Source organism: Bradyrhizobium sp. Unk1 (assembly GCF_059512345.1).
In genome coordinates this window covers 1-105,708 of sequence record NZ_JCAMOP010000032.1, presented here as the reverse complement: position 1 = coordinate 105,708, position 105,708 = coordinate 1, and the positions used below count along the sequence as shown (strand labels likewise).

95 protein-coding genes and 1 tRNA gene are annotated in these 105,708 nt (G+C 62.3%); 55 read left to right on the top strand and 41 right to left on the bottom strand.

Going from position 1 to position 105,708, the window contains the following annotated elements:
* A partial coding sequence (locus AC5ZFO_RS33515; protein WP_496123041.1) for a thioesterase domain-containing protein occupies nucleotides 1-1,385 on the top strand: 1,385 nt, incomplete at its 5' end.
* Nucleotides 1,386-1,817: 432 nt separating this feature from the next.
* On the opposite strand, the gene AC5ZFO_RS33510 is transcribed toward AC5ZFO_RS33515, so the two are convergent.
* Nucleotides 1,818-2,390 carry a molybdopterin-dependent oxidoreductase gene (locus AC5ZFO_RS33510; RefSeq protein WP_282524869.1) on the bottom strand — a complete coding sequence of 191 codons (573 nt, stop codon included), beginning with the start codon at nucleotides 2,388-2,390 and terminating at the stop codon, nucleotides 1,818-1,820.
* 59 nt (nucleotides 2,391-2,449) lie between these two features.
* On the opposite strand from AC5ZFO_RS33510, the gene AC5ZFO_RS33505 reads away from it, so the two are divergent.
* Nucleotides 2,450-3,808 (top strand): hypothetical protein, encoded by a 1,359-nt coding sequence (locus AC5ZFO_RS33505; RefSeq protein ID WP_496123040.1) that lies wholly within the window; start codon nucleotides 2,450-2,452, stop codon nucleotides 3,806-3,808.
* 90 nt (nucleotides 3,809-3,898) lie between these two features.
* Here the strand turns inward: AC5ZFO_RS33505 and AC5ZFO_RS33500 are convergent, their stop codons facing one another.
* A complete protein-coding gene (locus AC5ZFO_RS33500; protein WP_496123039.1) occupies nucleotides 3,899-4,258 on the bottom strand; it encodes a hypothetical protein in 360 nt (119 codons plus the stop codon).
* A 74-nt stretch (nucleotides 4,259-4,332) separates the two neighbouring features.
* Nucleotides 4,333-4,902, bottom strand: a complete 570-nt coding sequence (locus tag AC5ZFO_RS33495; protein WP_496123038.1) for a hypothetical protein — start codon at nucleotides 4,900-4,902, stop codon at nucleotides 4,333-4,335.
* 242 nt (nucleotides 4,903-5,144) lie between these two features.
* Between AC5ZFO_RS33495 and AC5ZFO_RS33490 the strand changes: the two genes are divergently transcribed.
* The 5 genes from AC5ZFO_RS33490 (at nucleotide 5,145) to AC5ZFO_RS33470 (ending at nucleotide 9,952) form a co-directional block, all read left to right on the top strand.
* A complete protein-coding gene (locus AC5ZFO_RS33490) occupies nucleotides 5,145-5,483 on the top strand; it encodes a helix-turn-helix transcriptional regulator (RefSeq protein ID WP_282524865.1) in 339 nt (112 codons plus the stop codon).
* Complete coding sequence (locus AC5ZFO_RS33485) at nucleotides 5,473-6,753, top strand: type II toxin-antitoxin system HipA family toxin (RefSeq protein ID WP_282524864.1); 1,281 nt, start codon at nucleotides 5,473-5,475, stop codon at nucleotides 6,751-6,753. The genes AC5ZFO_RS33490 and AC5ZFO_RS33485 overlap by 11 nt, the downstream gene beginning before the upstream one ends.
* A 20-nt stretch (nucleotides 6,754-6,773) precedes the next feature.
* Entirely contained in the window at nucleotides 6,774-6,956 is a 183-nt protein-coding gene (locus AC5ZFO_RS33480) for a hypothetical protein (RefSeq protein ID WP_282524863.1), read from the top strand.
* A gap of 67 nt (nucleotides 6,957-7,023) precedes the next feature.
* Nucleotides 7,024-7,227 carry a hypothetical protein gene (locus AC5ZFO_RS33475; RefSeq protein ID WP_282524862.1) on the top strand — a complete coding sequence of 68 codons (204 nt, stop codon included), beginning with the start codon at nucleotides 7,024-7,026 and terminating at the stop codon, nucleotides 7,225-7,227.
* Nucleotides 7,228-8,701: 1,474 nt separating this feature from the next.
* Nucleotides 8,702-9,952: a tyrosine-type recombinase/integrase gene (locus AC5ZFO_RS33470; protein WP_282524861.1), complete on the top strand. Its 1,251-nt coding sequence runs from the start codon at nucleotides 8,702-8,704 to the stop codon at nucleotides 9,950-9,952.
* 17 nt (nucleotides 9,953-9,969) lie between these two features.
* Here the strand turns inward: AC5ZFO_RS33470 and AC5ZFO_RS33465 are convergent.
* Both AC5ZFO_RS33465 and AC5ZFO_RS33460 read right to left on the bottom strand, forming a co-directional pair.
* Nucleotides 9,970-10,045 (bottom strand) — tRNA-Ile (locus AC5ZFO_RS33465).
* Between the two features lie 347 nt (nucleotides 10,046-10,392).
* Complete coding sequence (locus AC5ZFO_RS33460) at nucleotides 10,393-11,370, bottom strand: Bug family tripartite tricarboxylate transporter substrate binding protein (RefSeq protein ID WP_282524860.1); 978 nt, start codon at nucleotides 11,368-11,370, stop codon at nucleotides 10,393-10,395.
* A 107-nt stretch (nucleotides 11,371-11,477) separates the two neighbouring features.
* Here AC5ZFO_RS33460 and AC5ZFO_RS33455 point away from each other — a divergent pair, with 107 nt between their 5' ends.
* Nucleotides 11,478-12,455 carry a TAXI family TRAP transporter solute-binding subunit gene (locus AC5ZFO_RS33455; protein WP_282524859.1) on the top strand — a complete coding sequence of 326 codons (978 nt, stop codon included), beginning with the start codon at nucleotides 11,478-11,480 and terminating at the stop codon, nucleotides 12,453-12,455.
* 77 nt (nucleotides 12,456-12,532) lie between these two features.
* On the opposite strand, the gene AC5ZFO_RS33450 is transcribed toward AC5ZFO_RS33455, so the two are convergent.
* On the bottom strand, nucleotides 12,533-13,762 hold the full coding sequence (locus AC5ZFO_RS33450; protein ID WP_282524858.1) for an ABC transporter substrate-binding protein: 1,230 nt from the start codon (nucleotides 13,760-13,762) through the stop codon (nucleotides 12,533-12,535).
* A gap of 97 nt (nucleotides 13,763-13,859) precedes the next feature.
* Nucleotides 13,860-14,753: a substrate-binding domain-containing protein gene (locus AC5ZFO_RS33445; RefSeq protein ID WP_282524857.1), complete on the bottom strand. Its 894-nt coding sequence runs from the start codon at nucleotides 14,751-14,753 to the stop codon at nucleotides 13,860-13,862.
* A gap of 326 nt (nucleotides 14,754-15,079) precedes the next feature.
* On the opposite strand from AC5ZFO_RS33445, the gene AC5ZFO_RS33440 reads away from it, so the two are divergent.
* From AC5ZFO_RS33440 to AC5ZFO_RS33425, 4 genes are read left to right on the top strand one after another with little or no spacing between them, the layout of a single operon-like run.
* A complete protein-coding gene (locus AC5ZFO_RS33440; protein ID WP_282524856.1) occupies nucleotides 15,080-15,913 on the top strand; it encodes an ABC transporter substrate-binding protein in 834 nt (277 codons plus the stop codon).
* A gap of 54 nt (nucleotides 15,914-15,967) precedes the next feature.
* The gene (locus tag AC5ZFO_RS33435) at nucleotides 15,968-17,074 is read left to right on the top strand and encodes a molybdopterin-binding protein (RefSeq protein WP_282524855.1); all 1,107 of its coding nucleotides are present in this window, start codon (nucleotides 15,968-15,970) and stop codon (nucleotides 17,072-17,074) included.
* Between the two features lie 12 nt (nucleotides 17,075-17,086).
* Nucleotides 17,087-19,036 (top strand): molybdopterin biosynthesis protein, encoded by a 1,950-nt coding sequence (locus AC5ZFO_RS33430; protein WP_282524854.1) that lies wholly within the window; start codon nucleotides 17,087-17,089, stop codon nucleotides 19,034-19,036.
* Between the two features lie 45 nt (nucleotides 19,037-19,081).
* Nucleotides 19,082-20,212 carry an FAD-dependent monooxygenase gene (locus tag AC5ZFO_RS33425; RefSeq protein ID WP_282524853.1) on the top strand — a complete coding sequence of 377 codons (1,131 nt, stop codon included), beginning with the start codon at nucleotides 19,082-19,084 and terminating at the stop codon, nucleotides 20,210-20,212.
* A 33-nt stretch (nucleotides 20,213-20,245) separates the two neighbouring features.
* On the opposite strand, the gene mobA is transcribed toward AC5ZFO_RS33425, so the two are convergent.
* A complete protein-coding gene (gene mobA, locus AC5ZFO_RS33420) occupies nucleotides 20,246-20,881 on the bottom strand; it encodes a molybdenum cofactor guanylyltransferase MobA (RefSeq protein ID WP_282524852.1) in 636 nt (211 codons plus the stop codon).
* Complete coding sequence (gene fdhD, locus AC5ZFO_RS33415; protein ID WP_282524851.1) at nucleotides 20,868-21,758, bottom strand: formate dehydrogenase accessory sulfurtransferase FdhD; 891 nt, start codon at nucleotides 21,756-21,758, stop codon at nucleotides 20,868-20,870. Before fdhD ends, mobA begins: the two co-directional genes overlap by 14 nt.
* A gap of 107 nt (nucleotides 21,759-21,865) precedes the next feature.
* Here fdhD and mobB point away from each other — a divergent pair, with 107 nt between their 5' ends.
* The 8 genes from mobB to ybaK all read left to right on the top strand — a co-directional run bounded on the left by mobB (nucleotide 21,866) and on the right by ybaK (nucleotide 31,584).
* Nucleotides 21,866-22,393: a molybdopterin-guanine dinucleotide biosynthesis protein B gene (mobB, locus tag AC5ZFO_RS33410; RefSeq protein WP_282524850.1), complete on the top strand. Its 528-nt coding sequence runs from the start codon at nucleotides 21,866-21,868 to the stop codon at nucleotides 22,391-22,393.
* A gap of 9 nt (nucleotides 22,394-22,402) precedes the next feature.
* Nucleotides 22,403-23,659, top strand: coding sequence for a molybdopterin molybdotransferase MoeA (locus AC5ZFO_RS33405; protein WP_282524849.1), 1,257 nt, complete (start codon nucleotides 22,403-22,405; stop codon nucleotides 23,657-23,659).
* A 44-nt stretch (nucleotides 23,660-23,703) separates the two neighbouring features.
* A complete protein-coding gene (locus tag AC5ZFO_RS33400) occupies nucleotides 23,704-23,967 on the top strand; it encodes a sulfurtransferase TusA family protein (protein WP_014497569.1) in 264 nt (87 codons plus the stop codon).
* A 322-nt stretch (nucleotides 23,968-24,289) separates the two neighbouring features.
* Nucleotides 24,290-25,945, top strand: a complete 1,656-nt coding sequence (locus tag AC5ZFO_RS33395) for an OFA family MFS transporter (protein ID WP_282524848.1) — start codon at nucleotides 24,290-24,292, stop codon at nucleotides 25,943-25,945.
* 110 nt (nucleotides 25,946-26,055) lie between these two features.
* Nucleotides 26,056-26,328, top strand: coding sequence for a hypothetical protein (locus tag AC5ZFO_RS33390; RefSeq protein WP_212454539.1), 273 nt, complete (start codon nucleotides 26,056-26,058; stop codon nucleotides 26,326-26,328).
* A gap of 152 nt (nucleotides 26,329-26,480) precedes the next feature.
* Nucleotides 26,481-28,184 carry an NADH-ubiquinone oxidoreductase-F iron-sulfur binding region domain-containing protein gene (locus tag AC5ZFO_RS33385; protein WP_282524847.1) on the top strand — a complete coding sequence of 568 codons (1,704 nt, stop codon included), beginning with the start codon at nucleotides 26,481-26,483 and terminating at the stop codon, nucleotides 28,182-28,184.
* A complete protein-coding gene (fdhF, locus tag AC5ZFO_RS33380; RefSeq protein WP_282524846.1) occupies nucleotides 28,181-30,949 on the top strand; it encodes a formate dehydrogenase subunit alpha in 2,769 nt (922 codons plus the stop codon). Before AC5ZFO_RS33385 ends, fdhF begins: the two co-directional genes overlap by 4 nt.
* Nucleotides 30,950-31,110: 161 nt before the next feature.
* Nucleotides 31,111-31,584 carry a Cys-tRNA(Pro) deacylase gene (gene ybaK, locus AC5ZFO_RS33375; protein ID WP_496123037.1) on the top strand — a complete coding sequence of 158 codons (474 nt, stop codon included), beginning with the start codon at nucleotides 31,111-31,113 and terminating at the stop codon, nucleotides 31,582-31,584.
* A gap of 11 nt (nucleotides 31,585-31,595) precedes the next feature.
* On the opposite strand, the gene AC5ZFO_RS33370 is transcribed toward ybaK, so the two are convergent.
* Nucleotides 31,596-32,279 carry a GntR family transcriptional regulator gene (locus AC5ZFO_RS33370; RefSeq protein WP_014497563.1) on the bottom strand — a complete coding sequence of 228 codons (684 nt, stop codon included), beginning with the start codon at nucleotides 32,277-32,279 and terminating at the stop codon, nucleotides 31,596-31,598.
* 149 nt (nucleotides 32,280-32,428) lie between these two features.
* Here AC5ZFO_RS33370 and tcuA point away from each other — a divergent pair, with 149 nt between their 5' ends.
* The 4 genes from tcuA to AC5ZFO_RS33350 all read left to right on the top strand — a co-directional run bounded on the left by tcuA (nucleotide 32,429) and on the right by AC5ZFO_RS33350 (nucleotide 35,721).
* A complete protein-coding gene (tcuA, locus tag AC5ZFO_RS33365) occupies nucleotides 32,429-33,820 on the top strand; it encodes an FAD-dependent tricarballylate dehydrogenase TcuA (RefSeq protein ID WP_282524844.1) in 1,392 nt (463 codons plus the stop codon).
* Nucleotides 33,807-34,913, top strand: a complete 1,107-nt coding sequence (gene tcuB, locus AC5ZFO_RS33360) for a tricarballylate utilization 4Fe-4S protein TcuB (RefSeq protein WP_282524843.1) — start codon at nucleotides 33,807-33,809, stop codon at nucleotides 34,911-34,913. Before tcuA ends, tcuB begins: the two co-directional genes overlap by 14 nt.
* Before the next feature lie 72 nt (nucleotides 34,914-34,985).
* Nucleotides 34,986-35,144 carry a DUF5993 family protein gene (locus tag AC5ZFO_RS33355; RefSeq protein WP_282524842.1) on the top strand — a complete coding sequence of 53 codons (159 nt, stop codon included), beginning with the start codon at nucleotides 34,986-34,988 and terminating at the stop codon, nucleotides 35,142-35,144.
* Nucleotides 35,145-35,169: 25 nt separating this feature from the next.
* The gene (locus tag AC5ZFO_RS33350; protein WP_282524841.1) at nucleotides 35,170-35,721 is read left to right on the top strand and encodes a disulfide bond formation protein B; all 552 of its coding nucleotides are present in this window, start codon (nucleotides 35,170-35,172) and stop codon (nucleotides 35,719-35,721) included.
* A gap of 45 nt (nucleotides 35,722-35,766) precedes the next feature.
* On the opposite strand, the gene AC5ZFO_RS33345 is transcribed toward AC5ZFO_RS33350, so the two are convergent.
* Entirely contained in the window at nucleotides 35,767-39,171 is a 3,405-nt protein-coding gene (locus tag AC5ZFO_RS33345; RefSeq protein WP_496123036.1) for an acyl-[ACP]--phospholipid O-acyltransferase, read from the bottom strand.
* 363 nt (nucleotides 39,172-39,534) lie between these two features.
* The gene (locus tag AC5ZFO_RS33340; protein ID WP_282524873.1) at nucleotides 39,535-39,801 is read right to left on the bottom strand and encodes a hypothetical protein; all 267 of its coding nucleotides are present in this window, start codon (nucleotides 39,799-39,801) and stop codon (nucleotides 39,535-39,537) included.
* A 51-nt stretch (nucleotides 39,802-39,852) separates the two neighbouring features.
* On the opposite strand from AC5ZFO_RS33340, the gene AC5ZFO_RS33335 reads away from it, so the two are divergent.
* Nucleotides 39,853-40,485 (top strand): TetR/AcrR family transcriptional regulator, encoded by a 633-nt coding sequence (locus tag AC5ZFO_RS33335; RefSeq protein WP_282524839.1) that lies wholly within the window; start codon nucleotides 39,853-39,855, stop codon nucleotides 40,483-40,485.
* A gap of 13 nt (nucleotides 40,486-40,498) precedes the next feature.
* Here the strand turns inward: AC5ZFO_RS33335 and AC5ZFO_RS33330 are convergent, their stop codons facing one another.
* The 4 genes from AC5ZFO_RS33330 to AC5ZFO_RS33315 form a co-directional block, all read right to left on the bottom strand.
* Nucleotides 40,499-41,437 (bottom strand): autotransporter outer membrane beta-barrel domain-containing protein, encoded by a 939-nt coding sequence (locus AC5ZFO_RS33330; RefSeq protein ID WP_282524838.1) that lies wholly within the window; start codon nucleotides 41,435-41,437, stop codon nucleotides 40,499-40,501.
* 334 nt (nucleotides 41,438-41,771) lie between these two features.
* Complete coding sequence (locus AC5ZFO_RS33325) at nucleotides 41,772-43,085, bottom strand: GGDEF domain-containing protein (protein ID WP_282524837.1); 1,314 nt, start codon at nucleotides 43,083-43,085, stop codon at nucleotides 41,772-41,774.
* A gap of 245 nt (nucleotides 43,086-43,330) precedes the next feature.
* On the bottom strand, nucleotides 43,331-44,635 hold the full coding sequence (gene pncB / locus AC5ZFO_RS33320; RefSeq protein ID WP_041955082.1) for a nicotinate phosphoribosyltransferase: 1,305 nt from the start codon (nucleotides 44,633-44,635) through the stop codon (nucleotides 43,331-43,333).
* A gap of 80 nt (nucleotides 44,636-44,715) precedes the next feature.
* A complete protein-coding gene (locus AC5ZFO_RS33315) occupies nucleotides 44,716-45,645 on the bottom strand; it encodes a LysR family transcriptional regulator (protein ID WP_282524836.1) in 930 nt (309 codons plus the stop codon).
* A gap of 95 nt (nucleotides 45,646-45,740) precedes the next feature.
* Here AC5ZFO_RS33315 and pcaH point away from each other — a divergent pair, with 95 nt between their 5' ends.
* Nucleotides 45,741-46,523, top strand: a complete 783-nt coding sequence (gene pcaH / locus AC5ZFO_RS33310; protein ID WP_282524835.1) for a protocatechuate 3,4-dioxygenase subunit beta — start codon at nucleotides 45,741-45,743, stop codon at nucleotides 46,521-46,523.
* A 4-nt stretch (nucleotides 46,524-46,527) separates the two neighbouring features.
* Nucleotides 46,528-47,154, top strand: a complete 627-nt coding sequence (pcaG, locus tag AC5ZFO_RS33305) for a protocatechuate 3,4-dioxygenase subunit alpha (protein WP_282524834.1) — start codon at nucleotides 46,528-46,530, stop codon at nucleotides 47,152-47,154.
* A gap of 24 nt (nucleotides 47,155-47,178) precedes the next feature.
* Here pcaG and AC5ZFO_RS33300 read toward each other — a convergent pair whose 3' ends face one another.
* Nucleotides 47,179-47,793 carry a LabA-like NYN domain-containing protein gene (locus AC5ZFO_RS33300; RefSeq protein WP_282524833.1) on the bottom strand — a complete coding sequence of 205 codons (615 nt, stop codon included), beginning with the start codon at nucleotides 47,791-47,793 and terminating at the stop codon, nucleotides 47,179-47,181.
* Nucleotides 47,794-48,194: 401 nt separating this feature from the next.
* Nucleotides 48,195-49,100: a helix-turn-helix domain-containing protein gene (locus AC5ZFO_RS33295; protein WP_282524832.1), complete on the bottom strand. Its 906-nt coding sequence runs from the start codon at nucleotides 49,098-49,100 to the stop codon at nucleotides 48,195-48,197.
* Nucleotides 49,101-49,151: 51 nt separating this feature from the next.
* Here AC5ZFO_RS33295 and pobA point away from each other — a divergent pair, with 51 nt between their 5' ends.
* Nucleotides 49,152-50,324 (top strand): 4-hydroxybenzoate 3-monooxygenase, encoded by a 1,173-nt coding sequence (gene pobA, locus AC5ZFO_RS33290; protein ID WP_496123035.1) that lies wholly within the window; start codon nucleotides 49,152-49,154, stop codon nucleotides 50,322-50,324.
* Between the two features lie 446 nt (nucleotides 50,325-50,770).
* Here pobA and AC5ZFO_RS33285 read toward each other — a convergent pair whose 3' ends face one another.
* The 3 genes from AC5ZFO_RS33285 to AC5ZFO_RS33275 form a co-directional block, all read right to left on the bottom strand.
* The gene (locus AC5ZFO_RS33285) at nucleotides 50,771-52,921 is read right to left on the bottom strand and encodes an adenylate/guanylate cyclase domain-containing protein (RefSeq protein ID WP_282524830.1); all 2,151 of its coding nucleotides are present in this window, start codon (nucleotides 52,919-52,921) and stop codon (nucleotides 50,771-50,773) included.
* An 18-nt stretch (nucleotides 52,922-52,939) separates the two neighbouring features.
* Nucleotides 52,940-53,611, bottom strand: coding sequence for a hypothetical protein (locus tag AC5ZFO_RS33280; protein WP_282524829.1), 672 nt, complete (start codon nucleotides 53,609-53,611; stop codon nucleotides 52,940-52,942).
* A 188-nt stretch (nucleotides 53,612-53,799) separates the two neighbouring features.
* The gene (locus AC5ZFO_RS33275) at nucleotides 53,800-54,939 is read right to left on the bottom strand and encodes an HD-GYP domain-containing protein (protein ID WP_282524828.1); all 1,140 of its coding nucleotides are present in this window, start codon (nucleotides 54,937-54,939) and stop codon (nucleotides 53,800-53,802) included.
* A 287-nt stretch (nucleotides 54,940-55,226) separates the two neighbouring features.
* On the opposite strand from AC5ZFO_RS33275, the gene AC5ZFO_RS33270 reads away from it, so the two are divergent.
* The 12 genes from AC5ZFO_RS33270 to AC5ZFO_RS33215 all read left to right on the top strand — a co-directional run bounded on the left by AC5ZFO_RS33270 (nucleotide 55,227) and on the right by AC5ZFO_RS33215 (nucleotide 67,405).
* A complete protein-coding gene (locus tag AC5ZFO_RS33270) occupies nucleotides 55,227-55,550 on the top strand; it encodes an STAS domain-containing protein (RefSeq protein WP_282524827.1) in 324 nt (107 codons plus the stop codon).
* Nucleotides 55,550-55,915 (top strand): response regulator, encoded by a 366-nt coding sequence (locus tag AC5ZFO_RS33265; RefSeq protein ID WP_008142319.1) that lies wholly within the window; start codon nucleotides 55,550-55,552, stop codon nucleotides 55,913-55,915. The genes AC5ZFO_RS33270 and AC5ZFO_RS33265 overlap by 1 nt, the downstream gene beginning before the upstream one ends.
* Nucleotides 55,912-57,999, top strand: a complete 2,088-nt coding sequence (locus AC5ZFO_RS33260; RefSeq protein ID WP_282524826.1) for a chemotaxis protein CheA — start codon at nucleotides 55,912-55,914, stop codon at nucleotides 57,997-57,999. Before AC5ZFO_RS33265 ends, AC5ZFO_RS33260 begins: the two co-directional genes overlap by 4 nt.
* The gene (locus tag AC5ZFO_RS33255; RefSeq protein ID WP_282524825.1) at nucleotides 57,999-58,460 is read left to right on the top strand and encodes a chemotaxis protein CheW; all 462 of its coding nucleotides are present in this window, start codon (nucleotides 57,999-58,001) and stop codon (nucleotides 58,458-58,460) included. Before AC5ZFO_RS33260 ends, AC5ZFO_RS33255 begins: the two co-directional genes overlap by 1 nt.
* 37 nt (nucleotides 58,461-58,497) lie before the next feature.
* On the top strand, nucleotides 58,498-60,195 hold the full coding sequence (locus tag AC5ZFO_RS33250) for a methyl-accepting chemotaxis protein (RefSeq protein WP_282524824.1): 1,698 nt from the start codon (nucleotides 58,498-58,500) through the stop codon (nucleotides 60,193-60,195).
* A 36-nt stretch (nucleotides 60,196-60,231) separates the two neighbouring features.
* Nucleotides 60,232-60,708: a chemotaxis protein CheW gene (locus AC5ZFO_RS33245; protein ID WP_063985241.1), complete on the top strand. Its 477-nt coding sequence runs from the start codon at nucleotides 60,232-60,234 to the stop codon at nucleotides 60,706-60,708.
* A 60-nt stretch (nucleotides 60,709-60,768) separates the two neighbouring features.
* Nucleotides 60,769-62,571, top strand: a complete 1,803-nt coding sequence (locus AC5ZFO_RS33240) for a methyl-accepting chemotaxis protein (RefSeq protein WP_496123034.1) — start codon at nucleotides 60,769-60,771, stop codon at nucleotides 62,569-62,571.
* A 138-nt stretch (nucleotides 62,572-62,709) separates the two neighbouring features.
* Nucleotides 62,710-63,564, top strand: coding sequence for a CheR family methyltransferase (locus AC5ZFO_RS33235; RefSeq protein WP_282524872.1), 855 nt, complete (start codon nucleotides 62,710-62,712; stop codon nucleotides 63,562-63,564).
* Nucleotides 63,565-63,579: 15 nt separating this feature from the next.
* Nucleotides 63,580-64,671, top strand: coding sequence for a protein-glutamate methylesterase/protein-glutamine glutaminase (locus AC5ZFO_RS33230; RefSeq protein WP_282524822.1), 1,092 nt, complete (start codon nucleotides 63,580-63,582; stop codon nucleotides 64,669-64,671).
* 5 nt (nucleotides 64,672-64,676) lie between these two features.
* Nucleotides 64,677-66,404 (top strand): chemotaxis protein, encoded by a 1,728-nt coding sequence (locus tag AC5ZFO_RS33225; RefSeq protein WP_282524821.1) that lies wholly within the window; start codon nucleotides 64,677-64,679, stop codon nucleotides 66,402-66,404.
* Between the two features lie 148 nt (nucleotides 66,405-66,552).
* Nucleotides 66,553-66,996 carry a hypothetical protein gene (locus AC5ZFO_RS33220; RefSeq protein ID WP_282524820.1) on the top strand — a complete coding sequence of 148 codons (444 nt, stop codon included), beginning with the start codon at nucleotides 66,553-66,555 and terminating at the stop codon, nucleotides 66,994-66,996.
* A gap of 124 nt (nucleotides 66,997-67,120) precedes the next feature.
* Complete coding sequence (locus AC5ZFO_RS33215) at nucleotides 67,121-67,405, top strand: hypothetical protein (protein WP_282524819.1); 285 nt, start codon at nucleotides 67,121-67,123, stop codon at nucleotides 67,403-67,405.
* A gap of 13 nt (nucleotides 67,406-67,418) precedes the next feature.
* On the opposite strand, the gene AC5ZFO_RS33210 is transcribed toward AC5ZFO_RS33215, so the two are convergent.
* Nucleotides 67,419-67,784, bottom strand: coding sequence for a VanZ family protein (locus tag AC5ZFO_RS33210; RefSeq protein WP_282524818.1), 366 nt, complete (start codon nucleotides 67,782-67,784; stop codon nucleotides 67,419-67,421).
* A 344-nt stretch (nucleotides 67,785-68,128) separates the two neighbouring features.
* Nucleotides 68,129-68,302 carry a hypothetical protein gene (locus AC5ZFO_RS33205; RefSeq protein WP_282524817.1) on the bottom strand — a complete coding sequence of 58 codons (174 nt, stop codon included), beginning with the start codon at nucleotides 68,300-68,302 and terminating at the stop codon, nucleotides 68,129-68,131.
* An 820-nt stretch (nucleotides 68,303-69,122) separates the two neighbouring features.
* On the opposite strand from AC5ZFO_RS33205, the gene AC5ZFO_RS33200 reads away from it, so the two are divergent.
* The 4 genes from AC5ZFO_RS33200 (at nucleotide 69,123) to AC5ZFO_RS33185 (ending at nucleotide 70,595) form a co-directional block, all read left to right on the top strand.
* Nucleotides 69,123-69,449, top strand: a complete 327-nt coding sequence (locus AC5ZFO_RS33200) for a hypothetical protein (RefSeq protein ID WP_282524815.1) — start codon at nucleotides 69,123-69,125, stop codon at nucleotides 69,447-69,449.
* Nucleotides 69,450-69,584: 135 nt separating this feature from the next.
* Nucleotides 69,585-69,755 carry a hypothetical protein gene (locus AC5ZFO_RS33195; protein WP_162136531.1) on the top strand — a complete coding sequence of 57 codons (171 nt, stop codon included), beginning with the start codon at nucleotides 69,585-69,587 and terminating at the stop codon, nucleotides 69,753-69,755.
* An 87-nt stretch (nucleotides 69,756-69,842) separates the two neighbouring features.
* Nucleotides 69,843-70,121: a hypothetical protein gene (locus AC5ZFO_RS33190; RefSeq protein WP_282524814.1), complete on the top strand. Its 279-nt coding sequence runs from the start codon at nucleotides 69,843-69,845 to the stop codon at nucleotides 70,119-70,121.
* 51 nt (nucleotides 70,122-70,172) lie between these two features.
* Complete coding sequence (locus AC5ZFO_RS33185; RefSeq protein WP_028159056.1) at nucleotides 70,173-70,595, top strand: hypothetical protein; 423 nt, start codon at nucleotides 70,173-70,175, stop codon at nucleotides 70,593-70,595.
* Nucleotides 70,596-70,623: 28 nt separating this feature from the next.
* Here AC5ZFO_RS33185 and AC5ZFO_RS33180 read toward each other — a convergent pair whose 3' ends face one another.
* The gene (locus AC5ZFO_RS33180) at nucleotides 70,624-71,358 is read right to left on the bottom strand and encodes a metallophosphoesterase family protein (protein ID WP_496123033.1); all 735 of its coding nucleotides are present in this window, start codon (nucleotides 71,356-71,358) and stop codon (nucleotides 70,624-70,626) included.
* Nucleotides 71,359-71,488: 130 nt separating this feature from the next.
* Nucleotides 71,489-71,797: a hypothetical protein gene (locus AC5ZFO_RS33175; RefSeq protein WP_282524812.1), complete on the bottom strand. Its 309-nt coding sequence runs from the start codon at nucleotides 71,795-71,797 to the stop codon at nucleotides 71,489-71,491.
* A 345-nt stretch (nucleotides 71,798-72,142) separates the two neighbouring features.
* Between AC5ZFO_RS33175 and AC5ZFO_RS33170 the strand changes: the two genes are divergently transcribed.
* The gene (locus AC5ZFO_RS33170; RefSeq protein ID WP_306664676.1) at nucleotides 72,143-73,567 is read left to right on the top strand and encodes an undecaprenyl-phosphate glucose phosphotransferase; all 1,425 of its coding nucleotides are present in this window, start codon (nucleotides 72,143-72,145) and stop codon (nucleotides 73,565-73,567) included.
* An 87-nt stretch (nucleotides 73,568-73,654) separates the two neighbouring features.
* On the opposite strand, the gene AC5ZFO_RS33165 is transcribed toward AC5ZFO_RS33170, so the two are convergent.
* From AC5ZFO_RS33165 to AC5ZFO_RS33145, 5 genes are all read right to left on the bottom strand, one after another.
* The gene (locus AC5ZFO_RS33165) at nucleotides 73,655-73,927 is read right to left on the bottom strand and encodes a hypothetical protein (protein WP_282524810.1); all 273 of its coding nucleotides are present in this window, start codon (nucleotides 73,925-73,927) and stop codon (nucleotides 73,655-73,657) included.
* 385 nt (nucleotides 73,928-74,312) lie between these two features.
* Nucleotides 74,313-74,996, bottom strand: a complete 684-nt coding sequence (locus tag AC5ZFO_RS33160; RefSeq protein WP_496123032.1) for an SGNH/GDSL hydrolase family protein — start codon at nucleotides 74,994-74,996, stop codon at nucleotides 74,313-74,315.
* Between the two features lie 12 nt (nucleotides 74,997-75,008).
* Nucleotides 75,009-76,187, bottom strand: a complete 1,179-nt coding sequence (locus AC5ZFO_RS33155; protein WP_282524808.1) for an acyltransferase family protein — start codon at nucleotides 76,185-76,187, stop codon at nucleotides 75,009-75,011.
* A gap of 88 nt (nucleotides 76,188-76,275) precedes the next feature.
* On the bottom strand, nucleotides 76,276-77,343 hold the full coding sequence (locus tag AC5ZFO_RS33150) for an acyltransferase family protein (RefSeq protein WP_282524807.1): 1,068 nt from the start codon (nucleotides 77,341-77,343) through the stop codon (nucleotides 76,276-76,278).
* Nucleotides 77,344-77,384: 41 nt separating this feature from the next.
* Nucleotides 77,385-78,674 carry a hypothetical protein gene (locus tag AC5ZFO_RS33145; RefSeq protein ID WP_282524806.1) on the bottom strand — a complete coding sequence of 430 codons (1,290 nt, stop codon included), beginning with the start codon at nucleotides 78,672-78,674 and terminating at the stop codon, nucleotides 77,385-77,387.
* A gap of 152 nt (nucleotides 78,675-78,826) precedes the next feature.
* Between AC5ZFO_RS33145 and AC5ZFO_RS33140 the strand changes: the two genes are divergently transcribed.
* From AC5ZFO_RS33140 to AC5ZFO_RS33115, 6 genes are all read left to right on the top strand, one after another.
* Nucleotides 78,827-80,209, top strand: coding sequence for an O-antigen ligase family protein (locus tag AC5ZFO_RS33140; RefSeq protein ID WP_282524805.1), 1,383 nt, complete (start codon nucleotides 78,827-78,829; stop codon nucleotides 80,207-80,209).
* An 81-nt stretch (nucleotides 80,210-80,290) separates the two neighbouring features.
* On the top strand, nucleotides 80,291-80,923 hold the full coding sequence (locus AC5ZFO_RS33135; RefSeq protein WP_282524804.1) for a hypothetical protein: 633 nt from the start codon (nucleotides 80,291-80,293) through the stop codon (nucleotides 80,921-80,923).
* Between the two features lie 99 nt (nucleotides 80,924-81,022).
* The gene (locus tag AC5ZFO_RS33130; RefSeq protein ID WP_282524803.1) at nucleotides 81,023-81,637 is read left to right on the top strand and encodes a transglutaminase-like cysteine peptidase; all 615 of its coding nucleotides are present in this window, start codon (nucleotides 81,023-81,025) and stop codon (nucleotides 81,635-81,637) included.
* A 126-nt stretch (nucleotides 81,638-81,763) separates the two neighbouring features.
* Complete coding sequence (locus AC5ZFO_RS33125) at nucleotides 81,764-82,336, top strand: hypothetical protein (RefSeq protein ID WP_282524802.1); 573 nt, start codon at nucleotides 81,764-81,766, stop codon at nucleotides 82,334-82,336.
* An 84-nt stretch (nucleotides 82,337-82,420) separates the two neighbouring features.
* Nucleotides 82,421-84,565, top strand: a complete 2,145-nt coding sequence (locus tag AC5ZFO_RS33120) for a GNVR domain-containing protein (protein ID WP_282524801.1) — start codon at nucleotides 82,421-82,423, stop codon at nucleotides 84,563-84,565.
* 118 nt (nucleotides 84,566-84,683) lie between these two features.
* Nucleotides 84,684-85,373 carry a hypothetical protein gene (locus AC5ZFO_RS33115; protein WP_282524800.1) on the top strand — a complete coding sequence of 230 codons (690 nt, stop codon included), beginning with the start codon at nucleotides 84,684-84,686 and terminating at the stop codon, nucleotides 85,371-85,373.
* Here the strand turns inward: AC5ZFO_RS33115 and AC5ZFO_RS33110 are convergent.
* From AC5ZFO_RS33110 to AC5ZFO_RS33085, 6 genes are all read right to left on the bottom strand, one after another.
* Nucleotides 85,325-86,416: a glycosyltransferase family 4 protein gene (locus AC5ZFO_RS33110; protein ID WP_306664675.1), complete on the bottom strand. Its 1,092-nt coding sequence runs from the start codon at nucleotides 86,414-86,416 to the stop codon at nucleotides 85,325-85,327. The genes AC5ZFO_RS33115 and AC5ZFO_RS33110 overlap by 49 nt on opposite strands.
* Nucleotides 86,417-86,593: 177 nt before the next feature.
* The gene (locus AC5ZFO_RS33105; RefSeq protein WP_496123031.1) at nucleotides 86,594-90,115 is read right to left on the bottom strand and encodes an RHS repeat protein; all 3,522 of its coding nucleotides are present in this window, start codon (nucleotides 90,113-90,115) and stop codon (nucleotides 86,594-86,596) included.
* 109 nt (nucleotides 90,116-90,224) lie between these two features.
* Nucleotides 90,225-90,938 carry a class I SAM-dependent methyltransferase gene (locus tag AC5ZFO_RS33100; protein ID WP_282524798.1) on the bottom strand — a complete coding sequence of 238 codons (714 nt, stop codon included), beginning with the start codon at nucleotides 90,936-90,938 and terminating at the stop codon, nucleotides 90,225-90,227.
* Nucleotides 90,910-92,187, bottom strand: a complete 1,278-nt coding sequence (locus tag AC5ZFO_RS33095) for a glycosyltransferase family 4 protein (RefSeq protein ID WP_282524797.1) — start codon at nucleotides 92,185-92,187, stop codon at nucleotides 90,910-90,912. The genes AC5ZFO_RS33100 and AC5ZFO_RS33095 overlap by 29 nt, the downstream gene beginning before the upstream one ends.
* A gap of 24 nt (nucleotides 92,188-92,211) precedes the next feature.
* Nucleotides 92,212-93,174, bottom strand: a complete 963-nt coding sequence (locus AC5ZFO_RS33090; protein ID WP_282524796.1) for a polysaccharide pyruvyl transferase family protein — start codon at nucleotides 93,172-93,174, stop codon at nucleotides 92,212-92,214.
* 48 nt (nucleotides 93,175-93,222) lie between these two features.
* Entirely contained in the window at nucleotides 93,223-93,834 is a 612-nt protein-coding gene (locus tag AC5ZFO_RS33085; RefSeq protein WP_282524795.1) for a serine O-acetyltransferase, read from the bottom strand.
* Nucleotides 93,835-94,114: 280 nt separating this feature from the next.
* Here AC5ZFO_RS33085 and AC5ZFO_RS33080 point away from each other — a divergent pair, with 280 nt between their 5' ends.
* The gene (locus AC5ZFO_RS33080) at nucleotides 94,115-95,452 is read left to right on the top strand and encodes a hypothetical protein (RefSeq protein WP_496123030.1); all 1,338 of its coding nucleotides are present in this window, start codon (nucleotides 94,115-94,117) and stop codon (nucleotides 95,450-95,452) included.
* Between the two features lie 8 nt (nucleotides 95,453-95,460).
* On the opposite strand, the gene AC5ZFO_RS33075 is transcribed toward AC5ZFO_RS33080, so the two are convergent.
* Both AC5ZFO_RS33075 and AC5ZFO_RS33070 read right to left on the bottom strand, forming a co-directional pair.
* Nucleotides 95,461-96,696 (bottom strand): lipopolysaccharide biosynthesis protein, encoded by a 1,236-nt coding sequence (locus tag AC5ZFO_RS33075; RefSeq protein ID WP_496123029.1) that lies wholly within the window; start codon nucleotides 96,694-96,696, stop codon nucleotides 95,461-95,463.
* A gap of 57 nt (nucleotides 96,697-96,753) precedes the next feature.
* A complete protein-coding gene (locus tag AC5ZFO_RS33070) occupies nucleotides 96,754-97,908 on the bottom strand; it encodes a glycosyltransferase family 4 protein (RefSeq protein ID WP_282524792.1) in 1,155 nt (384 codons plus the stop codon).
* A gap of 19 nt (nucleotides 97,909-97,927) precedes the next feature.
* Here AC5ZFO_RS33070 and AC5ZFO_RS33065 point away from each other — a divergent pair, with 19 nt between their 5' ends.
* On the top strand, nucleotides 97,928-98,770 hold the full coding sequence (locus tag AC5ZFO_RS33065) for a class I SAM-dependent methyltransferase (protein ID WP_496123028.1): 843 nt from the start codon (nucleotides 97,928-97,930) through the stop codon (nucleotides 98,768-98,770).
* 93 nt (nucleotides 98,771-98,863) lie between these two features.
* Here AC5ZFO_RS33065 and AC5ZFO_RS33060 read toward each other — a convergent pair whose 3' ends face one another.
* The 3 genes from AC5ZFO_RS33060 to AC5ZFO_RS33050 form a co-directional block, all read right to left on the bottom strand.
* The gene (locus AC5ZFO_RS33060; RefSeq protein ID WP_282524790.1) at nucleotides 98,864-100,009 is read right to left on the bottom strand and encodes a glycosyltransferase family 4 protein; all 1,146 of its coding nucleotides are present in this window, start codon (nucleotides 100,007-100,009) and stop codon (nucleotides 98,864-98,866) included.
* Nucleotides 100,010-100,212: 203 nt separating this feature from the next.
* Entirely contained in the window at nucleotides 100,213-101,247 is a 1,035-nt protein-coding gene (locus AC5ZFO_RS33055; protein ID WP_496123027.1) for a polysaccharide biosynthesis/export family protein, read from the bottom strand.
* Nucleotides 101,248-101,557: 310 nt separating this feature from the next.
* Nucleotides 101,558-102,667 carry a glycosyltransferase gene (locus AC5ZFO_RS33050; RefSeq protein ID WP_282524788.1) on the bottom strand — a complete coding sequence of 370 codons (1,110 nt, stop codon included), beginning with the start codon at nucleotides 102,665-102,667 and terminating at the stop codon, nucleotides 101,558-101,560.
* 806 nt (nucleotides 102,668-103,473) lie between these two features.
* On the opposite strand from AC5ZFO_RS33050, the gene gmd reads away from it, so the two are divergent.
* The gene (gmd, locus tag AC5ZFO_RS33045) at nucleotides 103,474-104,544 is read left to right on the top strand and encodes a GDP-mannose 4,6-dehydratase (RefSeq protein ID WP_282524787.1); all 1,071 of its coding nucleotides are present in this window, start codon (nucleotides 103,474-103,476) and stop codon (nucleotides 104,542-104,544) included.
* On the top strand, nucleotides 104,525-105,466 hold the full coding sequence (gene fcl, locus AC5ZFO_RS33040; RefSeq protein WP_282524786.1) for a GDP-L-fucose synthase: 942 nt from the start codon (nucleotides 104,525-104,527) through the stop codon (nucleotides 105,464-105,466). Before gmd ends, fcl begins: the two co-directional genes overlap by 20 nt.
* Nucleotides 105,467-105,708 lie beyond the last annotated feature (242 nt).

Below are 105,708 nucleotides of genomic sequence, written 5' to 3'. Positions count from 1 at the left end.
GCATCGAGCCGGGCGAGATCGTCGCGCGGCTTTGCGAGCACGCCTGGGTGCGCGAGGCGGTGGTGGTGGCGCGCCAGAACGGCGCCGGCGACAAGCATCTGATCGCCTATGTGGTCTGCGCGCCCGAGGCCGGCTCGGACGAGGGCGATGGAGGCGGGCTTGCGGGCGCCTTGCGGGCGCACTTAAGTGCGCGGCTGCCGGACTACATGGTGCCGAGTGCGTTCGTGCGGCTGGCGGCACTTCCGCTGACGGTGAATGGCAAGCTCGATCGGAACGCGCTGCCGGACCCGGCCGATCAGGCCTATGCGCTGGCGGCCTATGAGGCGCCGCAAGGTGCGGTCGAGACGGCGCTGGCGCGGATCTGGGCCGAGCTCCTGGGTGTCGAGCGCATCGGGCGCAACGACCACTTCTTCGAACTGGGCGGCCACTCGCTCTTGGCCGTGCAGATGCTCAGTCGAGCATTAAATCTTGGGCTGAGTTTTAGCGCCACCGACCTCTTCCGAGCGCCTGTTCTGAAGGAGCTTGCATCGAAGATTCGTTTGCAGATGCCGCCCAGTAACACGGCGGTGATTCCCGTTCGACTGACCGGATCGCAGCCACCTCTCTTCTTTGTCCCAACAGGTTTTGGGGATTGTTCGTATGTCTTCGGTTTGGCGACAGAAATGGATGCAGACTGCTCGGTCTACGCTCTGCCATGGCCCCCTTTCGATGACGTTCGTCCACCGACTCTTGAGGCGATGGCCGCGGAGGTGATTTTTGCGATTAAACAAATTCAGCCACGCGGCCCATACCGCTTTGCTGGATACTCATCAGGCGCAATCCTGGCTTATGCAATTGCCGAGCAGTTACTGAGTGTTGATGAAGTTGTGTCATTCATGGCGTTCATCGATGTTAGTCTACCTGCGGCTTCTTCAAACGGATCACTAAAGAATTTGGCGCGAGAATTTGTTTTGGATCGTTGTGGAATCTTGCGCGATGAGTATCACGAGATTTTGGAACGCGACACCGAACAATGTTCCATCTCTGAGTTGCTTGAAAAGGCGCAGCAAATAGGAGCGTTAGCTCCAGATCACGATCTTCACAGTGACATTTCGATGTATCAAAGGGCCTCGATATTTCACCGCGCGCTGCAGTCTTATCGCGTTCCCTCGCTCCCGATTGAAATACACCAGTTTTATGCCAGTGAGCCTCTCATCAGTCGGTTATCAGCTGACAAACAACCTGATCGCGAGTTACCAAAGCAGGGCTGGGACCGGGTTGTGAATGCGGGGGCTATTCATGCTGTACCCGTTCCAGGCAACCACGCGACAATGGTGAACCATCCGGAAAACCGCCGAGTTCTGGCTCGATCCATTTCAACGGCCTTGATCGGGGCTGTTGAATAGATTCAAAGGCCTTTCCCAGAAGCGAGCGAACTCATGGCGCTCCTGGATGGCAACAAAATTGGTCGCGTACGCAATGACGCTGCAGCCCTGTTGGCCGGGCCAGCATCCTTCTTCATCAGCCGGTAGACGCGCTTGGCATTGACGGGATCGTGGCCGGCGGATCAACTCGCTGAGGACGGCTACATGATCGGTGCCGACCGGGTGTCAGGAGCGCGCGTTTTATCGACGCGGAAGGGCATGATAACTCATATATCAACGAGGCATCGATCAGGCGCGCCGCCGACGAACACCGGCTAGACGTACTGTCCCTGAGCAAGGTTTGTTTCGGGACGACCCGCTTTATTCGACCGTGTTCGTCTGGCTCATGCGTAGAGAGTAATTTGTAAGGCCGCTCGGATTGGACGCCAGTGACTAGCCCTCGCGCTGGTGCGGCTATTGCGGTGAAGATTTGATGATCCGCAGCAAGTTGAGTTGTTTGACCCAGCGGCTACGACGACCTTCTTGAGGTGAAATGACCTGGAGAGGACCGGTTCCGCTCGGCAATGGGGAGCCATCTTGCGCATCAGCCACCAGGAACGTGCCGTTATCAAATTCAGGAAGAGAAATAATTGCGACGAAACCGTCAGCGCCTTGAACGTGGAGATATTTTGCGACGTCGGCACCTTTCAGATCTTGCTTGAGCGGCACCCCTGCTTTGTTCAAAAGGGCAGCCAGATCAACTCCTGAATAGGTCGTATTTTCCCCGGCCGAATCCGTGACGGTGATCGATGTGTGAGGAAGTGCCTGAAAATCGGGTTCAGAGAAGAACAGTGGCGTCGTCACTTGTCCATCTACCGTCAAATAAGCAGATGACGTTGCAGTCTGCGCCTGCGCGCTTGCCGCAAAGAGGAAAAGGAGAAGCGCCGTACGTTTCGTACAGAACACGATCGTGATCCTCCCTTTAAAGGTCAGGCCTACGCCCAAGCTCTGCCCGAAGCTTACCGGCGAATCAATTCGGGCTTGCAAAGGCAGATTCCCGCTGTAATTGTAACGGAATAAAATGGTGCGTCAGAGGATAGAGGCTCATGCGCGTTATTCAACATTTAGGAAGTCGTATATTCCGCAACGTCCTTTTTGCGACCACGATCACATGCCTTGCTCCGACACATGGACATGCGGCAAGCGGTTGTGCTCCCGGATCGACTTGCCTGTCGGTGACAGGGAAGGGCGTTCCGGCTCCTGAGCCGGCCCCTTTCATTGCGCAATGCACCGGGGTCTTCCCAGACTTCGTCACGCCATCAGCGATGGTACCCAGTGCTGGTCCGTGGTTCAAACTGTCCCAATCGTATCCTACGGCTGTCCCGGCGAACGACGCAACGTGGTCGAATATCGACTTCAAGGACGGAGTGACGGGCGCCAATGCTTACCTCTATGCTCTGCGAGACTATGCATTTGATGGCATGATCGATGCCGACTTCAAGCCGGAAGCCAATAACGTTCGGCCCTGGTTTCACATGCCGCTGATGAATTTTGGACCGCGTGCACGAGAGCCGATGCGCGGCTTGACGTCAGAACGATCTGTGACCGGACCGGAGCTCGGTCTCAAGCCAGGAGTGACCATTCACAATTATGCGGTCGGCTTCTACAATGCAGCAGGTGCCGTCACGATCGGACAGGTCTTGGGGGGCGCCTCGCCCGATCTGGCAAAGGCTCAATTCCCCCAAGGGGCAATGACCTTCAAGATCTTGTTCAGCGACGTTACCGCGAATGACTTCCAGGGTTCCGACGTCTTGTCGGGTGCTCCGCAGTGGACGATCCGAACAGCAGCCGGCCCCCAAACCGTGCGCCTCATGCAGATGGACGTCGCCGCGGTGGATAGTCGCTCGCCAACCGGGTGGGTCTTCGGGACTTTTGCTTTTGACAGCAATGCAACTGATACGTCGCCGTGGCGGAGGCTCCGGCCCGTAGGCCTTTCGTGGGGAAATGACTTCGGCTTCACACCCGCTGATCAGCAAGCAGGCAAGAAGCTGACCGAAACCACGATCTCGGACCAGGCGCCTGCTTACTCAGCCTCCCATTTGGGATGGGCGGGGCGCGCGAACGGGCCGGTCGACAATCCGATTTCGGGGTGCTTGAGCTGTCACAGCACCGCCCAATCGCCGTCGGCGCCTATTACATTTTCGAACGCCTGTACAACGGACGCTCAGAAGATGCTCTGGTTCAGAGACCTGAAGGGTAATCAGCCGTTTGGAGGCGTGGATGCAAGCTGCAATCCCATCACCAGCGCACCTCCGCCGAAGCCTCTCGACTTTTCACTCCAATTATCGGTCGCAGTCCAGAACGTGGTGCAGTTTGGCGATGCCAATCCGTGTTCGCCATCGGCCTCTATCATGAACCTTCGGGTCGACGACCATCCCGGAGAGCACCCGCGCATTGCTCGCTAGCGCCAATCATTGAAGGGTTGGAAGAGCGCTTCCGCAAGATGGTTCTTCTCAACGACGTGCTGCGACATCTTCGTCGCAGCACGGTTGGCATCAAGCTGTCAGGTCTTTGAGAAAGTCCTTCTCGGAATAGGTCTTGGCGTCGAGCCCGAGAAATTTCGAACTCAGTTCGGGATTTCTCGCGATCGTCTGCAACTCTTCGATCTGCGGTGGGGTTGCAGACAGAAATCCAGCAAGCCTATGTGCTCGCTCGACTTCACCCGCATATAATGCCGTGTGCTGAGCCCACTGGAGCTTGAGCTCCTGCTCGAAGCGGGCGTCCACGTGCGGACGTGCAATAATGAGCTCTGCCAGCAAATCGGCCTCAAGAAAGGCACCTGTAATTCCCTGGGCGGTGACCGAGTCCTTGTGAGACCAGGCATCGCCAATGAGACGCGCTTCGGTGTCTGGCATGCCGCGAATGAACGATAACGCCCTTCGGAAGCCCTCATAGAGCGTGGCCTGGGGCGGAAGCGTGACGAAGTTTGCTATTCGAGTTGCTGCTTCGCGCAGAAAACGTTGGGGAACAGCCTTGTAACTGTCGAGAGAGCCGCCGGTCGCTGAATGACGTAGATCATGTCTCCGTCTGTGGTGGGAAAACGAACCAAGAATTGGAGTGATTCCTGGCTGCCAAAGCTGCGCGGAGATCGGCGATCCGCGAGGGCGGAGCTGGCGCTACTCATATCCGAGGTCTTGCCGAAGGGAGTTGAGAGCTTCGAATTGATGGAGGGCATTTGGGTTGCGCATCCTCGGTACGTGCTCCCGTGGCCGCTGTCCCGCAGGTGATCGTGATGCTCTTCCAAATTGGCGAGCAGAATACCGCGACTGGAAAGGCGGAAGATATCGACTTTGCTACGCCGGCAACCGGGACAGAGCCAATTCTGTTCGACAAGAGCCCAATTCTGATTGAGGTCGAAACCCTTCGCACCGTGTCTGAGAACGGCAGCCTTGGTCGGCGAGCGTCGAAGGGCGCCAGAAGGCGAGTTCGACAAGCCACATGCGGCTCGGTCCCGTTCGAATTCAGGCTCAATTTCAAAATCGCCGGATATGGCTGCCATGAACGTTTTTCAATCGTTTGTGTTCATGCTATGTTCCCGGGTCGATTCCGTAATCCGGCGCCTTTGAGGCGCCATCTGGGATTGATGGCGTCCTCGCCAGCTCCTTGATTTTCTGGAACCTGGACGGTCCATTAATGGACCATAAGGGCTGATCTGGTCTTTTTATGCACCAGCCAGTTGAAGATTTTGCGGCCTTGGTCTATATATGATCCATGAAGAACGTGACGATCGATTTATGAACCATGGCTAAGATCCACCATCCCATTTCTGCCTATGCAGCCGATGCTGCGGTGCTGCTTGGACAGCTCCTGCGCAAGGCCCGCATAGAACGGAAGATGAGCACGCTCAATGTCGCGGAGCGGGCAGGAATCTCGCGCGGGCTGCTGCGGCGCGTAGAGGCAGGCGACCCGCGATCCACCATTGGCGCTGTCTTTGAGGTCGCTGCAATTGTCGGCGTCAGGCTGTTCGACGTCGAGCAGGCGACAATGTCTCAGGCGATCGAAAGCAATCGCGAAGTCATGACGCTTCTGCCTAAATCCATTCGTGCCCGGCGGGGTGAAGAGGTCAAGGATGACTTCTGATCCCAAATTCACCGAGGCTTATGTCTGGGCTTGGCTACCGGGCCAGACGAAACCGGTTGTTGCAGGCCTTCTGTCGGTGCGTGGCGAACAGCTCCTTTTCAACTATGGACGGAGCTATATCGAGCGCAAGGACGCCATTGCGCTTTACCAGCCCGAATTGCCGCTCCGGAGCGGAATCCTTCCGCTTCTTGCGGGTCTGAACATGCCGAACTGTATTCGCGACGCCGCTCCCGATGCCTGGGGCCGGCGTGTGATTCTCAACCGGAAGTTCGGCGCCCGTGGGAAAGAGATTGACGCGGGCAGTCTTGATGAGCTGACCTTCCTCCTCGAGTCAGGGTCGGATCGCATCGGCGCGCTCGATTTTCAAGCCTCGCCTTCCGCCTATGTCGCACGTGAAGGCGAGGGCGCCTCTCTCGATGAGCTTTTGAATGCGGCGGCGCTCGTCGAACAAGGAGCGCCGCTGACGCCCGAGCTCGACCGGGCGCTTTTCCACGGTAGCTCCATTGGCGGGGCGCGCCCGAAAGCGACGATTACTTCCGATGATAAGAAATTCATCGCGAAGTTTTCTTCGCAAACCGACCTCTATAGCGTGGTGAAGGCAGAATTCATCGCAATGCGCTTGGCCGCGGCGGCCGGGCTTCGCGTCGCGCCTGTGAGCCTTCAACGTGTGGCGGGCAAGGACATCCTCCTTATAGAGCGCTTCGATCGTGCGAAGGCTAACGGCGGATGGCACCGCAAGGCCATGGTATCCGCCCTAACATTGCTTGAGCTGGACGAAATGATGGCCCGGTACGCCAGCTACGAACAGCTCGCCACGACCATCCGCCACCGTTTTACGGAACCCAAGGAGACGCTACGGGAGTTGTTTTCGCGCATTGTCTTCAACGTGCTCTGCGGCAACACGGATGACCATGCCCGAAATCACGCAGCCTTCTGGGACGGCACGAATCTGACGCTCACACCTGCCTATGATATTTGCCCGCAAAGCCGCACGGGCGGCGAGGCTACGCAAGCGATGCTTATATTGGGCCAGGATCGACACAGTCAGATTAGGCTCTGCCTAAAAGGCGCGCCGTCGTTTCTTCTCAACGAGGCGGAAGCCGTCGCGATTGTCGTGCATCAAATCAAGGCCATCAAGGAGTGCTGGTCAGCTGTTTGTGACGAAGCAGCGCTTGGACAAGTGGACCGAAATTTGTTTTGGCGCCGCCAGTTCCTCAATCCTTACGCCTTCATTGGCGCGCCGCAGGCCATAACAAGCCTGGTCAGCTAGTTCGATCGGAGACCAAACACATGAGCGACAAACACGCGATCGAAGTCTTCCAGGATCTCTCCATCCTTGGTCCCGAAACCAAGCGTGCAGAGCTGCGGGAGGCGCTTATTGCCGCGGCAGCAACGCCATGGGAGCGTGGGATAGACGCGGAGACCATGCCCTCAAGCTCGTCATTGAATATGAGTTCGGGCTTGATTTGTTGAAAGCCTACGATTCCCAGCGCGCGTGATGGCTTTTCCAGTCTCCGACATCGTGACGCGGGGCCCGGCGGTGCTGTGCCTCGACACCTGCATTATCCTCGACATCATGCGCGATCCGACGCGGGACAACGCCAATCCAGCGGATCGGCTCGCTGCGCTTTTGATTCTGTCCGCATTGCAATCGACGTCGCAGATCGTGGGTTTGCTTGCCGAACAGGTGCAGGTGGAATTCATGGAGCACGTTAAGAGCTTTCGAAATTGCGTGAGCGGTTGAGACGCCTCGATGCGATTAATGTCGCACTTGGCGGGCACGGCGTGGCCGATATCAGCCATTACGATAATCATGTGTCTCGATCGAAGGTGATTGCGGAGCGCGCGACCACCCCGGTACCTCAAGCCGACGAGACTACGTCCCGCGCCTTCAAACGGCTGAACGAGGCCCGGACGCCCGCAAGCAAGGGCTGAAACTGCGTTGTAATTGAGAACTTCTCTCGCGGCCGTGGCAGAGCTGAGCAAGGCGGGCCTGGCGTCAGTTGTCGTCTTTGCATCCTCAAACACGAAAGACTACGCCAGTGAAGTTGGACGCGCCCTAAGAACGGATCTCGCCGCCGAGTTCGCTGCGTTGAGAATGGAATACGCTCCAAACCTCTCGGCGGCGAAACACCTGCTTGGCTTATGAGACACGCGATCGATCTGACGACCGGCAATCAGAAATTACGAACCAATGCGCGCGCAGCCTCCTGCATGAGGCGCTGGTCGCATCACGCTCGCACGCCTTGCCTTGCGATTCGAGAGTCCGGCCGCAGAAAGCCGCGCCGGAAGGGGGCAAATCGCTGAAGCCGTTGCGCTCGAGGGGCGAGCCGTCGGCGGGCGGTCCTCGAAAATGGTCTATCTGAGCCGGTCTCGCCCGCCCGCGCGGCCGGAGAAACCGCAATTTTTTAAACGGAAATTCCCTGGAATCTGCCCGATCGCGGCGTGCGAGCGAGCTTTGTTGTGCAAGGCGGTTGCCATGCAAGCGCGAGTCGACGATATCCCTGTCCGCTGTCAGCGCGTCGATGGCTTCGTGCAGCGTGTCCCGCACGAAGAAGTGGGCAACCGGCCCCGGCGTATCAGCCTATTAAACTGATGATCCCGACATTGTGGCCGCAACGCCGGCTCGGTCAGGAACGCTGCCCGTACGAGGGGCGCCGCCGGGCCGAGCATCATTCACTACTCTTGAGTACGGCCAGCGGCGCTCGCTTCGCGCCATCAGCAATCATTCTCCGGAGAATCCTTTTGGAAGCGCATTCAGCACCTGATCTATGCTTTTTGCGGCAGTGTCGCTAAGCTCCTGGACGACGACCTTGACCTGCGGCTCCTTCTTGATTCATGCCTAGACGCGAGTGTGAGCTTTACTGATTCCCACCCGCTGTTCTCGTCTTTGCTTATTTGTACGATTCTACGCTCGAGCGCGCGATAGAGGTGGGGCGGAGCTTGCCCACGGAGTAGGTCTCCGCGACGAATGTTGCGATACCGGTAAGCTCCCCCTCTACAATACTCGACAAGGCGTCGATGACAAATCGAACGCAACCTGAAATAACCCCCGATACTCCTCTTCGCCTTGCTGATGCCGTGAAGATCGCGTTTCCCTTGGGAGGAATTACGGTCGCGGGCTTACGTCGCGAGCGCGATCGTAACCGATTGGTTATTGAGAAGATTGCCGGCAAGGAATTTACGACGCTGGCGCATATCGAACGGATGCGAGAGCTATGCCGCGAAGAAGCAAGGGGGCCAGACTTCAACTCAAGGCAGCGCGCCGAAACAAGAGCGGAAAGATCACTCACCAAGCAACCTGGATCATCAGAGACAACGGCCGGGATGTCGGCACAGGCTGCGCTGCAGACGAGATTGCGGCCGCGGAGGAAAGACTAAGGGACTACATAACCTCCAAACACACGCCAAAGCGACGCATCCGCCACATAGATTATATCGCAATCGCGGACGTCCTCTCGATTTACTTGGATGCCCAACTGGACAAGCTTCGCAGTCGCTTCAACGTCGATAGCGAAAGCGAAGATGCCGTCCCAGATATCCGCAAGTTCAAGAAGCGAATTGAGCGATTGAATGACTGGTGGGGTGCAAAAATGCTTGGCGAGGTCAATGGCGAGGCGTGTCGCTCCTACACCAAGTGGCGCGGCAAAAAGGGAGGCGCCCGGCGGGACCTCGAAGATGTACGCGCCGCCATTGGTCACCATGCAGCCGAAGGATTTCATCGAGAAATCGTCAAGGTCTCGCTGCCAGAGAAGGGCCAGCCGCGAGACAAGTGGCTGACGCGCAGCGATGCGGCCAAACTGATTTGGATCTGCTGGCGCTATCGCGAAATGCAGAAGGGCTCGCGTCGGCCGTTGGACGACGAAAAAGTCCCGACCAGCAAGCGTCCCCTCCGCCATCTTGCGCGGTTCATTTTGTTGGGGATCTACAGCGGAACTCGTGCAGGAGCTATAGCTGCCGCATCTCCCATTCCGGCGATCGGTCGCTCTTATGTCGACCTGGAGCGCGGCCGCTATTACCGTTTGAAACAGGGCACCGCCAAAACCAACAAACGGCAGCCGACGGTGCCGATCCCCTTGCGCTTGCTTGCACACCTGCGGCGCTGGCACCGGATTGATCCAGAGGCGAAGCATTTCGTCGAGTACAACGGAAGAGCCGTTAGCTCGGTCAAGACGGCGTTCAAGAACGCTGTGCGGCTTGCGGGACTTGGTTCGGGAATCTCCCCTCACACTTTGCGACACACCGCAGCGACTTGGCTCATGCAGAGAGGCGCGGACCCTTGGCAGGCAGCGGGTTATCTAGGCATGTCGCTTGAGGTGCTGCTCAACACCTATGGCCATCACCATCCCGATTATTTGTCCGATGCCGTCGAGAAAATCGCAAAGCGCGATCCAGCCGGCGAACGAAAAGCGCACGTATCTGGTGCGGTTTCTGGTGCGGTGATTCCGATCAGACGAAACGGCGCCTGATAAGTTACTGATTTCGTTGGTGGGCCCGGCAGGACTCGAACCTGCAACCAGACCGTTATGAGCGGCCGGCTCTAACCATTGAGCTACAGGCCCCGCCGCGAGACGGCCGCGGGAATGCGCGGCCGGCAACGGTGCGCGGTTCGTTTACAGGGATGGAGGCGGGGGTGCAATGCTGGCTCTGGCGGATGGAAACCCCTGGCGCAGCATCGCCGGCTATTTTCGAATAACCGAAATTGGTGATGATGCCCTTATAGTCCTGTTTTGCCCGACGGGTCAAATCGCTCTCGTCGAGGCTCGCTTTTTCAGTTCCGTAACCCCTTGTGATCACTTGATTTTTCTACTGTGCATGGGGTTGTTTTTCGCAGTTTTTGATTGGAGGGGGCCTTCCGTCCCCTCCAATGTCCTGCTGGCGAGCTGTAAGCACGCCGCTAGAGCCCGGTCTAATCCACCGAAACCCCGGCGAACTCTACCACCTTCTTCCACTTCTCGGTCTCGTCAGCGACCAGCTTGCCGAATTCGGCGGGCGTCATTGGCTTCGGGATGCCGCCATTCTCGGTCAGCCGCGCGATGACCTTCGGGTCCTTCAGGGCTTCGCCGACGGCCTTGTTGAGGATCTCGATCACCTCGGGCGGCGTGCCCTTTGGCGCGGAGATGCCGTAGAAGCCGACCGATTCGAAGCCCGGCACGGTCTCGGCGATCGCGGGCACGTCGGGCACGGTCGGCCAGCGCTGCGGCGAGGTGACGCCGAGTGCGCGGACAGTGCCGCCGCGCGACTGCTCGAGCGCGGAGGGCAGGTTGTCGAAGATCAGCTGCACCTTGTTGGAGATGATGTCGGGGAAGGCGATCGCCGAGCCGCGATAGGGCACGTGCACCATGTCGCACTTGGTCATCACCTTGAACAGCTCGGCCGACATGTGCACCGAGGTGCCGTTGCCGGACGAGGCAAACGAGATCTTGCCGGGATTGGCCTTGCAGTAGTCGATGAACTCCTGGACCGTCTTCGCGGGAAACGCGTTGGAGACAACCAGCATGTTGGTGAGCTGCATGATGCTGGCGACCGGCACGGTGTCGCGCAGGAAGTCGTAAGGCAGCTTCTTGTAGAGCGAGGTCGAGATCGCGTTGTTGGGCGCGACGAACAGCAGCGTGTAGCCGTCGGGGGCTGCGTTGATCGCGGCGGCGGCCGCGATGTTGCCGCCGGAGCCGGCGCGGTTCTCGACGATGAATTGCTGGCCGAGGCGATCCGAGAGCGCTTGCGCCATGATCCGCGCCACGATGTCGACCGGGCCACCGGCGGCGAAGCCGATCATCCAGTGCACGGGGCGGTCGGGATAGCCGGCGGCGGAGGCGGGAGGGGAGGCGTTGAGGAGAGTTGAAAGAAAAAGCAGCCCAAAAACAGTGTTACGCAAAATTCGCAACATGACGTCTCCCATTGTTCTATTGTCGTTGGGCTGCATGCTTTCACAAAAACCACCCGCTGCCTACATCGCCGCAAGTCGATGTTGACGCGGGGCGGCCGGGACTCATCATGAGATTCGCAATCACAATCCTTCTCGGCGCGGCGCTGCTCGCAAATCCACTCGCAAGCCCCGCCGCTGCTCAAACCGGAGGCAACGCCATTCCGCCCACCACACTCAGCCTGGGCACCGCGACGCCCGGCGGCGGCTTTCCGCTCTATGGCAACGCTTTTGCGGAAGTGATGAATGCGGCCGATCCGCAAATCACCATCGCGCCCCGCAACACCAAGGGCAGCAATGAGAACATTCCGCTGCTGGAGAAGGGCGAGCTCGATCTCGCGCTGGTCGCGGGCGAGCCGGCCTATGAGGCCTTCGCCGGCATCGGCCGCGCGCCTGTGCGGTTGAAGATTTTGACGGCGATCTATTCCAATCCCGGAATGTTCGTGGTCCGGGCGGACAGTCCGTACAAGACCATTCACGATCTCGTCGGCCAGCCCGTCGCCTTCGGCGCCAAAGGCTCGGGCCTGCCGATCTTGGCGCGCTATGTGCTCGATGGTCTCGGCCTCAAGCAGGACGAGGATTTCAAGGCCGTCTATCTCGACCGCGCCGGCGATGGCCCCGCGATGGTCGAGGACGGACGTGTTGCAGCACTCTGGGGCGCCGGTATCGGCTGGCCCGGTTTTGCCGCGGTGGCATCGGGTGCGTCAGGCGCGCGCTTCATTGCGCCCAGCGCTGAAGAGATCACGCGCATTCGCGCCAAGCATGCGTTCCTGAAGCCGCTGCTCGTGCCGGCCGGCTCCTATCCGAAGCAGGCCGAGCCGATCGCCTCGCTCGGCTCGTGGAGTTTCGTCCTCACGCGCGAGGACCTGCCCGATGACGTCGCCTATCGCCTCGCGAAGACGCTGCACGGCGTCGAGGCGACGTTCTGCAAGCAGCTCGCGCAGGCCTGCGAGACCACGGCGTCGAACACCGTCGCGGCAGCGCCGAAGCCGGAACTGATCCATCCGGGCGTGATGAAGTATTTTCGTGAGATCGGGGTGGTGAAGTAGCGAATGGCGAGTGGTGAATGGCGAATGGCGAATGGAGCCTTCCCCATTCGCCACTCCCTATTCGCAATTCGCCATCATCACTTCTTCACCAACGGACACGCCGGGTCCGGCGGCCCGAACGCCTTGTCGCCCGAGATGGTCGTGAGGATCTTGTAATAGTCCCACGGATATTTGCTCTCCTCCGGCGTCTTCACCTGCACCAGCCAGAGATCGTGCACCATCAGATTGTCATCGCGCAGTTTGCCGTTGCGGGCGAAGAAATCCTCGATCGGCTTTTCCCGCATCTTCGCCGCGACCTTGAGCGGATCGTCGGTGCCGGTCTCCTTGATGGCGTTGAGATAGTGCATCACGCTCGAATAGACGCCGGCCTGCCACATCGACGGCATCTTGTTCATCTTGGCGAAATAGCGCTTCGACCATTCGCGGGTCTTGTCGTCCATGTCCCAGTAGAACGACGTCGTCAGCAACAGTCCTTGGGCGGCCTGCAGGCCGAGGCCGTGGATGTCGGTGATCAGCGCCAGCAGCGCCGCCATCTGCTGGCCGCCCTTGAACACGCCGAACTCCGAGCCGGTCTTGATCTCGTTCATGTTGTTCGGGGGACCTGCGGCAATGCCGATGATCTTGGCCTTGGAGGCCTGCGCCTGCAGCACGAAGGAGGAGAGGTCGGGTGTTGCCAGCGGCGGCCGCACCGAGCCCAGCACCTTGCCGCCATTGGCGGTGACGACGCTGGAGGCGTCGCGCTCCAGCGAATGGCCGAAGGCGTAGTCGTCGGTGATGAAGAACCAGCTGTCGCCGCCGCGCTTGACCACCGCATCCGCGGTGCCGACCGCGAGCGCGCGGGTGTCGAACACCCACTGGATCGCATACGGCGAGCAGAACTTGCCGTGGAAGTCCGCCGTGCCGGTGGAGTGGGTGATGAACAGCCGCTTCTTCTCGTTGGCGATGTTCTGCACCGCGAGCCCGACCGCGGAGACCGGCACGTCGACGATCAGGTCGACCTGATCGACGTCATACCAGCGCCGCGCGATGCCGCCGCCGATGTCGGCCTTGAGCTGGTGGTCGCCGATCACGATGCTGATCGGCTTGCCGAGCACCTTGCCGCCGAAATCGTCGATCGCCATCTGCGCCGCCGTCACCGAACCCTGGCCGGTCGGCGCGGAGGCGGGGCCGTTCATGTCGGTGAGCACGCCGATCTTGACGATGTCATCGGAAACCTGCGCCGACGCCGCACCCGGCAGCAGCGCCGCCGTCAAGCACGTCGCGACAAAGCCGGCCGCGACCGGCAGTCCAAATCTCGTTGGATTCACGCTTGTCCTCCCCTGATCCGGCTCGTTGGCCGGTGTTGCCCGGGTATGCCCGGCTGAATTGGTTTCTTTTGCAACTATTTGGGGGCGGGCGTCAACGTCAGGCCGCGAAGCGGATCTGCCCCGCCGGCGAGGGATCGTAGCCGGTCAGCTCCTCGGCGCGCTGCCGCAGCCGCCTTTCGCTGAGGAACCGGATCAGGGCCTGCATCGGCGGGCGGAAATAGCTGCGTTGCCGCATTGCGAGATCAAAATTCTCCCAGACCAGCGGCACGAAGTCGAGCCCGGCCGAGCGCGCCGCTGCACGCGTCGCGATTCCGCAATCGGCCTGTCCCGCGCGGACGATCTCGGCGAGATCCGGCCCGGTGAGGGCCGGCGTCTCGACCCGGCGCAGATCGCGCGTCGCGGCGCCGGCGCGCTTCAACAGCACGTCGAGCAGCATCTGTGCGCCTGTGCCCTGTTGTCGCATCGCCATCCTGACACCGAGCGCAAGCACGTCGGAGAGGCCGCGCAGCCGCTTCGGATTGCCCGGCGGCAGCACGAGACCCTGCTCGCGGCGCACGAATGCGACCAGCACCGCATCATGCAGGTCCGGAGCGTCACGCAGCGCCGTCGCACTGGCGTCGGTGGCAAGATTGCCGTCGGCCTCCAGGCTGTGGAAGTGCACCGCCACCGCCATCACCTCGTCGCGCTGCAAGCGCTCGAGCCCGCGCGCGCTGCCCTCGCTCATCGATCCCAGGCCCGAGCCGGATTCACGCAGGCTCCAGTCCAAAAGCTCGTCCTGGCTGCCGCCCACCACCGGCGGCGGCTCCGCAGTCAGCATGCCGGCCGGACGCGCCAGTCCCGACAGGACCCAGAGGTCGAGCTCGTGCCGCGGGAAGAGCCACTTCCCGGTCACCTTGGTGCAGGGAATCGCGCCGGTGGTGACGAGTTCGTAGAGCTTGCGTTCACCGAGCCGAAGGTAGTCGGCGGCTTCGCTGGTCGTCAGGAATTCCATCCTGCATTCCTATGCAAATTCTTGCTTCTTTTTGGCGTTCGACGCAGGTGGAATTCTGCATTTCAATTTACGTCCGCCAGGACCATGCCCGATCATCTCGCTGCTTTGCAACACATCCTCACGCGCGATCTCTGCTTTGGTGAACGATCCCCAAGCACCCGCGTGGCGCGGGCCTTGCGGCCGTCGCGCTCGCAATTGCAATGGGCGCACCGCGCGAGCCGCATTGCCGAAATGTCCCGAGTGAGGAGCGCAACGCGCAAACGCGTCACGAGTGTGGCGCAATCGATCATCATCATGATTGCGTCATAGCCAATGGGAACCCGATCATGGTCGTCCGCCGCCTGTCCGTTGCACTCGCGCTTCTCTGCGGCCTCGCCGCGGGCATGGCGGCGTCATTTGCGGAGGACCGCGCGATCGTGCTGGCCTCGACCACGGCGACACAGGAGTCCGGCCTGCTCGATCATCTGCTGCCGATCTTCCGCGAGAAGACCGGCATCGAGGTGACGGTGATCGCGCGGCGCGCCGATGAAGTGCTCGACGGCGCGCGCAGGGGCGAGGTCGACGTCGTGCTGATGCACGCACGGCCGCAGGAGGAGAAGTTCGTCGCCGACGGTTTTGGCGAGAAGCGTTTTGACGTGATGTACAACGACTATGTGCTGATCGGACCGAAGAGCGATCCCGCCGCCGTGAAAGGCAAGGACATCGCCACTGCGCTGAAGGCGATCGAGGCCAAGGGCGCGCCGTTCGTGACGCGCGGCGATCGCTCGGGCACCCATGGCGCGGAGCTCGCGCTCTGGATCGTCGCCGGCATCGATATCGCTGCTGCCAAGGGCGCATGGTATCGCGAAGTCAAGCAAGGGATGGACGCAGCCCTCGACGCGGCGCGCACGGCGAACGCCTATGTGCTGTCCGACCGCGGCAGCTGGATCGCCTTCAAGGATCGCGGCGATCTCGACATCGTCGTCGAAGGCGACAAGCGGCTGCTCAATCAGTACGGCGCGATGCTGGTGAACTCCGAAAAATTTCCGAACGTGAAGAAGGAGCTGGGGCAGACCTTCATCGACTGGCTGATCTCGCCGGAGGGGCAGGCGGCGATCGCCGGCTACAAGGTCGACGGACAGCAGCTGTTCTTCCCCAATGCGGCCAAGTCCGGCGGCTGATCTTCGCATCGCCAGCGGTTGCCAAACCGGGCGATGCATGGTCCATCATGGCGCATGACCCAGCGCCTGCCGCCATCGCTGACGCCGCTCGACACTGCGCTCGCCGCGTTGCTGCGAGGCGTTGATCCGATCGCGACGATCGAGTTGCCCCTGACGGAGGCCGCCGGCTGCATCGCGGCAGGGACGCCGCTGCTTGTGGCGTCTCCGCCGCGCGACATCGCCGCTGCGGATGGCTGGGCGCTCTGCGCCAACGATATTGTCGGCGCGTCCGCCTATTCGCCGCTGCCTCTGATGACGGCGCCCGTTTGGGTCGATGCCGGCGACGCGATGCCGCCGGGATGTGATTGTGTGCTCGATGCCGACGCAGTCGAGGTGTCGGGTCCACTCGCCCAGGTGCTGGCGGAGGGCGTGCCCGGACAGGGCGTCAGGCGCGCCGGAAGCGACATCGCCGGGCGCGCGCCTGCCGTGGCAGAAGGGCATTTGATCAATTCTGCCACTTTGCTGCTCGCGCGCGCCGCCGGTGTTGAAAAGCTGAGCGTACGGCAACCGCGGCTGGGCATCGTCAACGTGCCGGGCGCAGCCGTGACGGCGCACATGATTGCCGAGATCGCGCGCGCCACAGGGCTGCAGGTGCAAGCGCGCGAAGCTGCCGCGCGAGATGTAGGATCGATCGCGGAAGTGCTCGGCAGTCTCACCTGCGATCTCGTCGTGACGATCGGCGGCAGCGGCGCCGGCCGCCGGGATGCCGCGGTCAGCGCGCTAGCCCGGCATGGTGACGTGTTCGCCCACGGCCTCGCGCTTCAGCCCGGGCGCACCGCCGCGGTCGGGCGGCTCGGACAGGTTCCCGTCGTCGCCTTGCCCGGCTCGCCCGACCATGCGCTTGCGGCCTGGCTCGCGCTCGTGCTGCCGCTCGTCGATCGGCTGTCGGCGCGGCAGTTACGCCGACGCATGACCCTGCCGCTTGCGCGAAAAATCGCATCCAGTGTCGGCATCGCCGAAATCGCCCTGCTGGCCGAGGAACATCACGCGTGGCTCCCGCTTGCGGTGGGGGAATGGCCGCTTCAGGCCATTGCCCGGGCCGATGCATGGCTGCTCGTTCCCGCCAGCCACGAGGGATTTGCGGCAGGAACGCCGGTCGATGCCTATCTGATGCGGGAATGATATGGGTTTGGCATGACGATGATCCCGCAATCGCAAGACCGCAGCGCGCTCGAGCAGGAGCAGTTCCTCAAGATCCTCTCTCGCGAGGACGCGCTGGCGCGTTTTGAAGCTGCGTTGTTCCCGCGCGCGGTCCCGAGCGAGGCGCGCAAGCTTGCCGATGCGCTCGGCGCGGGGCTGGCCGAAGACATCACGGCGCCGATCGACGTTCCGCCTTTCGACCGTTCCAATGTTGACGGCTTTGCCGTGCGCTCGGCCGATCTCGCCACGGCCGGCGAAGGCGCGCCCGTTCGCCTTGTGCTGAACGGCGAGACCATTCACTGCGGCACCGCGCCGAAGCTGCAAGTGGCGACAGGAACCGCAACGCCGATCGCAACCGGCGGGCCGTTACCACGCGGCGCCGACGCCGTCGTCATGGTCGAGCATACCCAGCCCGCCGGATCCGATGCGATCGACGTCCGGCGAGCCGTTTCGCCTGGACAGTTCGTGTCCTACGCCGGCTCCGACATCGCGCGCGGCGAGGCGCTGCTGCGCGCCGGCACGATCATCGGCTCGCGCGAGATCGGCATGCTGGCGGCCTGCGGCATCGCCGAGGTGACCGTCGCGCGCAAGCCGCGTGTTGCCGTGATCTCCACCGGTGACGAACTGGTTCAGCCCGGCGAGGCGCTTGCGCCGGCTGCGATCTACGACACCAACGGCGCCATCGTCGCCGCCGCGATCGACGAGAACGGCGGCGAGGCGGTGTTCCTCGGCGCCATTCCCGACGATGAGGCAAAACTCGAAGCCGCCATGCGCCGCGCGCTGGTGGACGCCGACATGCTGGTGCTCTCGGGCGGCACCTCGAAGGGCGCGGGCGACGTGTCCCATCGCATCATCGGCCGGCTCGGCCAGCCCGGCATCATCGCGCATGGCGTCGCGCTCAAGCCCGGCAAGCCGCTGTGCCTTGCGGTGTGCGACGGCAAACCGGTGGTGATCCTGCCGGGCTTTCCGACCTCGGCGATGTTCACATTCCACGACATGATCGTGCCGGTGTTGCGCAAAATGGCCGGGCTGCCGCCGCGCTCCGATGCCAAGGTGAACGCAACCGTGCCGGTGCGCATCGTCTCCGAACTCGGCCGTACCGAGTTCGTCATGGTCTCGCTGGTCGGCGGCAAGGACGGCCTGATCGCCTATCCCTCCGGCAAGGGGTCCGGTGCGATCACATCGTTCGCGCAGGCCGACGGTTTTCTGCGCATCGACGCGCTCGCCGACCAGATGCCGGCGGGCACCGACGCCGAGGTGACGCTGTTCACGCCGCATGTGCGGGTGCCCGATCTCGTCATCGTCGGCAGCCATTGCACCGGCCTCGATCTCGTCACGGCGCAACTCGCGCATGCGGGGCTGACCGTGCGCTCAATCGCGGTCGGCAGCCTCGGCGGACTCGCGGCGGCGAAGCGGGGCGAATGCGATCTCGCGCCGATCCATCTGTTCGACGACAAGACCGAAACCTACAACAGGCCATATCTCGTCGACGGTCTCGAGCTCGTGCCGGGCTGGCGGCGGATGCAGGGCATCGTGTTCCGGAACGGCGACAAGCGTTTTGAGGGGCTCGGTGCGAAGGAAGCCGTCGCCGCCGCGCTCGCGGACTCCGCCTGCATCATGGTCAACCGCAACCAGGGCGCCGGCACGCGCATCCTGATCGACCGGCTGCTCGGCGGTGCGCGCCCGGAAGGTTACTGGAATCAGCCGCGCTCGCACAATGCCGTGGCTGCGGCTGTCGCGCAGCACCGCGCCGACTGGGGCATGACCATTGCGCCGGTCGCCCATGCGGTCGGCCTTGGTTTCATTCCGTTCGCGGAAGAGCATTATGATTTCGCGCTGGTGACGGCGCGCAAGCAGCGGCCGGCCGTGCAGGCCTTTCTCGACGCACTCGGCTCGGATGAGGCGCGTACTGCGCTGGAGCGGGCGGGCTTCCGGCCTGCATAGATCGACGACGCGGCGTTCAAGCCGCGCGACAGGGTGGGGGACGCGATGGCAAGGCCGCTTTCGGTTGCGATCGTCGGTGCCGGCATGGGCGGGCTTGCGACGGCCGCGGCGCTTCGGCGCGTCGGTATCGATGTGATGCTCTACGAGCAGGCCTCCCAGTTTGCCCGCATCGGCGCCGGCATCCAGATCGGCTGCAACGCGATGAAAGTGCTGCGCGCCCTGGGGCTGGAGGCGCGGATGCGCGAGCACTCGTTCTATCCTCGTTCCTGGAACAATCGCGACTGGAAGAGCGGCGACATCAAGTTCGACATGATTTTTGGCGAGAACGCCGAAGAGAAGTTCGGCGCGCCCTATCTGCTCGCCCATCGCGGCGATCTCCACGCTGCGCTGGCGAGCGCGGTGCCGAACGAATTTGTGAGGCTCAATCACAAGCTCGTCGGTCTCGACCAGACCGGCGATGGTGTCCGGCTGACCTTTGCGGATGGCACGCGTGCCGTCGCCGATGCCGTGGTCGGCGCGGACGGCGTCCATTCGACGGTCCGCGATATCCTGTTCGACGCCGCGCCGGCCAAATTCACCGGCCGCATCGCCTATCGCACCACCTATCCCGCCGCGCTGCTCGGCGGCGCAGGGATCGACGACTGCACCAAATGGTGGGGGGAGGACCGCCATATCGTGATCTATTACGTCAAGCCTGACCGCAGCGAGGTCTATCTCGTCACCAGCCAGCCCGAGCCGGACTTTCGCATCGAGTCCTGGTCGGCGAAGGGCGACGTGCGCGATCTGCGCACATCATTCGAAGGCTTTCATCCGCAGGTCGCTCGGGTGCTCGCCGCCTGTCCCGACGTGCACAAATGGGCGATCATGGACCGTGACGCGCTGGAGCGCTGGGCCGACGGCAAGGTGACGTTGCTCGGCGATGCCTGTCATCCGATGACGCCCTACATGGCGCAGGGTGCGGCGATGGCGATCGAGGACGCCGCCGTGCTGTCGCGCTGCCTCGACGGTGTCGGCCGCGACGGCGTCGCCAATGCGTTCCGCCGCTTCGAGGCGACGCGCAAGGAGCGTACCACGCGGGTGCAGGAGACCTCGCGCGCCAACATCTGGCTGAAGGAGCGCACTGATACGAGCTGGGTCTACGGTTACGACGCCTGGGAAGTGCCGCTGGCGGCTTGAGCGGCAGGCTCGCACTTGCGCCGACGCTTCTTGTCAGGACGCCGCATCCAGTGCGGCCAGCCGCTCGGCTTCGGCGATGTCCTCGACCGTGTTGGCGTTGAAGAACGGATCGAGCGGCTCGGCCGGCCATGTCACCGTTGCGAGCGGATAGCGCGCGGTCCAGCGGTCGATCTTGCGGAGGTCCTCGACGACCAGCGCGTGACGCAGCTGGTCGCGCAAGGCGACGCGCCACAAGCCGATCACAGGATGCGACTGGTCGCCTGATGCGGCGACCGCAAGCTGGGCGTTCTCGCGTTCCCGCGCCTCGTGCAGGCGCGCGACGAGATCGCGTGGCAGGAACGGGCAGTCGCCTGCGGCGCTCAGCACCCATTCGATGTCAGGCCGGTTCGCCGCCGTCCAGTCGAGCGCGGCGAGAATGCCGGCGAGGGGCCCGGGAAAGCCGGGTACGTCATCGGCGACAACGGGCAGGCCGAACGTCGCGAAACGTGCGGGATCGCCGTTCGCATTGAGGATCAATCCGCTACATTGCGGCGTCAATCGTGCGATCACGCGCTCAAGGATGGTGCGGCCGCCGATGGTCCGCATCGGCTTGTCGCCGCCGCCCATGCGCCGTGCGAGGCCGCCTGCGAGCAGCACGCCCTGCGTTTCCGGAAAGTCAGTCGTCACCACCTTCACCCTTGCGTTTGTGCTTCGCCGATTCCTCCTCGACGTAAGCAAGGTTCTGGTCGTAGACGATCCGCTCTTCGCCCGCGAGCACGATGAAGCGCTTGCCGCGCGTGCGGCCGACCAGCGTCAGTCCGACCTGGCGAGCGAGATCGACGCCCCAGGCGGTGAAGCCGGAGCGCGACACCAGGATCGGAATGCCCATGCGCACGGTCTTGATCACCATTTCCGAGGTCAGCCGTCCCGTGGTGTAGAGGATCTTGTCGGAGGCATCGACGCCGTGGCGGTACATCCAGCCCGCGATCTTGTCGACCGCGTTGTGACGGCCGACGTCCTCGGTGTAGCAGAGCGGCTCGCCCTCCTTGCACAGCACGCAGCCATGGATCGCGCCGGCCTCCAGATAGAGAGAGGGCATGGTGTTGATGGTCTGCGTCATCTGGTAGAGCCAGGAGGTGCGCAGCTCTGCCTTCGGCAGAGCGACGCTCTCGACCGCCTCTAACAGGTCGCCGAACGCGGTGCCCTGCGCGCAGCCCGAGGTCTGGGTGCGCTTCTTCAGCTTGGCTTCGAAATTGGTGTGATGTGAGGTGCGCACCACCACCACCTGGAGGTCGTCGTCGTATTCGACCTCGGTGACCTCGTCATTATATTTCAGCATGTTTTGGTTGAGCAGATAGCCCAGCGCCAGATATTCCGGGTAGTCGCCGATCGTCATCATGGTGACGATCTCCTGCGAATTCAGGTAGAGCGTCAGCGGCCGTTCCATCGGCACCTTGATCTCGATCTTGGCGCCGGCCTGGTCGGTGCCGGTCACGCGCTCCGTCAGGCGCGGGTCGTCAGGGTTCGGAACGATCAGGGGCACCGGGGCTTTGTCGATCTTCATCATGGCCGTGACGTTAGCATGACATTCGGGTCAAGCCGATATAAGCATGCTCACGACGATGGAGAAGGCGGTTCCGGCCGCATGACACGGCTGGCGGAGATCGAGTTGCGATGAAAGTCATCGGCCTTGCGGGCTGGAGCGGTGCGGGCAAGACCACGCTGTTGACGCGGCTGATCCCGCATTTCAACGCGCAAGGCCTGCGCGTCTCCGTCATCAAGCATGCCCATCACCAGTTCGACGTCGACGTGCCCGGCAAGGATTCCTGGCGCCACCGCGAGGCCGGCGCGGCCGAGGTGCTGGTTGCGTCGTCGAACCGCTGGGCCCTGATGCATGAGTTGCGCGGCGCGGCGGAGCCGCGGCTGCCGGAACTATTGAGCAAGCTGTCAGCCGTCGATCTCGTCGTGGTCGAGGGCTTCAAGCGCGAGCCGCACCGCAAGATCGAGGTGCATCGCGCCGGCAACGGCAAGCCGCTGCTGTTTCCCGATGATCCCGGGATTGTCGGGATTGCGACCGATAGCGCCATTGAAACCCGCCTGCCGACCGTCCATCTCGATGATATCGAGGCCGCCGCGGCATTGCTGCTGCGTGCGGCGATGCCGGTCGAGGAAGCGGTGGCAAAAAGCGCCGCGATACGCTGACGAGGCACCATGGCGCAACTGTCGGACGATTGCTTTGCCTTCGGTGGACCGATGATGTCGGTCGATGAGGCCGTTGGTCTGATCACGACCCGCGTCAACGCGATTGCCGATCTGGAGACGGTAGCGCTCGTCGATGCCGATGGACGCGTGCTCGCGCGCGATATCGCGGCGCCCCTGCCGCTGCCGCCTTTCACCAACTCCGCCGTCGACGGTTACGCCGTGCGCAATGCCGACCTTCCGGACAGCGCGGAACGGGCATTCCCGCTCGACGGTCGCATCCAGGCCGGCGGCCTTGCGCAGGCGCCGATCAAGGCCGGCCACACTGTGCGCATCTTCACGGGCGCGCCGATGCCGCCTGACGCCGAGACCGTCTTCATGCAGGAAGACGTTCGCCTCGATGAGGCCGGCAGAGTCGTGCTGCCGCCGGGGCTGAAGCCCGGCGCGAATGTCCGCCCGGCGGGCGAGGACATTCCGCAGGGACACGTCGCGCTGCGGGCCGGCCAGCGCTTGCTGCCGCAGCATGTCGCGCTTGCTGCAGCATTCGGCCTTGTCAGGCTCGACGTCGTCAGGCGCATCCGCGTCGCCGTGTTCTCGACCGGTGACGAGCTGGCTTCGCCCGGCGAGCCGCGCGTGGCGTCACAGCTGTTCGATTCCAACCGCTTCATGCTGATGGCGATGTTGCGCCGGCTCGGCTGCGAGGTCTCCGACCTCGGCATCTTGCGCGACGAGCGCAATGCGCTCGCGGATGGATTGAAGCAGGTTGCAGGCAGCCACGATCTGATCCTCACCACCGGCGGCGTCTCGACCGGCGAGGAGGACCACGTCAAGGCGGCGGTCGAGAGCATCGGCTCGCTGGTGCTGTGGCGGATGGCAATCAAGCCCGGCCGTCCCGTGGCGATGGGCATCATCGGCGGCACGCCGCTGATCGGCCTGCCCGGCAATCCCGTCGCCAGTTTTGTGACCTTCGTCCACGTGGTGCGGCCGACGGTGCTGGCGCTTGCGGGCAGTCTGCCGGAGCCGCTGTTGCCGATTCCGGTGCGCGCCGCGTTCACCTACAAGAAGAAGATCGGCCGCCGCGAATATGTTCGCAGCTCGTTGCGACGCGGAGAGGACGGTGCGTTGGAAGCGGTCAAGTTTCCGCGCGAAGGCGCAGGGCTGTTGTCGTCACTGGTCGAGACCGATGGCCTCATCGAACTCGGCGACGACATCACGCGTGTCGAGCCGGGACAGAGCGTAGGTTTCTTGTCCTATGCGGACTTGCTCTGAGGCCTCGCGTTGACGCGATCGCCTCACCCCGCCATGTTGCGCCCATGACCAGAACCACGCTCGATCTCACCGGGTTGAAATGCCCGCTACCTGCCCTGAAGACGCGCAAGGCGCTCAAACCGTTACAGCCGGGCGATCAGCTCGAAGTGCACTGCACCGACCCCTTGTCGGTGATTGACATTCCGAACCTGATCCGCGAGACGGGCGACACGGTGGAGATCACCGAGCGCAACGAGGCGCGCATCGTGTTCTTGATAGAAAAGATCAATGGTTCAATAGAGAAAACCAATGGTGCACTGCGTTCGTAGTGCGCGGTCACTCTGCTGATACCTACCTTTTGTCTATCGACATCAATCGTGGCTTCTGCCCCAATTGACAACCTCCGTGCAGGCGCGGAGGTTGAGCTTTGTCTGCGATACGCGGATGAGCGGGCCAAACTCGCGAAGCCTGCACGGTGTATCGGCATAGAGCCCCGCTCGAGGGGTTAACGACTCGGGTGCGCGTGACGATCCTGGCGCGCGTCGAATGATTGTGCGGAGCAGCAGGGACCGTTGGCTGCACCGCAATGGGCTGAGGACCAGGATTGCAGCGGCAGGCTTGCTCAGAAGGGCAACTGCAGGGGAGGACTACATGGCAACAATCGAGAGCGCTGGAACACTTTCGGGTGCCGGCGCAGGTTTTCTGGATCGCGAACGAACCATCGCGACCGCCGGCTTCAATCGCTGGCTGGTGCCGCCGGCTGCGCTCTGCATCCATCTCTGCATCGGCATGGCCTACGGCTTCTCGGTGTTCTGGCTGCCGCTGTCGCGCGCGATCGGATTGAGCGCGCCGAAAGCATGTCCGGACATGTCGCTGTTTCAGGAACTGTTCACGACCAGCTGCGACTGGAAGGTCGCCAGCATGGGGTGGATGTACACGCTGTTCTTCGTGCTGCTCGGTATCGCGGCCGCGGTTTGGGGCGGCTGGCTGGAGCGTGTGGGCCCGCGCAAGGCCGGCTTCGTCTCGGCGCTGTGCTGGTGCGGCGGTCTCTTCCTCGGTGCGATCGGGGTCTACACCCATCAGCTCTGGCTGTTGTGGCTGGGCTCGGGCGTGATCGGCGGCATCGGTCTCGGCCTTGGCTATATCTCGCCGGTGTCGACGCTGGTGAAGTGGTTTCCGGACCGCCGCGGCATGGCGACCGGCATGGCCATCATGGGCTTCGGCGGCGGCGCCATGATCGGCGCTCCGCTGGCGAACCTGTTGATGAACTACTTCAAGACCCCGACCTCGGTCGGCGTCTGGGAGACCTTCGTCGCGATGGGCGTCATCTACTTCGTGTTCATGATGATCGGCGCGTTCCGCTATCGCTTGCCGCCGCCCGGCTGGCAGCCCGAGGGCTGGACGCCGCCGTCGAAGGCCAACGCGATGATCTCGAAGAGCAACGTCCATCTCAACGACGCGCACAAGACGCCGCAGTTCTGGCTGATCTGGTGGGTGCTGTGCCTGAACGTGTCGGCCGGCATCGGCGTGATCGGCATGGCCTCGCCGATGCTCCAGGAGATCTTCGCCGGCAAGCTGATCGGCCTGCCTGAAGTCGGCTTCAACGCGCTCGACGCCGGGCAGAAGGCGCAGATCGCCGCGATCGCCGCGGGCTTCGCCGGATTGCTGTCGCTGTTCAACATCGGCGGCCGCTTCTTCTGGGCATCGCTGTCGGACAAGATCGGGCGCAAGAACACCTACTACACGTTCTTCATCCTCGGCATCGTGCTCTACGCGCTGGCGCCGACGTTTGCGGCGATGGGCTCGAAGCTCCTGTTCGTGCTCGGCTTCGGCATCATCCTGTCGATGTATGGCGGCGGGTTCGCCACCGTGCCGGCCTACCTTGCCGACATGTTCGGGACTCAGTTCGTCGGCGCCATCCACGGCCGGCTGCTGACGGCGTGGTCCACCGCGGGCATCATCGGCCCCGTCGTGGTGAACTACATCCGCGAGTTCCAGCTCGCGGCGGGCGTGCCGCGCGATCAGCTCTACAACACGACCATGTACATCCTGTGCGCGATGCTGATCGCGGGCCTGATCTGCAACTACCTGATCAAGCCGGTCGATTCGAAGTGGCACATGAAGGAAGCCGACGTCGCCAAGCTGCAAGCGGCGAGCGCCAGCGCCGCTGCCGCGGGACCGCACGGCTCCTACGGCATCGGATTCGGCGGGCTTGACGTCAAGGCGGCGATGTTCTGGGCCTTCGTCGGCGTTCCCCTGCTTTGGGGTGTCTGGAAGACGCTGGAGAGCGCGGTCAAGATCTTCTGATCGCCGTTGAGACTGCCGCGGGATGCTGATCATCGGCGTCCCGCGGCGTTCGCCTTTTAGACATCATCGAGAGTCGGACTTAATCAAGAGTGGGACTTAGGGGGATTGAAATGCTTCGCACCCGAATTTGCCTTGTGGCCGTGTTGCTTGTCGCTGGCCTTCATGCCGCATCCGCGCAGACGACGCCGCCGGCGGCGCCTGCCGCAACGACCGAAGCCAAGCCGGGCAAGATCAAGCTCACCATGCAGAAGCTGAAGGACATGAAGGCGAAGTGGGCGGCCAACAAGCCGAAGCTCAAGGCCTGCCGCGCCGACGTGAAGTCCAAGGGCCTCGCTGGCGACGACCGCTGGTTCTACATCGAAGAGTGCATGAACAAGACGTGAGGCCGCGCCGCAAATAGGGTCGATGAAGGGGCATGGAGCCGGGCGGCTGCATGCCCCTTAAATGCTTATCGGAACGCATGAATTCTCTTGGCATCTGGTATGCCAAAGGCTAGGGTTGGACTCGTTCTAAAGAAGAGATACGAGACGCATCGATGAGTCACGACGTGCACGAGGTCCGCTCGTTCGAACATCCGGGCGAGGGACGGAAGCGAGCCAAGGCCACGCCCAAGGGGCGGCAGGTCGATCCCACCGCCGCACACGAGATCGAGCAGTTGCTCGGCGACAGGCCGCGGCGGCGCGATCTGCTGATCGAATATCTGCACCTGATCCAGGACAAATATCACCAGATCTCGGCCGCACATCTCGCCGCGCTTGCCGACGAGATGAAGCTCGCCTTCGCGGAAGTATTCGAAACCGCGACCTTCTACGCCCATTTCGACGTCGTGAAGGAAGGCGAGCCTGATATCGCGCCGCTGACGATCCGCGTCTGCGATTCTCTCACTTGCGCGATGCTGGGCGGCGAGAAGCTGCTCGCGGATTTGCAGAGTACATCGGGTCCCGGCATCCGCGTCGTGCGCGCGCCCTGCGTCGGCCGCTGCGATACCGCGCCGGCGGCTGAGGTCGGTCACAATTTCGTCGATCACGCGACCGTGGCCAATGTGATGGCGGCGGCGAAGGCCGGCGATACCCACGCGCATCTGCCTGAGTACGTTGACTACGACGCCTATATCGCCGGCGGCGGCTACAAGCTGCTCCATCGCGTGCGCTCGGGTGAGTTGCCGAAAGACGATCTGCTGAAGGCGCTCGACGACGCCTCGCTGCGCGGTCTCGGCGGCGCCGGCTTCCCCACGGGCCGGAAATGGCGCGCGGTGCTGGGCGAAGCCGGCCCGCGGCTGATGGCGATCAATGGCGACGAGGGCGAGCCTGGCACGTTCAAGGACCGCGTCTATCTCGAAAGCGATCCGCATCGCTTCATCGAAGGCATGCTGCTCGGCGCGCATGTCGTGCAGGCCTCCGACGTCTACATCTATCTGCGCGACGAATATCCGGCATCGCGCGAGATCCTCGAGCGCGAGATCGCAAAGCTTCCGCCGGGCGGTCCGACGCTGCACATGCGCCGCGGCGCCGGCGCCTATATTTGCGGGGAAGAGTCCTCGCTGCTCGAAAGCATCGAGGGCAAGCGCGGGCTGCCCAGGCACAAGCCGCCTTATCCGTTCCAGGTCGGCCTGTTCGGCCTGCCGACGCTGATCAACAACATCGAGACGCTGTGGTGGGTGCGCGACATCGTCGAGAAGGGCGCGGACTGGTGGAAGGGCAATGGCCGCCATGAGCGTCACGGCCTGCGCAGCTTCTCGGTCTCGGGCCGCGTCAAGAACCCCGGCATGAAGCTGGCACCCGCCGGCATCACCGTGCGCGAATTGATCGACGAATATTGCGGCGGCATGGCCGACGGGCACCAGTTCTATGCGTACCTGCCGGGCGGCGCGTCGGGCGGCATTTTGCCAGCTTCCATGGACGGCATCCCGCTCGATTTCGGCACGCTGGAGAAATACGGCTGCTTCATCGGCTCGGCCGCGATCGTGATCCTGTCGCAAAAGGACAGCGTGCGCGCGGCCGCGCTGAACCTGATGAAGTTCTTCGAGGACGAGAGCTGCGGCCAGTGCACGCCGTGCCGTGTCGGAACCCAGAAGGCGGCGCAGCTGATGCAGAAGCCGGTCTGGAACCGCGCACTTCTGGAAGAATTGAGCCAGGCGATGCGCGATGCCTCGATCTGCGGGCTCGGACAGGCGGCATCGAATCCGTTGTCCACCGTGATCAAATATTTCCCTGACGAGTTCAAGGAAGCGGCCGAATGACCAAAATTACGTTCGAGCTCGACGGCAAGCAGGTCGAAGCCAAACCCGGCGAAACGATCTGGCAAGTCGCCAAACGCCAAGGCCGCGAGATTCCGCATCTGTGCTATTCGCCGGCGCCCGATTACCGCCCCGACGGCAATTGCCGCGCCTGCATGGTCGAGATCGAGGGCGAGCGCGTGCTCGCCGCGTCCTGCAAGCGCACCCCGTCCGTCGGCATGAAGGTGAAGACCGAGTCCGCGCGTGCGGTGTCGGCGCAAAAAATGGTGATGGAGCTGCTCGTCGCCGATCAGCCGGCGCGCGAGACCTCGCACGATCCGGATTCGAAGCTCTGGCACTGGGCCGAGACCACAGGCGTCACCGAGAGCCGCTTCCCCGCCGCCGAGCGCTGGGCGACCGACGCCAGCCATCCGGCGATGCGCGTCAATCTCGATGCCTGCATCCAGTGCGGCCTCTGCGTGCGCGCCTGCCGCGAGGTCCAGGTCAACGACGTCATCGGCATGGCGTATCGCAGCCATGGCTCGAAGATCGTGTTCGACTTCGACGATCCCATGGGCGAGTCCACCTGCGTCGCCTGCGGCGAGTGCGTGCAGGCCTGCCCGACCGGCGCGCTGATGCCGGCCGTCATGCTCGACGAGAAGCAGACCCGTGTCGTCTACGCCGACAAGAAAGTGGATTCGCTCTGCCCGTTCTGCGGCGTCGGCTGCCAGGTGACCTACGAGGTCAAGGACGAGAAGGTGATCTACGCCGAGGGTCGCGACGGTCCTGCCAATCACAACCGTCTCTGCGTCAAGGGCCGCTTCGGCTTCGACTATATCCACCATCCGCATCGTCTGACCAAGCCGCTGGTGCGGCTGCCGAATGCGAAGAAGGATTCCAACGACCAGGTCGACCCGGCCAATCCCTTCACGCATTTCCGCGAAGCGAGCTGGGAAGAAGCGCTCGACATCGCAGCCAAGGGCCTCGTCAAGATCCGCGACGAGAAGGGCGTGAAGGCGCTGGCCGGCTTCGGCTCGGCCAAGGGCTCGAACGAAGAGGCCTATCTGTTCCAGAAGCTGGTGCGCACCGGTTTCGGCTCGAACAATGTCGACCATTGCACGCGGCTCTGCCACGCCTCGTCGGTGGCGGCGCTGTTCGAAGGCCTGAGCTCGGGCGCGGTGTCGGCGCCGTTCTCGGCTGCGATGGATGCCGAGGTGATCTGGGTGATCGGCGCTAATCCGACCGTGAACCATCCGGTCGCCGCGACCTTCATCAAGAACGCGGTCAAGCAGAATGACGCCAAGCTGTTCGTGATGGACCCGCGCCGGCAGTCGCTGTCGCGTCACGCGACCAAGCATCTGCAGTTCAAGCCGGGCTCCGACGTCGCCATGCTGAATGCGATGATCAACACGATCATCACCGAAGGCCTGACCGACGACCAGTATATCGCCGGTTACACCGAGGGATTTGAGGACCTCAAGGAGAAGATCAAGGAGTTCACGCCGGAGAAGATGGAGCCGATCTGCGGCATCCCGGCGCAAACTCTGCGCGAGGTTGCGCGCACCTATGCGCGGGCAAAATCGTCGATCATCTTCTGGGGCATGGGCATCAGCCAGCATGTCCACGGCACCGACAATGCGCGCTGCCTGATCGCGCTCGCGCTGATCACCGGCCAGGTCGGCCGTCCCGGTACAGGTCTGCATCCGCTACGCGGCCAGAACAACGTGCAGGGCGCCTCCGACGCCGGCCTGATCCCGATGTTCCTGCCGGATTATCAGCCGGTCAGCCGCGACGATCTGCGCGGCAATTTCGAAAAACTGTGGCAGCAGGATCTCGATCCCGTCCGCGGCCTGACCGTGGTCGAAATCATGAATGCGATCCATGCCGGCGAGATCACGGGCATGTATATCGAGGGCGAGAATCCCGCGATGTCCGATCCCGATCTCCAGCATGCGCGCCAGGCGCTCGCCATGCTCGATCATCTCGTCGTGCAGGATCTCTTCGTCACCGAGACCGCGTTCCACGCCGACGTCATCCTGCCGGCCTCGGCCTTTGCCGAAAAGGACGGCTCCTTCACCAACACCGATCGCCGCGTGCAGCTCGCGCGCCAAGTGATCAAGCCGCCGGGCGATGCGCGGCAGGATCTCTGGATCATCCAGGAGATCGGCAAGCGGATGGGCCTGCCCTGGAATTATTCCGGCCCCGGCGACGTCTACACCGAGATGGCGGAGTTGATGCCCTCGCTCAAGAACATCAGCTGGGAGCGGCTGGTGCGCGAAGGTGCCGTGACCTATCCGGCCGATGATCCGAACAAGCCCGGCAACGAGATCATCTTCACCACGGGCTTCCCGACCGCGAGCGGCCGCGGCAAGATCGTGCCGGCCAAGGTCATCCCGCCGGATGAGCTGCCCGACGCCGAATATCCGATGGTGCTCTCGACCGGCCGCGTGCTCGAGCATTGGCACACCGGCTCGATGACCCGCCGCGCGCAGGTGCTCGACCAGATCGAGCCGGAGGCGGTCGCGTTCATGTCGCCGAAGGACATGCACCGGAAGAAGCTCGCGCCCGGCGATTTCATCCGGCTGGAGACCCGCCGCGGTGCGGTCGAGGTCAAGGTCCGCTCCGATCGCGATGTGCCGGAGAACATGGTGTTCATGCCGTTCTGCTACGCGGAAGCCGCGGCGAACCTCCTGACCAATCCGGCGCTTGATCCCTTCGGCAAGATCCCGGAGTTCAAGTTCTGCGCGGCCAGGGCCGAGAGGGCGGAGATGCGGGACGCGGCGGAGTAATCTTTGCCGCCCTTCGCCGGGACGGCGGCCGAGTGTGTGGACGCAGGTGTGCCCACACCGTCATTGCGAGCGCAGCGAAGCAATCCAGAACTGCCTCCGCGGTAAGATTCTGGATTGCTTCGTCGCTTCGCTCCTCGCAATGACGGTGGTAAACATCGCACATGTCCAAAGTCACCCCAGCCACGCGCGCGCTTGCAGCCGCCGGCGTTGCCTTCACCGTCCACACCTACGACTACGATCCTGACGCCGAGAGCATCGGGCTCCAGGCGGCGTCGGCCCTTGGTGAAGATCCGGCGCTCGTGCTGAAGACGCTGATGGCGTTGGTGGACGGCAAGCCGATCTGCGTCGTCGTCCCGTCCGACCAGGAAGTCTCCATGAAAAAGCTCGCCGCGGCCGCGAGCGGCAAGTCGGCGCAGATGATGAAGCCACCCGAGGCCGAGCGCGTCACCGGCTACAAGGTCGGTGGCATCAGCCCGTTCGGGCAGCGCAAACCGGTGCGCACCGTGATCGAGCAGAACGCGCTCGCGCATGATCAGGTCTATCTCAACGGCGGCCAGCGCGGCTTGCAGGTTCGGCTGAAGCCGGGCGACGTTCGGGATGTCCTGAAAGCGGTCGTCGTGGATGTGGTCGCGTGAGCGCCCTGGCGCTACTGCTTCTGCAGCAGCTTGAGCCGGCAGCGCAACGCCTCGCGGATATGCGCCCGCGCAAGCTGCTCGGCCTTGTCGCCGTCGCGCGCGGCGATGGCCTCGATGATGGCCTGGTGCTCGCCGTGACTGGTCGAGGGACGGCCTGTCACCGTGAAGGTGGTCGGGCCCAGCAGCGCGATCCAGTCCTGCAATTCGCGCGAGGCGTTGTCGAGATAGCGGTTGCGCGCGGCGCGGCAGATGGCTTCGTGGAAGGCGCGGTTGAGCCGCGCCATTTCGGCAGCGTCTGACGCCGACGCCTCGACAAAGGCCTGCTCGATATCTCGGAGTGCATCGACTTCGGGCGTGGAGGCGTGCTCGGCGGCCAGGCGCGCTGCAGCACCTTCCATGATCTCGCGCATGGCGTAGAGCTCGAGCACCTCGGAAATGTCGAGATCGCGCACGATCAACCCGCGGCCGCCGGCGGGTTCGACGAAGCCGCGGGCCGCGAGACGGCCAAGCGCCTCACGGACCGGCGTGCGGCTGACCTTGAGCCGCTGCGCGACCTCTTCTTCGCGCAGCCGGTCGCCGGCACGGTAACTGCCGGCCTGAAGCGCCTCGCACAGCGAGCGGAACACGGCTTCGCCCAGCGCCACGCCGCCGCCACGCGCGATCGATCCGCCTGTCTTTGCCGCGCGCTTGGCCATGTTCCCTCACGGCGCATCCTGCCCATGCAGAGATGCCACTTGCTTCGCCGATGTATATCTTTGTATACAAAAGTACGCAATGGCTGCCTGGGTTGATCGGGGTCATGGGCGGCAGAATGTCTCTAACTTCGTCGCATCGGGCAGACAGGATGAGCAGCAAATACGATGTGCTGGTGATCGGCGGCGGCAATGCGGCACTGTGCGCGGCGATCTCGGCGCGCCGCGGCGGTGCCTCAGTGCTCGTGCTGGAGGGCGCGCCTAAGTTCTATCGCGGCGGCAACACCCGCCACACCCGCAACATGCGCTGCGCCCATGATGCGGCGACTGAGATCCTGACCGGTCCCTACACCGAAGAGGAATTCTGGCAAGATCTGCTGCTGGTGACGGGCGGCCAGACCGACGAGGACCTCGCGCGGCACATGATCCGGGAGTCCAAGGATATCCTGAACTGGATCGTTGAGCAGGGCGTGCGCTGGCAGCCCTCGCTCGGTGGCACGCTGAGCCTTGGCCGTACCAACTCCTTCTTTCTCGGCGGCGGCCGCGCGATGCTGAACGCGCTCTATCTCACCGCCGAGCGGCTCGGTGTCGACGTCGAATACGACGCCGAGGTCACCGACATCGTGATCGAGGACGGCATGTTCCTCGCTGCGCGCCTCAAGCGGCCGATCAAGGGCGAGACCGAGATCCGCGCGACGTCGCTGGTCGCCGCGGCCGGCGGGTTCGAGGCCAACATCGAATGGCTGAAGCAATATTGGGGCGAGGCCGCCGACAATTTCCTGATCCGCGGCACGCCCTATAACCGCGGCTCGATCCTGAAGATGCTGCTCGACAAGGGCGTGCAGGAGGTCGGCGATCCCACCCAGTGCCATGCGGTCGCGATCGACGCCCGTGCGCCGAAGTTCGACGGCGGCATCATCACGCGCCACGACTCTGTCGTGTTCGGCATCGTCGTCAACAAGCATTCGCAGCGCTTCTATGACGAGGGCGAGGACATCTGGCCGAAGCGCTACGCGATCTGGGGCCGGCTGGTCGCGGCGCAGCCCGACCAGATCGCCCACATCATCTTCGATTCGACCGTCGTCACCAGATTCATGCCGACTCTGTTCCCGCCGATCGCCGGGCAGACCGTCGCCGAGCTGGCCGGCAAGCTCGAGCTCGATCCGGCTGCGCTGGAAAAGACCATCACCGAGTTCAATGCGGCGGTGCGTCCCGGTACGTTCGACCATACTATCCTGGACGATTGTGTGACTGAAGGCATCACACCGCCGAAGACGCATTGGGCGCGCAAAATCGAGACGCCGCCCTATCTCGCCTATCCGGTGCGGCCGGGCATTACCTTCACCTATCTCGGCACGCGCGTGACCAAGGAGGCGCGGATGCTGATGGCTGACGGCAAGCCGTCCGCCAACATGTTCGCGGCCGGCGAGATCATGGCGGGCAACGTGCTCGGCAAGGGCTACGCGGCCGGCATGGGCATGACCATCGGCAGCGTGTTCGGGCGGATCGCGGGACGGGAAGCGGCGAAACATGCACGGAACTAGAATTTTAGACGAAGCCGACCGTCTGATGACGGTGTGCAATTCATGCCGCTACTGCGAGGGTCTTTGCGCGGTATTTCCGGCCATGGAGATGCGGCGCGCCTTCTCCGACGGAGATCTCAACTATCTCGCAAACCTCTGCCATTCCTGCGGCGCCTGCTACGTCGATTGCCAGTTTTCGCCGCCACACGAGTTCAACGTCAATGTCCCGAAGACGCTCGCGGTCGCGCGTGCCGAGTCCTACGCGGCCTATGCCTGGCCGCAGGCACTGTCCGGTGCCTTCGCCCGCAACGGGCTCGTCATCAGCGTCATCGCCGCGCTCAGCATGGCCGCCTTCATCCTTGGTTTCGCGGCCTTGAACGACCGCAGCGTGCTGTTCGGCGTTCATACCGGGCCGGGCGCGTTCTACAGACTGATGCCGCACAACGCGATGGCCGCATTGTTCAGCGCCGCCTTCCTCTACGCGATCCTGGCGCTGGTCATGAGCGTGCGCGCGTTCTGGCGCGATATCGGCACGCCCATTGGCGGTCGCGCCGACGGCGGCTCGATTTTCCAGGCGATCCGCGATGCCGGCGAGCTGCGCTATCTCCACGGCGGCGGCGTCGGCTGCTACAACGAGGACGACAAGCCGACCGACCGGCGCAAGCTTTTTCATCACCTGACGTTCTACGGTTTTCTGCTGTGCTTCGCCGCGACCTCAGTGGCCACGCTGTATCACTATCTCCTGTCCCGCGAGGCGCCGTATCCGTGGTGGGATCTGCCGGTCGTGCTCGGCACGCTCGGCGGCATCGGTCTCATCGTCGGTCCGATCGGGCTCTTCGCCGCGAAGATGCGCCGCGATCCGGCGCTGCTCGACGAGAACCGCTATGGCATGGACGTCGGCTTCATCGCCATGCTGTTTCTGACCGGCTTCACCGGCATAGCGCTGCTAGTCTTGCGCGAGACCGCCGCCATGGGGCCGCTGCTGGCCCTGCATCTCGGTGCAGTGTTCGCGCTGTTCATCACCATGCCCTATGGCAAGTTCGTGCACGGCATCTATCGCTTCGTGGCGCTGGTGCGCTATGCGCAGGAGCGGCGCAGCGAAGCCGGCTCTTGAGAGGCATGCGCGGCTGACGTATCTCTTGGGCCCGTTCGCGCAGAGAGCGAATCGCTTTGGGAGCCCGCGCTCATGTACATGTTTCTGCCTTTTCTGCTGGCGCTCGCGGGCTGCGCGAGTGTCTGGCGTTCGCGCGTGGGACTGAGCTATGCGCTCTGGAGCGCTACAGTCGTGGTCACCGTCGCATGGTTCTTCCACCACGCGACCGATCCGCTCAAATTCTCGTTCTGACGGTGTCGAGATGGGCACTGCAGAGATGAGCGAGCAACGGCCGGTCGGCACGATCCTGAACATGCTTGGGATGCTCGGGATCTCGTTGATCCTGACGGTGGCGTTCACCTATCAGCTTGCGCTCGGCGAGCTGCCCTGTCCGCTTTGCCTCTTGCAAAGGGCCGGGTTCATCGCGGTCGGCATGGGGTTCCTGTTCAACATGCGCCTCGGTGAACGCGGGTCTCACTACGCGATGATCCTCATGGCCAGCCTCGTCACCGGCTTCATCTCGATGCGGCAGGTATCGCTGCATCTTGCGCCCGGCGACCCCGGATACGGCTCGGCGCTGTTTGGGCTGCACTTCTACACCTGGGCACTGATCGCGGCCGTCGGCGTCATCTGCTACGTCGCGCTCGTCTTCGTTCTCAAGGATATGGCCGGCGAGCGAGACGGGGATGCGCCGATGGGCGGGCCGGCATCGAACGTGGTGTGCGCGATCTTCGCGTTGCTGGTCGCCGCAAATCTGCTGTCCACCGTGCTGGAGTGCGGAGCGGGGCAGTGTGACGACAACCCGGTCCGCTATCTCCTGCTCAGGTGAAGGGACCGTCGCACCGGGTCTCCGCCGGTGCGACGATCGTGATGCTCACGCAACCTCGCGCTCCGACGAGGAGGCCTGCTCGCGGGCCATCGTCGTTGCCGTGACATAGTCGGTCTTGCCGGTGCCGAGCAACGGTACCTTGTCGACCACCATGATCGCCGCGGGCACGGTCAGCTCGGATGCGCCGATTGCCTTGGCCTGGCCCTGCATCGCGCTGCGTTCGGCGGTCTTCTCCGTCGTCAGCAGCACGATGCGCTCGCCCTTGCGCTGGTCGGGGATCGACACGGCGACCGAGGCGGCCTGCGGCCACAGCGCCGTCGCGATGCTCTCGACCGCCGACAGCGAGACCATTTCGCCCGCGATCTTGGCGAAGCGCTTGGCGCGTCCCTTGATGGTGATGAAGCCGGCTGCGTCGATCGCCACGATGTCGCCGGTGTCGTGCCAGCCCTCGGCGAGCGGTTCGAGCACGCCAGGGTTTTCGGCCCTGAGGTAACCGAGCATCACGTTCGGTCCGCGCACCGAGAGGCGGCCGCCTTCCTCGATGCCGGGGACCGGATCGAGGCGGCTTTCCATCAGCGGTGACAGGCGGCCGACGGTGCCGGGACGGTTGGCCATCGGCGTGTTCATCGCCAGCACCGGCGCGGTCTCGGTGACGCCGTAGCCTTCGAGGATGCGGATGCCGTAGCGCTCCATGAACACCTGACGGGTGCGATCCTTCACCGCCTCCGCGCCGGCGATCACCAGGCGCAGGGTGCGGAAGTCGTAGGCATGCGCCGAGCGTGCGTAGCCGGTGAGGAAGGTGTCGGTGCCGAACAGGATCGTCGCGCCGGTCTGGTAGATCAGCTCCGGCACGATCCGGTAGTGCAGCGGCGAAGGGTACATGTAGATCGGAATGCCCGCGAGCAGCGGCATCATCATTCCGCCGGTCAGCCCGAATGAGTGGAACACCGGCAGCACGTTGAACACCTTGTCATTGGCGTTGGCATCGACCCGCGCCAGCGCCTGCGCCGCATTCGCAAGGATGTTGCGATGGGACAGCACCACGCCCTTGGGCGTGCCTTCCGAGCCCGAGGTGAACAGCACGACGGCCGGATCGTTGGCCTGGCGGGCGACACGCGGTGCGGTGCCGGCGAGCAGGCCCTTGATCTTGTCGGCGGTGCCGATCGAAGCGCGGACGTCCTCGAGATAGACGACGCGGGCTTCCGCAGAGATCGCGGCCATCAGCTTGTCGAGCTTGCCCTTCTCGATGAAGGCCTTCGACGTCAGCACGGTCTTGACCTGCGCGGCCTTCATGGCGGCGAGGACGTTGACCGGTCCGGCCGAGAAGTTGAGCATGGCCGGGACCCGGCCGATGCTTTGCAGCGCCATGAAGACGACGGCGACGCCGGCGGAATTCGGCAGCAACACGCCGACATTCTCGCCGGCCACCGTGCCGGTTTCGAGCTTGCGGCTCAACACCTGCGCGCCGAGGATCAGCTTGCGATAGGTCAGCTTGGTGCCGAGCGCGTCCTCGACGATCACCTTGCCGGTGTCGCGGTCGCGATAGGCATGTCCGAGCGCTTCGAACAGGGTGTGGTCGAGCATGGCGTTCTTGACCATGGCGTCGATCATCACGTCCTGGAGCGCAGCGCCCGCGGCATTGCGGCGTGCCTTGCCCTTCAGCGCCGGATCGACCGGAAGCTTGACCGGCGGCAGGATCGTGACCGTCACCCGCGGAAACCACGAGCGCTTGATCTGGCTGCCGTTGAGATAGCTGAGATGCGAGCGCTGGGCGCCCTCGATACGGACAGGCACGACCACCGCATCGGCCTTGTCCGCGATCATCGCGGTGCCGTCATAGACCTTCATCAGCGAGCCGGAGACGGTGATGCGTCCTTCCGGGAAGATCACGACCGGTTCGCCGGCGGCGACGAGCTTGATCAAGTCGCGCGCGGCCAGCGGCTTGGTCGGATCCATGGTGTAGTGCTTGACCACCCGCAGGAACGGCTTGGCCCACCAGGCCTTGGAGATGCCGGTATCGACCGCGAAGCTCGCATCGATCGGCAGCACGGCATGCAGCAGCGGGCCGTCGATCAGGCTGACATGGTTGGGCGCGATCAGCATGCGCGTGCCCGGAGGCGGCAGGTTCTCGAGCCCGCGAATCTCGGTGCGGAACAGCGCGCGGAACAGCAGTCCGCCGAAGTCGCGCACGCCTTCCTTGCCCCACTTGGTCAGCACGAACCACACCGCGCCGAAGCTGGCGACGCCGAGGCCGAAGAAGATCCAGCCGACATGCAATCCGCCCGCCTGGAGCAGCGCGACGAACAGCGAGCCGGCCACCATGAAGGCTGCCTGGAGCACGTTGCCGGCGGCGATGATGCGGGCGCGCTCGTTCGGGGCAGACCACGCCTGGACGGCGGCGAACGACGGAACGACGAACAGGCCGCCGCCGAATGCGAAGGCGACGAAGTCGACCAGCATGCGCAAGCCCGCGAACGAGGTCGCAAAATCGGCCGCCGCGATATCCTGACCCTTGGCGGTCACGGCGATGGCCCAGGCGAGATCGAGGCCGGCAAAGCCCATGATGATGGCGCCGATCGGCACCAGCGCGAGGTTCGGGCGAACATGGCTCAGGCTGGCCGCGAACAGCGAGCCGATGGCAATGCCGATCGCGAAGGTCGCAAGGCACAGCGTCACCACGCCCTCGGTGCCACCGACGACGTCCTTGACCAGTGCCGGCAGCAGCGACAGCACGATGGCGCCGACCAGCCAGAACCACGAGACGATCACGGTGCCGTCCCACAGCCGGTGGTCGGCATGCAACGTCTCGAGCAAGCTGACCGTCGAAGTCCAGGGATTGGCATCGACGGGCAGATCAGGCGCGGAGGGCGTTGTTTGCGGAATGCGGGAAGCGAACGCCCATGACAACAGGGCCAGCACGACCACCGCCGAAGCAACCCAGCCCATATGCGCGGAGCCGGCCACGAACTGGCCGCCGGCGACGGTGCCGAGCAGGATGGCCATGAAGGTCGCACCTTCGACCAGCGCGTTGCCGGTCGCGAGCTCGCCGAGCTCGAGCTGATCCGGCAGCATGGCGTATTTCACGGGGCCGAACAGGGCGGCGATGACGCCGAACAGCGCGAGCGCCGTGAACAGCAGCGGCACCGAATGCAGGAAGAAGCCGGCGGCGGCAAAGGCCGCGGCAAAAATCTCGGTAAACTTCAATCGCCGCGCGATGACCGATTTGACGTATTTGTCGGCGAGCTGGCCGCCGAGCCCCGACAGGATGAAATAGGGGAAGATGAAGACGGCGCCTGCGACCGTCACCAGCGCGTCGCCGTGACCGGTCGCGGCACTGTAAAGCAGGATGATGACGAGTGCGTTCTTGAGCACGTTGTCATTGAGCGCCGAGAAAAATTGCGCCCAGAACAGCGGCGCGAAGCGGCGTGACGACATCAATTCCCTGATCATGACAAGTCCTGTTTTGGGAAGGCGGCCTGAAATTGTTACGTTGTCGGTGAGGCGTCACGACCGGAAGCTTACGGAACGAACGATGGCTGGATGACGACGGTTGCCGGCCTGCTCTGTTCCCCTCGACCCTTCCGATCCTGTTGGTCTCCAAATGGTCTCGTTAGGTTCGCAAATATCTGGTCGCAGCCGTGGTTCGGACGGACCGGCCGCGCTTTTCCGGATACCGCGCGGCGCGATGAGGAAAAGTTGAACCGCATCGCCAAAGGCCGCCACGTCGGCTGCGAAATGTCGGGACATGGTAAGTCCTTCCTTGCAACCGGGTCTTGCATTCGAGCCGACCGGAACGTCCCGGGTGCGCCCGCCTCAGGTGAGATGAGCGAGGTGGCGAAAGGGCGAGAGGCGGCCGAGCAGGCTGAACCGGCGGCCCGCATGACGGCTACGGGCTCGGTTGGCCCGCCACATCCGAAAGGTCGCGCGGCGCTCGGTGAGCACGCCGGCAATGTCGCAGGCATTTGCAATGCGATCGACCGGCGCCATCACGAACTTGAGGACGGCCCGGCCAAGTCCGGTCACGAGAGCCGCGGCGTCATCGACGAAGGTGGAGGCGATATCAACAGCTAGGGTTTGCATTTTGCCGGTCTCCGGGTTAATTTGAACAATGTTCACATGAGTAGCTTGAAAATGAACAATGTTCAAGAAGAATCGCCACGCGACCAGAAAAAAAATCGACGGAGGCTCCAGATCCTGGAGATCGCCCGCGGCATAATTTCATCTAAGGGGCTGAGATCATTGAAGGTTCGAGACGTTGCGGAGGCCGCCAATTGCTCGGTGGGCAGCGTCTATAACGAGTTCGGCGACTTCGACGGGGTGATCCTGACGGTCAATCGGGAGACGGTTCAGGCCCTCACGGTGCGGCTCGGCGAGGTCCCGGGGGAAGATCCCGTTCGCCAGCTCTACGGGCTTGCCGAGACTTATCTCGAATTCTTCGCCGAGCACGCAAACCTGTTGCGCTCGCTGTTCGAGCATCGGATGGAGGACGACCGTCCTTATCCCGACGACATCCTTCAGATGGTGATGGACGCTTTCGCGCTGATGCATCCACCCCTGGTGCGGTTGCTACCGGATGCGGACGACGTGAGGATCGCGCTGCTGTCGCGCACGCTGTTTTCCGCCGTGCACGGCATCATCTCGCTCGGCCTCGAGGAGCGCATGGTGGCGGTGCCGCCCCAGATGCTGCGCCAGCAGGTCGAGCAATTCGTCGATACGCATCTCGCCGGCCTCGGGATCGTGCCGGTCGGCGCGCGGTCGCCTTGAGGAGGCCAAGCGGCTACCACGCGTATCGCAGGCTCGCGGTGCCGGAATAAGTGGTGCTGCGCGCCGCGAACTCGCCGTCGAACTTCGCCGACAGGGCAACGCCGTTCGAAAACTTCAGCTCGGCATCGGCGGATGCGAGCGCGGTGTTCTTGGCTGGCGTTGCGCCATTGACGATGAAGCTCGCGCCGGGCAGCGCCTGGAATGCGGCGACGAGCGTCGGGTCGCTCACCCAATCATGGGCCCAGGCCGCGCGGCCGTGCAATGTGAGGACCGAATTCGGCGTGACCAGCGTCGCGCGATCGAAGCGCGCGCCGAGCTCGCTCCGTGTGTCGGAGGCCGTGCGTCCCTGATAGGTCAGGCCAAAGCCGCTGCCGGCCAGATCGGCCTCGGTATAGGTCGGTGTGCGAAAAGCCCGCGCCTGCGCCGCCGCGTATGGCGTGAAGCCGCCAATCGGCGTGGCGAAGCGATAGCCGCCCTCGACGCGGCCTCCGACGGTTTGCGCGTCGAATTTGGCGGTGAGCTGGTTGCCGAACGGTGCGAGCCGGTCGGTCGACATCCAATGATTGGCCACTGCGAGAGAGGCGGCGAAATAGACCGGCCCTGTGCGCACGGCGGTGTAGACGCCGGCCTGGATTGCATCGCTCTTGCCGCCGCCGATCGCCTGCGCGAGGTCCCATTTGGTGCCGCCGCCCGACAGCGCGAAACCGACCAGCGCATCGCGGTCGAAATGGTAGTCGGCACCGGCCGCAACGCCGAAGGTGCGCGCGCTCAGGTCGTGACTGCCGATCACGACCGGGTCGCCACTGGTGCGGTTGGTACCGCCGAACGCAGTGCCCCAAGCCGTCCAGCGCTCCGCAAAGGCCGGCGCTTTCGCGGCTGGCGCGCCCAAGACTTTGTTGTAGGCGAGGGCGATATCGTCCGGCAGCGCGCCTCTGCCGGCACGGTGAACCACGACAGCGCGCTATCGGCAGCAAGAGCGCCGATTGCGGTACTCAAAAGAAGCGCGTGCCTCCGACACGTCTTCGTGCGACGGATCCGGGGCGGGGGCAACAAACCATTCCAAAGCACCTGCAAGCTCCTCTTTTGGGCACGGTCCGAGCGGAATTTGGGCCGCAACGTTGGCTGGTGCCATGTTTAGCGGGGGAGGTTCCGGCCATCGTGGATCAGCGCGCAAGGCGGTGTGGCGGAAAGCGAAAGACGCAGTTTTTCTGGGAGTAATGTGGCTGCGGCGTCACACAGCTTCGCCGTCGCGACGCCGTTGGACATGTCCGCAAACGGATGCCCTATCAGCCTCGCGCTGCGACCGCCTCGCGGGGACGGGCTGCAACGACGACGACGTCCGGTCTGCCGTTGTCGACCTGTACCCGGTTGCGCCCCTTTTCCTTGGCGCGGTAGCAGGCGGCATCCGCGCGCCGCATGGCGTCCTCGAGCGTGGTGTTGCCGTCCGCGATACAGGTGACGCCGATGCTGGCGGTCACCGCAAAGCAACGATCATCCCAGGCGAAGGTGAACAGCTCGAGCGATCTGCGCAGGCGTTCGGCGATATCGACGGTGGTCGAGGGCGAGCATTGCGGCAGGATCAGGCCGAATTCGTCGCCGCCGAGCCGGGCCACCAGATCATGCGGTCCCCGGTCCTGTTGCAGCAGGCGCGAGACCTGGCAGAGCAGGCGGTCGCCGGCGAGGTGGCCGCAGGTGTCGTTGACGCTCTTGAACTGGTCGAGGTCGAGCAGGATCAGGCCCAGCGAACCCGCCGCGGTGGTGTCCAGCACGCTTTGCAGGCGCCCCTCGAAGGCGCGGCGGTTGGACAGGCCGGTCAACCAGTCGTGCGACGCCTGCCATGCCAGGCGCTCCTTCTCGGCATGCAACGCATCCTCGAACGCCTGTCGTTGCAGCATCAAGCGCCGCGTGTGCCAGATCAGGAGCAGGATCAGCGTCGCGGCCGCCACGATGTTGATGCACGTCAGCGTCACCTTGATGGCGCGGGAGCCTTCGCCGAGGACAGTCGAGAACCGCTTTGCATGCACCGTGAACTGCGTGTTGAGCTCCGAGAGCCGCGACGACAGCAGCCGCAGGCGGTCGCGGTCCTCGATGGGTCCGTGCGCCAGCTCGGACCGGATGACCTCGCCGAAGACGCTGAGCTCCAGCAGCATGGGATCAGTGGCCGCCCACTCGTGGATCGCTTCCTGGAGGAAGCTGACGCGGCTGAAATAGCGGAACAGCCAGATCAATCCCGGAACGTCATCGGGATGGTTGCCGCCTTGCAGAAACCCGACGCGGGCAGCCTCGACGTCGACCGGATCGCGCTCGAGTGCCCAGCGCGCGAACTCATCGCCGATGGGAACGGCAAGGGAAGCCTGGTAGTGAGCGAACTGGCTCGCTTCGCCTGAATGCAGATAGAGGTTGAGGAAATAGACGGCGTTCTTCTGTGACCGCGACCACATCGCTTCGCCCGCGACATAGGCGCGGACCGATGACATCACCTCGAGGCTGAATCCCGCGATCGTTGCCTGGAGCACGACGACCATCACGAATGGCGAGACAAGCTTGATGACGTGAAGGAAACTGCGTTCCTTCGCCGACGTCGCTGTTCTGCGAAACACCCTGCATTCCCCAAATCGATCAACGACCCCACCGGAGCGTCGCGCCTGCAACGCCAAGTAGAGGGGAAAGTTGCTTAACTCGACCCCAAGACGCAGGCGACTGCACTGCAGGGTGAAAGCGTCGTGAAGCGGATGCCTGCAGATCGTTGCAAATGCCGACGAACCGGAACCGATGCGGTCGTGGCGTATCAATGCCTCGCATTCGTCCTGCGCGGTTTACCTGATCGAGAGAGTTTGGTCCGGCGCTAGACCAGCACCGGCTTGCGCACCCGGCCGGCGTCGCCGAACACGCGCAAATAACGTTCGATCTCGGATGGCATGCCGGTCGCCTTCTCCGGATTATCCGAGAGCTTGACGGCCGGGTGGCCGTCAACCGACGACACCTTGCAGACCAGCGAGATGGGATCGAGATTGAACGAGCCGTCCGGCGGGCAGCCGACGAAATCATTGGTGAGGTTGGTGCCCCAGCCGAAAGAGAGCCGCGAGCGACCGGAGAAGTGGTGGTAGGTCTCCTCGATCGAGCCGACATCCATCGCATCGGAGAAGACGAGCAGCTTGTCCTTGGGGTTGCGGCCCTTCTTTTCCCACCAGGCGATGATCTCCTCGCCGGCCTGGATCGGCGGCGCGCTGTCGGGGCGGAAGCCGGTCCAGTCGGCGACCCATTCCGGCGCATCGCGCAGGAAGGATTTGGTGCCGAAGGCGTCGGGCAGCGCGATCAGGAGGTTGCCGCCATAGGTCTGGCGCCATTGGTCGAGAATGCGATAGGGCGCCCAGCGCAACTCCTCGTCGTCCTTGGCAAGCGCAGCCGCGACCATCGGCAGCTCATGCGCATTGGTGCCGATCGCTTCGAGATCATTGTCCATCGCCAGCAGCACGTTGGAGGTGCCGATGAAGGACGGGCCCAGGCCTTCCTTCACCGCCTCGACGCACCAGCGCTGCCAGAGGAAGCCGTGGCGGCGGCGGGTGCCGAAATCGGAGAGCCGCAAATTCTCGAGCTGGCGCAGCCGCTCGACCTTGGTCCACAGCTTGGCCTTGGCGCGGGCATAGAGCACGTCGAGCTCGAAGCGGCCGCGGCCCTTCATCGCGGCGCGCGATCGCAACTCGTTGAGGATGGCGAGCGCCGGAATTTCCCACATCGTGGTGTGGGTCCAGGGGCCATGGAAATGCAGCTCGTACTGGCCCTCGACCTTGCGCAGCTCGTATTCGGGCAGCCGGAATTCGGCCAGCCAGCGGATGAAGTCCGCCGAGAACATGTGGGTCTTGCCGTAGAAGGTGTTACCGGCAAGCCAGATCAGCTCTTTCTTGGCGAAGCGGATGGTGCGGGCGTGGTCGAGCTGGGCGCGCAGCTCGCCCTCGTCGATGATCTCGGCCAGCCGCACATGGCGCGAGCGGTTGATGACCGAGAAGGTCACCTGCTGATCGGGATAATCCTCCCGAATCATCTGTAACATCAATAGCTTGTAGAAGTCGGTATCCAGCAGGCTGCGGATGATGGGGTCCAGCCGCCAGCTATGATTGTAGGTCCGGCTCGCAATATCGGTCACTGTCATGGCCGAATTCTAGCGTGGCGGCCCTCGCGCAACCAGTGGGTTTGGCGAAGGGCTGGCTTCCCTGAAATCGTGACCGAGGCTCAGTCTCCGGCCGCCGTTGCCGCCACGGTTTCGAGCTGGCCGCGGATCCAGCGATGGGCCGGGTCTTTCTGATAGCGCTGATGCCAGACCATGAACATTGGCAGCTCGGCCAGCGTCTTGGTTCGCGACGCCAGCGGAATCGGTACATGCGCAAAACCGCGCATCACACCGGAGGCGAGCAGGCTCGGCATGCTCGCCAGCATCTGCGAGCCGCGCAGGAAGGGCGGCACGCCGGAAAAGCTCGGCACGGAGATGGCGATGTCACGAAGAAAGCCGTTCGCCGCCAGCCGGCGGTCGAAGTCGAGCCGCTCGTTGTCGGTATAGACCACTGTGATGTGGCGTGCCGCGAGATAGGCGCTACGGCCGGCTGGCGCGGTGCGCGCCTTGGGATCGAAGTAGCAGACGTAATGATCGCTGAGCAGCCGCTTCTGTACGATGTCCACGCCGGATGGTGGCAGCGGCGTGACCATGAGATCGCAGCGGCTTTCGCGCAGCATCGCGGGCGACGGCGACTGCGAGGGGATCACGCGCAGGTTCAGGCTCCTGACCTGTCCCGCGACATGATCGAAGAACCGCGGCAACAGCAGATCGCGCTGGAAATCATTGGCGGCGATCGTCAGCGAAAGCTGCGCGCGTGCCGGCTCGAAGGTGACGCCGCCGGCAAAGCTGCGCATCTCGTCGATCAGCGCCCGCGCTTTCGCAGCCAATGCCTGAGCATGGGCGGTGGCGACGATGCCGCGGCCGGATTTGGCAAACAGCGGATCGCCCGCGATCCGCCGCAACTTGTTCAGCCCGTGACTGACCGCCGATTGCGTCAGACCAAGCCGCGTGGCTGCCGCCGTGACCGAGCCTTCCTCCAGCACGGCAAGGAACAGTTCGAGCGCGTGGCCGTCGAGCGCCAAATGATCGATTTCCTTCATGTAATTCATTATAATCGATCTATTTATCTTGAGAATAGATCGTCGCATGATCTCCCGATAAGCCGCGCCCCCACACCCGGGCGCCACAGGGAGAGACAACGCCGATGAATGTCCAGGCGCCAGCCTTGCAGGATCCCCGCCTCAACCGACCCGAGCCGTTCACCCCACGCGACGGTGGCTTCTTCCAGCGCGACCACTCGATCCATCCGCCGGCGCATGCGCCCGGCTACAAATCCTCGGTGCTGCGCTCGCCGCGCCAGCCGATGCTGTCGATCGAGAACTCGGTCTCGGAGATCACGGGTCCGGTGTTCGGCCACAACGATCTCGGTCCGCTCGACAATGATTTGATCCGCAACTACGCCAAGGATGGCGATCCCGTCGGCGAGCGCATCATCGTCCATGGCCGTGTGCTGGACGAGACCGGCCGCGGCGTGCCGAACACGCTGGTCGAGTTCTGGCAGGCCAATGCCGGCGGCCGCTACCGGCATAAGAAGGACACCTATCTTGCCCCGATCGATCCGAATTTCGGCGGCTGCGGCCGCGCGCTGAGCGACGACACCGGCTACTATTATTTCCGCACCGTGAAGCCGGGCCCCTATCCTTGGCGCAACTTCGTCAACAGCTGGCGTCCGGCCCACATCCACTTCTCGGTGTTCGGCTCGGGCTTTGCGCAGCGCCTGATCACGCAGATGTACTTCGAGGGCGATCCGCTGATTCCGGTCTGTCCGATCCTGACGACGATCCCGGACAAGGACGCGCTCGACCGCCTCGTGGCGCCGCTCGACCTCAACGCTTCGACGCCGTTCGACTCGCTCGCCTACCGCTTCGACATCGTGCTGCGCGGCCAGCGTTCCACCTATTTCGAAAATCGTACCGCGGGGAACTGAGCCAATGCCGCAGCCGCTCAACTATCTCAAGGAAACCGCCTCGCAGACCGCCGGGCCCTACGTCCATATCGGCCTGATCCCGGCCATGGCCGGCTTCGACATCTTCGAGAAGAACTTTTCCAACGTGCTGGTGACGCCACGCACGCAAGGCGAGCGTATCACGCTGGAGGGCCGGGTGTTCGACGGCGCGGGCACGCCGCTGCGCGACGTGCTCCTGGAAATCTGGCAGGCCAATGCGTCCGGCCGCTACAACCATCCGGCCGATCGTTCCGCCGGCGCGCCGGACGACGAGTTTCGCGGCTGGGGCCGCGCCGGCTCGGATTTCGACAGCGGCCTCATCACTTTCGAGACCATCAAGCCGGGCGCGATCACGGACAAGGCAGGTCGCAGATGCGCGCCATACGTCAATATCTGGATCGTCGCGCGCGGCATCAACATCGGTCTCAATACGCGACTCTATTTCTCCGACGAAGAAGCCGCGAATGCCGCCGACCCCGTGCTCAACCTGGTCGAGCCGCCGGCGCGGCGCGCGACGCTGATCGCCACGCGCGGCGAGCGTGCCGGCAAGGTCGTGTACTCTTTCACGATCAATCTGCAGGGGGCGGAGGAGACAGTGTTCTTCGACGTCTGACGATCCGGCGGTCGTCCCGCACGATCATTCCACCTGGTCGCCTCGATTGATCGATCCGCGCGTGGTGGCTTGCTGTGGTTGCTGGCGCATCTCGCGCGATCCCGGCCGCTCGGCCGGGGCGCGCCCCACTCTTGGCTTCAACTCCGTCAGATCGATGAAGACGTCAGCCTGCCGGCGCAGTTCGTCGGCTACCATGGGAGGCTGGCTCGCAAGCGTCGACACGACCGTCACGCGGACGCCGCGGCGTTGCACGGCTTCCACCAGTGAACGAAAATCCCCATCGCCCGAGAACAGCACGATCTGATTGACGTGCTCGGCGAGTTCCATGGCATTCACGGCGAGTTCCACATCCATGCTGCCCCTCATCTTGCGGCGGCCGGTCGTGGCGTCAACGAACTCCTTGGCGAGCTTGGTGACGACGGTGTACCCGTTATAGTCGAGCCAATCGATCAATGGGCGTATTGACGAGTATTCCTGATCCTCGCTCACGGTCGTGTAGTAGAAGGCTCGCAGCAGCGTACCTCGGCCGTGAAATTCGCCGAGCAGGCGCCTGTAGTCGATATCGAAACCGAGCGCCTTGGTGGCGGCATAGAGATTGGGGCCATCGATGAAGACCGCAATCTTCTCAAGCGAAGACATTCTGCACAAATCCCCAGTTCCGCATGGAAGCCGGCGGGTTCAGCCGTCAGGGCTGCGTGCCGGCCGGAAAACGCCGAAGTCGCCGATGGCCCGCGGAAAAAGGCGGCGCGCAGACGGCCGGAGGGAGGGCCGTCCCGCGCCAGTTAAGGGAGGTTGCTGCGATCAGCGTCAGGATTCCGAATGCAGTCACCTTATGGCGTGCGCATGCCACGCTCAATTGTACGGAGGTAAACGGCGCGTATCCAAAGGGTTGGATGCTCTATACGAAGGTAAGTGGCGCGTCAGGTCGGATCTCGACAGCCCGGCGCGATCACGGATACGGCCGGCCGCAAATGCGCGCCGCACGTCGATGTCTGGATTGTTGCGCGCGCCCGAGGACCGGTTCTTCGACGCGGGATGCCTCAAGCTTCGCCGCCATGGAGCTGGGCGCGAAAGGCGCGCGGCGACAGGCCCGTGGCTGCGGCATAGACGCGGCTGAAATAGGCGGGATCCTCGAAGCCGAGCGCATAGGCGATCGTCGAGACCGGCAAATTGGTGTAGACGAGGTTGCGACGCGCCTCGCGGATCAGCCGGTTGAGGATCAGGTGCGAGGCGGTGTCGCCGGTCGCCGCCCGCGTCAGCCGGTTGAGATGGGTCGGCGTGATCGACAGCGCACCTGCATAGTCCGCAACGCTCCAGCGTTCCAGATGATGCTGTTCCAGCAGCGCCTCGAAGCGGCGGAACAGCCCGCTTTCCGCCGTACCGTTGCCGCCGCTCTCGCTGGTGAGCGCGCGGGCCACCAGCCCGATCATGGCCGCCGACAGTGCACGCAGCACGTGCGCGCGGCCGAAATCGCGCGCGGCGTGCTCGGCGAAGATCTGCTTCATGGTGGTGCGGATCTGCGGCGTGCCGCGCACCACGGCCGATCGTGACAAGGCGCCGCGTAGTCCTTCCGAGGCAAGCAGTGCCTCGTCCAGAATTTCCGCGGCGATGGTCAGCACCCAGCCCTGGGTATCGGGCTCGAAGCGGAAGCCGTGGACATGGCCGACCGGCACGTTGACGACCTGCATCGGCCGGAGCGGCACCGCGCGCCCGTCGAGCGTCGCCTCGCCGCCGCCGCGCTCGATCAGCAGCACCTGGTGCAGCCGGGCATGGCGATGCACGGCCAGCGTCCAGTCGTGCAGCACCGAGCGCGAAGCGATCGTCTCGCAATGCACGACGTCGGGCAGATCGCCGGACTCGCCGAAGAGGTTGTAGACCCGGATTGCCGGGGCTGAGGCTGTGCTTCTCATGTTCGAATAGTACAAGACAAAGACGAAACCCTCCATCGGTTTGCGGCGTCGTATCTGCAAAAAACGCAGCGACGGGAGGACGTAAAAATGAAAGTTCAGGTCTGCATCATCGGCGGTGGGCCGTCCGGGCTGCTGTTGTCCCAGCTTCTGCACCTGAAGGGCATCGACACTGTCGTGCTGGAGAAATACAGCCGCGACCACGTGCTCGCCCGCATCCGTGCCGGCGTGCTCGAGGACGGCTTCGCCAGGTTGATGCGCGAGGCGCAGTGCGGCGAGCGGATGGACGGCGAGGGCGAGATCCACAACGGTTTCGAGATCGCGCATGACGGCGTGCTCTCCCATATCGACCTGCACAAGCATTCCGGCGGCAATTCGGTGCTGGTCTACGGCCAGACCGAGCTGACGCGCGACCTCTACGAGGCGCGCGATCGCCTCGGCGGCAAGGTCGTGCACAACGCCGAGGACGTGACGCCACACGATCTGACGTCGGACCGGCCCTACGTGACCTATCGATCGAACGACGAGATCGTCCGCATCGATTGCGATTACGTCGTTGGCGCCGACGGCTTTCACGGCGTCAGCCGCAGGTCCATCCCGAAGGACGTGCTGCGCGAATACGAGAAGGTGTATCCGTTCGGCTGGTTAGGGGTGCTGTCGCGCACGAAACCGGTATCGCCCGAGCTGATCTATGTGAAGCATGAACGCGGCTTTGCGCTCTGCTCGCTGCGCTCACAAGTGCTGAGCCGCTACTACGTCCAGGTGCCGTTGACCGACAAGGTGGAGGACTGGAGCGACGATGCGTTCTGGACGGAGCTGAAGCGCCGCCTGCCGGACGAGGTCGCCGGCCGCCTGATCACCGGGCCCTCGATCGAGAAGAGCATCGCGCCCCTGCGTAGCTTCGTCGCCGAGCCGATGAGCTACGGCCGCCTGTTCCTCGCCGGCGATGCCGCCCACATCGTGCCTCCGACCGGCGCGCGCGGGCTCAACAGCGCGGCGTCTGACATCTATTACCTCTACCACGCCATGCTGGCGCATTATCAGCACGGCGACGATTCCGGGCTCAAGGGGTATTCCGCCAAGGCGCTTGCGCGGATCTGGAAAGCGCAACGCTTCTCGTGGTGGATGACGATGCTGCTGCATCGTTTTCCCGACCGTTCCGAATATGAGGAACGGCTTCAGCAGACGGAGCTGGAATATCTGCTCTCGTCCGAGACCGCGCAGCGCCTGCTTGCGGAGAATTACGTGGGCCTGCCGTTTTAGGTAGTGGCAGTCGCCTGCTGTGCTGAGCCGCAGTGAAGATCAAATGACTCAGCATATCTGCCCGTTGTCGCCCCAGTCGCAAATGTGACCGGGCCAGCCCCGGACCGACGGACCGAACCATATTGGAATGCCGTCCCAGAAAATCCAGCGGCCATCCGGTTCAAGCGGAAGCTTGTAGGACCTGCTGACGGTGGCGGAATGGTTCATATCAAAGGGCGCGCGTATTATGACGCGTCGCTTCTCGCGAGCCATGGCGGACGTTGTGAGCATAGCGATCGCGATCAATCCAATCGACAAGAGCTTGATTGGGGACATCGAACTTGCCTTTTAGCCCTTGATAGGGGCTGCAACCTTAGCCCGTTTCTTCAACCTTGGGCAGGCGGAACCTATCCGAGTTGTCATGGCGCATTTGCGCCAGTTGAAAACGCACCGGGCCGCGGCGGCAACTACTTTCCTTCCAGCGTGTTGACCGGTGTCCAATCCGGCGGCGGTGGATTGGCCGCGAGGGCTTGGGCGCGCTTTGCGAACAGCGTTGACGCTGGATCGGTCTTTGCCATCGTCTCGAACGCCTCGGCCGCCTTTGCGAACTCCCGCGCCCGCCAGTAGGCCAGCCCCTCCGCATACGCCGCGCCCACCTTTGTTTGCGCCGCGCTCTCCGCGCCCTTGTCCGCCAGCGGCTCGAACACCTTGATTGCCTCGCCGCGGCCGAGCACCCTGATCGCATCGAGCTCACGCCAGGCGAAAGTGTCGCCGGTCTGCGCCATCGTCGTTTCCGAGGCCATGATGGCGGTGCCGTAATATTTGTTGGCGCCCTCGAGGCGCGAGGCGACGTTCACGGTGTCGCTCATCACGGTGTAGTTGAAGCGACGGCGCGAGCCGATATTGCCGACCACGGCCTCGCCGCTGTTGAGCCCGATGCGGTGCGACAGGCCGTGGCCCGCGAAGGCGGGATTGCTGGCGTTCAATTCCGCGAGCTTCTCGTGGCACTTCAGCGCGGCGTGAACCGCGTTGCGCGCGTGTACGGGATCGTCGGCCGGCGCGCCGAACATCGCGACGATGGAATCGCCGATATATTTGTCGACATAGCCGCCATGGCTCTCGATGATGTCGGTCATGGCCGAGAGATATTCGTTCATCAGCGTCACCAGCTCGCCCGGCGTCATCGTCTCGGCGATCGAGGAGAAGCCGCTGAGGTCGGAGAAGAACATGGTGACGTTGCGCATCTCGCCGCCGAGCGCCGGCATCTTGCCGGAGGCGACCATGGTGTTGATCACTTCGGGCGCCAGATAGAAGGCAAAGCTCTTGCGCAGAAAACGCTCGTCGCGATCGGCCAGCACGAAGCGGTAGCCGATCATCATCGCGAGCGCGGCAAGGCTCGCGAGCGCGGGCTCTGTCAAGGGCAGCGCCAGGGCATGCACGAACGCGCCGACCGCCACGGCGGCGTAAACGGCGGTGAGGGCGAGCCAGGCGATCACCGCGCCGCCGGGTGCGAGCATGCAGGCCGCGCAGGCGATGATCGCCGCGAACGCAATCGTGAGGACGGTCCGCGCCGGAAAGCCGAGCTCCGTCACGGCGTCGCGCTCGATCAGGTTTCGCACGACGGTGGCATGCACGAACACGCCGGCGATGTCGCTGCGGGCCTTCTGCGCGGTGCCGGCCGGGGCGGGCAGGGCGCAACGCGGTGCGGGCGAGCCGTCATATCCGCCGGAAAGCCGCATCGAGGTGAGCTTGCGGTCCTCGAAATTGAGGACGGTGCCGAGCAGCACAACCTTGCCGTCGAAGGCGCGGCGGAAGAAATCGCGGTCGCCTTTCTCGACGCAGGCACGCAGGTCGGCGAAAGAATAGGCCGGGACGTCGCGGCCCATGCCACGGTAGTTGAGCGTCAACGTGTTGGGGACCGCGCTCGGGATCGTGTAGCCGGGCAGCTGCATCGCGCCGGATGGTCCGTTCCCGGGCGTCGTGCCGAGCGCACGCGCGGCGAGCTCGACCGCCATCGCAGGGACAGGCTTGCCGTCGATGGCAAAGCTCAGCGGCATCCGCCGGATCACATCATCGGTGTCGGTATGCACGTTGAGGGCGCGGACAACGTTTTTCACCGCAAGTCGCTGTGCGGGGTAGGGCACATCCGGATGGTCATTGCTCAGGATCTCGCCAAGCACCAGCTTGCCGCCGTCGGAGAGTTGCCGGAGTGCGATGAGGTAGTCCCGGTCAAATCCCTTCAAGCGGCTGCCGAACGACGCGTCGCCAAAGGGAATTTCCGACTGCTCGATCGAGCTCGGAAAGATGACGTCGAAGCCGATCACCTTGGCGCCGCCCTCGCTGATGCTGGCGAGCACCCGGCCGATCTCGCGCGTCCAGGTCTGGGTCGGCGATCCCTTGAAGGGCGGCGTGTCGTAGGTCTCCCCGTCGATCGCAACCACGACGACCGGAGAAGCGGCGGGATCGCGGCGATCGCCGACAAGCTTCCAGCGCAGCGCCGTGAGGATATCGAGCGAGAGACCTTGCAGCGTCTGAAGCGGCGGGGACGTGAAGACTGCGCCCGCAACGAGCGCAATCAGGATCGCCGCAACGATGTCCCGTCCCCCGATCCGCCGCATCGCCCCGTCGCAGACCGCCTATTCGAGCCGCAGCAGGCGGCCGACGATCGGCGTCGACGATGATGTGGCGCTGGCATCGACCTGGAAGGCGTAGCGCTTGGCGCCGAGGATGGCGAGATAGCTGCCGCCCGGGGTCAGTGTCTTTCCGGCCTTGGCAAAGTCGTAGAACTTGCCACCGACCATGATCTCGCTCTTGAGCGGCACGCTGATCGTGGGCTCCTTGCCGTCGGTGCGTTCGATCACCAGCGTGCTGCCGCTCTTGGCCTGTACCAGCGGCGCGACGCCATAGAGCGTCGGCAGCTTGGCCGGCGGCGCTCCCTTCGCGTCCGATCGCATGGTGCGGAAGGTCGTTGCGGCGCTCTGGTTCGCCTCGCGCTCGGACAGTTTTGCCGCATTGGTATCGCAGGGCACCTTCTCGCGCTTGACCTCGCCGAGCTGTACGGTGCTCTGCTCGGCGCCGACCAGGACGACGCCTTCGCTGATGGTCTCGCGCTGGCAGGATTTGAGGTAGCTGAGCGTGACGCTGGCCTTGGGCCCGAGCTTGATGATCTTGCCCGGCGCCACATAGTCCATGAAGGCGATGCCGTCGACCTTGCCCTGGACGTCTTCGACGATCGCGGCCGGGGTCTCCGCCAAAGCGGGAGCCGCAAGACAGAACGCGCCGACACCAGCGCCGATCAGGCTTCTCATGGGAATTCTCATCCAATTCGACCGATAAATCGCCGGTCCCCGTCCTGGTTCGATGCTTAGCACCGGCGCGTCCAGACAAATGTGACCGGAATCACTCTTGGTTGTTGGTGCACTCTAGCAGGAACAGGTTCAAATCTGCGACCGGAGAAAAGCGAAGTCGCGGCAAGCTATTGGCCGGATGGATCATGTCAGGCGGCCGGGACGGGCTCAGGCAACCGGTCCTCGACCGCAGGGCTCTCTGCCGCACACTCTATAATAGGTGCGAGACGCGCTTCGGTCTTCTGATACGGCGTCGCCTGTTGACCGGCGGCGATTTCCACGACCTCGTCCCAGCGCGACAGGAAGGCCCCGACGCAGGCCGGGTCGAACTGCCGGCCCTGGTTCTCGACCAGATAGTCGCGCGCCACGTCGAGCGGCATCGGCTCTTTATATGGCCGACGCGTCGTCAGGGCGTCGAACACGTCGGCGACTGCGACGACGCGCGCGGCGACCGGGATCGCGTCTGCCTGAAGGCCGTTCGGATAGCCCGCGCCGTCCCAGCGCTCGTGATGGCCTGCGGCAATTTGCGCACCGAGCTGGATCAGCTCGCAGCTGGAATCCGCCAGGATCTTTTCGCCGATCGTCGCATGGGTGCGAATCACCGCCATCTCATCGTCGGTGAGCTTGCCGGGCTTGAGGAGGACATGATCGGGGATGGCGACCTTGCCGACGTCGTGCAGGGGCGCGGCCAGATAGATGTCGCGGCAGAGCCGGGGCGGCAGGCCGAGCTGCTCGGCGATGATGCGGCTGTAGCGGGCCACCCGCAGCGTGTGCTCGCCGGTGTCGTTGTCGCGGTATTCGACCGCGAGCGCGAGCCGCAGGATGATCTCTTCCTCGCGCTCACCGAGCTTCCGGGTCGCGGCGGCGACCGCGCTCGCGAGATCGGCGGCACGGTCGTTCTGCTTGCGTACGGCTGCACCAAGGCGCACCAGATTGCGCAGGCGCACCGTCATCTCCAGGCTCTGTGGCTGTTTCGGTAAGAAATCGGTTGCACCAACCTGCAGCGCTTCCATCTTGACGTCATCGGTCTGTCGCGACGTGATCATCGCGATCGGGATGTCGGCGCAGCCGGGCAGGGTGCGGAAGGCGCGGATGAAGCTGATGCCGTCCATATGCGGCATCTCGTAGTCGACCAGCACGAGGTCGAAGACGCGCTCGCGTGCGCGAGCCAGCGCCTCGACGGGATCGAGGAAAGTCGTGGCCTCGACCAGGCCTTCGGCTTCGATATGACGTTTCAGGAAATTGAGGACAGAGCGGCTGTCATCAACCAAAAGCGCTTGGGTCAGCATCGGCGGCCGGTCTCGTTCGGATGGCGAGGCGTGACCTCCACGAATAGCCGCTGCGATTTAACGCGGAGCAAACGTCCGGGCTGCGGCGAACTGACTCAAGACTGCGCACAACGCATGAGAAATGAGCGAACCATGCACGCCTGCATGCATGCGCGAAGTTCTAGGGTTTGTGACCCGTAGTTGTACGGTGATGCCCATTAGGGGTTTGCACACTCTCCCAAGGGAATAGTCGCCGTGCGGGATTCGCGTCATGCGTGCAGCGAATCCCGAGGAAATCTGGGGGACGAATGCCGTCTGATGTCACTGAGCCGAAGTGGTCCCTACGGCTGCCTGCAGATTGCAGCATCGCTGCGATCCGCAGCGTCTATGACCTGATCCGAGAGGCTTTCGGCCGGCAGGACCGGCTCGAGATCGATTGTTCGAGCGTCGACAAGGCCGACGTAACCTCGATCCAGCTTCTGCTGTCGACCGCCAGGACGGGCGAGGCCCAGGGCCGCCCGGTGGTGCTCACATCATTCTCCCAGTCTCTGCGCAACACCCTTCGCCGCGCCGGCTTCGCCAGCGATGCGATGATCGAACAGCACTTCCCGCAAAAGAAAGATGGCACCTGATGGCCACGATTCTCACGGTCGACGATTCCCCCAGCATCCGTCAGATGATCAAGGTCGTGCTCGAGCCGGCCGGTCACAACGTGATCGAGGCCGGCGACGGCGCGCAAGGGCTCGCCAAGGCGCAGGCCGGCAAGCTCGACCTCGTCATCACCGACCTCAACATGCCCGTCATGAACGGGCTGGAGCTGATCCGGGCGCTGCGCAAGCTGCCGAGCGCGGTCGGCATGCCGATCGTGTTCCTGACCACCGAATCCAATGACACGGTGAAGCAGGAAGCCAAGAGCGCCGGCGCCACCGGCTGGATCACCAAGCCGTTCAAGCCCGAGCAGCTGCTCGCCGTGGTCGGCAAGCTGGTGCGTGCATGAGTGCGATGGACCCGACCGAGGTCTTTCGCCAGGAAGCCAGCGAGCTGTTCGAGGTCCTGGAAGGGGCCCTGCTCGATCTCGGCCAGCGTCCCGACGACCGCGAGCTGGTCGATTCCGCCTTCCGCGCCCTGCATACGATCAAGGGCTCGGGCGCCATGTTCGGCTTCGACAAGGTCGCCTCCTTTACCCACGAATTCGAGACCGCGTTCGACCGCGTCCGCAAGGGCGAGATCAAGCCGACGCAGGAGCTGATCTCGGTCGCGCTTGCGGCCAAGGACTATATCCGGGCGCTGATCGAGGATCCGCAGTCGACCGACGACATCATCGGCGAGGCCATCCTCGACGATCTCAAGCGCTTCGTGTTTCCCGACCAGCCTGCCGCTCCTGTCGCCGAAATCGCCGAAGCGCCGCCGCTGGCCCCCAGTGAGAGCAAGCAGACCGGCTGGCACCTGTATCTGGAATTTGAATCCCACATCCTGCGCAACGGCTCGAACCCGCTCGATCTGCTGGAAGACCTTTGCAAGCTCGGCCCGTGCTTCGTCGTGCCCGTGACCGACGGCATCCCGTTCCTCGACGAGATGGAGCCGGAAGACTGCTATCTGAAGTGGGACGTCAAGCTGCACGCGGCCTGCGACAAGGACGCGATCGACGACGTCTTCATGTTCGTCCAGGACGAGATGAAGCTGACGCTCTCGCCGCTTGAGCAGGTCGAAGCGCCCGCGCCGCTACCGTTGTTCCAGCTTCTCGACGAGGAGCCGACACCGGTGGCCGAGATGGCCGCGCAGGCGGTCGAGGTCGCTGCCGCGCCCGTCGCCGCGCAGCCCCCCGTCAAGGCAGAGCCGAAGCCGGAAGCCAAGCTTGAATCGAAGTCTGAACCGAAACCCGAGGCCAAGCGTGACGATCGCGGCATCGCCACCGTCCGCGTCCAGGCCGAGCGTCTCGACGAGTTGATGGACCGGGTCGGCGAGCTCGTCATCGCCCAGGCGCGGCTGACGCAGCTCGCCTCGTCCGGTTCGGATCTCTCGATCAAGATGATCGCCGAGGAAATCGAGCGCCTTGCCTCCTCCTTGCGTGACACCACAATGGGCGCGCGCATGGTACCGATCGGCTCGCTGTTCGGCCGCTTCCGCCGCCTGGTGCACGATTTGTCGCGCGACCTGTCGAAGCCGGTCGAATTCGTCACCACGGGCGAGGACACCGAGCTCGACAAGACCATGATCGAGTGCCTGGCCGATCCGCTGGTTCACCTGATCCGCAACGCCATCGACCATGGCATCGAAGACACCGCGACCCGCTCCGCCAACGGCAAGACGGAGCAGGGCCGGATCGAGCTCGCGGCTGTTCATTCCGGTGCGCAGGTGCTCGTCACCGTGAAGGACAATGGCGGCGGCCTCAACACCGCGCGCATCCGCGCGAAAGCGGAAGAGCAGGGGCTGATCGCCTCCGGCGCCGTACTGACCGATCACGAGATCCACCAGTTCCTGTTCCACCCGGGCTTCTCGACCGCGCAGACCATCTCGGCGCTGTCGGGCCGCGGCGTCGGCATGGACGTGGTCAAGCGCACCATCGAGACCATGCGCGGCACGATCGACCTGTCGACCCGGCCGGGCCAGGGCACCACGGTGACGCTGCGCCTGCCGCTGACGCTCGCGATCATCGAGGGTCTTTTGATCCGCGTCGGCGAGGGCCGCTACATCATTCCGTTGTCGGCGGTGGAGGAGTGCGTCGAGCTGACGGCAGAGGACGAGCGCTCCCGCGGCCGCAACTTCCTCAACGTGCGCGGCAACCTCGTGCCGTTCCTGCGCTTGCGCGAGATCATGACCGCATCGGGCGCGCCCGACCGGCACCAGAAGACGATCATCATCTCGACCGGCGAAACCCGCGTCGGCCTGGTCGCCGACCAGATCATCGGCAACCACCAGACCGTGATCAAGTCGCTCTCCAAGCTGCACTCCGACGTCACGATCTTCTCCGGCGCGACCATTCTGGGCGACGGTACGGCGGCGCTGATCCTCGATGTCGCACAGCTCGTCGCGATGGCGCAGTCGAAGGTCGAGAAGCAGCACATCAGCGAGGCGGCGTGATGAACGAGGCGCATACGGAGGAACATCAGGTCGACGCGATGCAGGTCGTGATGATCGGTCTCGGCGAGGAGAAATTCGCGCTCGACGCCGGCCTCGTCCGCGAGATCATCGATCCCGTGCCGGTGACCAGGGTGGCGGGCGCGCGGGCCTTCGTTCCGAGCGTCATCAACGTGCGCGGCAACGTCATTCCGCTCGCCGACCTGCGCATTCGCTTCGGCATGCCGCAGCTCGACGACTCCGCCGACACGCGCATCGTCGTCATCGAGATCGAACTGGACGGCGAGCCGGTGCTGGTCGGCGTCACCGCCGACAAGGTCTATGAGGTCACCGAAATATCGCAGACCGACGTGCAGCAGACACCGCGCGTCGGCATGCACTGGAAGCCGGAGTTCATTCGCTTCATTGCCAAGTGGCGCGAAGAGTTCGTCATCGTTCCGAACATGGAACGCATCCTGAATTGAGATGAGGTCTCGGGCGAGACTGGGGTAGGGGCTGGAAATGAGATTTACGGTCAAGGCAAAGCTTGCCATCGCGTTCGGTGTGGTCCTGTTGCTGTCGATGGCGGCGGGTGGCCTCGCTTATGTGAAACTGAGCGAGATGATCGACACCGCCGACAGTCTGGTGTCGCGCGCGGGCCGAATGGACCGTGCGGCGGAAATCGAAAAGGGAGTTCTGTCCCAGGTTCGGGCCGAGAAGAACCTGCTTCTCGCGCCGGATAGCGAGGCCGACCGCTTCATCGCCGAGATCGCCAAGCAACGTGAGACGCTGCTGAAACTGAAAGAGGAGATCCATGGACAGGCTTCTGCCGAGGGCAAGAAGCTGATCGAGAATTTCGGCGCCGCCTACGTCCGGATGAATGCCATTCAGGACGACGTCCTCAAGACCGCCAGGACCGACAGGACGAAGGCCGTCGAGCGCTCGTCGATTGAGGCTCGCAAGGCGGCCGGCGAGGCGATGGAAGCCGCCAGCGTCTACGTAACCAACGTCAAGAAGAACATGGCCGCTCAGACGGCCCAGGCTCACGAGGACGGCAACCGCGCTCAGTTCCTGCTGATCTCGGCCGTGTTAGCATCGCTTGTGATCGGCCTGATCGCCGCGATCTGGATTTCCCTCAGCATTGCGCGTGGCCTCAGCCGCGCCGTCGGCCTTGCCGGCGCGGTGGCGAGTGGCGACCTCAGCCAGACGATCAACGTCTCCAGCAACGACGAGATCGGCGATCTGGTCAAATCGCTCAACATGATGGTCGAGAAGCTTCGGCAGGTCGTCGAGGAGGCTCTCACCGCTGCAAACAACGTCTCCGCCGGCAGCCAGGAGCTCTCGGCCAGTGCCGAGCAGCTCTCGCAGGGCGCGACCGAGCAGGCCTCATCCGCCGAGGAGGCCTCGTCCTCGATGGAAGAGATGGCCTCGAACGTGAAGCAGAATGCCGACAACGCCAACCAGACCGAGAAGATCGCTGCGCAGTCGGCCAAGGACGCGGAAGCCAGCGGCGTCGCCGTGGGGCGTGCCGTCAATGCGATGCAGACCATCGCCGAGAAGATCACGATCGTGCAGGAGATCGCGCGCCAGACCGACCTGCTCGCGCTCAACGCCGCGGTCGAGGCCGCGCGCGCCGGGGAGCACGGCAAGGGCTTTGCGGTGGTCGCCTCCGAAGTCCGCAAGCTCGCAGAACGCAGCCAGGCGGCGGCGGCCGACATCGGCACGCTGTCGACGGAAACCGTGAAGGTCGCGCGGGAAGCCGGCGACATGCTGTCCAAGCTCGTGCCCGACATCAAGAAGACTGCCGAGCTGGTCCAGGAGATCACCGCTGCCTGCCGCGAGCAGGACGTCGGCTCGGCCCAGATCAACCAGGCGATCCAGCAGCTCGACAAGGTCGGCCAGCAGAACGCCAGCGCCTCCGAGCAGGTGTCCTCGACCTCCGAGGAGCTCGCCTCGCAGGCCGAGCAGCTTCAGTCCACCATCTCGTTCTTCCGCATCGAGCATGCCGGCCGCGGCGAGGCTGCGGCGCCCGCGCCGATCGACCGTGCGGTCACCCAGCTCCGCGCCAAGGCCGCGCACATGGCGGCAGCGGACCGCAGCGTCAAGAAGCCCGCGCCCGCCCGCAAGCCGGCGCGCGCGATGAAGGTCGCCAATGGCGGCGGCTTCGCCTTCGACATGCATGACGGCGAAGACGAACGCGACGCCGAGTTTCAGCGCTGACCGCAACTTGAAAACTATCTGACTCTGGACCGTACCATGGCCGCAACCTCGCAATATCTGACGCTCGGGCTCGCCGGCGAGACGTTCGGCATCAGCATCCGCAATGTCCGGGAAATTCTCGACATGCGGCCGATCTCACGGCTGCCGCATGCGCCGAATTTCCTGCTCGGCATGATCGACGTGCGCGGCAGCGGCTATCCCATCGTCGACCTCCGCACCAAGCTCGGCCTGCCGGCCGTGGAAGCGACTGAAGCGACCCGCATCATCATCCTCGACGTGCCGATGAAGGATCGCCTGGTCGGCGTCGGCTTCGTCGCCGATTGCGTGTTCGAGGTCACCGATATCGACGAGCAGGCGATCGAGCCCATCCCCGAGGTCGGCGGCAAATGGCAGTCCGACTATGCCGCCGGCATCGGCCGCAAGGGCGAGAAATTCGTCGTCATCTTCGATCTCGCCAAGCTGATGGCGAACGACGAGATCCCGGAAGGGCGCGATACCTCTCGCGCCGCCTGAATTTGCAAGCGTGAAGCGTGGTCAAGCGTAAGCACCCCAATTCGAACCAACGAGACTGACATGAGATTCACCGTCAAAGCCAAGCTTGCCAGCGCATTTGGCGTCGTCATCCTGCTGTCCATGATCGCGGGCGCGGTCGGGTACATGAAGCTGGCCGACATGGTCGGCACCACCGAGCTTCTGGTCAGCCGTGCGGGCCGGATGGAAAAGGCCGCCGAGCTGAAGGAAGGCATTCTGTTCCTCGTTCGCGCCGAGAAGAACTCGATCCTGGCGGCGAACGACGCAGAGCACGAGCAGTTCCGGGCTGACCTGATCAAGAATCGCGAAGCGGTTGCCAAGTCCAAGGACGAGATCTACGCGGCGGCCAGCGAAGGCGGCAAGAAGCTGATGGAGGTCTTCAACGTCGCCTTCGCCAAGCTGAACGCCTATCAGGACGAGACGGTCGCGCTCGCGAAGACCGACAAGCCGAAGGCCCTGGATCGCTCCATGCATGACGGCCGCAAGGTCGTTGCGGACGCGATCGAAGCGGCCGACGGTTACATCAAGAACGTCAAGAAGAACATGGCTGAGCAGGCCGAGCAGTCCAAGCAGGACGGTGCGCGCGCCGAGATGCTGCTGATGAGCCTGGTCATTGCCTCGCTGCTGATCGCCGCGGTCGCGGCGACCTGGATTGCGCTGAACATCAGCCGTGCCCTGGCGCAGGCGGTGGGCCTCGCTGATGCGGTGGCGATCGGCGATCTCAGCCACAAGATCGAGTCCTCCAGCAACGACGAGATTGGAGATCTCATCAAGTCGTTGAACGCGATGACGGTCAACCTCAACGCGACGGCGGCGCTCGCCAACCAGATCGCGCAGGGCGATCTCATGGTCGAGGCCAAACCGCTGTCGGACAAGGATACGCTCGGTCTCGCGCTCGAGCGCATGGTGGAGAAGCTCCGCAAGATCGTGTCGGAAGCCCTGACCGCGGCGCAGAACGTCTCCGCCGGCAGCCAGGAGCTCTCTGCCAGCGCCGAGCAGCTCTCGCAGGGCGCGACCGAGCAGGCCTCGTCCGCCGAGGAGGCCTCGTCCTCGATGGAGGAGATGGCCTCGAACGTGAAGCAGAACGCGGACAACGCCAACCAGACCGAGAAGATCGCCGCGCAGTCGGCCAAGGATGCCGAGGCCAGCGGTGCCGCCGTCGGCCGCGCCGTCAACGCGATGCAGACCATCGCCGAGAAGATCACGATCGTGCAGGAGATCGCGCGCCAGACCGACCTGCTCGCGCTCAACGCCGCGGTCGAGGCCGCGCGCGCCGGCGAGCACGGCAAGGGCTTTGCGGTGGTCGCGTCCGAAGTGCGCAAGCTCGCCGAACGCAGCCAGGCGGCAGCGGCCGAGATCGGCACGCTGTCGACTGAGACCGTCAAGGTCGCGCAGGAGGCCGGAAATATGCTCTCCAAGCTCGTCCCTGATATCAAGAGGACGGCAGAGCTCGTCGAGGAAATCACCGCCGCCTGCCGCGAGCAGGACGTCGGCTCGGCCCAGATCAACCAGGCGATCCAGCAGCTCGACAAGGTCGGCCAGCAGAACGCCAGCGCTTCCGAACAGGTCTCCTCGACCTCGGAGGAGCTCGCCTCGCAGGCCGAGCAACTTCAGTCGACGATCGCCTATTTCCGCATCGAGCAGGGACGCAGCCAGGCCGCCGCGCCGATCGACCGGGCGGTGAACCAGCTCCGCGCCAAGGCGGCGACAATGGCGGCCGTCGAGCGGCCGGCCAAGAAGCCGCAGGCGAGGCCGGCGCGCGCCGTGAAGGCGGCCGGTGGCGGCGGCTTTGCCTTCGACATGAACGACGGCGAGGACGATCGGGATGCCGATTTCCAGCGCTGAGACCCGTCAGGAGGTCGGCCCATCCTTCACCGATGGGCCGATCCGCCGTCAGTGATCGTGTAAATGCGTGGGATTCAAGATGGCCCGTTCGGCCCGACATTCAGTGCAGGCAGCCATCGCGGATCGGGGCATTCAGCCATGATGCCCGCCGTGCAGGATACGGTCGTCCATCTGTCCGACCGCCACTTCCGGACCATCGCCGAACTGATCGAGGGCCAGGTCGGCATCAAGCTGCCGCAGGGCAAGCGGCTGATGCTGGAGGGGCGGCTGCACAAGCGCGTGCGCGCGCTGAACTTCTCCGACCTCAATGAATATGTCGACAACCTGTTCGAGGCCGAACATTTCGACGCCGAGCTCACCCATCTCATCGATGTTGTGACGACCAACAAGACCGACTTCTTCCGGGAGCCCCAGCACTTCACCTTCATGAGTGACGTCGCGATCCCGGCCCTGCTCAAGTCGCACGGACGGAAAAACGCGAACCTGAAGATCTGGAGCTCGGCAAGCTCCACCGGCATGGAAGCCTACACCACCGCCATGGTGCTGGACGACATGACGCGGAACGGCTCGCGGTTTCAGTACCGCATCCTCGGGACCGACATCTCGACCGCGGTGTTGCGGCTTGCCAAGACCGCGATCTACACCCGTGACGTGCTCGCGCCGGTACCGGAGCCATTTTTGAAGCGATATTTCCTGTCGTCACGCGACAGGTCGCGCGGCGAGGTACGGGTGGTGCCGGAATTGCGGCGCATGACGCATTTCATGAGGATGAACCTCATGGATAAGTCCTACCCCGTCGACCGGGACGTCGACATCATCTTCTGCCGCAACGTCCTGATCTATTTCGAGCGTGAGACCCAGCGCAAGGTGGTCGAGCAATTGTGCAGCCATTTGCGGCCTGGCGGTTATTTGCTGGTCGGACATTCGGAATCGATGATTCACAGTGCCGTCCCTGGTCTGAAACAGGTTCAGCCCACCATTTTCCAGGTCTGATTGGAGCCACGCGAGATGCCGAAGGAGAAAGTTCGCGTACTGATCGTGGACGATTCGGCGTCGGTTCGCCAAATCCTGCAAACGATCCTCAACGACGACCCTGACATCGAGGTGATGGGGACGGCCTCCGATCCGTTCGCGGCGGCGCGCCGCCTCCAGAACGAAATCCCCGATGTCATGATCCTCGACCTGGAAATGCCGCGCATGGACGGCATGACGTTCCTGCGCAAGATCATGGCGCAGCGCCCGATCCCGGTGATCATCTGCTCCTCGCTCACCGAGGAAGGTTCCAACGTGATGTTCGAGGCGTTCGAGGCGGGCGCAGTCGACATCGTGCCGAAGCCGAAGATCGACACCCGGCAGGCGCTGTTCGAATGCTCGACGCGACTGCGCGAGGCCGTGAAATCGGCGGCGCGCGCGCGGGTCCGCCCGCGGGCGGAGCGCCGTACGATCGAGAGGAAGCTGACCGCCGACGCCATCATCCCGCCGCCGGTGCAGGGCAAGGTCCGGCCGACCACTGAACGCATCGTCTGCATCGGCGCATCGACCGGCGGGACCGAAGCGCTCAACGACGTCCTCGAGATGCTGCCGCCGCACTGTCCTCCCATCGTCATCGTCCAGCACATGCCGGCAGGGTTCACCGCCGCCTTCGCCAGGCGTCTCGACAGCGTCTGCCAGATCCGCGTCAAGGAAGCCGAGGACGGCGAGCCGGTGCTGCCGGGCTGCGCCTATATCGCGCCGGGCGCCCGTCACATGCTGCTCCAGCGCATCGGCCTGCGCTACCAGATCGCGATCAAGGACGGGCCGCCGGTGTCGCGGCATCGCCCCTCGGTCGACGTGCTGTTTCGCTCCGCGGCCCAGCATGCCGGCGCCAACGCGCTCGGCGTGATCATGACGGGCATGGGCGACGACGGCGCGCGCGGTATGCTGGAGATGCGCAAGCTCGGCGCCTCGACGCGCGCGCAGGACGAGGAGAGCTGCGTGGTGTTCGGCATGCCCAAGGAAGCCATCGCGCATGGCGGAGTCGAGAAGGTCGTCTCGCTGCATCATATCCCGCGCGAGATCATGCTCTGGTATCAGGCCGGACCCGTTGCGGTGGCAGGTTGATTGCGATGTCCGCCATTCCGGCCAACACACTCACCGAGGCGATCGTCGCGATCGAGGACGTCTCGTCGCGGATCGAGGACGTCTTCGCGCGCGTCGGTCACGAGCTCGGTCGCGGTCACCTCATCTTCAAGGAGCTGAACCAGGGCCTCGCGACGCTATCGGAGGAGCTCTCCGGCGCCGAGATCGAGGGCGCCGCCACCGCGCTACAGGAGATCGCCGCGCGGCTCAGCGAGCTGGCAGAGGCGCTGCCGGCCGAGAGCGCGCTGCTTGCGACCATCGGCACGAGCACGGCGGAGGCGTCCTCGCTGCTCAAGCCGCTGTTCAAGCACATCCAGATGATCACCATCATCGCGCGCAGCGCGCGGATCGAGGCGGCCTCGCTCGACGGCGATCGCGAGGGCTTTCTCGCCTTCACGCAGGAAGCCTATGATCTCGGCAAGGCGGTACAAGGTTCGATCGAGGGCTGCGCGCGGGACCAGCAGCGCCTGTCGGAAGCCGTTGCGACTGCCTCCGGCCGGCAGAAGGAGTTCGAGAGCCGTTATCGGAATCAATTGGTGTCGGAGAGCGCCGAGCTCGGCGCAGCCTATTCCGGATTGCGCGGCCAGCGCCGGGACAGCAGCCAGCTCGCCGACCTCGCGAGCACCAGCACGAGGAAGATCGCCGAGGCGGTCGGCGGCGCGATCATTTCCCTGCAGGCCGGCGACAGCACACGCCAGCGCCTCGAACATGTCTGCCATGGCCTCGGCCAGGCGTCGGAAGCTGCGCCGGGCCTCGTTCCCGAACGGGGCGCGAGCGAGGACGGCGCGCGCGCGATCTGCCAGTTGCAGGCGGCCCTGCTCAGGGACGCCCAGCGCGAATTCGGCGGCGACATCGGCCAGATCGTTCGCGCGCTCAGCGCCATCCTGCACGATGCGGGCAACGTCGTCGGCCATGGCCGCACGCTGTTCGGCGGCGAGGATGGCGGCTCGTCATCGTTCCTGGCGCGCATCAAGCAGGCACTGGCACATGCCTCGACACTGATCGCCACCTGCGAGAGCGCCGGCCGCTCGGTCGACGAGGCGCTCGCCATCGTCGAGGACACGCTGGCAAAGTTTCGCCAGGCTATCGCCGGGCTCGCCGAGGCGACCGTCGACATCACCCTGATCGGAATGAATGCCGGCCTCAAGGCGAGCCATCTCGGCAGCCGCGGCAGCGCTTTCGTCGTGATCGCCAACGAGCTCAAGGCCACCGCCGACCATGTCTCTGTGGGCGCGGGGCGCTTGCGGCCCGTGCTCGACGGCATCGAGCGCTCTGCGAACGAGCTGAAGGAGCTCCGCGTGCGGGGCGATCCCACGCAGCTCGGCAAGTTCGAGCCGCAGATCCTCCAGGCGCTGCGCGAGGTCGAGGTCGGCAACGAACGGCTCGGCAAGCTGATGAGCCGGCTCGTCGATGAAGGTGCGGAATTCGAAGGCCTGATGAATTCGGCGCAAGGTCTGATGAGCTCGCTGGGCGAGAGCTCCGCGGCCCTGCCTGCGGTTGCCGCGCGTCTCGAGACCGCGAGCGCGGGCACGCAGCAGCCGCAGCCGGAGGCGCAGGATCAGGCGATGCTCGACGATCTCTTCGCGCGCTACACGATGGAGCGCGAGCGGGACGTTCACCGCGAATTCCTGCAAGCGCTTGGCCTTGCGTCGATCGCCGCCACGCGCCGCGTCGATGCGGTCGAGACCGCGGATGACGGCATAGAGTTGTTCTGACGTTCGCCGCCGGCGTCGCGCGTCGGCGGCAATTCGACGGATTGGGTTTTCGGAGCATTAACCTTGCCCGAAGGGCTGGCCGTTAGGTCATTGTCGCGCCCCAGAGTTGGTCGCAAATACAGGGCGATCTTCACCTCGGAAATTCCCCATGCTGAGAGACGGTAAATACGCTGCCTGGTTCAGGACCCCACGAGGTCAGGGCACCGGCATCGTGGATCTGGCCGAGGGCCGGATCTCGGGCCGCGACAGCTTCTTTACTTATGGCGGTTCCTACCGGGTCGATGAGCAGTACTTCTCGGCCGTCCTGACCGTGAACCGGCATGCTGACGGCCCGCTGAGCGTGTTCGGGCCTGATGAGGTCGAGGTCAAACTTTCGGGTGTGTGCAACGGCCTGGTGGCGAGCTGTTCGGGAACGGCCAAGGAAGCGCCTGACGTGAAGTTCGAGGCGACGCTGATCTATAGCCAGGAAGATGCGCCGGCCGACGCCAAATGCGCGGTCGTGAAGCTCAACGCCGACAAGCTGCCCAAGGGCCTCGACAACCGTTCCCGGCCGCGTCATCCGTTTACGCCGCCCAAGGCGCCTGTGTCGTAGGGTGCGGGCTTTTAGCTTTGCATTGACGCTGTTGTCGCGAAAACACCGCGCGACTGTAGTGCGGCAACACTAGTTTTAGAGGTGAAATCTAGGTTGAGGCCCATAACAAAAGGCGGACAGGGACATGCCTCAGATCTGGATGACATATGACGAACTCGCGACCCTCAGCGGCTGCAGCGCTGCCGAAGCCAGGATGCAGGCGATGCATCTGTCGCTCGATCGCCGCAAGAGCCGCGACGGGAACACCCGCGTCAAGCTGAACCTCGCCTTGATGGCCCGGTTCTTCGAGACCGTTCGTGAAGCCGAATTCGACCTCGACGATGCGATCACGGCGCTGCGCGATGCCCATCGGCAGATGTCCGGGGTTCTTTCGACCAATCAGCCGAGCTTGCGGCGCGGAGTAGCGTAAGCCGGCGGCCGCCTCAGGACGGCGGCCTCGGCAGGAAAGCCAGGATGGTCTGGGCCAGAAGGACGCCGACGGTGCCGCCGGCGGCCTTTTGCAGCACGTCGATGAATCGTGGATCACGATCCGGCGTCACCGCCTGCAAGACCTCTAACCCGACTGCGACGGCGATCACGAACGCGCAAGCCAGCTTGACGCGCCCCGGTAGCAGGAAGGACAGCAGGAAGCCCAACAGACCGTAGGCGCTGAAGCGCTCAATCACGACGACCCAGTAGGCCTCCGCGTGGCCCATGAGCGCCGGCCGGCCCGCGAGCTTGGCCAGCGTCGCATAAACGATGAGCACGAGACAGATAACCGCGGCTGCGGTGAGATGATTGCGGCGCATTGCGCCAACATAGCCGGTCGACCGGCTGGCCGCTTTCGAAAGCCAAGAACATCGTTAAGGTTCACAAACCCTCGAGGGCATGAACCAAGGTTCGCGGGCGAACCGCGGAGCCGTGGCTGCGGCCCAATCCGCATGCATCCAGTTGACGTCAAACGAGGCGCGGTCCGGCGACCGTTCTGCGCCGAAAAGGGACGATGTTCAATCTTCATCGTTGGATAGTCTAACATCCGGGCGCGGAGAGATCGCGGGCGCTGAAAGCGATTGGCCCATGTCGACTGGCGGCTGCCATGCATCGATTGATGAGGCGGACGCGCCCGTCCATGACGTGTCGCGTGCGGCCGACGCTAGCTCTTCTTGGCGCCCTTGGATTTCAGCGACAGGCCGAGGCGCAAGGCCATACGCTTGATCGCATCGGGCGAGCGCCCGAGAAGTTTTGCTGCCTCTTCCAGCGAAGTCGAAGACTTGGCCAAATCCATCAGCCGGCGGTCTTCCTTGAACGACCAGGGCCTGCGCGCCATAACCGAAATCATCCTCTCGTCGACACAAAGACAAAGCCGCCAAGCGGACCCACGTTCGCTCGACGGCTTTGCTTGGGTGGGGCCGGGCCTGGGGGAGCCCGGTGCGAAGATGGATATGCGATCCGCTAAGGTTCGCAACAAACAACGCGGATTAAGCTAACTGCTCAACCTTACCGCGATGAAATCGGCGCGTTGCGCTCCGTATAACCACGGAGTTTCGCTAACCAAGATCGATCTGCACGCTGTGATGGTGGGATCGCGAATGTACTGGCACCACGTCCGGTTGTCGCAGAACCGGCGCACGGTCTTCACAAGTCCGCGCTCGAAATCCTCGCGGGAGCGCCAGCCGATATTCGAGATCCGACTCCGCGTCTCGACGCTGCGGCAAGGCTCGGAAGCTCCGCCAATTCGCGCGGACTGTTCTGATGAGCATGGAAGAAGTGCCGATCCCGGAGCCGTCGCCGAGCAGCCGTCGAAACAGCGACCGGTCCTTCGACGCGGTGGCGATGAAGATGTTCCTGATGCCTCCGAGCGTCAGGATGGTTTGCAGGCGCTAGATCATCGGCTTGCCGAAGACAGGCAGGAGCTGCTTGGATGCCATGCTGGCGATGGAGGCGAGCAGGGAACTTGTTCCCTGCGATGATGTCCCTCAATGTCCTCCAAGCTTGGGCCGGCAACCTCCCCTTGATAATGGATGGCACGGCGTTTCGCTGTCAGCACTTGTGCGCGATTAGGAATTATATGCTTCGAGATCACGACATTGTTTGCTTCGAAATCACGACGTAGATTCGAGTGATCAACTTGAATTGAATCGCCGCCGTTGGTCGCAACGGCTCGAACGAGAAAAAATCCAATCGCGATGCATGCGGCAGCGGCCCCGACGAGCAGTATTGCGCTTCTCTCGGTTGAGTCGTCACGAGATCGTCGAATTCGTTCGGCTATGGTGCGCGCGCACGAACAAATCAAAATCAACAAAATCAAGAAGACCGAGATGCTTCAAAAGGCGCGAGCGGCACTTCCTCTCACGAAGCTCAGAGAGCGGGCGTTTGAAGGCGCCTTTTTCAGCGTTGCGCTGATCGCGATGGCGGGCTGGGTGTATTTCATCACGCTGTTGCTGGTGCGATTGTTCCTCTGGTTCTTCGGTTGACGCACGAGCCCGATCACTTCGCATGCAGGGTGCTGCCCAAAAAATCCCTGGCATGACGAGAAAATCAGCGGCGGTGATCATGATCTCGACACAACTCGAAGATGAGACTGCCAGTATCACTGGAATGACTTGCGAATGATGCTGCTCGCGATCCTGGTCTCGCTCCTCGCTGGCTTTGGCGCAGGCTATGCGACGCGCGCGCTGCGGCCTCGCGAGCGCGCGGAGCGTCATCCGTTCCACCGTCCCTACAGTCCCACCGCGTTCCGGCAGAACAGTTCATTGGCGAGGGCGCGGCGTGCATTCTGATGAATTACAACCGGCGTGCGGTTCTCGCGTTGCGGCTCGCATGGCGGCGGAGGGGAGTGAATCATTCCGGGATTTCGGGGAGACGCCATGACGAGCCCGACGTACAACGCGCCACGGCGGTATTTCGTCGATGGGGGAGGTCGCCGCGTCCTGATCGGCCTGACGCCCGAGGAGACGTTCGAGTTCGAGCGGCTCGACAGCGAGCAGGCGCCCGGCCAGGCGCAGGTCGCGCCCGATGGCCGCAATGCGTGGCCCGATGCCGGCGAGCAGCGCAGGCTCGAGCTCTATGAGAAGCACGAGGGTGCCTGGAGGGCCTGGATGGCGCAAAGCCGCACCGAGCGGCGCGAAGGATTCAACCTTTATTAACCATCGCGGGCCCATTTTCTGGTCTGGCGCCTCGAACCGGAAAATGCACGCATGTTTCAGCTCTTCCTGCGGGCCCGCACCCATAACTTCCTGAAAGACCGTTTCGGCGGAGAGCAGGTGTTCCGCGCGCGCTCGCCCGAGCGCGACGCCGAAACCGATCGCACCCGCATCGAAGCCATCATGATTGCGATCGATGACGCCCTGCATGCGGCGGAGCGCGAGCAGTCGGGTCTCAACCGCCGGGTCGAAGACGTGCTGGCGCGCGCCGCCGTGACGATCGGCAACGGCGACGACGAATATCTCGAGCGCGAGGCGCTCGACAATCACCACCAGGACCTGTTCGACAAGGAAATCCTGAACGGCCAGCGCCGACTCAAGGAGCTCGGCGCCTCGATCGCCCATTTCAAGTTCCTGAAGGCGGCGATGCTGAGCCGTTTCCCGGACTACCGGCCTCCGGCGAGCCCCACCAACTGACGCTTGATACGGCGCGCGAGCGAGGCCGCTAGATCGCGAGCATGCTGTTGCCCTGAATGGACAGCAGCGTCAGGTTGCCGGTGGCATAGGCCCCGGTATCGATGTTGGCCCGGTTCTCGAGCAGCTCGGCCTGCTTCACCGGCGTATGGCCGTGTACGACGTATTTGCCGAAGCGCCTGTTGCTTTGCAGGAACTCGTCCCTGATCCACAACAGGTCTTGTTCGCGCTGCTCGGAGAGCGGAATTCCCGGACGCACCCCTGCATGGACGAAGAAGAAGTCGCCGCACGTGAAGGTCGGCCGCAACTGGCGCAGGAACGCGATGTGCTCCGGCGGCATCACCGATGTGAGCTCGCGCACCAGATTGGGCAACTCGTCCTTGCCAAGACCGGGCGCGGCCGACACGCCGTACGACATCAGGGTCTGGAGCCCGCCGAACTGAAACCATTCGGCGGCGCGAGCGGGATCTTCCAGCACCGATGTGAAATAAGCCTCGTGATTGCCCTTGAGAAAGACGGTGTTGCGGCGGCGGCTGCGGTCGATCAGGAGATCGAGGGTATGACGCGAGTCCGGTCCGCGATCGATGTAGTCACCGAGGAAGACCTCGATCGCGCGATACGGCCGGCTGTTCGCCATGTCCGCATCGATCACGGCGAACATCTGCTCGAGCAGATGCGCACAGCCGTGGATATCGCTGATCGCATAGATGCGCACGCCGTTCGGTAGCTTCGGCCGGGGCGAATTTCGGGGCGCAATCATGGACATGGGGTGCAACTCTTTCAAAGAGCTTCGCCCGAGATGTCAATATGCTATCGGCGAATTTGGATGTTCGAGTAGGTCTTTTTACCCCTGCCGGCAAGCGCGCACCTGGCTGATCATTCACCAGCTCTGCGAATCACCCGTCCCCAAGCTTGCGCGGGGCTAGCCGAAGCTGCGGCTGTCGAACGATGGATGGTGCGGCCTTGCCGCGATAGGCGGCCGTTCGCGCGCGGACCAGAACCGCGCCGCAGAAATAGCCAAGCTGGAGCACCGACGCGAAGACGAGGATCGTCACAACGATGTGAGCTGAATCATGTCCCTGCCAGACGGAGGCCACACCGAGAATCGTGGCACCGAGAACGATGGCGGGCGGCAGAATGAAGATCCGGAATCGGCCTCCCAGCAACGATCCGATCAGCAGACTGAAAATGGCAACCGTACTCACGACGCAACTCCTCGAATTGGTCACGAGTGTTAATGGCGGCGGCCTAATAACGGCTTAAGCGGCATGGTTGAACAGCCGTTCAAATGCGCGCGATAATGCTGTGCGAAAATGACGCGATTTGGTGTGAAACGCGGCGTGATGCCCGCTTAATTGTCACGTGTGTGACAGTAGTTTGAGCATTGTTTTGCTGCGACGCTGCATTGCATGAAAATCGATTTGATTTTTTCGGTGCACTGCCGCAATGTCGCTTTGTTTAGTTAAGATATACTCCGGCGCACGTCGAAAAAATTAGATCGATTTGCTCGCAATTCCGATTGCGAGTGGTGACGAGGCAGCGAGGTTCGGATGGCTGTAGCAACTTACGGTTCGGAAAATTATTATTCGGTTATCTCGAACCGACGCGGTGCCCTCCAAAGACCCCTGCAAGTGGCTTTGATCGCCGGAGACTTCGTCGCCGTTCTGCTCAGCTATTTCGCGGCAAGCGGCCTGTATCGCGTGCTCGTGATCGAGCAGGACTCGTCCGTCGGAGCAGGTCTGGTGGTCGGCGCGGTGTTCGTGACGATCGCTTATTTCCAGGGCGTCTACGATCACCATCGTCTGATGAACACGTTCTGGCAGCTGCGCAAGGCCCTGGCGGTCTGGCTGATCTCGCTGACCATTCTCGCCGTCGAGGCGTTCCTGCTCAAATCGTCCGCGGACCTGTCGCGCGGAACCACGCTGCTGTTCGCGGCCACCGGCGGCGTCGCCTTGGGCGGCCTGCGCGTGCTGTGGAGTCTGGCGCTGACCTCGAGCTACGCCAAGGGCCGCCTGGTGGATCGCAAGGTCGTGCTGCTCAGCCTCAAGCCTCTCGATTTCACCTCGACCCGGTTCAAGGATCTGCGCAAGCACGGCTTCAACGTCGTGCGGCATTTCGTGCTCGATCCGTCTGAAGAGGGCGCGGGCTGGGATCGCGAGATTCGCGACATCACCCGTCAGGCGCGCACGGCGGATGTGGAAGAATATCTCCTGGTCATCGACTGGGACGAGATGCCGCTTCTCCAGAAGCTGAGCCAGCACCTGCGCGTTGTTCCCCAGCCGATCCGTCTTCTGCCGGATTTCCCGATCGCCGATCTGGTCTCGCGTCCGTTCCAGCCCGTCAGCGGAACGGTCGCGATCGAGATCCAACGTGCGCCACTCAACGTCTTCGAGCGGGCCCAAAAGCGTTGCCTCGATATCGGTCTTGCCTCCCTCGCCTTGTTGCTGCTTGCTCCATTGCTAGCGACTGCCGCGATCATGATTAAGCTCGATTCAATCGGAAAGGTGATCTTCAAGCAGTCCCGGCGCGGTTTCAACGGCAAGCCGTTCGAGATCTGGAAATTCCGGTCTATGACGGTGGCGGAGAACGGTCATGTCGTCACGCAGGCGACGAAGAGTGACATGCGGGTCACCCGCGTCGGCCGGGTGCTGCGGCGGACCAGCATCGATGAGCTGCCGCAGCTCTGGAACGTTCTACGCGGTGAGATGTCGCTGGTCGGGCCGCGCCCGCATGCGCTCGCGCACGACAATTACTACGACCCGATCATCAGCAACTACGTGTACCGGCATCACATGAAGCCGGGCCTGACCGGTTGGGCCCAGGTCAACGGCTTCCGCGGCGAGACGCCGACCATCGATCTGATGGAAAAGCGGGTCGAGTACGACATCTGGTACGTCAGCAATTGGAGCATCTGGCTCGACATCAGGATCATCCTGAAAACCGCGCTGGCGCTGATCCATCAGGATGCCTACTGAGCCCTGAAGCCTCCTGCGGATCGTCGGTCCCGGAATCAGACGGGCCCGAGAGTTCACGGTGCAGTCCGCGTTGGTTGTCGGCCCTTGCTATTCGTAACCGTCGTCACACCGGGAGTCGGTGTGCAAGGGGAGAATGGCGAAAGCAGCTATCGCGCAAACGACGATCGCGAATGGAACAATTAGGACCGCATAGACTGCCGACTGCAACGCCCGACCGATCCAGGATCGATTATCGCCCTCTTCAGAATTTTCCCGGGCAGGCTGGGCCATCGGCCCGACCGCCAACCGGTGCGACTCCTCGGTGCCGGTCGCGGCCGTCAACATCGGCAACGAACTTCCGTCCAAATCAATCTGCGACATGACCAATGCTCCCTGGATCGTGTTCTTGTTCGTTGTCCCGCAATTCGCCTGCAAGGCTTTGGACTTGAACAATTCGCCGGGAAGGCCCTCTATCGAGGCCGGTTATGTCTCCCGGATAGGAAGTGAATGCACGCGGTTGAAGGCTTGGTACGCAACCTTCAACTTCAAGAACTCTGCCTGCATGAAGCTAACGGATCGTGAGCAGATGCAGAGCAGCTTGATGCAAATTTGTGCTGCGAAAGCGCCTGGTGTAAATCCCCTCGATTCCGGATTTTGTCATAAAAATGCAATTTTAGTTAACGGCTATTCACAAGCCTTGACGAGGTCAGCGGCCCGTTTCAGCGGGAGATGGCCGAACGCGGTGACCTCGCGGTGGCTGTGACGCTCACTGGCAGTGGATAGTCTTCGCGAGGCGATCGGCAATGGCGGTGTTGGCGGCCGTGCTGAGATGAACCTTGTCCTCGGTCCAGATGGGGACGACGTTCCTCAGGACCTCTTCGGTATCGATGAAGGTGAGACCGAGATCCGTCGCGGTCTTGCGAACCACCGCCCTGAACGGCGCGATCAAGCGCTCCTGGTGTTCGTTTCCGATTGGGGGCGGTGAAAGCAGGACCACTTGGCTCCCCTCAGCCTGTCGTCTGTGTATGAGCAGATTGAGGACCGAGCGGAATGTGTCGATGGATACGATGCCGGTCGGTGCTCTGCCATTGTTTAAGGCATCGTTCGAGCCGTACATCAGGATGGCCAGATTGGCGTGAGAGAGGGTTTGCCAACGCACGAGCCCGTCGACCGAACGGTCCCCCGGATATCCATGGTTCGCGACAGCGGCGCATCCCCTGAGCCGTTGGGCAAGCGTTTCCGGGAAAGGCTCCGTGCTGCGGGTCTGCGGCGCGCCGTTGATCTGGTTCGGTACTCCGGCCGGAGAGACGTCCATGCCATAAGTGAGGCTGTCGCCCTCGGCAACGATCGTCGATCCGCGTGCGATAACGACGGCGGACTCGCTACGAGCTGAGTTCGAAAGCACGAGGACGGTCGCAAGGGCGATCGCGGCATATCCAGCGGACGTCATGCCTAGCTCCGGTCAGAGGAGACGTTTCAGACGTAAGAACGGCTTCTCGATGACCGTCCAGGAGAAAGCTGAGCACAAGATCGTCAACACCAGCGAAGCCGCCATGACGAACAAGGTGATCGCGGCGTCCTGTTTGAATATCCCGAGTGTGATGAGGATGAAGACCAGCGTCTGCGCGATGGGGTACCCATAGAGATAGATCCCATACGAATAGTCGTTCTTGAAGAAGCGATCGAACCAGGGGGTTCGGAAGGTGCCAATGCACACGACACAGTAGATGAGGAAGAGGCACGAGATCGCGTCCGGAATCCGAAGCGTCATGCCGACCATGTAGAGCAGGAGGCTCGCCACGAACATTAGAGGGTTGTATACGATCTTGTCCGCGTACTGCGCAAACACGACGCCAACGAAGAACAAGTAGACGATGAACCAGTTGGTGAAGTGCGTATTGTCCGCTCTGGTCGTAAATCCCTCGGGTGACGCCAGCGACATCACGCTAAACGCGACGGTCAGAAGAACGATGCCGGTGAGAACGACCCGTCTCCGCGCGAGAATGCCACCCGCCATCAAGACCGCGATGATCAGGTAGCAGTAAAATTCCGGCCGCAGTGTCCAGAGGTTTGCGTTCACCATTCCCTTGATCGGATTATCCTGGAAGACACCGGGCAGCCAGAACGTGATCCAGCCGACGACGTTGCCGAAGTAGCGGTAAAGTCCAAGGCTTGCGAAATAGTCGCTCAGCGGCAAGCTGGTCACGAGCGGACCCAATACGAGCGCCGAAAGCGAAACCTCGAACAGCAGCGCCGGTATGATCCTGAGCGCGCGGAAGCCGAGAAACTTGCGCACGATACCGGTGCGCCCCGCGCTGCCAGCCACCAGGAAGCCGCTCAGCGCGAAGAAGCCGCCGACAAGCGCAAACAAGAGCGGTCGAAAGATCTCGCTCGACATCGCCGTATGAAGGAACGCCGAAAACTGCGGCACCGTCGACGTCGCGCCCGAAATCGCGGTGTCCGCGACCGGCAATACGCGTTCGCCGCGCACCAGGACGCGGGCGTGGTTCAGCAATATGACGGTCGAGAGGAAGTGCCTGAGAAACAAGAAGCCCGGATAAATTCCGCCGTTCGCTCTTCTGACCTCTTCAAGTGTGGCTCCCGCAGGTGACGTCGCATAGTCTGCAACTGCTTCGCTCATGTGACGTACGTACTCCCCACCATTCGATTCTGGTGCCTCGTAGGCTCAATATTTTGCCAGATTGTGACGTCGGTCCGGAACATGCTCATCATGCTTCCAAACCAGCAACACTGCGATGCCCAGATCGGAGGCTGGCGTCGAGCACCCGGCGCAACCGTACTTCGATCAGTTCATATGTCATGGCCGACATCGCGAAGCTGACGATCAGCCCGACCGCCGCAAAGGACAGCCAGATCGGCCAGAGCGGATAACCATGGGCGGCGAGCTTGGCTCCCGCCATTTGCAGCGGAAAGAGCGCAAAGGGATGCGCTAGATAGAGGCTGTAGCTGATCTTGCCGATGTATTGGATGACTGGCCGCTCGAGCGGAGCGACGATTCCCGAGGTTGGCGCGCGGACCATCGCGAACAGCAGATATCCGGGAATGAGCCCGAGGAAGGGATTGATGTATTCGAGGCAGACATACATCAGGAACAGACAGACCATCCCGGCCGCAGCACCGCGCAAGCCCGGTAGTTCCAGGCGGACATCGAAATACCGGATCGCGACACCGACCAGAAAATAGGCTGCGATGGGAAAAGCTGCGATGGCGATGAGGCCTGCGGCGACGAGAAGTCCGGCTGCCACCCACACTCGTCTGATCGTGACAAAATAGAAGGTCGCCGCGAACCAGAAATAGAACAGCCATTCATAGGTCAGCGTCCAGGCGTTCTGCTGAGCGGCCGGCAGGCGGAGAATGTCCGGCAGAAAAAAGAGATTGGCGAGGAAAAGACCGAGATAACTCAGAGGATCGATCCCCTTGAAGAACTTGTAGCCGACGATCGGTCCGACGATGAATATGACGAGGTGGAAGACGACGAACACCGGCAGAATACGCATGCAGCGTTCGTAGAAGAATTTCGAAATCTGCCGGTGGCGCACCAGGCTCGCCGGAATCAGATAGCCGCTGATGATGAAGAATAGCTCGACGCCGCGACCGCCGGTCAGGATGGTGAAGTCGAACCAGGAGGGAACCGTCGGCAGAAAGCCTGCATTCATCGGCATATCGTAGAGATGCACGAGCAGCACGCTCAGCGCGGCGATACCGCGCAAGCCCTGAATGGAGGGTTCGAATTTCTTGTCGTGGCTGGCTTCCACTGGATTGAGGCTTTCTGTCACTTAGGTGCCTGCCACAACAGGCAATGCAAGATGCTCGCCAACTAGCGGGCGCGTATGGGAACCGACAGCGCTCCGGCCGGCGTGGGAACCATGACTCGCGTAACCCGCCGTGACGGTCGGCGGAAGACCTCGCTGAACGCAAGCCCGATGATCAGAAGGCCGCTGGCGGGGCCGTAACTCAGAATCGTGATGGTGTAGATGTTCATCACGAACGCCAGCGTCAATTTGTAAATGTCCCCGGTACGAGCCACCGCGAGCACGACGAAGATCATGAAGACGATAAAGATCGGACCTATCATCAAATACGTACCGATGTAGAAATTGTCGACAGGTACCCAATAGGAGATCTTGTCTGAAAACAATTGCTGCGGATAGTTGAAGCAGCCCAATCCGCATCCGGTGATGAACCCGCTGGGCATCAGCTTGGCCATATAGACGAACGGCAATTGCCAGCTGTTATCGATTCGATCCTGCAAGCTGAACAGGCTGCGCGACAGACTAGTGAGATTTGTTCCCGCGAGCACGATCATCAGGACGATTGGAATGAAGATGCATGAGAACGATAGTAATGACATCGTCCGGAGCACGCTGAACCGGTAGCGCTCCTGGAACATGCGAACGAGCATCATCGCCAGGAAGTATAGGACCAGAGTGCCGGCGGCCGTCTTGCTGGTTGCGAGATTGTTGATTGCGTAGAACGCGATCGGCATCCAGACCAAGCACCAGATCAGGCCACGCCGGGGTGACGTCATGACGTAGCCCATCAGCACGAAATAGCCCGCCATTGTGCTGTCGGCGGCGAAACCTTGCAGGCGAGTCTGGCCTTCGGCCCACCAAAGCTTGCCGGCAATGCGCGACGCTCCGAACGTCTCGTATTCGAAGCCGACCCAGGGAAACTGGACGCGGGACGACCAGAACAGGCCGATGATCGAGATATAGAAAAGGGCGTGTATGAGCCCCAAAAGGAATCTGTAGTCCTTAACCTCCCTGCCGCAGAAGCAGAAACCGACGAAGAGCGGGGCGATCATTTTCAGCGCGGAGAGGCCTCCGCGGTGGTCGTTCAGAAAGACGTAACCGACATAGAGCGAGAACACGAGGTAGAGCAGCGTGAATATCGCGAGCGAGTTCGCCTGCTTGATCGCATAGCGATATGCAAACGTTGCCATGCAGGCAAAGGCTATGAGGTCCGGGATGAACCACAGGGCGCCAAGGTGCGTGATGGTCGCGTAGTAGCGGAACGCTCCGGCAAACGCGTCGCGGGTAAAGTACAGACACAGCGCGATCGCCTCGATCGGGAAGGACACGGCCTCCTGCCCGCGGATCGTCTCCATGCGGGCTTCGCTTAGGCTTGGCGCCGCTTCAAGCGTCATCGTCGGTTGTCGATCTCTCATATTCGTGCGTATTCATTCGTAAGATAGCATCCACCTGCTGGCTGTACCAACAGCGTCGTACTTTCCAAGTCGGCCCTTTTTTTGAGCAATCGATGGCAACGAGTTTGCGGGACTACGTCAATCTCGGAAAAATATCCAACGCGCTGGCCTCGACGGTTTTCGTGCTCGCGCCACTGCCGCTCGGCTCGGTCGATCTGGCCTGGGTGTGCATCTGGACGGTTCTGCTTGCCGTGAGCCTGGCGACAGCTTCGGTAGACCGCAGTTGCAAGGCTGATTTATGGTTTATAACGCCGATTTTTGCTGCAATTGCTACGATTGTCCTGATCATCTGGATTCAGGTGTCGCCGAATGCCGTCTCCAACTTGCAGGATCCGGCGTGGAGCAACGCGCGCGAACTCGCAGGCATCAACGTGCCGGGTCGCATTTCGCCGACCCAGTCGGTGCCCTGGTTGAGCTTCGGATATTATCTTCTGTTCACGCTCGGATTGAGCCGCGCCTACCTGCTTGCAATAGATGGCTGGCGGGCAAATAAATTACTCAAACTGGTGGCCTATGCTGGCGTTTGTTACGCTCTATATGGGATTTTTTCGCAATTGTTGCTGCCTGACACTCTGCTATGGCGGCAGAAGGAGTTTTATCTGCAATACGCCACAGGAACCTTCGTGAACCGCAACACGGCGGCTACCTTCTGGGGCAGTTGCGGCCTGATCCTCCTGATCATGCTGGTGCGCTCGATCCTGCACCGATCAGACGACCCCGGTCCGACCCGCATCAGGTTTTTCGACCGGCCCGCGACGCTGGCGTCAGGTTGCGGCATCTGTCTCGTGGCGGTGGGGATGACCGGGTCGAGGGCGGGTATCCTGATTACGATCTTCAGCATGGTTTGCGCGGTCGTGCTCTACCTGGCACCGCTTAATCGCAGTGAACGGTCGTTCATGAGCTCGGTGCGAAACAGTGTCGCGGTCGGCGTCATTGCGCTGGCCCTCGTGGGCAGCATGGCAATGGGGCGCATCTCCGAGATTGGCCTGGTCGATAGCCAACGCTACGAGGTCTATAAGACCGTCCTCGACATGATCCGGGGGCACGCTCTTCTCGGCTTTGGAGTCGGCAATTTCGAGGTTGCCTTTCCGCCGTTCCGGCCGGAATCTCTTGGAAGCCAGGGCATTTGGGACCGTGCCCATAGCACGCCGCTGGAGCTCGTGCTGGACCTTGGGCTGCCAACAGCTATTGGGATTGTCGCAGTCGCCATCTTCTATTTTGCGAGCCTGGTCATTGGCGCACTTCGCCGAAAACGAGACCGTCATATCCCGGTCATGGGGGCTGGGGTCTTCGCTTTGGGCTCCCTGCACTCGTTCGTGGATTTTTCGCTCCAAATTCCCGGATTTGGTCTGTTATTTGCCTGTGTTCTCGGCTGCGGGCTGGCTCAATCGATATCCACCTCAGCGCGAAGTCTCGCGCACCTAAGTGGAGATTGAAATTCACCATTTCTTAGGTAAATCTACCGTCAGAGCCGAACTCGATATAATGTATTTGTAGAAAATTGTTGGTGATTGAACATGCGCTTAGGTTATTTCGTTTTGGCTGCTGCGTTTCTGGGATTGCCGGACGCAAGTCTTGCTGCCACCGCCTATGGTGGCGCCTGTGCTTCGCCGTCTCCGCAAATCACCGCGGAGAAAGCCACCAACTTTCTGGATGCGCCAGCCGCCCTCCTGGCAAACTATGCAGATGGAGGCGGTGCGCTTTCATCGGCGATCCGTGATCTCGTTTCGACCCGGCCCGAGACTCTTGAAGGCATCCAATCGCTGTCCGAGGCCGCCACACCCGACCAAAATAGCGCCATCGGCGCCGGTCTCGGAACGGCGGCTGCAATCTGTGTGGTGTCCCAGCCGGCCACCGCCATGGATATCCAAGCTGCTGCCCTCAAGAGTGGGAGCAATGAACTCCTAACCTCGTTCACGAGTATTACCGGTGACATCCCCACCAATGTCACGCCCGGCTCGGACCCGACCGGTGAATCGACTGCGGGGGGCGGGAAGGGTGGTGGCACGCAAACCCAGCAGGCGGGAGGAGTGACTGGAACCAGTGACACACAGTCATTCTCGGCGGCCCGGACAACAATTAACAACGTCTTCTCGGCGGTGGCGGCTGCGCCGGCAGTCGTGGTCTCGCCGGTGAGCCCGACAAACTGAAAAGACGAGCTTCGATCAAATTTTAGCGAAATCCGGAACTGAAGCGTGAAAGGTGCTTGCTAGTCTACAGCGAATGTCCGGCAATCGCTGAGGTTAGCTATGAAAACTCTGGTCGCTCTTTCATTTTTCGTCCTGGGCTCAGCGAGCGCATTTGCCGCGCCTGTCGAGCAGGAGAATCGCTCTTCCGCCACCATCATTGGCGAGGCCCGCAACGTCCTGGCGCCGATCCAATTCGTCAAGTTCTGCATGAACTATCCGTCGGAATGCGAGGCTCGTACCAGTGAGGAGCCTACGCTGTCGCGAGACGATGCGTTTGCCGCCCTTGAGGAGGTCAACACGCGCGTCAACAGGTCGATCGCCCCCACGGTGAAGTCGAATGCGCCGTTAGCGGCGCGCTGGACGATCGGGCCGGCCGCCGGCGATTGCAACGATTATGCGGTGACCAAGCGCCATGAGCTCCTGGCGAAGGGCTGGCGGTCTTCCGACCTGCGCCTCGCCGTTGTTTTTGCGCCGGAGGGCGGTCATTTGATTCTGGTCGCGCGCGTGAAGGACGGCGACTATGTGCTCGACAATCTGTCGGAAGTGGTGCGGCCTTGGAACGAAACCAGCTATGCTTGGGTTTCGATCGAATCGACGGTGAACCCGAAATTTTGGGTGGCGGTCGACGGTAAGGGCCAGACGGGCAGTGCACAGAAATCCGCCTCTCTCGACTGATCGATGGGATGAATTAACTCAACAATGGGGCGGTCTAGACCGCCCCATTGTTAGTTTTTGCACCGCACAAAGATTTGCCATAGTGTTGCAGTCTACGGTCCGTTCTGCAGCTTGAGGCGAGCCAGGATGTCGGTACAAACAATGCCCGAACCGAGGCGCGTCGCAGTCAGCTGCAAGTGGGCACTGCTCGCGGCCGTTGTCCAGCTGTCGTGGTTGAGCCCGGCTCTCGCGGCAAGTGGCTGTGTTCCGCTCCTTGAACGAACCCCACCACTTGAGCTGGAGCTGTTCTCCAAAGACACGAGCCGAGTGCTGGCTTACGCCCAAAGCGACGACACCAAGCTGGAAGACAAAGTCACCTCCTATCTGGCGACGGATCCTGAGCTGGTGTCGGTCATGAAAAACCTCCTTATCAAGGCTCCTCCGGCCCGACACTTCGTAATCGGTAAGGCGATGGGCCGTGCAGCGCTCCACTGTGGAGCCGTCGAGCCGGCCTATGCCAGAAAGATATCTGCTTTTGTGGGCACGCTACGTGATTCTGACGTGTTGGCAGGATATACGTCCATCGACACGTCCAATGAAACGCAGCCCGGGACAATCGGGATAGCCGGATCAAAAAAATCCGGGGGGACCGCCCTTTTCGAAGGCGAGTTTGGTACTGAACTTGCTAATCCGTTCGCCGAAGTACCGTTGCCTCAATGACCTGTTGGATCTCGACTGATGTATCAGCCTAGGACTGCGTTTGAGCCGAGCTCCAGTTTTCGAACGCCTCTAAACGAGGCGTTTTTGACGTTTGAGCGGCTGCTCGACATCGTTCGTCGCCAGTGGCCGTTGATCACCTACACGGTCATTGGCGCCGTAGTCGTGGTGATCCTCTACCTGCTGGCCGCTTCGCCCATGTACACGGCGACGGCCAGCATCCTGATGGACACGCGTCAGGCTCAGATCTTGAACAAGACCAGCGAGGTTGCCAACACCACGTTGATCGATCCTGGCTTCGTCGACAGTCAGGTTGAGATCATTACTTCCGAGAATCTGATCCGGGGCGTCGTCAACAAGCTCAGTCTGACCAAGGATCCGGAGTTCGTGGGACCGCCGACCGGCGTCGTTGCGATCGCGATGGGGGCCGTGTTGCGCCTCTTCTCGTCCAATGGCCCGCCGTCGAAGGAACAATTGGAGCAGACCGCCGTCCTCGAATTGAAGAAGAACCTGAAGGTCGAGCGCGTCAGCACTACCTACGTCCTCAACCTGTCGTTCCGCTCTTTGGTCCCTGAAAAGGCGGCCCAGATCTCAAATGCGATCTCCGACGAGTACGTGGTTGGATCGCTCGAAGCCAAGTACCAGTCGACCAAGCGTGCGAGTGAGTGGCTTCAAAACAGAAGCGCCGAGCTTCAGGCTCAAGCGATCGCTTCCGATCGCGCGGTTCAGACCTTCAAGGCCGAGAATGGTATCGTCGGCACCAGCCGCGGATTGGTGAATGAGCAACAGCTTGCCGATGTCAACACTCAGCTGATCCAGGCACGTGCGTCGACCGCCGAAGCGAAGGCCCGGCTGGATCGCATCAAGCAGGTGACTACGCAGGATTTGGCTCAGCCAACGGTGACCGATGCGCTGAACAATCCGGTGATCACCCGTTTGCGTGCCCAGTATCTCGATCTTTCGGCGCAGTATGCCGACTGGTCGACGAAATACGGCAAAGAACACCAGGCGACCGTTAATCTGGCCAGCAAGATGCAGGACCTAAAGAATTCGATTCGCGACGAGGTCAACCGCATCGCCGATGCCTATCGAAGTGACTACGAGATCGCGAAGAGCAGGGAAGTCTCGCTGGAGAATGGCCTGAAAGGACTGATGAACGAGTCGGGCAGCACCGCGCAGGCTCAGGTGAAACTGCGCAATCTCGAGAGTGCCGCCGATACCTACCGAACTCTTTACAACAACTTTCTCCAGAAGCTTCAGGAAGCTAACCAGAACGAAAGCTTTCCGATCTCGGAGTCACGCGTGATTGCGACTGCAGTCACACCGGACAAAAAGAGTTCGCCGAAGACTGGCTTGGTCCTGATCGGAGGGGTCATCGCCGGGCTGTGCTTCGGCCTCGGCGGGGCATGCGCGCGGGAATTGCTGAGCCAGGTAATCCGGACACCAAGCGAAATCGAAAACGAAATCGGGATGCGCTGCGTTGGGACGCTTCCCGACGTGGCAGATGGTAAGGATCAGCTCTGGTCGGCAGCTCGAGCGAGCGTATACGCGGTTGACCATCCTTTCTCCCGCTTCGCAGAGTCTCTTCGCAGCGCAAAGACAGCGATCGATGCGGCGCGCCTGACCAAGGAGATGAACGTTGTTGGCATCGTCTCCTCATTGCCCAAGGAAGGCAAGACCACGGTCGCAGCAAACCTGGCGCATCTGGTCGCTATGGCCGGACACAAGACGCTGTTGATCGACGGCGATCTGCACACGCAGTCATTAACACGCAAGCTTGCTCCCGAGGCGACCTACGGCTTTCTGGAGGCAATGTCGGATCCGGATCACGCCGAGCGGTATGTGAGCGTCAGCAAGAAGACAAACCTGTCCCTGCTGCCTGCCGTGGTGCGTTCGCGATTGACGAACGCGTCTGACATCATGGCGTCCCAACAAATGGCAGACCTGCTTGCCGCGCTTCGACAAAAATATGCCTATGTCTTTATCGACCTGCCGCCAATACTCCCGGTTACCGACGCCAAGGCGGTCGGGCATCTTGTTGATTCTCTCGTCTACGTGGTGGAGTGGGGCAAAACGCGCAGGTCGGCAGTGCAGGAAGCCGTCGCCGAAGTCGAGGGCTTCAGCAGCAAGATCGTGGGCGTCTTGTTGAACCGCGCCAATCCGAAGGTGCTGAAGCGGATCGAATCGTACAAGGGCCGTCACTACTCTGACTACTATGTCGAGGCAACCTGACGCGGCGGGCCGATCGCCGCGATTGCCAGGGCGCATCCTCGTCGCATTCAGGCTTGTTCTGGCTGCGGTCGGCATCTGGTGGGTTGCTCAGGTCGGGAGTACCATTTTCGAACCGAACTTGCGGCAAGTCGCCGAGCGGCTCGGCCGCGGAGAGACTTACGATACCGAGGGTCTGCGGAGCATGGCCTCTCCCGTTCGTGCCGGCGAGGCGCGCTTGTGCGACGTCAAGGGGAGACGGAACGCCTTGCTGATCCAGCTTCGCGTGGCTTCCTCGTCGATCGAGAAGGCCGATCTTTCGCATTTGGATCAGGATGTCGGTGACGTTGCCGGCCTCAGCAAGGAATTGCTGGTTTGCTCGCCGTCCGATGGCTTTGCATGGCTTGGGTTGTACTGGGCTGAAATTCATTCGGGCGGTGCGGGGCCGAAGGCATGGTCCTATCTGGCGCAGTCCTATCGGTTCGCGCCGCACGAGGCCTGGATCCAGCTCATCCGCGCCACGCTCGTGCTGCGTTCGGGACCAGCGATCCCTGATGCGCTACGACCGTCGGCTGTCGCCGATTTCGATGACATCTTTCGCGCGCGGCTCTATCCGAGCGCGGCGGTCATCTACAAATCGTCCTCGGCCCGGATGCGGACCGTGCTTCTCGACCAGACATGCGGGTACCCGTCCGAGCCGCGTGCGGTGTTTCTTCACTATGTGAAGGAGCAGGGCTTGAGCATCGAGCACCGATGCTATCCAGCCCGGACGAATTCCAGCGCTCAGCCGAACGAGCTGAGCAGGGCGAGAGCAGATTTTCGCCAGGAATAGATCGACAGCCGAGCCTGCTGCGCGGCCCGTTCGGCCTCGCGCATCGGACCGCCGGCGATTTGCTCGTTGAGACGTGCGGCCAACCCGCGCGGATCGGTTGGATCGAAATAGCGCACGGCCTCGGCACATGTTTCGCGAACCGGCGGGATGTCGGCCGCAATGACAGGACATCCGAACAGCATGGCCTCGAGCGGCGGAACGCCAAAGCCCTCGTACAGGCTCGGGAAGACGAAGGCGGTCGCATGCTGATAGAGCGCTGCCAGGCCTTCGTCGGGGAGCCGCCCGGCAAAAATGACGTTCGCGACCGGGGCGGTCGGCGTCTCCCCGCGGCTGAAGACGCGATCGTTTTCGCCCCCGACGACGATCAGCGGATAGTCGGTGCGCCCAAGCAGCCGCATTGCCTCGATCGCGACCTGGACGTTCTTGTTCTTCTTCAGCGATCCGACGGCGAGGAAGTAGCGGCCGGCCTCGAGCTGGAATCGTTTTAGGACGGCGGTGTCGGGATGTACACGCGCCAAATGTTCGGCGCTGTTCGGGCACACGCCGATGGTCCGCTCCGGCAGGCCCAGCGAATCGGCCAGCTCTCCGCGCGAGAACTCCGAGACAGTGAAGATACGGCTGCGGAGCGCCAGCAGCCGGCCGAGTTGCCGATGCGCGAAGGCGTATTTCCAGCCGAAGAACTCGGGATGCTTGAACACCTGCGCATCGTGAAGCACCACGCGCTGGTCCCGATGGAGCAGGGGGCCTGAATTGGCGAGGCTGATCAGTGGGCCGCTGCGCGCCGCCCGTGCGAGATCGATCTGGTCCCAAACGTGTCCGGACCGCGTTCCGACCTGAGCCACCTCGATGTTGCGCAATGCAAGGTTTGAGCTCGAATTCGGCGGTACCAGCAGCGTCCAATGCGCGCTCGAAATGGACTTAGGAAGCGCGGCCGTTCCCGCCAGCTCGTCGATCGACCTGACCATCTCGGCCGCGTAACGCTGGACGCCGCTGAGCGATTGCGACAGAAATCGCCCGTTGATGAAAATCCGCAAAACAGCCAAGCCTGCTCTAAAGCTTCGCCCTGAAAGGAGCGAGCGTCTCGTGGAACGAGACCGGGGAAACGGTCGCAACCTCGCCTGGAGGCCAGCAAGCTGCCGTTCATCGGTCACGCGAAAGGGCGTGCGACAGGATTATCGCACGCCCTCGCGCTTGCCGACAAGCGGACGTTTGGTCGTCCGCTATGCGAAGATGAAATTGTTATGGGTGAGCTGGCTCGCCGTGACATGCGCCAGCGTGATCGAATCCGATCCGTTGATGTGGACGACCGTGTCTTGTCCGCTCTGTTCGAACTGCAGGTGGCTGTAGTCCGCGACGAGCGACTTCGAGATCTGCACCACGTCGTAGCCCGCGACCGAGCCGGCATGGAAATTGGTAATCGTGTCGTTGCCATGGTCGAACACCATGGTCGTCGAAGCCGTGGAGAACACAAATTGGTCGTTTCCGTTGCCGCCCTCCAGGGTCTGGCCGGCCTTGAAGGCCGTGACCTGATGCGTGCCGTCCGCCGCCGTCACGTCCGTCTGCAGGACGCCGCCCGACGAATTGTACGACACATGCTGGGTAGTACCTTGAGAACCGAAGTCAAAGACGTCTCGGGCTCCATTGGTTCCCACCAGAACTTGCGACGTCACGTTTCCTTGCGCGTCGTAGTGGAGCGAGTTGGTGCTACCGTCGGCGGCAAAGGTCTCCTTGAAATCGAGGGTTCCGTCAGTGTGGGTCCGGACGATCGAGGTGAGCTTGCCGCTAGCGTCGACATGCTGGACCTGGTTGGCATAGGTCTGCCCGGTGATGCCATACGAGTAGATGTCATGGCTTTGGTCCGCGTTCGCCACGACCTGCTTGGTCAGAACGCCGGCGCTGAAGGTCGAGATGGCAGAGGACCCGTCGGAGTGGGTGACCGTCTCGCTGGTCACGTGGCCTGAAGCGTCGTACTGGTCCGTCGTCGTCGTGCCGTCCGCAGTTTTGGTGACCTTCATCAGATCGGTACCGTCGGCGCGGAGGCGCTCGAAGGACGTCATCAGGCCGGCCGTATTGTAAACCGAGTGTTCGGTCGCGTAGGCCTGCCCCTTGATGTTGAACGTATAGTATTCATGCGATCCGTCGGAATGGACGATGCTCTCCGACGTCTTCACGCCGCTGGCGTTATAATAGACGCCCGTTCGCGTGCCGTCGGCCGCCGTGACCTGGGTGTAGTCAAGCGTGGCGTCAGCGTGACGCTGAACGATCTCCGTTACCTGGCCGTTCGCGTCGTATTGCTTGTGTTGAGTGGTGTAGCTCTGACCGGTCACATTGTAGAGGTAGATGTCTTTGGTTGCATCGGTATTGGCGACCGCCATCTGTGCCTTGACGCCGCTGGTATAGGTCGTCGAGTGCGATGAACCGTTGGCATAGGTGACGACCTCGCTCGTCAGCACGCCCTTGGCGTCGTACTGGTCGGTAGTGGTCACGCCGTTCACGGTCGTGACCTTGAGCGCGTAGCTGCCGTCGGCATGGAAGCGTTCGAACAGGGCGAGCTTGCCCGCGGCGTCGTAGCTGCTGTGCTCAGTGGTGTAGGACTGGCCCGTGATGTTGTAGGAGAAGTATTCCTTTGCCCCATTGGGATGCGTGATGCTCTGCGCGGTCTTCACGCCGGCCGCATTATATTGCGTCGAGGAAACGGTGCCGTCCGCAGTGGTCGATTCCGTATAGTCGATGCTGCCGTTGGCATGGTAGCGCCAGACTGCGGTCACCTTGCCTGAGGCGTCGAGGTGCTGTTGCTGCGATGTATAGGTCTGGCCCACGATCCCGTAGGCATAGTTGTCGTGGGACTGATCAGCGTTAGTGACGAAGACGTAGGACTTTGCCCCGGCGGAAGTATAGAGCGTCGTGCTCGACGATCCGTCGAGATGGGTGATGGTCTCGGACGTGAGCTTGCCTGCAGCAGTATACTGGTCGATCGTCGTGGTTCCGTCGGCCGCGATCTTCGTTACCCCGGTCAGCTTTCCGTTCGGATCGACATGGTCGATCTCGGTCACCTTGCCGCTGCTAGCGTAAAGATAGGTGTCCTTGGAATGATCGACATTGGTGACGACCGTCGTCGTCTTGACGCCGTTGGCGAAGTTCGTCGCGGCGGTGGACCCGTCCGCATTGGTGACGAGCTGATAGGCGATCACGCCGTTTGCGTAGGCGGATTCGTCCGTCGACGTCTGCTTGCCGGTCGAATCGTAGTTCGTCGTCAGTTTCCAGCTGCCGCCGTTGATCGTGACGGCAAAGGAGTAGCCGCCCTTGATCGTCGACAGCACCTTACCGTAGTTGGCGATCATGTACTTCATCGTCGCTTCGGAGGCGACCGTCAGAACGTGAGTGTCCGTCAGCGTGATGCTGGTGACCGTTCCGGCTGCGTTCAGATCCGACAGCTGCGCCACAAGGTCGGCGGCGGTGTCAGTCACCGTGGTCACCGTGGCTGGAGGAGCAGTAGCGGCGGGCGGGTCGATCTCGATGATAAGCGGATGATCGCTGATCGGAACGTTGAAGTCCTGGACGTTGTGGTAGGTGGCGATCGGAACGGTTCCAGTCAGCGGGTCGTAGATGACGACAGTCTGATGAACCGCGCCGAGATGCACGGCGACCGACTTGGTGGGGTTTGACACTTCCTTGTCAGTCGTATCGTTCCACAGCGTCGGCTCGGCCCAGACGACGAGGTCGTAGGCCCCGTTGCTCTTTCCGAGGACCATGCTGTTGCCCGTCGTGGGCATGTTGCTGAGGCTGTAGTTCAGCGAGGCGGTCGGCGTGTGCCCGCCGGTGCCGTCGTCCGCGAGGATGGTTGTCAGATTATGGAGCGCCTTTGCCGCAAGTTTCGGCGTGCCATCTGAATTGAACAGACCGAAATGCGCCTCCGGATCCGTGTTCGAGGAACTGGAGTCACGGTCGAGCAGCTCGTACAGATACGTCTTCTTGACGCCATCGCTGTACGAGTCGACCAGCAAGTTCAGAATGGATTTCGCCTGCACCGTCTGGTCGACGCCGAGTCCGCTCGCGCTGGCCAACGTGGTGTAGCCTGTTTCGGTAATGACCGACGGCTTTCCGACCGCGCTCGTCGAGGCGGTGTCCAGCGAGACGTCGAGGCCGTACTGGTTCGGCGTGCTGGTCGCGACATAGGCGTGCGCGTTGGAATAGTCAGCGTATTTGGCGAGGTTTCCGAGCGAGGCGTAACCGCTCGCGTCGTTATAGGCCAACGTCATATTGTAGACCGCGACGCTGCCGAGATGGGCATCACTCTTGATCGCGGTATAGAAGTCTGCCTGGAACTGGGCTGCAGCCGAGAGCGACGAGCTGCCGTGATAGCTGAAGGACTGGATGTTGGCTTCGTTGAGCCCTTCCACGGCGACGATGCTGCCGGGGTGTGCCGCAAGGAACGCGTCGATCGATGCGACATATTGCATCAGGCCGCTGCTGCCTGTCACCGGAAGATCGGACGACGTCACGAAGTCGAACTTTATGCCAGCGGCCGCGAGTGCATTCACAACGGGCACTGCGCTCGGATCGGTCGCAAATGAATCTCTGACGGTTGTGACGCCAAGATATTTGAGATCGTCGATCACGAGGCTGGCGTTATTATAGGCACCCCACGAATAGGCCGCGTGCGTGTTGATGCCGATCGAGCCGACGAACGAAGCAGCAGAGAGAATCGTTTGATTGGCATTCGCCATAGTCCAGGTCCCCATTTCAATTTCGGAGACATGCTGACAGGCGACAGCGAGAATTGAGTGTCGGGAAAAAGTAAAATTGTTAGCGTTGCGATGTTTTTCTTGCGACAACGTCCCGTTGTGGAACTTACGCGCGCGCAAGCACCATCAGGGACCATCCTCCGACGAGCCGCACCGTTGCATCGGGGGCCATTGTGAAAGCTATGCGACGCGGCCAGGCCGCGATCCGCTTCTTCCACGTCTTGTGGGACTGGTCGATTGCCCACGCCGTATAGAAGTCGTCTACGATTTCGAGCCCCGACTCATTCAGCAGAGAAATCGCACTCTCGCGTGAAAAATAATGAATGTGCCCAAGGCTTCGGCGTGCTTCCGGCAGCACCCAGCCGCGGCCGACCGAAAGTGCGTTCATGTCGAGCGGGATGTGGAGCACGTGCCACTGTGCCACTCTTTTCATCGCTCTGACGAAGGCGAACGGATTTTCGACATGCTCGATGACGTCGATCGCCATGCACAGATCGAACGTGCGCCCGCTCTCGAATGCGTCGGCCATGGTAAACGACAGGTTTTCGGATCGTCGCTTGGTGCTCATGGCGTGGGCATGCGGGGAGATCTCGAAGCCTTCGGCCATGGCCTGAGGGTACCGCTTCGACATGATTTCGATGATCGCGCCGGTCCCGCAACCGACGTCGCAGATCGACTTCGGCTGGACATGGTTATCGTCGAGTATCTTCGTGATGTGCGCCGCCTTCCAGGGGGCGTCCTCTTCGTGCCAGTCTGGATTGTCGGCCAGATATTGGTCGCTGGTGTATTTATCAGAAAGTTCCGGCTGCGCGCTTTCCATCGGTCACTCCGCGGTCCTTATCCATGGGCAATGCCGCGCCGGCTGAGCCGCGCCTGACGGTCTCGAAGAAGCTGACGAGCTTGTTGCCGAGCGTGTCCTGTTCGAATTCATGCGCCCCAAGCTTGGCATTGTCGCGAAGAGCAACAAGTTGTGCCGGGCTTTCGAGAATGCTCTTTAGTGCGCTGCGCCAGGCCTCGACCTCGCCGGGTGGAACCAGAACACCGTTGACGCCATCGATCACCAGCTCGGGAATTCCTCCCTTGTTGCTGCCCATCACGGGCAGCGACTGGCCGAGGGCTTGGATGACGACGCCCGGCGAATTTTCCTGCCAGATCGATGGGATGAGGAGCATATCGCTGGCGGCCATCCGGTTGGCGACCTCTTCCATCGACACGTGCCCCGTGAACGTCACCCATTTGTGGTTAGTGCAACGCTGCTTCAAGCGCTCGGCGCTCGGACCGGTTCCAACCACCGTGAAGGTAAGGTCATATTGGTCCGCAAGCGGCTCCAGCGCATCGAGCACCACATCGACGCCCTTGGTTTCGTGCAGCCGGCCGACATACAGCAGGCGAACGGTCTGCGAGGGGGCGTGCTGGACCGTCGGGGCCGGATATTTGTTGGGATTGAGAATGTGGGCCGTCGGATAGTCTCTGATGGGCAGAAACCTCGATAGCTTGTTGAGATTGTTCGCCGACGGAGAGACAAACCCCACCCGCGGAACTTTCCGGACATGGCCCATCTTGACCTTCGCCGAGGCGGCGCACGCGGTGCATTGGTCGATGCATTCGCGTCCGTTCACGAACATCGCCATCTTGATGCAGGCGAGGCTCAGATCGTGCAGGGTGAAAACGGTCGGGATGTCCCGCTTGCCGATCTCGGCGAGACCGTTGTAGCCGAGCCCCTGCATGATATGGATGCTGATGAGATCGGGTTTGAACGCATCAAGGGCCCTGGCGACTACCTTCCGGTTTCGCGGATCGAAATGATCCTGCAGGTGCCAGATCGGCTTCTGCCAGCCGGTGCGATAGATCGCCTCGAAGACGGTGTAGGGCCGCGGCATCGTCGCCCGCCAGACCTTCAGTCCCTGAACCGTCTCTCCATTGAGGTCGTCGCTGGGGGCTGGCGACGTGGTGAGAACGCCGACCTCATGGCCCTGGGCAACAAGCCAATGGGCGAGGCTTTCGGCGCTAAGCTCGGCACCTCCCTGCAGGTGCGGAGGGTAGAGGGCGGAAATGAAGAGAATACGCATATTGGTCCGTCGAGATGGCAGCCGTTAGCGCGGGCCCGCTGAATCGATGAATTGGCTCTTCCAGGCGAGAATGTCCTTGGTAGGAATATCGAGTGAGACCGGCGACGGCTTGTTTATCCATTGCTCGATCTGGTCGAAGGCGTCGCGCTTTGCGGTCGGCAGCCGGGTATTCTTTGCGATCTCGGTCGCGCGATTGTCGACCTCGAGGATCAAGGATCGAACGCCCGCCTGGAGCGCAAGCACGCCGCAATGCAGGCGCATACCGACATAGTCGACGTCGCCCCCGGTGAACACGTTGCGCGCACCGCTGATGCTCGGTTCGACCACCAAATATCGTGCCTGCGAGATCGCGCGCAAATATGCGAGATCCTCGTACATCTGCGGCCAGAAGAACAGCTTCTCGTAGTTCGCTTCGAGTCGCCTGACGAACTCCCGGTCACTGTCGGGATTCTTGAGATAGCCCGTCAGGGTGAAGAAGACGTTGCGGGATTTCTTCGCTGGAATGCTCGAAACATGCTCCGGCGTCAGATCCCACATCGTGGGACATCCCGTGTACGTCACGTTGGCGATGCCGGCGTCACGCAGTTTCTCGAAGGTGTATTTGTCGCGAACGGAATGAGATACGTTCCTGTTCAGCAGGACGCTGTAGATCTTCCGCGTGAACCAATCGGGCGTGCCCTGGTACTTGTGCCAGCCCACGCCCATCAGCACCGGATGTCCCGCATGCCGGAGCTGCGTCGGCCGCAATTTCCACTGATGATACCAGAGCCAGTGGCTCGACAGCATGTTGGTCCCGCCGACGAAGGCGAAATCCGATTGCTTCAGCGCCGCCATCGAAATCGACGAGGGGTAATCGTGTGTCGGGATTCCCGTGAAGAAGCCTTCGGGAAACATCTGTCTCAGATGCTTCATCACCGACTCCATGATGATCTGGTCTCCCAGATTGTCGGTGACATAGGACGTGTCAAATACGCAAATCTTCTTCAAGGCGACCTCGGACGATTTCGTTCATTGAGCTTCCGCGCGGACATCGAACTACAGGGGAGTTCGGGCGGATGACAGAGTGAAGACCGGCTCCTGTGGAAGGAGCGGAGTTATCTTTGCTGGAATCCCCGCCGCCAGCGAGCATGGCGGGACATCCTGAGTGACCACGGAATTCGCTGCCACAATGGAGTCTCGCCCGATCGTGATGTTTCCGAGGATGACGGCGCCGACCGACACTTGCACGCCACTTTCAATTTTGGGGCGTTCCTTGTCGTTCAGCTTCTTTCTTCCGACGGTCACATTCTGGAGAATTGTCACATTCTTCCCGATATCGCTGACCCCAAGCACGATTCCGTAGGGGTGCGGGATATACAGGCCGCCGCCGACCTCGCAAGCAATCGCGATTTCCGAGCTGAAGACGATGCAGGTGATCCACCAGAGGAGACGCCGAAGCGGCCGCCCCACAACCGGGATGCTCGCCACAAGCTCCTGTAGCCTTCGGGACAGGACAAATTGATATCCCGGCGTGATCAAGATCAGCCGGAGCACGATCAAGATCGTGGCCAGCTCCGAAGGCTCTCCGTCCACATAGGCGAGCTCTTGTTCAAGATAGCGAGCAGTATCGTCCCTGATCCTCTGGGTAGGTGTGTCGTTCGGGCTCACGGTCAATTCTCGCTGGTTCTCCTTCTGGTACAGTATTGCTTTGCCGAAAAGAACCCCAAAATTTGTTGGAACGCGCGCCGAACAGCAGCAACTGGCATGCGTCATGCAGACGGCAATTTGCCCTCAAATGCCCCATTTTCATGCTAGATGCTGTGCTCGGTGAGACGTCGAGTTGCTCACTTTGACGTCATGATCGTTCGCTATCGCCGCGTCCCTCGATGGGGCACCCTCCTCGCAAAGGCCCATGTCAGAGATGATTGCAAGAAGCCTGTGTCGCATCATGTTGGTTGTCGTGCTTATCTGCTGCGTCGGGGACCATCATCTGGTTGCCGCCGGTCCAGGCAAGACTCTGCTGTTCGACAGCAAATCGATCTCTGCTCGCGGCACTCCCCTGATCGTCGGTGTGGGCGTGCACTTCGGCATCGGTGGCGAGCACGGCTACGGCGCCAGCAAGGCGGCTCCCCTGATTGCCGCAGGGCATTTCGATTCCTACCGCGATGATCTCGGCTGGAGTGTCTTTTATTCCCCGCCCTCGGGCGGACCGGGAAGACAGCCGGCAAAGTTGTTCGATTTCATCGGAATGACGAAGGTGCGACCAACACTTGTTCTTGGTCATCCAAATCCGGCAATTCCAGATGGCAATCCGCCCTTGACGGATACCGGCCGCGCTGCCTTTGCCGACTTCACCGCGAAGGCTGCTCTCGGGACACGCGATCTTCATCCGATCTACGAGATCTGGAATGAGTGGAACATGAATGCAGTCAGGGGACGTCCCTGGCTGACAGGGCCGGGCGAGGCTAGCGATCCCCGCGCTGCCGTGAATTACGCGGCCTTGGCGAAGGCGTCCGTCAAGGCAGTCTCGCGTGCCGTGCCGGGAGCAACGATCCTGGTCGGTGCGGTGGGCGTCGATCCCGGATGGAAGTGGACGCAGGCCATCGTCGATATGGGCGTTCTCGACGGAGCCAGCGGTCTGTCCGTGCACATGTATAATCATTGCGAGAAGGTGATTGCCAATCGCACCGCGCGCGAGGCGATCGACCGCCTCGACGAACTCCAGGCCTTCCTGACGTCGAAGCACGCAGGACAACCCTATCCGGTTTACATAACCGAAGTCGGCTGGCCGACGGCCCAGAAGCCGTGCGCAATGGCGCGCGAGACGTCCGCCGACAACCTGGCCCAGTTCATTCTGTGGTCCGCTGCGACGCCTTGGCTGAAGGGAGTTTGGGCTTACGAGTTGAAGGATCAGGTCGAAAATCCCAACGACCTCGAGAGTAATTTCGGCCTCTACGACGTCAACTACCAGCCCAAGCCAGCCGCCTGCGCGGTTATCGAGGCCAACAAGATCATCAAGAGCTCATCGGGCATGACGCTTCACCGCCCATTCGATGATTTGTTCATCGTGCAGGCGCAGAAACAGAATGGAATCAGGCTCATCGCGTGGACGTCGCGAGACGCTGTGCAGGGGACGCTGGCGATCGAAGGAAATGCTCCTGTCCGCATTTCGAAGCTGTGTCGCGAGGACGCCGTCTCCGGCGCCAATCCGACCATCGGAGCAACTCCGGTCGTCATCGACATCGACGCCCCGCAAGCTTCGGTCCGCGCGCAGTTGTCCCCGTAGTCGAACCGTTACAGCGCGCGCGCTAGATAGTACAACCGGACGGCCAGCAGGATGACGGCCGTGGCGAGTGCGGCGAAGGCCGTTCCCACCAGATCGAACATATAGCTCGCCCCGAAGCTGAGGACAGCCGATAGGACGACGCCCATCGCATTGATCGCGGCGTATGGCTTGTCGCCGCCCGTGCTTGTGATCCCGATGTTTGCGAGATCCGAGCAGGAACGAAGCACGGCGGCGCCGAGCATGGCGAGAAAGACAACGCGATGCTCCTCCAGTTCGTGCATTCCCAGATATCGCAGCAGGATCTCGCTGGCTACGAATATCGCGATTGCGAGTGTCGTCGACGTTGCGATTGTTTTCAGGAACTCGAGCCGGAGGCTCGAACGCCACGCTTGTCTGTTGGCTGTCTTGAACTTGCTGACCAGGACGGGCAACGCGATCTGCACGACCGATGTCGCGACCAGCGTCTGGAGCGCATTCGTCAAGGACCAGAAAAACGTATAGATGCCGGTGGCAGTCAGGCCGAGCAGGAAGCTGACAATGTATCGGTCGAGATAGGTCAGGCCGATGAGACCGAGGTCGCTCAGGTAGATGTGCCAGGAGCGGGATAGCCGCAGCTTGATCCACTTGAAGTCGATCGGGGAGCGCAGCGCGCGGTCCAGATTCCACCCTCGGCATACGTAGACGAGAGCAACGAGCGCGAGCAGATTTGCAATCGCCCAGGTCAGGAACACGGCGTCGATCGTGCGCGTGCCCGGCGCCAACACGCCAAGGATTACGATCGGCGGAACCCATGACGCGAGGCGAATGAAGGCGAGCGCGTTGGCCGCAGTTGCCTTCCCGAGGCAGACCAAAGGCATATGAATGTCGAGCGCCAGAGTTTCCAGCCAGACCAGCGCCGCGATCAAAACATAGACGAAGGTGATCGAATATCCACAGATCAGTGCCACGGCCGTCGAGACGATCGAGGCGGCCGTCAGAGACGACAAGGTCACGACGAGCCGGTCCCTGATGCGGGCGACTCCCTGTTCGGGAGGAACGCCCACGACTTCTCTTGCCGTGTAGTAGTTGAGTCCCCATCCGAGCGCGCCGGGCAACGAACCGACAGCGCCTGCTGCGAGACCGTAAATGCCGTTCGCCTCGAAGCCGAGGAATTTCACGATGTAGAACGAGAGAATGAAACGAAGACCAAGCGTCAGGGAGCGCAACGCGAGATTCAGGAGACCTGTGAGCTTGGAAAATTGCATCTGGCTTCTGTCAAGACGGATAGGCGCGGTGGCCGACTTGTCCGGGAAGGTTGCTGATCACTGGGGAGCGACGAGATCGAGTGTGCTTTGAGCGCAGCGATTCCAAGTGAACAACTGGGCGCGCTCGCGTCCCTTTGCCGACAGCGTGGCCAGTAGCGCCTTGTCTTCCAGCAGTTGTTCGATCTGGCTGGTGATGTTCGCGGTATCGTACGGGTCGCAATAGATCGCTGCATCACCGCAGCGTTCGCGCAGGGCCGGAATGTCGGAGGTGAGGACGGGACAGCCGCACGCCATTGCTTCGATGGGAGGCAGACCGGACGATTCGTAGTTCGAGGGGAACATGAACAGAGACGCTTTCTTGTAGAGCTCGATCAATTGTCCTCCGTCATTGACCTGTCCGACGAACTTGACGAGCTCTCTCGACTCCTCTGGCACATGGCTTGCCGATTCCACGAGCCCCCCGGCGGTTCCGCCAACGAACGTGAAGCGGTATCCCTTCTTCTTGGCAAGAGCGCACGCGATTTCCAGCATTCTTGGGAAGTTCTTTCGCTTGCTGAGGCTGCCGACGTAGAGGACATGGCCTTCGTCGCGCTTCGAACCTTCGAGCTTCGGCAACACGTCGTTCGCAAGTCCGCCGTTGGGAATTGCGACGATCTTCGGGCCGACGCCGGGATAGTGCTTGAGGATCGATATGCGTTCGGACTCGGAGACCGTGACGACCCGATCTGCGCAACGAAACGCCAGCGGGACGAGAAAGCCATAGGTCGCACGAAAGGCACGGCTATAGGCTTCGGGAAAATAGAGATAGGAGAGATCGTGCACGGTCACCAGGACGCGTTGTCCGCCGATGAGTGACACGGCGGGTGCCGTGTTGCCGGGACAGAAGAGGACCTTGCCCCAGGCGAATCGCGGCAATTCGAACTGCTCCCACGCGTGGCCTTGCAGCCGTCCGCGCTGCTGGATTGGGATGTTTTTGAGCACGGGAGCCTCTCCATTCAGCACAGGACAGACCACCGACACGCTCAGGCCTGGACGCGACGGGAGAATCCGATCGATCGCATGCAGAAGCTCATGACCGTAGCGCTGAACGCCGGTCACTTCCTGGGTCAGAAAACGACCGTTGACCACCAATTCGATCGATCTCGCATCCATATTCAGCCTTTCGATTAACAGGTCGCTTTTACACCGGTGCGAGTTGACGCGGTAGCCCATCGGAGCAGGAGCACGTCCCGTGCCTCGTCGCCTCGCGATCGTGATGCATGGTCAACCGAATTTTCACGCCGTTGTCACCGTGTTGCATGTGGTGTTTCGCAAGCTGCCGGCCTCTTGCGCAGTGGTGTCCGATGGGCTTCAATGCATTCGAACTCCACTACTTATTGAGCGTAGGTCTATGCGGAATTCCTCTCGAACTTGGTTACGTCGTGAGAATATAGCGTTTGCGGAGGGCGTGCCGGCAGGCTCTCGCGTGCTCGACGCGGGTGCCGGCGATCAACCGTATCGCAAGCATTTCTCTCATTGTGAATACGAGGCCGCGGACTTCGAGAAGGTCGACCGAAGCTACGCCAAATCAACTTACGTGTGCGATCTGTCAAGCATCCCCGTGTCGGACGCACGCTTCGACGCAGTCGTATTCAATCAGGTGATGGAGCATCTCCCGGAACCTCTCAGCGTCCTGCACGAGTTGAACAGGGTCCTGAAACCTGGCGGAAGAATGATCTGCACCGCACCTCTGTTCTTTGAGGAGCATGAGGTTCCCTTTGACTTCTACCGCTACACGCAGTTCGCATGGCGCCATCTTTTGGGCAAGGCCGGTTTCGAGGTCGAGAGTCTGAATTGGATGGAGGGCTATCTCAGCACCGTCGCCTATCAACTTCAGACGGCCGCCAGATATCTGCCTTCGAACCCCAGGGATGTCGCGCCTGGACTCCTCGGCTGGGTCTGCGCCCCCGTGCTGCTCGGTTGCAGGGTAGCCTTTCACATTCTCGCCAGATTGTTTCACGTCCTGGATGAGCGGCAACGCTTTACGAAGCGCGGCTATCCCAAGAACTACGTCGTTGTCGTCAGAAAATTGTAGGGCGTGCCGTCATCCGGTGGTTGCGCACTGCATTCGTGACGTGCGGTGTGTAGCCACGCTCCGCCGTCCGCACTTTCGGCGGTCAGCTCTTCATCAAGTTGCCTTGGTCGAGTTGACGTTATGCTCCTCGATGGCGCCCTCGACGGCGTCACGAAAGTGCTGGGAGAACAACTCGCGAGAAAACTTCAACGCATTCTGTCGGCAATCGTCCGAAGTGATGGTCGGTGCAAGCGATTCGAATTCGTCGATGGCGCTCTTGATCGACTGCGTCGTCTGCTCGTGGAAATAGACGCCGGTTCGGCCAGGACCATCGTGGCCGCGCACCGTCTCAAGCGAGCCGCCGCGGCCGTACGCGATGACCGGCGTTCCGCATGCCTGCGCTTCGACCGGGATGATGCCGAAATCTTCCTCGGCCGCGAAGATGAAGGCGCGGGCACGCTGCATATGATCTAGCAGAACGTTCTTGGGCTGATAGCCCATGATCGTGACGTTCGGCCCCGCGACAGCTCTTGCGTTTGCCAGCTCCGGTCCGTCGCCGATCACGACCAGTCGCTTCTCGGGCATGCCTGCGAACGCCTTGACGATCATGGGAATGCGCTTGTAGGGCACCATCCGCGAGGCGGCCAGATAAAAGTCCGAACGATCTCCCGGACCCGGCCTGAAATATTCAGTGTCGACCGGCGGATAGATCACATCGGATTTGCGGCCATATGTCTTCTGGATCCGGCGTGCTACGAATTGCGAGTTGGCAACGAACGTGTCGACGCCGTGCGCCGTACGTACGTCCCACATCCGAATGTAGTGCAGGATGGTTCGCGCGATCATGCTGCGCAGACCGGAGTCCAGCCGGCTCTCTCGCAGATACTCGGCCTGCAAGTCCCAAGCGAAGCGCACGGGACTGTGAACATACGAGATGTGGAGCTGGTTCGGTCCTGTGATGACGCCCTTCGCCGCGGCATAGGAGGACGAGATCACGAGGTCGTATTCGGACAGATCGAATTGCTCGATAGCGATCGGGAAGAAGGCGAGATAGCTGCGATACTTCGTCTTTGAGAACGGTAGTTTCTGCACGAAGCTCGTGCGCGGAACGAGGCCGGACAGGAATTCCCTGCGATCTTCGGGCAGATGACATACGAGCGTGAACAGGTCGGCTTCGGGGAAGAGCTTGATGATTTCTCGAAGAACCTGCTCGGCGCCTCCTTGCACCATCAGCCAGTCGTGTACGATCGCAACTCTCATGCTAAGCGCTGATTTCTTCCGAGCCGGAATTGCGGAACGCAATTGGAACTAGAGGCCTACTGCAACTGGTTATCAACCGCCGCGTTGCAATAGTCAACGTGATGCGGCGCAAAGCGCTTGCTTCGAAATGTGAAGATTTTGCAGCCCGTAACACGTATTGCGTGCAATTGGTCACGCGCCTGCCTTGTCGGCAGGCGCTGGACTTATTTCAACGCGTTGATGTTAACGGCCGTATTAGTTGCTGAGTTCGTGAGGTTGAGGAATTTGAGAATCTCGGTCTCAGGAGATTCAGAGACAACGAGCTGGTCGTGATCGCGAACTTGGAACGAGTCGGCGAGGAACATGCCGTCGGGTTTGCTCCAGTCGAACCAATAGACCGTCGGGATTACGTCTCCCGGAAACATCTTGGTGTCATAGCCTGAGGAGTCGAGCAGGCGACGTGGCTCGAAACGGAATACGTAGACGGTCGTAAGATTGGCGCGCACCGGATCGAGGCCGCCGGACTTTGCCAGCGCTTCGGCGAGCGTCATCGTGTCGTTCTCGAACGTAAACCGCCTGTTGTTGGTGCCTCCGATCGAACCGGGTGAAGGCGTCGAGCCGAACGTCATGAACACACGCGGTTCGCGCGACAGATAGACGACGTCGCCCGGTGCGAGTTGCACGTCGTCGTTCGGCTTGCGGATCAGGCCGCTCATCGACTCAGTCAGAACTTGGGTGCCCCGCTTGATGGTCACCTTGGTCTCGTAGGACGGATACTTCGGTCCACCGGCGCGCGCGACCGCGCCGGTCACCCTGATGCCGCCCGGGTCGACCGGGAAACGAACTGGCGTGTTGACTTCACCCAACACACTGATCTGGTTGCCGCGCTGCTCTGCGACGGCGACGACCACCTGTGGATCGATGGCGCGGTTCTTGATGCGCTCGCGAACGATGTCCGACACGGCGCGCGCCGTGAGTCCGGCGACCTTGACCGAGCCGGCATACGGGATCGTGATGTTGCCCGATTGGTCGACCTGCTGCTTCGGAATGTCGACAAAGTTGCCAGGCCGGACGCTTGCTTCCTTGGGAATGAAAAGGCCGCCGGATTGGGCCTCGTACACCGTCACCTGCACAAGGTCGCCTACAGCGATCGTGACGTCCTTGTAGTTTCCGCCACGCAGCTTGGCGAAACTTCCGCCGTACTGGTCAGTCACGCCATTGGTCAACCGCATCACGTCCGGATTGATCGGCACAAGCACGTACGGAACGCGCTCGGTCGGTGCGGTCCTGAGAGCCGCGTTGCCACCAACGGAGATCGCGTTCGGAGCGTCTTGCGGAATAAAGCCGCAACCTGCCACGCTTAACGAAAGCACCGCGGCAGTGGCAAGAAGGAAGTGGCTTTTGTAGGCGGGAGTCAGGCGCAAAGGGATCACTCAGGTCATTGCTACGTAAATATCGGCGAAACAGATACCAGCAGCTAGTATGCGTATCTACGACACAATGGAGGGCAAGGGCTCTTCTCAGAACCTTGTTGCGAATGGGCAACAAGAGCGCGATGTGAACTTGAGTTCACATTGCCGCCTTTTTCATCGTCGTGACATAAACATCGGCAAGAGCCGCGTGCGTTTTCTCGATCGAGAAGAATTCCACGAAACGTGCGGAGCCTTTCGCGCCCATTTCCGACAGATCGCGTTCCCTTGCCTTCTGCAGGCCATCTTTCAACGCGCGGGCGCTAATGGGATCGCAGATGATTCCGGTGACGCCGTCTTCGACTATTTCGGGCAGAGCGCCGGCGCGGAATGCGACAATCGCTTTCTTTGCGCGCATCGCCTCCAGCGCGACGAAGCCGAATGCTTCCCACCGCGACGGGATCACGGTGAGATCCGCCAAGTCGAGCTGGATTTCGATTTGCTTACGGTCGAGCCAGCCCAGCATCTGAACGTTGCTGGGAAGTTGTATCTTCTCCCGTGAGCTGACGACCGGAGATCCGATCATGCGGATATCCGCTAGATTCTTCAGCATCTCTGCCGCTTCGATAAGCAGGTCGAAGCCCTTCTGCCGATCAAGTCGTCCGACGAACAGAACCTTCAGCCTGTTCGAGTCCCAGCTTGCTTGCGATGGCGATGCCTTTTTCCGAGCCGTCGAAAGTCCGTTAACCACGAGACTAAGGCGCTTCTCGGAGATGCCGGCGCGCTGGGCCGCACGGTATTCGTCATTCGAGACGCAGATGATTCGATCCGTCCGGCGCGCAAGCAGGCGCTCGAACAGGCCGGTCATGATGGTGCTGACACGGGATGTTTCCCGGGAAAAAGCCCAACCATGCGGGCAGTAGACGATCTTCGGTCGTGACGGCATGAAGATCAGGATCGGGCGCAGGACCAAGCCGGCAAATGTAGAGTGAATGTGCACGATGTCCGGCTTCAACCGGCGCACCTCGGCGACGGTCTGGCGCGCAAGTCGAAGCAGGCTTGCGAAGTTTCTGCCGGTGCGCCCGAACAGCGAAATATACCGATCGTCGATCTCAACCAGCTCGCTGCGATGATCGGCCGGAACGACGTAATGAACCTGCCTGAAGGTCTCGCGCTGGAGCGTGTGGAGTTCGTTGAAGTACGTCGCGATACCACCTCGGATGGTCTCGGCGGCATGCAATATCGTCAATGGTAACTGCGTTTCCGCCATGATCAAAATAAATGCGGTTTTGAGCGACTATGAGTCAATTGACACGCCGAAAAATATTTGAGGCTATCACACGGAATAAGCTTCTTAGGGCCACTTTTTCGCCGCGAGAAATCGACATGGGCAGCGAACAAAGTGTGGCCGAAAGTCGCAATTGGCGGCTAGGCAAACGGAGGGTTGATGAGATCAGTCCTTGTTCGACTTAGCCTTGTCCGATGTCATAGATCGGGTTCCTAGCGACTTTAATCCCGTAGTCCGGGACTTCGCCGAAAGCAGTGGAGGATGGTTTGGGTTGAGGCGTGGATCTGTTTACGCAGGTCTGACTCTTCAACTCTCTGCTCCGAAAGCGCGGCTCAATTTTCGCTGGATGGCTGCTGGATTCTCGTCTGCCTGGAATTCCAGATGACGCGGGAAGTGCGTCAGCGACAGTCATGGGCCTTGTCGCATGTTTGTTTCTCGAATGGAAGCACCAAGACATCTCCGTTCGGTCTTGCATCTAGCTTGTCAAATTGGAGCGAGCCAATATGGCCACATCGGACCTTGGCGAGCGAAGCGCCGTGGGTGACCCTATTTCCCAGCTGAAGCCGCTCTTGTGGCGGTCTGCGGACCTCTGCGAGCAAGCCCTGCCGCGTCGGATTTAGCATCATGCTTGGCGGTCGCGTTAACTGTTCATCTCAGTGCCAAGGTTGACCTCAATCAGCCGATATGCCCAAGAACTGTGTTGCCTGCACACGGGCTGTGCATCCGAGGATTGTAGGGCCGGGGCGGGTGCTCGCAGGGCCTTTTGATGGAACGTGAGACTTCAGGCCATGAGCAAGCGGATCGCTCTCATCACCGGCGTGACCGGTCAGGACGGCGCCTATCTCGCCGAATATTTGCTGTCGCTCGGCTATGTCGTGCACGGCATCAAGCGGCGTTCGTCCTCGTTCAACACCGCGCGCGTCGATCACCTCTACCAGGACCCCCATGTCGGCAACGTGCCGTTCCTGATGCATTACGGCGACATGACGGATTCGACCAACCTGATCCGCCTGGTGCAGCAGATCCGGCCGACCGAGATCTACAATCTCGCCGCCCAGAGCCACGTCGCCGTCAGCTTCGAGAGCCCGGAATACACCGCCAACGCCGACGCCATCGGCGTGCTGCGCCTGCTGGAAGCGATCCGCATCCTCGGCATGGAGAAGGAGACGCGGTTCTACCAGGCCTCGACCTCCGAGCTCTATGGCCTCGTGCAGGAGATCCCGCAGAAGGAGACGACGCCGTTCTATCCGCGCTCGCCTTACGGCGTTGCAAAACTCTACGGCTACTGGATCACGGTGAACTACCGCGAAGCCTACGGCATGTTCGCGTCGAACGGCATCCTGTTCAACCATGAGAGCCCGATCCGCGGCGAGACCTTCGTGACCCGCAAGATCACCCGCGGCGTCGCGCGTATCGAGGTCGGGCTGGAACAGACGCTCTATCTCGGCAATCTCGAAGCCAAGCGCGACTGGGGCCATGCCAGGGACTATGTCGAGGGCATGCACAGGATCCTGCAGGCCGACAAGCCCGATGACTTCGTGCTCGCCACCGGCGAGATGCGCTCGGTGCGCGAGATGGTCGAGCTGTCCTTTGCGCATGTCGGCCGCCGCATCGCATGGCGCGGCAAGGGCGTCGAGGAGACCGGCGTCGACGAGGCGAGCGGCAAGACGGTGGTGAAGATCGATCCGACCTATTTCCGTCCGACCGAGGTCGATCTCCTCGTCGGCGACGCCAGCAAGGCGCGCGAGGTGCTCGGCTGGACGCCGAAGCGCAGCTTTGCCCAGCTCGTCGAGGAGATGATGGCGAGCGATCTGGCGGAGGCAAAACGGGATACGGCCAGTGGCAAACGCACCGTTTGAGCTGAAGGGCAAAAGCGTCTATGTCGCCGGCCATCGCGGCATGGTCGGAGCCGCGCTGCTGCGCCGGCTGGCGCGGGAGGACGTGCAGCTCGTCACCGTCGACCGGCGCGAGGTCGATCTCTGCAACCAGGCCGCCGTGTTCGACTGGTTCGCCAGGACGCGGCCGCAAGTGATCTTCCTCGCCGCGGCCAAGGTCGGCGGCATCGTTGCCAACGACACGCTGCGCGCCGAGTTCATCTACGACAACATCGCGATTGCCGCGAACGTGATCCAGGCCGCGCATCAGAGCGGCGCCGAGAAGCTGATGTTTCTGGGCTCGTCCTGCATCTATCCGAAGCTGGCGCCGCAGCCGCTGCGCGAGGATTCCGTGCTATCAGGCCCGCTGGAGCCGACCAACGAGCCCTATGCGATCGCCAAGATCGCCGGCATCAAGATGGCGGAAGCCTATCGCAGCCAGTATGGCAGCGACTTCATCAGCGTGATGCCGACCAATCTGTACGGGCCCGGCGATAATTATCACCCCGAGCTAAGCCACGTCGTCGCCGCCCTGATCCGCCGCTTCCACGAGGCAAAAGTCGCAGGCGCAAAGAGCGTCATCGTGTGGGGCACCGGCACGCCGCGGCGCGAGTTCCTCTATGTCGACGACATGGCGGATGCCTGCGTGCATCTGATGAAGACCTATTCGAGCGCGGAGCTGGTCAACATCGGCACCGGCGAGGACATCACCATCGCCGAATTCGCGCGCGTCGTGGCCGACGTCGTCGGTTACGGCGGCGAGATCAGTTTCGACACCTCGCGCCCCGACGGCACACCGCGCAAGCTGCTCGACGTCAGCCGTCTCGCCAGGCTCGGCTGGTGCGCCACGACCTCGCTCGAGGACGGCGTGAGGCGCGCATACGCGGCGTATCTATCGCATACGTAGAATGCAACCAATGCATGTCGCGTATTTCAGGAGTTGTCAGCAACGCCTGTCGCGCGCGGCGGCTAAGGTTAATTCGGTTCGCGTAGCGACCTGCCCTAATGTAGCGTGCGGCCGGATAGGGAAATGGTCTAGGGTGTAGTGGGAGATCCGACTTCAACGGAAAGAGTTTTTCATGCGAATCGCGATGATCGGAACGGGCTATGTGGGACTGGTGTCCGGAGCCTGCTTTGCGGATTTCGGTC

Coding starts and splice junctions, on each gene's coding strand:
- AC5ZFO_RS33195 (WP_162136531.1), top strand. CDS start 69,585: ATGATGCTGCTCGCGATCCTGGTCTCGCTCCTCGCTGGCTTTGGCGCA.
- AC5ZFO_RS33460 (WP_282524860.1), bottom strand. CDS start 11,370: ATGTTGCGAATTTTGCGTAACACTGTTTTTGGGCTGCTTTTTCTTTCA.
- AC5ZFO_RS33130 (WP_282524803.1), top strand. CDS start 81,023: ATGAAAACTCTGGTCGCTCTTTCATTTTTCGTCCTGGGCTCAGCGAGC.
- AC5ZFO_RS33250 (WP_282524824.1), top strand. CDS start 58,498: ATGAGATTTACGGTCAAGGCAAAGCTTGCCATCGCGTTCGGTGTGGTC.
- AC5ZFO_RS33105 (WP_496123031.1), bottom strand. CDS start 90,115: ATGGGGACCTGGACTATGGCGAATGCCAATCAAACGATTCTCTCTGCT.
- AC5ZFO_RS33340 (WP_282524873.1), bottom strand. CDS start 39,801: ATGCAAACCCTAGCTGTTGATATCGCCTCCACCTTCGTCGATGACGCC.
- AC5ZFO_RS33225 (WP_282524821.1), top strand. CDS start 64,677: ATGTCCGCCATTCCGGCCAACACACTCACCGAGGCGATCGTCGCGATC.
- AC5ZFO_RS33210 (WP_282524818.1), bottom strand. CDS start 67,784: ATGCGCCGCAATCATCTCACCGCAGCCGCGGTTATCTGTCTCGTGCTC.
- AC5ZFO_RS33315 (WP_282524836.1), bottom strand. CDS start 45,645: ATGAATTACATGAAGGAAATCGATCATTTGGCGCTCGACGGCCACGCG.
- pncB (WP_041955082.1), bottom strand. CDS start 44,635: ATGACAGTGACCGATATTGCGAGCCGGACCTACAATCATAGCTGGCGG.
- AC5ZFO_RS33490 (WP_282524865.1), top strand. CDS start 5,145: ATGGCTAAGATCCACCATCCCATTTCTGCCTATGCAGCCGATGCTGCG.
- AC5ZFO_RS33430 (WP_282524854.1), top strand. CDS start 17,087: ATGACGATGATCCCGCAATCGCAAGACCGCAGCGCGCTCGAGCAGGAG.
- fdhD (WP_282524851.1), bottom strand. CDS start 21,758: ATGATGAAGATCGACAAAGCCCCGGTGCCCCTGATCGTTCCGAACCCT.
- AC5ZFO_RS33355 (WP_282524842.1), top strand. CDS start 34,986: ATGTACATGTTTCTGCCTTTTCTGCTGGCGCTCGCGGGCTGCGCGAGT.
- AC5ZFO_RS33280 (WP_282524829.1), bottom strand. CDS start 53,611: ATGAGAAGCCTGATCGGCGCTGGTGTCGGCGCGTTCTGTCTTGCGGCT.
- gmd (WP_282524787.1), top strand. CDS start 103,474: ATGAGCAAGCGGATCGCTCTCATCACCGGCGTGACCGGTCAGGACGGC.
- AC5ZFO_RS33255 (WP_282524825.1), top strand. CDS start 57,999: ATGAACGAGGCGCATACGGAGGAACATCAGGTCGACGCGATGCAGGTC.
- AC5ZFO_RS33445 (WP_282524857.1), bottom strand. CDS start 14,753: ATGGAATTCCTGACGACCAGCGAAGCCGCCGACTACCTTCGGCTCGGT.
- ybaK (WP_496123037.1), top strand. CDS start 31,111: ATGTCCAAAGTCACCCCAGCCACGCGCGCGCTTGCAGCCGCCGGCGTT.
- AC5ZFO_RS33125 (WP_282524802.1), top strand. CDS start 81,764: ATGTCGGTACAAACAATGCCCGAACCGAGGCGCGTCGCAGTCAGCTGC.
- AC5ZFO_RS33050 (WP_282524788.1), bottom strand. CDS start 102,667: ATGGCGGAAACGCAGTTACCATTGACGATATTGCATGCCGCCGAGACC.
- AC5ZFO_RS33335 (WP_282524839.1), top strand. CDS start 39,853: ATGAACAATGTTCAAGAAGAATCGCCACGCGACCAGAAAAAAAATCGA.
- pobA (WP_496123035.1), top strand. CDS start 49,152: ATGAAAGTTCAGGTCTGCATCATCGGCGGTGGGCCGTCCGGGCTGCTG.
- AC5ZFO_RS33080 (WP_496123030.1), top strand. CDS start 94,115: ATGTTGGTTGTCGTGCTTATCTGCTGCGTCGGGGACCATCATCTGGTT.
- AC5ZFO_RS33145 (WP_282524806.1), bottom strand. CDS start 78,674: ATGGAGACGATCCGCGGGCAGGAGGCCGTGTCCTTCCCGATCGAGGCG.
- AC5ZFO_RS33275 (WP_282524828.1), bottom strand. CDS start 54,939: ATGCTGACCCAAGCGCTTTTGGTTGATGACAGCCGCTCTGTCCTCAAT.
- AC5ZFO_RS33435 (WP_282524855.1), top strand. CDS start 15,968: ATGACCCAGCGCCTGCCGCCATCGCTGACGCCGCTCGACACTGCGCTC.
- AC5ZFO_RS33390 (WP_212454539.1), top strand. CDS start 26,056: ATGCTTCGCACCCGAATTTGCCTTGTGGCCGTGTTGCTTGTCGCTGGC.
- AC5ZFO_RS33295 (WP_282524832.1), bottom strand. CDS start 49,100: ATGGAGGGTTTCGTCTTTGTCTTGTACTATTCGAACATGAGAAGCACA.
- AC5ZFO_RS33440 (WP_282524856.1), top strand. CDS start 15,080: ATGGTCGTCCGCCGCCTGTCCGTTGCACTCGCGCTTCTCTGCGGCCTC.
- AC5ZFO_RS33395 (WP_282524848.1), top strand. CDS start 24,290: ATGGCAACAATCGAGAGCGCTGGAACACTTTCGGGTGCCGGCGCAGGT.
- AC5ZFO_RS33075 (WP_496123029.1), bottom strand. CDS start 96,696: ATGCAATTTTCCAAGCTCACAGGTCTCCTGAATCTCGCGTTGCGCTCC.
- AC5ZFO_RS33170 (WP_306664676.1), top strand. CDS start 72,143: ATGGCTGTAGCAACTTACGGTTCGGAAAATTATTATTCGGTTATCTCG.
- AC5ZFO_RS33495 (WP_496123038.1), bottom strand. CDS start 4,902: ATGGCAGCCATATCCGGCGATTTTGAAATTGAGCCTGAATTCGAACGG.
- AC5ZFO_RS33455 (WP_282524859.1), top strand. CDS start 11,478: ATGAGATTCGCAATCACAATCCTTCTCGGCGCGGCGCTGCTCGCAAAT.
- AC5ZFO_RS33180 (WP_496123033.1), bottom strand. CDS start 71,358: ATGTCCATGATTGCGCCCCGAAATTCGCCCCGGCCGAAGCTACCGAAC.
- AC5ZFO_RS33235 (WP_282524872.1), top strand. CDS start 62,710: ATGATGCCCGCCGTGCAGGATACGGTCGTCCATCTGTCCGACCGCCAC.
- AC5ZFO_RS33165 (WP_282524810.1), bottom strand. CDS start 73,927: ATGTCGCAGATTGATTTGGACGGAAGTTCGTTGCCGATGTTGACGGCC.
- fdhF (WP_282524846.1), top strand. CDS start 28,181: ATGACCAAAATTACGTTCGAGCTCGACGGCAAGCAGGTCGAAGCCAAA.
- AC5ZFO_RS33155 (WP_282524808.1), bottom strand. CDS start 76,187: ATGAGCGAAGCAGTTGCAGACTATGCGACGTCACCTGCGGGAGCCACA.
- AC5ZFO_RS33070 (WP_282524792.1), bottom strand. CDS start 97,908: ATGGGCTACCGCGTCAACTCGCACCGGTGTAAAAGCGACCTGTTAATC.
- pcaH (WP_282524835.1), top strand. CDS start 45,741: ATGAATGTCCAGGCGCCAGCCTTGCAGGATCCCCGCCTCAACCGACCC.
- AC5ZFO_RS33060 (WP_282524790.1), bottom strand. CDS start 100,009: ATGAGAGTTGCGATCGTACACGACTGGCTGATGGTGCAAGGAGGCGCC.
- AC5ZFO_RS33485 (WP_282524864.1), top strand. CDS start 5,473: ATGACTTCTGATCCCAAATTCACCGAGGCTTATGTCTGGGCTTGGCTA.
- tcuB (WP_282524843.1), top strand. CDS start 33,807: ATGCACGGAACTAGAATTTTAGACGAAGCCGACCGTCTGATGACGGTG.
- AC5ZFO_RS33095 (WP_282524797.1), bottom strand. CDS start 92,187: ATGCGTATTCTCTTCATTTCCGCCCTCTACCCTCCGCACCTGCAGGGA.
- AC5ZFO_RS33480 (WP_282524863.1), top strand. CDS start 6,774: ATGAGCGACAAACACGCGATCGAAGTCTTCCAGGATCTCTCCATCCTT.
- AC5ZFO_RS33425 (WP_282524853.1), top strand. CDS start 19,082: ATGGCAAGGCCGCTTTCGGTTGCGATCGTCGGTGCCGGCATGGGCGGG.
- AC5ZFO_RS33500 (WP_496123039.1), bottom strand. CDS start 4,258: ATGCCAGACACCGAAGCGCGTCTCATTGGCGATGCCTGGTCTCACAAG.
- AC5ZFO_RS33205 (WP_282524817.1), bottom strand. CDS start 68,302: ATGGCGCGCAGGCCCTGGTCGTTCAAGGAAGACCGCCGGCTGATGGAT.
- AC5ZFO_RS33140 (WP_282524805.1), top strand. CDS start 78,827: ATGGCAACGAGTTTGCGGGACTACGTCAATCTCGGAAAAATATCCAAC.
- mobB (WP_282524850.1), top strand. CDS start 21,866: ATGAAAGTCATCGGCCTTGCGGGCTGGAGCGGTGCGGGCAAGACCACG.
- AC5ZFO_RS33265 (WP_008142319.1), top strand. CDS start 55,550: ATGGCCACGATTCTCACGGTCGACGATTCCCCCAGCATCCGTCAGATG.
- tcuA (WP_282524844.1), top strand. CDS start 32,429: ATGAGCAGCAAATACGATGTGCTGGTGATCGGCGGCGGCAATGCGGCA.
- AC5ZFO_RS33300 (WP_282524833.1), bottom strand. CDS start 47,793: ATGTCTTCGCTTGAGAAGATTGCGGTCTTCATCGATGGCCCCAATCTC.
- AC5ZFO_RS33270 (WP_282524827.1), top strand. CDS start 55,227: ATGCCGTCTGATGTCACTGAGCCGAAGTGGTCCCTACGGCTGCCTGCA.
- AC5ZFO_RS33350 (WP_282524841.1), top strand. CDS start 35,170: ATGAGCGAGCAACGGCCGGTCGGCACGATCCTGAACATGCTTGGGATG.
- AC5ZFO_RS33400 (WP_014497569.1), top strand. CDS start 23,704: ATGACCAGAACCACGCTCGATCTCACCGGGTTGAAATGCCCGCTACCT.
- AC5ZFO_RS33260 (WP_282524826.1), top strand. CDS start 55,912: ATGAGTGCGATGGACCCGACCGAGGTCTTTCGCCAGGAAGCCAGCGAG.
- AC5ZFO_RS33405 (WP_282524849.1), top strand. CDS start 22,403: ATGGCGCAACTGTCGGACGATTGCTTTGCCTTCGGTGGACCGATGATG.
- AC5ZFO_RS33505 (WP_496123040.1), top strand. CDS start 2,450: ATGCGCGTTATTCAACATTTAGGAAGTCGTATATTCCGCAACGTCCTT.
- AC5ZFO_RS33470 (WP_282524861.1), top strand. CDS start 8,702: ATGCCGCGAAGAAGCAAGGGGGCCAGACTTCAACTCAAGGCAGCGCGC.
- AC5ZFO_RS33385 (WP_282524847.1), top strand. CDS start 26,481: ATGAGTCACGACGTGCACGAGGTCCGCTCGTTCGAACATCCGGGCGAG.
- AC5ZFO_RS33160 (WP_496123032.1), bottom strand. CDS start 74,996: ATGACGTCCGCTGGATATGCCGCGATCGCCCTTGCGACCGTCCTCGTG.
- AC5ZFO_RS33220 (WP_282524820.1), top strand. CDS start 66,553: ATGCTGAGAGACGGTAAATACGCTGCCTGGTTCAGGACCCCACGAGGT.
- AC5ZFO_RS33185 (WP_028159056.1), top strand. CDS start 70,173: ATGTTTCAGCTCTTCCTGCGGGCCCGCACCCATAACTTCCTGAAAGAC.
- AC5ZFO_RS33345 (WP_496123036.1), bottom strand. CDS start 39,171: ATGATCAGGGAATTGATGTCGTCACGCCGCTTCGCGCCGCTGTTCTGG.
- AC5ZFO_RS33245 (WP_063985241.1), top strand. CDS start 60,232: ATGGCCGCAACCTCGCAATATCTGACGCTCGGGCTCGCCGGCGAGACG.
- AC5ZFO_RS33215 (WP_282524819.1), top strand. CDS start 67,121: ATGCCTCAGATCTGGATGACATATGACGAACTCGCGACCCTCAGCGGC.
- AC5ZFO_RS33370 (WP_014497563.1), bottom strand. CDS start 32,279: ATGGCCAAGCGCGCGGCAAAGACAGGCGGATCGATCGCGCGTGGCGGC.
- AC5ZFO_RS33230 (WP_282524822.1), top strand. CDS start 63,580: ATGCCGAAGGAGAAAGTTCGCGTACTGATCGTGGACGATTCGGCGTCG.
- AC5ZFO_RS33135 (WP_282524804.1), top strand. CDS start 80,291: ATGCGCTTAGGTTATTTCGTTTTGGCTGCTGCGTTTCTGGGATTGCCG.
- AC5ZFO_RS33240 (WP_496123034.1), top strand. CDS start 60,769: ATGAGATTCACCGTCAAAGCCAAGCTTGCCAGCGCATTTGGCGTCGTC.
- AC5ZFO_RS33285 (WP_282524830.1), bottom strand. CDS start 52,921: ATGCGGCGGATCGGGGGACGGGACATCGTTGCGGCGATCCTGATTGCG.
- pcaG (WP_282524834.1), top strand. CDS start 46,528: ATGCCGCAGCCGCTCAACTATCTCAAGGAAACCGCCTCGCAGACCGCC.
- AC5ZFO_RS33100 (WP_282524798.1), bottom strand. CDS start 90,938: ATGGAAAGCGCGCAGCCGGAACTTTCTGATAAATACACCAGCGACCAA.
- AC5ZFO_RS33190 (WP_282524814.1), top strand. CDS start 69,843: ATGACGAGCCCGACGTACAACGCGCCACGGCGGTATTTCGTCGATGGG.